This is a genomic window from Hyunsoonleella jejuensis (genome assembly GCF_900111025.1).
Classification (GTDB): Bacteria; Bacteroidota; Bacteroidia; order Flavobacteriales; family Flavobacteriaceae; genus Jejuia; species Jejuia jejuensis.
On the sequence record NZ_FOFN01000003.1, the window covers coordinates 115,343 to 230,685 of the forward strand.

Genomic DNA, 115,343 nt, shown 5'->3' on the forward strand with positions numbered 1-115,343 from the left:
ATTATTGTGGACCTCTGCATTTCTAGCACCTTTATCAATCAATTCTGCGACAATCCTGTGGGTAGTGCTAGTGGTTGACGGGAATCGAAACGACCCCGTATCGGTCATTATACCTAAATATAAACACGTTGCAATACTTACATCAATGTTATCGGCATCATCCAGCATGTCTATAAAATGATATACCATTTCACAGGTAGAACTCATAGACACGTCACTGTAAGTGTAAGCAGCATAGTCATCGGGTTCTTGATGGTGATCGATTAAAATTTTTATGGCTTTTGAAGCTTCTAAGGCAGGTTGCATTTGTCCTGTTCTGTGAAAAGCATTAAAGTCTAAGGTGAAAATTATATCGGCATCTTTAATAGTCTTGTTGCTCACTTCTGTTTGACTATCATATTTCAAAATAGTGTCCTCACCAGGTACCCATTTTAAAAATCCAGGATAGTCATTTGGAGTTATTACTTGAGCGTTGTGATTGTGTTTTTTAAGATAATGATATAAGCCTAATGTAGAACCAATAGCATCGCCGTCAGGGTTTTTGTGGCATACAATTACTATGTTTTTTGGTGTGCTTAATAACGCTTTAATAGCGGAAATGTCGTTTCTATTCATAGGAAACGAAGATACAATTTTTTAGACTTGCTTTTTATTGAAAATACCTTACTTTTGCGCCAAATAAAAAATGAAATGGCAACAAATAGAACATTTACAATGCTTAAACCAGATGCAGTTGAAAAAGGGCATATTGGTGCAATATTAGAAAAAATTACAGCTTCAGGGTTTAGAATTGTAGCAATGAAGTTAACGCAGATGACTAAGGCAGACGCCGAAACATTTTATGCGATACATAACGAGCGTCCGTTTTTCCCAGAATTGGTGGGTTATATGACGCGTGGTCCAATAGTAGCGGCAATATTGGAGAAAGATAATGCCGTGGAGGATTTTAGAACCTTAATAGGTGCAACAAACCCTGCTGATGCTGCCGAGGGTACCATTAGAAAGATGTACGCAGATTCGATTAGCGAAAATGCAGTACACGGAAGTGATAGCGATGAGAATGCAGCCATTGAAGGTGCATTTCATTTCTCTGGAAGAGAGCAGTTTTAATTTAAACTTGAAGCATAAAAAACAAAAGCCCGAGACTAAGTCTCGGGCTTTTCTGTTTAAAAAAGTATAATAATATGTCTTAAACTACTTTTACGTTTACTGCATTTAAACCTTTTCTGCCTTCTTGAAGATCGAATTCAACGCTATCGCCTTCGCGAACTTCGTCAATTAATCCAGAAATGTGAACAAAATGTTCTTTTTCTGATCCTTCTTCTGTTATGAATCCGAATCCTTTAGAATCGTTGAAAAATTTTACTGTACCTGTACTCATTGTATTTGTATTAAATTAATATATGTTAGTGTTTGCAAAGTTCGTACCACAAAAAAAGTCTATCAAGAAACTGATAGACTCTTAGTTGTAAGTGTTAAAGTATAATATATATATTAGATTACTTTTACGTTTACTGCGTTTAAACCTTTTCTACCTTCCTGAAGATCAAATTCAACGTTATCGCCTTCGCGAACTTCGTCAATTAATCCAGAAATGTGAACAAAATGTTCTTTGTTTGAACCTTCTTCGATAATAAATCCAAATCCTTTTGAATCGTTGAAGAATTTTACTGTTCCTGTACTCATGTTAAAAAAATTAAATTATTAAAGCCACAAAGGTACTGTGTAAAAACTTTAAAAATCAATTAATTACATTTTTTTTTGGATAATTTTCAGGAAAATCTCTAAAAGGCTTGCTAACAGTAGTGTTAGCATAAAAGCTATTTAATGAATAGGAACTTGTTGTTAACGTAAAATAAGCTTTTTTATAAGATTTTGTCCTAATTCTTCGTTAAGCATGTCAATAATTTTTTGCTTGCCGTAGCTTAATTCTTCCCTAAGCACGCTGGAACTGAGTTGTATATATAGCGTTTCGCGTTCTAGTTTTACCGAAGTGGTATAATTATTTACACCATTGCCCATTAATTTTGCCCAAGCTTCGGCAGCATTCACTTTATTAAGTCCTTTTTCTAGTTTGTTAGTTTCTAAAAACTCTTTCAATGCGTCTTTAATACTGATATGGTCGTTGTGGCGTTTGGGCATGGTTAAAGTTTAAATATTTCATAAGATTGATGCACCTGCTTTACAGCATATTCAGTTCTATCGGCATGAGTATCGCTAATAAATAACTGCCCGAAATTCTCGTCGTCTACTAATTTAATAATTTGAGAGACACGTTGTTCGTCAAGCTTATCAAAAATATCATCCAGTAATAGAATAGGGTTTACACCGCTTTGTGCTTTTATAAAATCAAACTGTGCCAATTTCAATGCAATTAAAAACGATTTTTGTTGTCCTTGGCTTCCAAACTTTTTTACTGGATGCCCTTCAATATTAAACACCAAATCATCTTTATGAACGCCTACACTGGTGTATTGTAGCGCCTTGTCTTTATTAATATGTTTTACTAATAATGCGTTCAAGTTGTCTTCAGATAAATGGCTTTCATACACTAAATCTACCGACTCATTACCATTACTAATTGCCTCGTAACGAGACTTAAAAATGGGAATAAATTCTTTTAAAAATGCATTTCGTTTTTCAAAGATTACCGTCCCGTATTCGGTTAGTTGGGCGTTATAAACGTCCAAAGTATCTGCATTAAAGGTGTGGTTCAATGCAAAATATTTTAATAGGGCATTACGTTGTGCCAGGACTTTATTATAGTTTATTAAATGCGATAAATAGCTTTTGTCACTTTGTGAGATCACACTGTCTATAAACTTACGTCGTGTGCTGCTGCCTTCAATAATTAAATCCCTATCCGCAGGCGAAATAATAACTAACGGTAAAAACCCAATGTGCTCACTAAACTTTTCGTAGGCTTTACCATTGCGCTTTATTACTTTTTTTTGTCCACGTTTTAGGCTAATGACTATTTTTTCGGATTTATCATCTTTTTCATAATCTCCGTTTATTACAAAAAAATCTTCATCATGCTTAATATTTTGAAGCGCTACAGGGTTGAAATAACTTTTTCCGAAGGAGAGGTGATAAATAGCATCTAAAATATTGGTTTTACCAACACCATTATTTCCAACGAAACAATTAATCTTTTCATTGAAATTAAAAGACTGACTTTCAAAATTTTTATAGTTGACTAACGAAAGTGATTTTAAAATCATTAAATAGCGTAACTTAAAGCGTGGTTAATTCAAAAATATAGCAAAAAGAAGTGCAAATTATTGAAAAATAACAAATAAATAGCCTTTTAAATCACAAGAAAAATTATATTTTTGCGCGATATTAATTTTGAATATATGGCAACTTATAATAAAAGAGGATACAAACCTAAAACCAAAGCGGAGAAGGAGCAAAATATAGAAGAGGGATCAACTACTGCGGAAGTTTTTAATACCTTGGATGAAACAGCATCGAAGACCGAGGCGTTTGTAGCAAAAAATCAAAAATACATTTTCATTATTGTTGGTTTAGTTGCAGTTGTGGTTCTGGGATCTTTAGCATACAAAGAATATGTTGCTAAGCCTAAGCAGCTAAATGCAATGAACGATATGTTTCAAGCTCAGAAATATTTTAATGAAGCGGTAAATGGTGTTGCGAAAGATTCTTTATTTAATTTAGCATTAAACGGCGGTGAAGGTAAATTTGGAATGCTGGATATTATTGAGGAATACAGTGGTACACCTGCCGCAAATTTAGCCAACTACTATGCAGGAACTGCATATTTAAGATTGAAGGATTACAAAAATGCTATTGCATATTTAAGTGAGTTTGATAGTGATGATGAAGTACTTGCACCTTTGGCTAAAGGAAATATTGGAGATGCGTTTGTACAGTTAGAACAAAAAGAAGATGCTTTAAGTTACTACGAAAAAGCTATTGCCTTACGTGACAATGGGTATACTACACCAATGTATCTATATAAGGCTGGTGCTTTAGCTTTAGAGTTAGGGCAGGCAGATAAAGCTCTAGGGTATTTTAAAAGAATAAAGAACGATTACCCAGATTCTAGTGAGGCGGCTACAGTTGATGTATTTATAGGAAAAGCACAGGTTTTGGCAAGCAAGTAATATGGCAACCGCAAATAAAAACTTATCACATTACGATAAAAACACAATCCCAGACGCGAGTAAATTTCGGTTTGGGATTGTTGTTTCAGAGTGGAATGCGAATATTACCGAAGGTCTGTATAAAGGTGCCTACGATGCGCTTATTGAAAATGGTGTGCAACCTGCCAATATTGTTCGTTGGAATGTCCCTGGAAGTTTTGAGTTAGTTTACGGTTGCAAAAAAATGCAAGAGCAAATGGTAAATGCCGTAATTGCAATTGGAAGTGTAATTCAAGGTGAAACAAAGCATTTTGATTTTGTTTGCGAAGGTGTTGCTCAGGGTATAAAGGACCTTAATGTTATGCGCGAAACACCGGTTATTTTTTGTGTACTTACCGATAATACAATGCAACAAGCTATTGAGCGCTCTGGAGGCAAACACGGAAATAAAGGTACTGAGGCCGCTATTGCAGCTATTAAAATGGCCGAACTTCGAAAGAATAGTTAACTCTAAAAATGCCAAAAATATAAATTACAAATTCCAATGGATTGAGATTTTGCTTAGCACAAATTTTGGGTTTTAGTATTTTGAAATTTGGTATTTGCAACGCTTTTTGTTAACAATTTTTAGCACTTCGCTCCAGTAATTCTGGGCTTTTTTAAGTATTTTTGAGAGATAAGCGTAACAAACGTGTTTAAGCAGCGAAAACATAAAACCTTTAATTATAAACCTCGGTTTTCCAAAGAAGATAAAGCCTTTGATGCCAATGAAGAAGAACGAGAGTATTTATCAAAATGGCGCAGGGAAAGCGGTAAAAAGGTTAGAGGTGGTATATCGATGCGTTTTTTAATATTGGCTTTGGTATTATTATTGATTTGCATGTACTTATTAGAAAAAAAGTATATGTAAGGTAAAAGCTAAGACTCATGGGAATATTAAAAGTTAGAAAAAATAAGAAATTTAGTTATACGCCTCGTTATTATAAGGGTGAAGGTAACCCTTATGAAATTAAGCATAAATTTGATGAGCACAGAACTACGGTAGGAAACAATAACGGACTAAAGTCTAAGTTTGTTAACGCTATAAACGATTATAAAACCAATGAAAATAAGGAAGCCAATAGGCGTGTGCTAATTATTGTAGCAGTTTTAGTATTGGTGTTTTTATTCATTATAGGTTTCGATTTATCTATTTTCTTTTCATAACTCTTTATGGCAGACATCATACAACTTTTACCAGACCACGTAGCAAATCAAATAGCCGCTGGAGAAGTTGTACAACGTCCTGCATCGGTTGTTAAAGAATTACTTGAAAATGCTATTGACGCAGGTGCCGACGTTATAAAACTTATTGTTAAAGACGCGGGTAAAACGCTTATTCAAGTGATTGATAACGGTAAGGGTATGAGCGTTACAGACGCACGCTTAAGTTTTGAGCGTCATGCTACTTCAAAAATTAGAAATGCTGATGATTTATTTCAATTAAATACCAAAGGGTTTCGAGGTGAGGCCCTGGCTAGTATTGCCGCTATTGCGCATGTAGATTTAAAAACTAAACAAGAAGGGGATGATGTTGGTACTGCAATACTTATTGAAGGAAGTAAAGTGACGTCGCAAGATGTAATAGTTACGCCTAAGGGCACCTCTATTGCAGTTAAAAATCTGTTTTTTAATATACCTGCTCGACGTAATTTTTTAAAGTCGAATACCGTAGAATTACGCCATATTATTGATGAGTTTCATCGCGTAGCTTTAGCACATCCCAATATAAGTTTTTCACTTTTTAACAATGGTAGTGAAACCTTTAATCTTCCAGTAAGCAATTACAGGCAACGTATTGTAAATATTTTTGGAAATAAGACTAACGAGAAGCTCGTGCCTGTTGAAGAGGATACTGAGGTTTTAAAAATTTCTGGCTTTGTATGTAAACCAGAATTTGCAAAAAAAACAAGAGGTGAACAATATTTTTTTGTGAATGATCGCTTTATTAAAAGCGCCTATCTTAATCATGCTATTTTATCGGCGTTTGAAGGTTTATTAAAACCAGGTACGCACCCTAGTTATTTTTTAAACCTACGAGTAAATCCACAAACTATTGATATTAATATTCATCCTACAAAAACCGAGATAAAGTTTGATGATGAACACACGTTGTATGCTATTTTACGATCGGCTGTAAAACATAGTTTGGGTCAGTTTAATATAGCACCAGTTTTAGATTTTGAACGCGACGCCACACTTGATACACCATATGGTCATAAGGAATCTAATACAAAAGCTCCAAGAATTGAAGTGGATAGCAATTTTAATCCGTTTCAGGATGCTAAGCCAAAAGGAGTAGGTAGGCAAACCACATCATTTAAGCCCACCCCTAATAATTGGGATAGTTTGTATGTGGGATTAGAGTCTAAAAGCAATGGGTCTACTGATTTTCGTGAAGTCACTTTTGAGAGTGATGATACGGTAAGTTCACTTTTCGAAGAAAAAGAGTCTAGTGAGAAGGCCAACGCCACATATCAATTTCATAATAAGTACATAATAAGTGCTATAAAATCTGGTTTATTGGTAATAGACCAAAGTAGAGCCCATCAACGTATTTTATATGAGGAGTTTTTAAAGGATATTACTGTTAAGGAAGGTGTAAGCCAACAATTATTATTTCCTTTAGAATTGCATTTTTCTTCTCAAGAACTTGACATCGTAAAACAGTTAAAAGAAGATTTAGAACACACAGGTTTTGTGTTTTCTAATGTTACTGAAGAATCCATAGAAATAAAAGGTGTTCCAGTTATGGTGCCAGAAAGTGAAATTTCTATCATCCTCGAACAATTGATAAGCGATGTGCAAAACGAAGTGCCCGATGCTAATTTTAGTGCTACCGATTTATTGGCAAAATCTATGGCGAAGAGTTTGGCAATAAAAACAGGGCAAACGTTAAAAAAAGATGAACAAGAACATATTGTAAACAAATTATTTGCCTGTAAGGAGCCTAATGTATCACCCACTAATCGCGTGACTTTTATCACCATTGGTGTTGATGAATTGGATAAAAAATTTATATAAATTATGATGAGGATTTCAGATACTGTAAAACACTTAATTATCATTAATGTGATAATGTTTGTAGGTACTGTAGCAATTGGCGAAGGGCTATTTGCTAATTGGTTTGCAATGCATTTTCCTAAAAATGAAGCGTTCCAGCCATGGCAAATAGTAACGCACATGTTTATGCATGGGGGGCTAATGCATTTAGCGCTTAATATGTTCGCACTTTGGATGTTTGGTACACCAGTTGAACAAGCATTGGGCTCCAAACGCTTTTTATTTATATATTTTTCTGCGGGATTAGGTGCGCTAGCCTTACAATTGGGAGAGTATTATTTTAAGTTTATACCAGCTTTTAATGAACTAATTGCAGCAGGTTTTTCTGAGACCGAAATATTAAATATGTTTGCTAATGGCAGAGGGGTAAGGGGCATGAGTGCAATTCAAGTAAATGCGCTGCAAGAAGCATTTAATTTTTATACGGCCACCATGGTAGGCGCCTCAGGTTGTATTATGGGTATTTTAGCTGCTTTTGGAATGATGAACCCAAATGCAGAATTAATGCTTATTTTTCTGCCTATACCTGTAAAGGCAAAGTATTTTATTCCTGCAATTCTGGCTTTAGAAACTATTTTAGGATTTTCAGGGCAGTCAATTTTTGGAGGTGCAAACATTGCGCACTTTGCGCACGTTGGTGGTGCTATAACAGGCGCTATCATTATGTGGTACTGGAAAAAGACACAGTTTAATAGAAATCGTTGGTATTAAATGACGTCACTTAATCAAGATATAAAGGAAAAATTGGTACGACTCAATGTTCTTGAAAAAATCATTGTAATTAACGTACTTGTTTTTGTTGTAGGAGTAATTTTTAAACCATTTTTGGCGTGGTTGGAGTTGCCTAGTGAGTTTAGCGGTTTTGTCTTCAAGCCATGGACGATTATTACGTATTCATTTGTACACTATGGTTTTTTACATATGGCATTAAACATGCTATGGTTGTATTTTTTAGCACGTATGTTTCTTAATCTATTTTCGTCAAAAATGGCGCTGAACATTTATTTTTTGGGCGCTATTTTTGGAGGGATTCTTTATTTATTATTTTATGAATTTCTACCTAAAAGTCAAATCAATGTGCCTTTGGTTGGGGCATCTGCCTCAGTTAGGGCTCTGTTGATTTTTCTTTGTGCATACATGCCCAATAAAGAAGTTAGGGTAATAACTTTCAATATTAAACTATGGTACATTGGTGTTGCAATTCTAGCAATAGATGTATTAGGGCTTTTAGGAGGTAACGGCGGAGGTTCATTAGCACATTTAGGTGGTGTTTTCTTAGGGTATTTTTACGCAAAACAACTAACCAAAGGTAACGATATTGGTAAAGGCTTTGAGAAATTCATGGACAGTATCGTCAATTTTTTTAAGTTTAAAAAGAAAAGTCCTCTCAAAACCGTTCATAAGAATAAAAGCAAGGTTGGTGGTTATACTAAAGCCGATTTTAATGAGTTTAACAATCAGAAAAAGATTGATGTTATTCTAGATAAGATAAGTAAAAGCGGTTACGACAGTTTAACAGCCGAAGAAAAAGATTTCCTTTTTAGAGCAGGGAAGTAAAACGTATGAAAAAAGCAAGTTTTATTGATAAGGTGTTGTGGTTCATCAATAGACTAATAGCTGCTATTTTATTGCTCTCTTATGTGCTTCCTTTTTTACCTCCCAAAACATTTTCGGTACTTTCTGTTTTAAGTTTAGGAGTTGCATTGTTAATCCTTATCAACGTTTTGTTTTTTTTATATTGGTTAATAAAGCTTAAAAGGCAATTTTTATTGTCTTTTGTTGTTTTGGCTATTGGATACTTTTCATTCGGGTCGCTCTACAAGTTTTCGTCTTCAAAGAGTATTGATGCGCCAAATAATTTTAAAGTAATGAACTACAATGTGCGGTTGTTCAATTTGTATAAATGGATTCCAGAGGATCGTATTGAAACTAAAATTGTAGACTTAATTAAAACAGAAGCTCCGGATATTTTAAGTTTACAAGAGTACCATCCACATAAGAATGTTGATTTATCTTTTTTCAAGTATAAATATGAAAAGCTATCCGGAAAAAAAACAAAATACGGACAAGCGATATTCTCGAATTTTCCAATAGTGAATTCCGGTTCGGTAGAGTTTCCTCAAACATCAAATAATGCCATTTACGCAGATGTGATTATTAAAGCTGACACTGTAAGGGTTTACAATATTCATTTGGAGTCAATGCGCATTGATACAAAAGCAGAGAATTTAAAAAAGGAAAACTCTGAACGTTTGTTTAAACGTGTTGGTAATGCGTTTAAAATGCAGCAATTTCAATCTGAACTTTTTTTAATTCATAAACAACAATGCAAGTATAAAATGATTATTAGTGGAGACTTTAACAATACGGCATTCTCTTATGTTTACAGAGCCATTAAAGGCGATTTAAATGATACGTTTAAAGAAGCGGGCAATGGTTTTGGGAGAACTTACGACTTCAAGTTTTTTCCAGTTCGAATTGATTTTATTTTTTCAGATGATACGTTTGAAGTGAATCGTTTTAAGGCGTACAACGAACATTATTCTGACCATTATCCGATTATGACAACACTTAATATTAAGGAGTAGGGTACTCTTTTACATTAAAGCACAATCTACCGAGTCAGAGATAATGTGTATAACCAATCCTAGGCCTACAAGTCTGGATTTCTTCGGAAAACATAAAAAAATATAAAACAAAATAGGAAACGAGGAATGCAACGGATGAAATCCAATGCTGCATCTGTTCGGATCAAAAACAGGTGTTGCTAATACATGATCAATATCTATTAATAAACCTGCTAGCATTATAAAATAAGCTACTTTCCAATTTGATTTAAAAAACAGAAGTGCTACTGCCAAAGGCAAAAGAAAGTGAGAGCCATAATGAGCTAGTGATTGTATCATTAAGCTAGAATTATGGATTGAGATTCTAAATAATTTAAGGTGTTGGATCCCTCATTAAATAGCAAGTCCAAAATACTTAAATTAGGAATAAATCCATGTTTGTTTGCAAACACTTGGGTGTAGGCATCAAAGTTTTGAGACGTTTCTTTTTTAGCGTTTACAAGATGTCTTAAATCTAATGTATCGTTTATTTCTTTTTCGAATGATGATGTTTTAGAAACAGATACACCTAATTGCAAACAATCACAAACAATCTCAAAGCATTTTAAATTAAAATCCATAAGATACTCTGTTTCTTCAAAAAATAAAGGCTTTAAGTCGTCTTCATAATATTCAAAAAAGGGTGAGGTATGGTAAGCAGACAGCAATGATTTCCAATGATGTAACTGCCACTTTTCTTCATTAAAAATTTTAACGTCTTTATATTTTTGTCTGTTTTTTTGGGAATAAATAACGGGGATATTCAAAAGCATTTTTCCATTCGCGCCATAAATATAAGTGCGATTGCGATACGTCTGTTTTACAAAATTGTCTTCCATTTCCCAAACGAGATGACTCGCTTGAGCTATGGCTGCAAAATTTGCAATATTTGGGAAGTATGTGGGGTGAAGCACAATATTTTCCATGGTGATTCTTTTATTCCTTCGAAAGTTGGTACTTCAAAAAATAGAAGCTTTTAGATGTTAGTACTTAAACTTAAAAAAAAAGCCTTAGGCTTTTGCCTTCTTGCGTTTACGCCACTGGCTGTAACCTATCCATCCAATCAAAAGCACTAAAAACGGAACAAAGTATGATGTTGCTTTGCCTTTACCGTGCACAGTAGTAAAAAAGCGTTCCCATCTTGGGTTTTTTATGCCATCCCAACTCATCCAAATAAACACAGCTTTACCAAACACATGGTTATAAGGCACAAAGCCCCATCGTCTTGCATCTACTGAGTTGTGGCGGTTATCACCCATCATCCAATAGTAATCTTGTTTAAAAGTATAGGTATTTGCAACCTCTCCATTAATTAAAATTTGATTGCCTTGTACTTTTAATGTATTGCCTTCGTATTCTGTAATTACACGTTTATATAGAGGTAAAACCTCCAAATTAATATCAACTGTGGCGTCTTTTTTTGGAATGAGTAATGGGCCGAAAAAGTCTATATTCCAATGATAATTAGGATGATGTGGAAAGATATCAGGGTCTCTAACACCTTTTTCTTGCTTGTTTACGGTGATATCAACAACATTAGGATGATTTTTAAATTTTTCTAAAGCCTCATCCGATACTGCCGGAAAATAATAGTTAGAAAACTGTCTATTTGTTGGGTAAGCACCATCTGTTATATCATATCTTTCCGCTAACCAATTTGGATTAAATTGATGTGTTTTTGGTGTTACATTATAGCTAAATTGAAGTTTAGCCCTATCTGGTAATTCGTTTTGTTTGCCATTAATAAATACATAGCCATTGCGCACTTCTAAAGAATCTCCAGGCAAGCCAACACAACGCTTTACTAAATTGGTTTTTTTATCAATGGGTTTGTAGTAGTTTCTATCTGGTTTAAAGATATTCATATCTCGTAATGTATCCGCAGGTTGATTAAACACCACGATATCGTTACGTTTTATCTTTTGAAACCCAGGAAGGCGCATATAAGGTAATTGCAACTTATTGATCCAAGATGTTTTGCGTTTTTCAAAATTGTCGTTAAACGCATACGATTTTACATCTAATAAAGGGATAGTATCGTGCACCATTGGTGCAGCTACTGTAGTCATGGGTACGCGCGCTCCGTAATGAAATTTACTTACAAATAAGAAATCACCAACCAATAACGATTTTTCTAATGATGAGGAAGGAATAGTAAAGGGTTGCATAAAATAAGTATGCACTATAGTTGCTGCAACGATGGCAAATAAAATAGAGCTCGTCCATTCCCCTGAGCCAGATTTTGGCATTAAATTTCTATCCTCAACATAGGTAACATCGGCTACATAGTTCAAGTAATAATTATAAAATCCCAAACTTACAACGGCTAAAAACGTATCTAAGTAGGTGTTTTTCCCAAAACTTCTAGCGGTTTCTACCCAAACAACCATAAGCATTATAAGGTTCACTATTGGTAGAAACAATAAAATAATCCACCACCAAGGACGATTGATGATTTTCATTAAAACTACACCGTTATACACAGGTACGAAGGCTTCCCAAGCCTGTCTACCTGCTTTTTGGTATAATTTCCATGTACCTAATCCATGTATAATCTGAATAATCAGCAAAAAAATGAGCCACTGCGTATTAGTCATTGTTCGTATTTTATTTTAAAGCCAGTTAGAACCTAAAGCTTCAGTTTTGTTACATTTTTATGTAGGTATTAACCAATATTTAACACATCATTCATCGAGAAAACACCTGTTCTGCCAACAAGCCATTCTGCTGCTACAACAGCACCTAATGCAAATCCTTGTCGGTTGTGGGCAATATGTTCTATACTAATACTATCCACTTCGCTTTCATATGTCACGGTATGTGTTCCAGGCACATCTTCAATACGTTTTGCTACAATTGGTATCGTTTTATCTTCATCGCTACCAAGCTTCCAGTCATCATAATTCACATTGTTTTCGATAACACCTTCCGCCAGTGTAATAGCCGTACCACTAGGGGCGTCTAATTTTTTGGTATGGTGGATTTCCTCCATGGTAACATTATATTGCCCCAAATTACTCATCATTTTAGCCAAGGTTTTATTCAATTCAAAAAAGATATTAACGCCTAGGCTAAAATTTGAAGCATAGATAAATGCACCATTTTTTTCTTTACAAAGTGAAAGGGCTTTATCGTAATCTTCTAGCCAACCTGTTGTACCAGAAACCACAGGCACATTGTTGTTTAAGCAGTTTGATATATTGCCAAATGCCACAGAAGGAATACTGAAATCTATGGCCACATCTGCTTTGGTAATATCGTAATCTTTATCATCTTTATCTACTTTAAGAACGATATTGTGACCACGTTTTATGGCTATTTTTTCAATGGTTTGGCCCATTCTACCATATCCAAGTAAAGCTATATTCATATACTATTGTTTTGCCTAATGCCCAATATGGGCTAAAATTTCCAATTTAAACTTAAACCAACGGTACTACTTCTGTCTATATCGTTAAGCTCATAATGCGGCGCTAAGGTAAGATTTTCATCAACATTATACTGCAACAAATGGGCATCAACATTTGCATCAATAATATTTAGTGCATATAAACCAATGGTTACTAAAAGCGAAATCTCTTTATTCCGCCTAAATAAACGTTGAGCACGTCTTAAACCATCTTCGGTAACCCGCTCAGATATAACATTTCCGTTTTCATCTAAATTTAAAAATTCATCATCCTGGAATCCTGCTAATCGTCTTCTGTAGGCGTCTCTGTAACGGCGATATTGCTCATCGTTTGTTAGATAAAAATACATGCCGGTTCCTAAAGCACCATAAACAATCGGGATTTTCCAATATTTTTTGTTGTAAGCTTGTCCTAACCCAGGTAAAACTGCCGACAAAAACGCTGCTTTTGCAGGTCGAAGCGGGTCAATAGTTTTAGATTTAATAATTGTATCAGCAACTATTATAGGTGCAGGGATGCTATCTTGGGATGTTTTATCATTTTCTTGTGAAAAGGACAAAAAACAACCAACTATAGCAAAAACAAGTGCTATTAAAAGTTTATTCGGCACGTTGCACTAATTTTTTAATTCGGTTAAAATCTTCTTCAGAATGAAATGGAATAATGATTTTTCCTTTTCCGTTTTTAGAGACTTTAACGTCAATTTTATGTCCAAAGTATTCTGAAAAATCTTTTATGCCTTTTTTAACATGCTTTGGGATATCATCAGAACTACTTTGTTTTGAAGTGCTTGTAGAACCTTTAGTCTCAGAGTTATTATGCTGTCTTACCAATTCTTCAGTTTCCCTAACAGAAAGCTTTTTTGAAAGAATGTCTTCGTAAATATCCAATTGTTCACTTTGATCTTCAATTGCTATTAGGGCTCTACCGTGCCCCATAGAAATAAATCCATCACGCATTCCTGTTTGAATGATAGGATCGAGTTTTAAAAGACGCAAATAATTGGCAATAGTAGAACGTTTTTTACCAACACGCTCGCTCATCTGCTCTTGCGTGAGGTTTATTTCATCAATTAAACGCTGATAGGACAGCGCAATTTCAATTGGATCTAAATCTTGTCGTTGAATGTTTTCAACCAAGGCCATTTCTAGCGATTCTTGGTCGTTTGCAATCCTAATGTATGCGGGAATAGTTTCTAAGCCTACCAGTTTTGATGCGCGATATCGACGCTCTCCTGATACCAATTGGTATTTGTTAAACTCTATCTTTCTTACCGTAATGGGTTGAATGATACCAAGTTCCTTTATGGATGAAGCAAGTTCACGAAGCGATTCTTGGCTAAAACTTGTGCGAGGCTGAAACGGATTAACCTCTATAGCATCGATATCTAGCTCCACAATATTGCCGATAACTTTGTCAGCATCCTTGTCCTGAACAGATTTAATATCGTTACTTGGGTCTTTTAAAAGTGCCGATAAACCTCTGCCTAAAGCCTGTTTCTTAGTTGCCTTCGCCATAATTTAGGAGTTTTTAGTAATAATTTCTTCAGCTAAACTTAAATAATTACTGGCACCTTTACTACCTGCATCGTAATTAATTATACTTTCACCATAACTTGGAGCTTCACTTAAACGCACATTTCTTTGAATTATCGTACTAAATACCATGTCGTTAAAATGCTTTTGTACTTCCTCTACTACCTGATTGGATAACCTAAGTCGCGAATCGTACATCGTTAGCAGTAAACCTTCGTAATCCAAATTTGGGTTGTGAACTTTCTGTACGCTTTTTATAGTGTTTAATAGTTTTCCTAAGCCTTCCAAAGCAAAATATTCGCATTGAATGGGGATTAAAACCGAATCTGCAGCTGTTAAAGCATTCAATGTTAATAAACCGAGAGATGGTGCGCAATCAATTAAAATAAAATCGTAATCATCTTTAATATCTACCAATGCCTTTTTTAGCATATACTCGCGTTCATCTTTGTCTACCAATTCTATTTCAATGGCTACCAAATCTATATGTGCAGGTATAATATCTAGATTTGGGGTTTCTGTTGAGATTATAGATTCTTTAGCAGTATTGGAGTGTTCTAAAAGTTGATACGTACCAATTTCTACACTTTCAACATCAACACCTAGCCCAGAGCTAGCATTGGCCTGAGGGTCAGCATCTATTAATAGTACTTTTTTCTCTAAAACACCTAAGGAAGCCGCTAAGTTTACTGAAGTAGTAGTTTTGCCTACACCTCCTTTTTGGTTAGCAATTGCAATGATTTTGCCCATTGATCGATTTGGATTTTTAATGCGTAAAAATACAATTATTTGCGAGTAATAAAAACCTAACTTGTTAACAGAGGTTGAATAACTTTAGGTTATTACAGAAACTTACATGTATTTAAATTTTAACATTTTATTGTGAGAAATTATATCATCGAAATGGGAAATTTGATAAAATTAAAAACTAAGTCATGAAAAGCTATTATTCTTCTATTCAAACGGTGATGATTTTATTACTCGCCACAACATTATCACTTCAAATTAATGCCCAGATAAAAAAAACGGCTGAAGTTGAAGGTATTTCAGAATATGTTCTAGACAATGGCCTAAAAGTGCTATTGTTTAAAGACAATTCGGCACAAACCATAACTGTAAACATTACCTACTTAGTTGGGTCTAGACATGAAGGTTACGGTGAAAAAGGAATGGCTCACCTTTTAGAGCATATGGTGTTTAAAGGCACGCCTAATCACCCCGACATTCCTAAGGAATTAACAGAAAGGGGGGCGAGACCAAACGGCACAACCTATTTTGATAGAACAAATTATTTTGAAACATTCAACGCTACCGATGATAATCTTGAATGGGCTCTCGATTTGGAGGCAGATAGGATGTTGAATTCCTATATTGCCAATGATGATTTACAATCTGAGTTTTCTGTGGTTAGAAATGAATTTGAAAGAGGTGAAAACTCTCCAAGTAATGTTTTAAGGCTTAAAGTTATTAATACGGCTTACCTATGGCATAACTATGGAAATGCTACTATTGGAAACCGTTCTGACATTGAGCGTGTACCAATAAAGAATTTACAAGCATTTTACAAAAAGTATTATAGACCAGATAACGCCATATTAATGGTAACCGGTAAGTTTGATACTGACAAAACTCTAGAACTTATTGAGGAAAAATTTGGAGATTTAGAAAACCCCGAAACGCCATTAAACGATGTGCCAACAATAGAGCCAGCACAGGATGGTGAAAGACGTGTAACTCTAAGTAGAGTTGGAGATTTACAAATAGTATCTGCACTTTATCACATTCCGGCAGGTTCACATGAAGAATATGCTGCAATGGCAATAGCAGAGGAGATTTTAACCGATAATCCTTCAGGACGTTTGTATAAAGCCCTTGTAGATGGCCAAAAAGCAGCAAGTTTGTTTTCTTATTCGCCTTTTACAAAGGAACCGTCCTTTCTTTATATTAATGTAAATGTGCCTTCAGATAAGTCTTTAACAGAAGCAGAAAGTACGATGTTAAATCTTATTGATGGTTTGAAGGATAATCCTATTACTGAAGAAGAAGTTAATCGCGCAAAGGCGAATATTTTAAAGCAATATGACCAAATAAGTAGAAACTCTGCGTATTTAGGAACGTTTATGAGTGAATTTATTGGTGCTGGAGATTGGAGATTATCTTTTATCCAAAGAGATAGAGTTGAAGCAATGACTGCTGAAAAAGTTAATGCAGCCATCCAGCGCTATTTAATTCCTACCAACAGAACTGTAGGTAGTTTTGTGCCTGCAGACAAGCCAATTCGTGTTGAGATTGAGCATACCGAAGGATTAGAAGAGTTGGTGACAAATTATAAAGGAAAAGAGGGTCTTGGCGAAGGTGAAGCATTTGATGTGTCTTATGAAAACATTCAAAATAGGTTGAATTCCGGAGAACTTGAAAAATCACCTATTGAGTACGGATTTATTAAGAAAAACAATCGTGGTAATACAGTGAATCTGTCTTTTATTATCAGAAATGGTAGCCTTAACGATTTTATGAATAAAGGAAAGTTGGCAAGCTATACAGCACAAATGCTAAATAAAGGAACAACCAATAATTCTAGACAAGATATTGAGGATAAATTGAGTGCTTTAAAATCATCTATTCGTTTTTATGGTTCTAATGGAAGAATTTCAGCAAACATCAATACAACTGAAGAGCATTTAATGGAAACCCTAGCGCTAATGACAGATATGTTGAAGAATCCATCGTTTGACAAAGCCGAGTTAGAAAAATTAAAAACACAGGAACTTGCAAATATTGAAAGTAATAAAACAGAACCTCAGTATTTAGCAGGTAAAGAATTGGGTAGATTAAATCAACGTTATGAGAAAGGACATCCGCGTTATGCAACTTCAATTGAAGAGGATATTGAATATATTAATGCGGTGACCGTCGATGCGCTTAAAGCATATCACAAAGAATTTTACGGTATTTCAAACAGTGCATCGTTGGTTGCAATTGGGAATATAGACGAACAAGCCCTAAAAGATTATTTTAATAGTGCTTTTGCTGATTTTAGAGTAAACAAGCCATACAACCCTATTTACGATCCATTCAAGGTCAATAATGCTGTAAATGAACAAATTAAAACTCCAGATAAGAAAAACGCAATTAGTATAGGAGTTATGACTTTTGAGGGTAGTCAAGTAGATGAGGATTATGCTGCACTTCAAGTAGCTAGTTCTATTTTTGGAGGTGGCGTTTTAAGTTCTAGAATTACCACGCGATTACGCCAAAAAGATGGAGTGAGCTATGGAGCGGGAGGAAGTGTAAATGTTGATAGCGACCCAAAAGATGCTAATTCTTCAATTTTTGTGTATGCTATTTATGCTCCTGAAAACGCAGCCAAAGTTCAAAAAGGCTTTCGTGAGGAAATAGAACGCTTCATTTCCGATGGTATAACAGAAGAAGAATTAAAGGTAGCTGTAACTAGTTGGGTGCAAGGGGAAAGTGTATCTAGGGCAAAAGACGCTGAATTGTCTAATACTATAAACGACAACCTTTATTTTGACAGGGATATGATGTTTTATAAAGCTATAGAGGATAAGGTTACATCCTTAACCGTTGAAGATGTGAATAAAGTAATTAAAAAGTATTTTAAGCCTTTTGAAGAGTGGACTGTTGTAAGCGCTGGGGATTTTGAAAAACAGCCTGAGATAAAGAGTGATAAAAAAGTGGATTAAATATCTTTTTTAGAGTAATTTAAAAAGCCAAATCATGTATTTATGATTTGGCTTTTTTTTGTTCGACTTATTGATTGGTATTAATAATCAATCAAAATCTCTAAAATCTTAATAGCAGCTTCGCTAATTTTTGTACCAGGCCCGAAAACGGCAACTGCTCCGGCATCAAACAAAAATTGATAATCTTGTTTTGGTATAACGCCGCCTACAATCACCATGATATCGTCGCGCCCATAGTTTTTAAGTTCTTCAATAACTTGAGGTACCAATGTTTTGTGTCCTGCTGCCAGTGAAGATACGCCTAAAACATGCACATCATTTTCAACCGCTTGTTTAGCAGCTTCTTTAGGTGTTTGGAATAGAGGACCAATATCTACATCAAAACCAATATCGGCATAACCTGTAGCTACTACTTTCGCGCCACGGTCATGTCCATCTTGCCCCATTTTTGCAATCATAATACGAGGTCTACGTCCATCTTGATCTGCAAAAACATCGGCTAGTTCTTGAGCTTTTTTAAAAGAATCGTCGTTTTCTATTGCTTTACTGTACACCCCAGAGAATGATTTTATTTGTGCCTTATGTCGTCCATATTCAGCTTCCAGTGCGTCGCTTATTTCTCCCAAAGTGGCACGAACTCTAGCAGCTTCAACAGCTAAAGCTAATAAATTTTCTTGTCCTGTCTTGGCTGCCTTGGTTAATTTTGATAAAGCAACTGCTACTTTATTAGAATTTCTCGAAGATTTAATCTGGTGTAATCGTTCTATTTGAGCATTTCTAACAGTTTGGTTATCCACTTCTAAGGTTGAAATGGCATCTTCTCTTTCCAACTGGAATTTATTAACACCTACTATAATGTCTTGTTCAGAATCAATTCTTGCCTGTTTTTTTGCTGCAGCCTCTTCAATTCTTAGTTTTGGAATACCGGCTTCAATGGCTTTCGTCATGCCGCCTAAATCCTCAATTTCTTGAATTAGATCCCAAGCTTTTTCTGCAATATCGTGTGTTAGTTTTTCAACATAATAGCTACCGGCCCATGGGTCTACCGTTTTAGTAATTTTGGTTTCTTCTTGTAAATATATCTGCGTGTTTCTTGCTATTCTAGCAGAAAAGTCGGTTGGTAGTGCAATAGCTTCATCCAGTGCATTGGTATGCAAACTTTGTGTGCCACCAAATGCAGCCGCGGCTGCTTCTATTGTTGTTCTTGCTACGTTATTAAATGGATCTTGCTCCGTTAAACTCCAACCAGAAGTCTGGCAATGTGTTCTTAAAGCTAAGGACTTTGCGTTTTTAGGGTTGAATTGCTTAACGAGTTTGGCCCATAGCATTCTGGCAGCGCGCATTTTGGCAATTTCCATAAAATGATTCATACCAATTGCCCAAAAGAAGGACAGGCGAGGGGCAAAGGTGTCAATATCCATACCTGCCTTAATACCCGTTCTTAGATATTCTAATCCATCGGCTAAGGTGTATGCCAATTCAATATCACAGGTAGCACCAGCTTCTTGCATATGGTATCCCGAAATACTGATACTATTAAATTTAGGCATGTTCTTGCTTGTAAATTCAAAAATATCTGAAATAATTTTCATGGAAGGCGTTGGCGGATAAATATAAGTGTTACGCACCATAAACTCTTTTAAAATATCATTTTGAATGGTGCCAGAGAGCTGTTCTAGCTTTACACCTTGCTCTTCCGCTGCTACGATATAAAATGCCATAATTGGCAACACCGCACCGTTCATGGTCATGGAAACCGACATTTTATCGAGCGGAATTTGGTCAAAAAGGATTTTCATATCGGCAACAGAGTCGATGGCAACACCTGCTTTTCCAACATCACCAACCACGCGTTCATGATCAGAGTCATAGCCACGATGTGTTGCTAAATCAAAAGCTACAGATAACCCTTTTTGTCCTGCCGCTAAGTTTCTCCTGTAAAACGAGTTACTCTCTTCGGCAGTACTAAAACCAGCATATTGCCGTATGGTCCATGGACGTCTTACATACATAGTGCTGTAAGGTCCACGTAAATAAGGGGGAATCCCTGCAGCAAAGTTCAGATGCTCAAGATTTTCAATATCTGTTTTTGAATATTGAGACTTAATTTGAATGCCTTCAGCGGTATTTAGGTACTTTAATTTTGGCTTAGGTATTCCATCATTAGTTTTTAATGCAATATGTTGTATGTCCTTTCTCAAATCAATTAATGGTTATGTCCAGCATGTGGGTCATTTTGTGGTGTTGGCGGCGGTACCTTATTAAAATCTACTGGTGGTTCTGGTTTTTCAGAAACTTGTGATAAATCTACATCAAATAATTTTCCATAGTAAAACTCCAAGGCTACGTAAGCCGACAAATACTTATCTCTAATGGCTGCACCATAATTAGATTGTAATGCAGGACCATATAATTTTGGGCTCATGCTATTTGTTTCGATTAATGCATCAAATGTGGTTTTTAAACTTTTATCCAGCATATTATTTGATATACATTCAATAACAGAGCTATTATAATTTAACTTAGTACTTGGATTATCAACTGACCATAATTCTGACCTAGATTTTAATACTTCAAAAATTTGAGCCGAATGTGGAGACACAACATCAGCATATTTTACACGACCATATATTGCATTTCGTACAAATTGCGAATAGGCGCGGGTTAGGTTAGGGTTGTTTTGTCCGTAGGCTTTCAATATGTCATCTTCAAAAGAAAAAAGCGCCTCGTTAAGCAATTTTAAATCAAATTTATCGCAGTTTAAAACAATTCCTTTATCAGCATACTTATAAGTTTCTAAAGTTTTTTCTTCAGCTTGTTTTTTACAACTAAATAAAGTGATGACCACTAAAAATGTAATAAATTTAAGTTTCATAATGATTATTCGGTTTTTAATCGTTTTTGTTCTAATGTTTCTGTTACACGTTTTTCTATGATGGGTTCTATTAAAGTTTTTCTCTTTTTGGTTTTAAGGAACGGGTAAATTTCTAAGTTATCCTTCATTTTATCAGTAGTGTTTGGGTGCTTGTTGCTGCCCAAAATTACTTCACTGGCCGCATTAAACTGTTCTTGTTCTTTCGTGGCACTTTCCTTTATTTTTCTTTGAATTGTGCCGTCTTTTAGCTGTTTTAAAAAGCCACCTGTTGCTTCAATGTCCTTAAACAAAGCTAATGCTTTATCGGCCATTTGTTGCGTAAGCGCTTCTATGTAATAAGCCCCATCAGAAGGATTATCAACTGCACCAAAATAGCTTTCGTGTTTTAAAACAAGCAACTGGTTTTTTGCAATTCTTCTACCAAAATCATTTTCCTTATGGAATATGGCATCATACGGTAAATTACAAACGGTATCGGCACCTCCCAAAATGGCACTCATGCATTCTGTGGTAGTGCGCAACATGTTTGTATTGTAATCGTAAATGGCTTTGTTCCGTTTTGTTGGTATTGCAGCTATTTTACAGTTATAATTTATAGTATATTCAGTTTCAAGTGTGTTAAAGAGTAGCCTTAATGCTCTTAGCTTTGCAATTTCAAAGAAATAATTGGAGCCAACAGCCACATTAAAAATAACATCAATAGTTGGAGTTTTTTCTTTTGAAGTGTTTTCTAAGTGATTAAAATACTCATTAATATGTGCCATGGCATACGCCAATTGCTGTACTATATTAGCACCTGCGTTTTGATATAACGCAATATCTACAGTAAAAGCATTGGAATAGTTAACGCCACCTTCAAATTTTAAAAAATCTTCGCTGAAGCTTGAAAACCAATTACCACTTTTTGCAAGATTTCCAATGATGTCTGTAGTAATATAAATGTTGGATTTTGAGTTTTTTGAAATAGATTTTTTAATGGTATCTACTGATAGAAAGTGAAACTCAAAATGTACTGGAATTGCATCAAGATTTATGTTATCCAATAACACATCAAAGTCTATATCTTCTGAAGGAATAATAAATTTAAGGCTTTCTACACCATCATTAACTGCTGAAAGGGCTAATGCATTTGCCTTTTTGGCATCTGAAGCAAATATAATTTCGCCAATTTTGAAGTTGCTCGCGCTAGTCTTAGTAGTTTTAAAAGCTTCATTAAAATCATCGGTATGGTAAAATGGCTTTACTTGTATGCCTTCGTTGCTGGTCCAAATCAAAGTATCGTTATAATCTGCCCCTTTTAAATCGGCTTGTATTTTTTGTTTCCATTGTTTAGCGGAAACGGGATCAAATTCATTAAATAACGTATCACTCATTGTCCTTAGTTTTTAAGCTATCCTCATACTCAATAATAAAAATTTCTTCGTTTTCCCGTTTCATGTAGTATTCTTCGCGAGCAAATTTCTCTAAACCTTTTTGAGAGCTTAATTTTTTGAACTCTTTATCATCTTTTTCCTTATTCTTTTTATAGTATTCTTTTTCGGTTTCTAAATCTCTAATTTCAGTATTTAGTTCATTGTGTATAAAATAAGAATTACTATCGAAAAAAATCATCCAAACCACAAAAACTACCAAAATAAGAATATAGATATTCTTGAATGGTTTTAAAAAACGGTGATTTAAATTAATTTTTTTCATTTATAGTTTTTCATTAATTATGGTGCGCACAATATCTATCGCCACAGTATTGTAGTGATTATTTGGAATGATAATATCAGCATACTCTTTCATAGGCTCTATAAATTGATCGTGCATGGGTTTTAGTGTGGTTTTATAACGCGTTAACACTTCGTCTAAATCTCTGCCACGTTCTGAAATATCACGTTTTAAACGGCGTATTAAACGTTCGTCGCTATCGGCATGCACAAATATTTTAATATCAAACATCTCTCTAAGTTCAGGATTTGTAAGGATTAAAATACCCTCAACTATCATTACTTTTCTGGGATGCGTTAAAATGGTATCACCAGTTCTATTATGTTTAACGAAAGAATACACAGGTTGGTGTACGGGTTCGTTTTGTTTTAATGCTTTAAGGTGTTTCGTTAATAAATCAAAATCGATACTTCTGGGATGATCGAAATTAATTTTCACACGTTCATCATAACTCAAATGCGAAGTGTCCTTGTAATATGAATCTTGAGAAATAACCCCAACTTCTCCTTCGGGTAATTCTTTTAAAAGCTGATTTACAACTGTAGTTTTTCCGCATCCGGTACCTCCAGCAATTCCTATTACCAACATATCGTTTTTGAGATTTTTAAGGTAAAAACAAAGTTAGCAAATGTATCAGTATTAGGATGAAATTCACATCATTTTTTTATGGCCGTAACCTGTTCTTCCGTAACCATACCCTTGATGGAATTACCCCAACTATTATTAATAAAATTCATAACATCGGCAACTTCATCATCACTTAAACCCATAGGCGCCATATTACCATTATAAGTAACGCCATTTACAGTTATTTCCCCTTTTTGCCCATATTTTATACCTCTGATACTGGCTTCTTGATTGTTTTTTAGATAATCAGAATTTGCTAGTGGCGGAAACGTGTTTTCAACGCCTTCTCCATTAGCCATATGGCAGTTTATACAAAAATCTGTGTAAATCTCTTGCCCTCTAGAAATACTTTCTTGTAGTTCATCCTGCTGAGAAAAAGTTATAGCTCCAAAAGTCATTAGGCCACTTAAAACAATAAATAAAAATACTTTCATAATGTGAGTTTAAAATGAATCTGGAATAATCTTAACGATGCCAACGCCTTCAACTCCTGCATATAAATAACCATCAGGAGCTTGTTTGATATTTCTAAACCTACCTAAACCTTCAAATAGCTTTTCGCGTTTGGAGACTTTATTATCCTTAATCACTAAACGTTCTAGATATAGAAATTTTAATGAACCAACCAATACGCTGTCTTTCCAATCCGGATAATTACTTGAAGTTACAAAAGCCATTCCGCTTGGGGCAATAGAAGGTACCCAGTAAAACAAAGGTTGTTCCATGCCTTCTTTTTCGGTAATTTCGGTAAACTTAGTGCCACTATAATTTATACCATAAGAAATCACTGGCCATCCGTAGTTGTTGCCTTTTTCAACAACATTTATTTCATCCCCGCCTTTTGGTCCGTGTTCATTAACCCAAATTTTTCCAGTTTCGGGATGCATTGCCATACCTTGAGGATTGCGATGACCGAAGCTAAAAATAGCTTTTTTAGCATCAGCATTATCAACAAAAGGGTTGTCATTTGGAATAGTGCCATCTGCATGTAACCTATAAATTTTACCGCCATCTCGAGTAATATCTTGCGGGTTAACGTCGCGATTGCCTCTATCTCCAATTGAGAAATACAAATAGCCCTCTTTGTCAAATTCTATGCGAGAGCCCCAATGTTGTCCTTTTTTGGTGTTAGGCACACCTTTGTAAAGGTGTTCCACATCAGCAAGTATATTCCCGTTTAGTTTCGCACGAATAATAGCGGTATTACCACCCTCGTCCTCGCCTTCAGGAGAGCCGTATGAAAAGTATATCCAGCCATTATTTTCATAATCAGGATGTAGTTTTATATCCATTAAACCTCCTTGACCTCGTACGTAAACTTCAGGCAAGCCTTCAATAGTAGTTTTTACGCCATCTTTAAAATGTATAAGTGTTCCTGTTTTTTCGGTAATTAGGATGCTGCCGTCAGGTAAAAATTCCATACCCCATGGAATATTCAATTCAGGCACAATAACCTCAGTAACATAATTTATTTTTAGAGGTGTTTCTGCTGAAATTTCTGAAGGTTCTTGCTGTGCGCAAGAGTAGAAAGAAATTAGTAGAACTGCTAGAAGCAAAGTGAACTGTTTCATTTTCATTGATTTATTGGTATAAAGATACATTAAAAAGAATAATTTAAGGAGGCACCTGAATAATAATTTAAAGGATTGCCTGGGTAAAAATATCGTGGTGCATTACCACCAAAACTACTAGCATTTATTAAAATTTGAGAGGCATAAGCCATATTAAATATATTGTTGATACCCAAAAAGATATTGAGTCTTAATCTAGGAGTTAATGTGTTTTGATATCCAAATTTTGCATTTGAAATATTATAGTTTTCACTGTATAAGCTATTGCTGTCCGTTATTGGCATTTTACCAACATATTGAAAGTTGAGGTTACCATAAAAACCTGACTTAGAGTTGAAATCAAACCCTAAATTTAAAATATTGGATGGCACGCCAGTAACGTCATTGCCCGAGTAATCTTTATCTTCATCAACAAAATCTTTGAATTTATATAAGTTTAACGAGTAGCTCCCAAAGGTGGAAATTTGCAGTTGCTCGGAATTAAAGATTGCATACGTCCAATCCATTTCTAAACCGTCATGGTTTGTTCTTCCTGCGTTTATACCAATAAATTCATCTTCAGCTGTACGTCTAGCTACCAAAAGATTTTTTATAGCCAAACGGTAAATAGAAACATTGTATTGCAATCTGTTAGTAATGCCTGTACCTTTCACGCCAATTTCAAAATTCCAACCTGTTTCCGGGTTTAAGTTGGTGTTTATTTGGCCATCAGGCCTCAAGGTTTCTTCTAAGGATAGTGGTGAAAAGCCATGGCTAATATTTGCATAGAGATTAGAAGTACTGCTCACACGCTGCAAAATTCCAATTTTTGGAGACAATACCCCATCATATTTAAAGTTCCCAGATTCGTCAATATTTGAATTTGAAACAGGAAATCTATCCTCAAGATCATAGGATGTTCGGTTGTAATTTATACCTAAAACAATATCAGTTTTAGTAGAAATATTATATCTACTTTCAAAAAATAGATTATAATACTGTCTTTTTTCTTTGAAGTTAGTCAATGCATCACCTTGAACACTGCCATTTCCATCTGAAAAATTCTGATATAGATTTTCGAAGGTTTCATGTTTATAAGTGTCCTTAAAAACTTCTAATCCACCTATCCAATTTAATATTTTGTTGTTAATTTTAATATTGCCAACAACGCGATGCCTAAAGCCATAGCCAAATACGGATTCATCTAAAATATTAAATGGTCGTGGCTCGTATGAATTTCTGAAAGACATAAAAATACTGGTGTTTTGAGAAACATTTTCATTGAAATTGTGTTGTAGAGTAATGCCTAATACACCTCGTTTAGTATCTTCAAACCCCCGTGAAGCTTTCCACGCAAATGCAGCCGACTCTGGATTGTTTCTAAAGTCAGTTTCGTTTAAAGAACTTGGAATAAAAGCTTTTAAATCTGAAAAAACACCGAGAATAGAAAGCTCGTTTTTTGCGTCTAATTTATGATTAGAATTAAGCGTTAGTGCATCTCTTTTGTAGTTGTTATTGGCTCTAAATCCATCACTTTGTGTAGAACTGAAAACTAGTTTTAGGTTGTTTCTTGAAGTTCCGTAATTCAACTGAGACAAATTTTTGAATAACCCAAAAGAGCCTATGGTAGTTTCGTTTTGAACATTTGCATTATTGAAATTAGAAGTTTTAGGTAATAGTTGAATTACGCCTCCCAGTCCTGCTCCATAAATGCTAGATGTAGCACCTTTGGTAATTTCTATTCTAGATATCGCACCTAGTTCAAAATCTTCCAAACTTGTTTCACCACTGCCATTAGTAAGTGGAATATCTTTAAAATATGCTCTTATTTTAGAGGTCCCAAATAAATTTCTTGAGCCCACACCACGTATTGTAATACGATTAGTATTTAGCGCTCCAGTTTGCATAAACACTCCTGAAACTCTGTTCAATGCTTCGTTTATATTGATGTTATTGCCACGTTCAATAGCTTTGGTAGAGATAAGTGCAGTGCTTGAAGTAGATGCTTTTAATTGTGTTGGTAAATGGTTGGCGTTAACAATAACCTCTTTTAAAATTGAGGGCTTTTTTTGAAGTAGTTTAGTGTTTTTTTTAGAACCAATACTATCATTTATGGTATTTATTCCCTTGTTTTGAGAATAGTGCATTTGCGTATTTAGTGCTGAAAATACCAAGAAGATAAATAGTTTCTTTTTCACCCATGCAAAGTAGATGTTTTGTTAAAAACCCAAAAGTTTTGTATCCCTAAATTTTTCTTAAAAAATTATTTAAGAACTGATTAAAAGAAGTATATTTGCATCCGCTTAGATAAGCAATTCGGGGTGTAGCGTAGCCCGGTTATCGCGCCGCGTTTGGGACGCGGAGGTCGCAGGTTCGAATCCTGCCACCCCGACAAAAGACTTTTCATGAAATGAAAAGTCTTTTTTAGTTTACAATATTTTGTGGGTTACCCTCCAAAAATGCTTTCAAGTTTTCTATTGTTATATCCATCAAACGTTGACGTGCTTCCTTAGGCGCCCAAGCTATATGTGGCGTAATAATACAATTTTGAGCATTGAGTAATGGGTTGCCTTCTTTCATTGGTTCTTCAGAAATCACATCAACTGCAGCGCCAGCAAGCTTTTTATTATTTAGAGCTTCGGCTAAATCCTTTTCAACTATTAATGGCCCTCTTGATGTGTTGATTAAGAACGCACTAGTTTTCATTATATCAAGGGAGGACTTATTAATCAAACCCTCGGTTTTTGACGTTAATGGACAATGTAAACTAATAAAATCAGAATTTTTGAATACATCTTCTAGCTCTACAAACTTCAAACTGTCATTTTCAAAATCGGTATACGTAGTTCTATTATACACTAATATTTTCATTCCGAAAGCTTGTGCTAATTTCGCAGTAGCTTTACCAATTTTACCAAAGCCTATTATACCTAATTTTTTTTCAGCTAGTTCAATCAATGGATAATTCCAAAATGAAAAATCATTACTTTTTATCCAATCACCCTGCCTTACAGCTTGATGGTGAGCACCTATATGATGACATAATTCTAAAATTAATGCCATTGTAAATTGCGCCACAGATTTAGAGCTGTAATCTGGTACGTTCGTTACCGTTATACCATTATTCTTTGCAGCTTCAATATCTACAATATTGTATCCTGTAGCTAATACGCCAATATATCTTAAGGAAGGCGTGCTACTGAGAATTTCTTTATTTATAGGTGTTTTATTTGTAAAAACAACTTCCGCATCAGCAATATGCGCAATAATATCCTTGTTGTTATATGGGGTTCTATCGTAAACCGTAATATCTCCAAAATGTTGCAGCCCCTCCCAGTTCAAATCACCTGGGTTTAAGGTATGGCCATCTAAAACTACAATCTTCATATTGTTTTAATTTCAAACATAAAGATACTATTTAAGAAGCAAAAAAATGTATTCAAACCTTATTCTATTCGAACATAATTCTCAGCAAATAAAGGATGTCCTTCAGAGTCTATCATAATTTGACTGTATTTATTATCCTCTAAATCATAATGAAAAACAAATGCGGGGTTTTTAGAAATATATTTGCTCATTTCTAAAGAGCCGTATTCTAAAGTTTCAGTTAAAAGGCTATCTGTTAACGTGTAGTTGCCATAGCCAAACCATTCCGTAGAGTCGGTAGATATGTTTCTGCACCACATTACTTTTGTAGGCGTAAATATTTTAATGTGCCTATTGGTTTCGTTAGAGGCAAAACTATCCACAACTTTTCCGTTCTCATCATAATTATAAAAACTCGTGCGCTCCCATACACCAATAATTGGCGATATGTTTTCTTGTTCTTCTTCAAGGGTTACAGTGGTTGTTTTGGGATTTGACTTGTTGCATGCAGTAAAAACAATGAGCAACATTAGCGTAAAGTAAGCATTTGTATTCATAGTATTTAGTTATTTTGGTTTACAACAATTTACGAAAAAAAGGAATACGTTCATTTTAAAAAATGATGCAAACCTATTGATTTTTAAAATAATAGATATTTATAACACGCAATTAAGGCTGCTTTTTACTTAGGTATTTCCAATAACGTTTGGGTACATGTTTAATGTGTAAAGCTGTATTAACACGCTCTTCAATATTGGCACTCTTAAAGAAGGCTTTCCAAAGGGCTTCGTATTGGTGTTCTTCTGGAGTAGAGCGTTGTTTAAAGAGAAGGGGTAGATTTGGAAAATCTGAATGGTTAAAGTTATAAAAATTATAAGGAGCTTATGTTAAAATGAAACACAAAACACATTGCACATGGACGTAAAAGACATTAATGATTCCGATAAATATTCCTTAACCAGAAGATGCGTTATTATTGTATCAGGATTTTTTTTAACTTACCTATATAAAGGGTGAATTTATCCGTTTTACACCTATCCAAAATCTAAAAAGCCGTTTGCAATAGCAGGTATATATAATATTACCCATGATGGCTTTATAACTTGTAGTTTGCTCTTAACTACAATTAATGCTAAGGCTGCTAAACACCATAACATAAGTAATAAGATGCCCTTGGTTATTAGTCCTGAGAAATACAGAATTTGGTTATCTCACGACTATAAATCACTTTTAGCAACCGAATACGACGATTACCAAGACTTATATTTTTCATCTCATCCGGTTGTGAGAGAATTTTATAAAAAAGAAATACTATTTGAATCTTTTCAAGATCCAACCGATTATAAATCGCTGTCTATTCCATTTTCGATTTAGCACAATATTTTAGTACAATTATTTTATCATAGAAAATTTTAAACAAGGGACTCTTGCTTGTGCAGCGAATACTATCAACAGTTTCAGAGATAGATGTATTAGCGTTTTACTTTAAGTCTCTCAACATTGTGATTTTTTTTATAGTTTAAGTTGATGAACATATAAGAACTGTTAATAACTTCTGCGTAAGGATTTCATCAAAAACTATACTTTTGTTCTACTAAATTAATAAGATTATGGCAGAAGATATAGAAAGAGTAAAATGTTTGATTATTGGTTCTGGACCAGCGGGCTACACTGCTGCAATTTATGCGGCAAGAGCCAATATGAAGCCTATACTATACCAAGGTTCTCAACCAGGAGGGCAATTAACAACAACCAATGAAGTTGAGAATTTTCCAGGTTACCCAGATGGGGTTACAGGACCAGAAATGATGTTGCAATTACAAGCCCAAGCAGAACGTTTTGAAACAGATGTACGTAATGGTTGGATTACCAAAGTAGATTTTTCAGGCGATGTTCATAAAGTATGGGTGAATGATGAAAAAGAAATTCATGCAGATACAGTTATTATTTCAACGGGTGCATCTGCAAAATATTTAGGATTGGATTCTGAACAAAAATATTTAAAATTAGGGGGAGGTGTTTCTGCTTGTGCTGTTTGTGATGGATTCTTTTACAGAAATCAGGAAGTTGTGATAGTTGGCGCTGGAGATTCAGCTTGTGAGGAAGCACACTACTTATCTAAGCTGTGTAAAAAAGTGACGATGTTGGTGAGGCGCGATGAGTTTAGGGCTTCAAAAATTATGGAAGCTCGTGTTAGAAATACGGAGAACATTGAGATTTTATTCAATACTGAAACTGATGAGGTTTTAGGAGACGGACAAGTGGTTACAGGAGTGCGCGTGTTTAATAATAAAACAAATGAAAAACACGAGATACCAGCTACAGGATTTTTTGTAGCTATTGGCCATAAGCCAAACACCGATATTTTTAAAGACTATTTAGAGTTAGACCAAACAGGGTATATTGTAAACATTCCAGGAACATCAAAAACCAACGTAGAAGGTGTGTTTGTTTCAGGAGACGCAGCAGACCATGTGTATAGGCAAGCAGTAACTGCAGCAGGAACAGGTTGTATGGCGGCCTTAGACGCAGAACGCTATTTGGCAGCTAAAGATGCCACTTTTGAAGTGTCTACATCAACTTATAATTAGTAGTTGAATAGCATATAATACGTAAGCCAAAGTTTTATGTCTTTGGCTTTTGTATTTTATTAAAATATGTTTTCTTTGAAAACTATTTCTTAAACGGGATGTGGCGCAGTCCGGTTAGCGTACACGGCTGGGGGCCGTGTGGTCGCAGGTTCAAATCCTGTCATCCCGACAGCTAGGATGTTAAAAGAAACTTTTAATATGTAAACTGATGAAAACCAGTAAAATGTTATTTTACTGGTTTTTTTGTACTCATCAAGGAGCATATTCACTAGGAACTTCCAATATGAAATAAATTTCTAAATTAAAGAGTGCTTTTAGAAGTTAATAACGTTATCTTTAGAATATAGATATAAAGCAACCTTTTTTTCGTTACCAGTGGGGATTTGAAAAGTTCAATAGTCCTTTCTTTAAGGAATTAGAAATAGATCACATAAAAATCACTGGACATAAGTCTCAGTGATTTAAAATTAACAGTGAATATTTTTATATAATAGATTATACTGTTTAGAAGCAAAGAAACTTAATGCGAAAGGTATAGTTGTTCGAAAAAATGGAGAACAACGCATTTTTCTAGGCAAGTTTTAGATAAATAACTTTAGACGAAATACCTATTAATTTTGCGAATTACTAATTAAAATTTTAAGATACCTTCGCTTCCTATTAATTGATGTAAAGCATAGATATCATTTTACTATGAATACTTATGGCATTAATTATTAAAAACCATAATGTTTATAGTTCAGAAAGTACAGGATACACATTTCTTTATTTTTCTTTTTTTTTGAAAAAGTGGTTCAATACAGTATAGCATTAAACTATACAATTGATATTGAAGATTGTTATATTAACATTTTCTAAAAATGGTAGATGAAAGAATTATTTTGCGAGATATCGATGGTAATAACATTCCTAAATACCAAAAGATTGTAAATGCATTTAAAGAGTCAATCGAGATAAACGCATATAAATCAGGTGATAGTTTACCTTCTATAAATAACTTTAGCAAAGACTACAAAATATCTCGAGACACCGTTTTCAAGGCTTACACTTTACTCAAAAAGCAGGGATATATAAATGCTACACCCAACAAGGGCTACTATATTCGTGAGAGCAAGAAGAAAATACTATTATTAATTAGCACGTTTAAGGCGTATAAAGAGGTGTTTTATCATAGTTTTATGAGTTATATGCCAGATAATGTAATAGTAGATTTGCAGTTTCATCATTATAATATAAAGAGCTTCAAAGCGATGTTGGATAATGAAAATGGGAAGTATTACAAATATATAGTAATGGGTTTTGAGCACCCTGAGGTTAAGCGAGTTCTATCAAAAATAGACGCGGACAAATTGATGCTAATTGATTGGCAAGCGGATTTGAAGATTTCAAGAAATTTTGTTTTTCAAGATTTTGGGAAAGCCTTTTACTCTTGTCTTCAGGATGCCAAATCAGCACTTAGAAAGTATAAGAAACTTGTATTTGTATATCCTGAATTTACCTATCATCCATATGAAAGTGTAGATTATTTTAATAAGTTTTGTATAGAAAACTCCTTCAATCATGCAGTTTGTAGAAACTCTTCAAAACTAGATATTGAAAAACAAACGGCATATATAAGTGTAAATGATCGTATATTGAATACACTTCTAGAGCAATGCAATTTGAAAAACTTAGAATTAGGAAAGGACATCGGTGTGTTGTCATATAACGATACGCCTTTAAAGCGATTTACATATAAAGGCATTTCTGTTATTTCGATAGATTTCAAGGATTTTGGTGCAAAAGTAGCGCAATTCATTTCTTCGAATGAACCAATACAAATTTACTTGACTACTAGTCTAGTATTAAGAGAATCATTGTAGTTTTATTTTTAAAGATTTTGCGTATTTTAATCAGGATGGAGCAGGACAGATTCGATTGTCTTCATCACTATATTTGTTTTGTTAAAAATTTTTATCAAAAATGCTTAATTAGCTTTTCTCAATTCTTGTAGAGAAATTGTTTGTAGAAAATTGTAATTTAAATTATAGTAAATTTTCTGTTTTCAAATTTTTAATTTATCTAGCATGTAATTGAATAAAGTTTTAAACGAAATATATCGTTAATAACCAAACCAAAATTATGAGTAAAACAATTGTAGTGACTGGTGCAGGAGGCGTGCTTTGTAGCACTATAGCTGAAGCCCTAGCTAAAGAAGGAAATAAAATAGCCTTACTAGATTTAAACAAAGAGGCAGCCGCTAAGGTTGCTGAAAAAATTAATAGTTCTGGAGGTGCAGCTATAGGGGTTAAAGCCAATGTTTTAGAAAAGGAATCCTTAGTGTTAGCAAAAGAAACAGTAAATAAAGCTTTTGGGGAATGTGATATTTTAATAAATGGAGCAGGTGGTAATCACCCTTTAGGAACTACAAGTAACCCCTTTTTACAAGCAGAAGATTTGCTAAATAAAACCGAAGGGTTTAAAACATTTTTTGATTTAGACGCTAGTGGTATTCAGTTTGTATTTAACTTGAATTTTATTGGAACACTTTTGCCAACACAAATTTTTGCTCAAGATATGGTTGGTAGAGAGGGCTGCAGTATTTTAAATGTTTCCTCAATGAATGCGTTTACACCTTTAACAAAAATACCGGCCTACAGTGGCGCGAAAGCGGCAGTATCAAACTTTACGCAATGGTTAGCTGTTCATTTTTCAAAAGTTGGTATCCGAGTAAATGCATTAGCCCCAGGGTTTTTCTTAACCGAGCAAAATAGGGCATTATTAACTAATGAAGATGGAAGTTTAACGCCAAGGGGAAATCAAATTATAGAACAAACGCCAATGGGTAAATTTGGTGAGCCAGAGCATTTAGTAGGAACAACATTGTGGTTGTGTGGTGAAGGTGCTTCTTTTGTAACAGGAGTAGTTGTGCCAATAGATGGTGGATTTAGTGCTTACAGTGGCGTATAAATTATAATATAACTTTAAATGGAACAAACTTGGAGATGGTACGGACCGAACGATCCCGTATCCTTATCAGATATAAAGCAAGCAGGTGCAACAGGAATTGTATCTGCGCTACATCATATTCCCAACGGAGAAGTATGGACTATAGATGAAATTACGAAGAGGAAAGAAATTATAGAGCACGCCGGTTTAACCTGGAGTGTTGTAGAAAGTATTCCTGTTCATGAAAATATTAAAACCCGTTCAGGGAATTTTAAAACCTATATTGAACATTACAAACAAAGCATTGAAAATCTAGCAAAATGTGGAATAAATATAGTGTGTTACAATTTTATGCCAGTACTAGATTGGACGCGAACAGATTTAAATTTTGAAGTAGAGGATGGCTCCAAAGCCTTACGTTTTGATGTGGTTGCATTTGCCGCCTTTGAGCTATTCTTATTAAAGCGCCCTGGGGCGGAAGATAGTTACAGCGATACTCAAAAAGCATCGGCCAAAGTATATTTTGAAGGACTTAAAGACGCTGAAAAAACGGAACTTGTAAATAATATTATTGCAGGTTTACCTGGCGCAGAAGAAGGCTATACGCTTGAGCAGTTTCAAACCATTTTAGATACTTATGCAGGCATTGATGCCCAAACCTTAAGAGAAAATTTAGTATCGTTTTTAAAAGAAATTATACCAGTGGCTTCACAGAATGGTGTGCTTATGTGTATTCACCCTGATGATCCACCATATCCAATTTTAGGACTGCCAAGAGTAGTAAGCACAGAGGCGGATTATGCGTATTTATTTAATAATGTTCCAGATAGAGCTAACGGTATTACATTCTGTACGGGCTCTTTGGGGGTAAGGGCTGATAATGATTTGGTGAAAATATTTAAGCGTTTTTCCGATCGCGTACATTTCCTGCACCTAAGAAGCACAAAACGTGATGAGCACGGTAATTTTTATGAAGCCAATCACCTCGATGGTGATGTAGATATGTATAGCGTTGTAAAGGAAATTCTTATTGAAGAAAAGAGAAGAAAAGCAAATGGGTATACCGATTTTGCAATTCCTGTAAGACCAGATCACGGCCATCAAATGCTTGATGACTTACATAAAAAAACAAACCCTGGGTATTCTGGTATAGGAAGACTACGCGGTTTGGCAGAATTGAGAGGGTTAGAATTTGGATTAAAACAAACGATATAATAAAATTATAAAAACAATGAAAACGTATTACGAAACAAGATATGCATCAAGTCCACAAGGCGTAAAATCCTATGATACAAAGCAATTAAGAGAAGAGTTTTTAATAGATAATTTAATGCAAGAGGATAAAATTGTTTTAGTATACTCTCATTATGACAGATTTATCTCCGGTAGTGCAGTTCCAACAAAAACTGCATTGAAATTGGAAGTTATAGATCCTTTAAAAGCCGACTATTTTTTGGAAAGAAGAGAACTAGGTATTATTAATATAGGAGCTGCTGGAACTGTTAATGTTGATGGTGTAGAATATGTTTTAGAACATAGAGAGGCATTATATGTAGGTCAAGGAAATAGAGATTTAACTTTTGCCAGTAAATCAGCCACTGATCCTGCCTTGTTTTATATTAATTCAACACCTGCTAATAAAGCATACCCTAATAAGAAAATTGGAATTAATGATGTTGAAGTTATAGAGCTAGGTGCTCCTGAAACTGCAAATGCACGTACTTTAAGAAAGTATATTGTAAACAGTGTTGTTGATGTTTGCCAATTGCAAATGGGAATGACCACTTTAAAATCAGGTAGTTCGTGGAATACCATGCCTGCCCATGTACACGACAGACGAATGGAAGTTTATTTTTATTTTGAAATTCCAGAAGGCCAAGCAGTATGTCATTTTATGGGGCAGCCCCAAGAAACACGACATATTTGGATGGGAAATAACCAAGCAGTAATTTCACCACCATGGTCAATTCACTCTGGTTCAGGAACAAGTAGCTATTCTTTTATATGGGGAATGGCAGGTGAAAATTTAGATTATGGCGATATGGATGTTGCTAAAATAAATGAATTAAGATAAGTTATGAGTCTATCATTGTTTGATGTTAAAGGGAAAAATGCCTTAGTAACAGGAAGTACACATGGTTTAGGTATGGCCATGGCCAGAGGTTTGGGTTTAGCAGGTGCTACAATTATTGTAAATGGTAATTCATCTCAAGATAAAATCGATAAGGCGGTTGCCCAATATAAGAGTGAAGGTATTAATGCTGTGGGCTACAAGTTTAATGTCGCCAATGAAGATGAGGTTGTTGCTGCCATTTCAAAAATTCAGGAAGAGGTCGGACAAATAGATATTTTAATAAATAATGCCGGTATTATTAAGCGTACACCACTTATTGAAATGGAGGTTGAAGACTTCAAGCAAGTTATTGATATCGATTTGGTAAGTCCGTTTATAGTATCAAAACACGTGGTGCCGGGTATGATTAAGCGTAAGTCGGGTAAAGTAATTAATATTTGCTCTATGATGAGTGAGTTGGGTCGAAATAGTGTTGGCGCTTATGCCGCGGCTAAAGGTGGATTAAAAATGTTGACTCAAAATATGGCTACCGAATGGGCAAAACATAATATTCAAGTAAATGGTATTGGTCCGGGATACTTTGCAACTTCACAAACAGCTCCAATTCGTGTGGATGGCCATCCATTTAACGATTTTATTATAAACAGAACACCCGCTGCCAAATGGGGAGATCCAGACGATTTAGCCGGTGCAGCAATATTTTTATCATCAAAAGCTAGTGACTTTGTAAATGGTCAAGTAGTTTATGTTGATGGTGGTATTTTGGCAACTATTGGAAAACCTTCAAACGAAGATTAATTATGAAAAAAGTAACTCTGTTTTCAGCCCTGAGCGTACTACTGTGTTTTTTTGGATGCGGTCAAGCAAAGGAGCATGTAATAACTATTGAGAATTCTTTAGATATAGCGCGTTCTTTTGAAACAATAGAAATCAACGCTTCTGATTTAACATTAACTGGAGGTGAAGCTTTTGAAAACTTGTCGGTAAAAGATTTAAAGACCAATACTATTGTAGTGTCTCAATTTGTAGATACCGATGAAGATGGAAAGGTAGATATGTTATTGTTTCAACCAGAAATTGAAGCCAATAGCTCGAAGCAATATGAGCTTCTCGTTGTTGATGAATCGCAAAAACCAGAAACGGTAGACTATTGTTACTCAAGATTTGTTCCGGAAAGAACCGATGATTATGCTTGGGAAAACAATAAAGTTGGATTCAGAACTTTCGGGCCAACAGCCCAAAAAATGGTAGAAGATTCAATTAAAGGTGGAACGCTTTCTAGTGGCATTGATGCTTGGTTAAAGCGTGTTGAATATCCAATAATTAATAAATGGTATGCCGAAGATCAAAAAGAAAAGGGCGCATATCATAAAGATAAAGGAGAGGGTTTAGATAATTTTCATGTTGGTGTATCTCGTGGTGTTGGAGGTATAGCTATAAAGTCAGATTCAGTCTATCATTTTTCAAAAAATTTCACAACTTGGAAAACCATTACAACAGGGCCTATTCGAACTAGTTTTGTTTTAGAATATGCCAATTGGGATGCTAATGGCAAGACGATTTCAGAAACCAAACATATATCTTTAGATTATGGTAATAACTTGTCAAAGTTTGAAGTAGCACTTTCTGGAAGTGAAAGCGTTCATGTGGGTTTAACACTTCACGAAAAAGATGGAGTAGATACGCAAAATCAAGACTCGGGTTGGGTGTCGTATTGGCAACCACATGAAGATTCTCAATTGGGTACAGCCATTGTAGTTCCAAAGGGAAGCTTCATATCTGCAACTTTATATGATACCCCTTTAAAAGACCGAAGTAACCTTTTTGCTGAAGTAAAAGTTAATAATGGCATAGCAACTTATTATGCTGGATTTGGTTGGGAAAAAGCAGGAGAGTTCACCTCAAAAAAGTCATGGAATACTTATTTAGAAAGTTTTTCAAAAAAATTAAATAACCCTTTAATAGTAGTCTATAATTAGATTAATAAATGAAATCAACCAATTTTATTACTGATAATTTTGTTTTGCAGTCTGATGTGGCTGAAACCTTATATCATAAATATGCTAAAGATTTGCCTATTATAGATTATCATAATCATTTATCACCACAATTAATAGCCGAAGATCAACCTTTAAAAAATATTACAGAAGCATGGCTTAATGGCGATCATTACAAATGGCGCGCTATGCGAGCAAACGGAATTGACGAAATATTTATAACAGGTTCGGCCACTTCTCATAAAGAGAAATTCTTAAAATGGGCCGAAACCGTGCCGAAGACTATTAGAAATCCATTATTCCACTGGACTCATTTAGAGCTGAAACGCTATTTTGATATTGATAATTTGCTGCATCCAGATACGGCAGAGGAGATTTATGAGAAGGCCAATGCTATTTTAGAAAATAAAACACCTGCACAACTTTTAGAAGATTTAAAAGTAGAGGTAGTTTGTACTACTGATGATCCTATAGATGATTTAAAATACCATCAAGAAATCGCCGAAAAAGGTTTTTTTACAAAAGTGTTTCCAACATTTAGGCCAGATAGCATGCTTCAGATGTTAAATGGAAACTCTTTAGTTTATATTGAAAAATTAATTGGTTGTGTTGGTTTCAAAATCAATGATTTTGAATCGTTTTTGAAGGCAATTGATAAAAGGATCGACTTTTTTCATGATAATGGTTGCAGATTATCAGATTATGGAATAAGTGGTGCCTTTACGTTTGCAGAACATACTGAAGATGAGGTTAATTCAATTTTCAACAAGTTTTTAAATGGGGAGCATTTAAATAACGTAGAAGTTGAAAAATATAAAACATATCTTTCATTATACTTAGGAAGAAAATATCATGAAAAAGGATGGGTACAGCAGTATCATTTAGGTGTAATTCGAAATAATAACACGAGATTGCAAAATATAGTTGGCTTAGATGCGGGGTGCGATTCTATTGGAGATTTTCCAATTATTGAAGGGCTTTCTAAGTTTTTAAACACGCTAAATGAATCTAATCAATTAGCAAAAACCATAACGTATAATTTAAATCCTGCTCAAAATGAAACCTTTGCGACCATGATGGGAAATTTTCAAAACGCCCAATATCCTGGTAAAATGCAATGGGGCTCAGGTTGGTGGTTCTTAGATCAAAAGGATGGCATGGAAAAGCAAATTAATTGCCTTTCTAATATGGGATTATTAAGCAGGTTTGTAGGTATGCTTACAGATAGTCGAAGCTTTTTATCGTTTCCGCGTCACGAATATTTTAGGCGCATTTTATGTAATCTTTTAGGTGAAGATGTGAAGCAAGGACTCATACCGAACGACATCGAGTTTTTAGGTAAAATGGTTCAAGATATCTGCTACTATAATGCTAAAAACTATTTTAGTTTTAAAACAAAATAATTATGAAACAATTTATTTTAGTCTGTATTATAGCTTTTGCATTTATGTCATGTGAAAAGAAATCGGATACACAAACTCTATATCTAGCACACACTTTGCCTCAAGGACACCCTGTTCATAAGGGTATTTTAGAGTTTAAGAAAGCACTAAAGGAAAAGTCTGGTGGTAAAATGAATGTTAAGATATTTCCCGATGGGCAGTTAGGTTCAGAGCGTGAAGTTCTTGAACTTCTGCAAATCGGAAGTGTAGCTATTACTAAAGTTAGTGCGGCTACGCTATCTAATTTTGTGCCTGAATATCATGTGTTGGGGATACCTTATTTGTTTAGAGATAAACAACATCAGTTTGATGTTTTAGAAGGCGAAGTGGGAAAATCTATTTTAGAAAAAGGAAGTAAATTTTGGTTAAGAGGGTTAGGGTATTATGATGCAGGGAGCAGAAGCTTTTATACATCTAACAAAGCAATAAGAACTCCAGAAGATTTAAAAGGCTTAAAGATTAGAGTAATGAATAATCAAATGGCTATTAATATGGTGAATGCTATGGGAGGATCGGCAACTCCAATGGCCTACGGAGAATTATACACCGCTATACAACAAGGCGTGGTGGATGGTGCAGAGAATAACCCGCCTTCTTTCGTGTCATCAAATCATTATGAAGTTAGTAAGTATTATACCTTGGATCAACATTCTTCCGTACCCGATGTTTTGTTAATTGGAACCAAATATTGGGATAAACTTACAGAAGAGGAGAAGCAATGGGTTCAAGAAGCTATGGACGAATCTGTGCAAGCTCAAAAAAGGTTCTGGAATGAATCTGTGGAAGAATCTATGGCAATAGCAAAAAAAGCAGGTGTAGAGATAATCATACCTGATAAATCATTATTTCAAGAACAATCAAAATCTGTTTTAGAATCCTTTATGGAAGAGCATCCAGAAATGATTGATTTGATTAATAGAATCAAAAATCAATAATTATGAAAATAGCAGATATTATTTTTAATAAAGCCTGTAGAATCATGGAGATTTTCTTGGTTTTTATTTTTGGGCTTTTGGTTATTGATGTTTTGGGGCAAGTATTTTCCAGATACATTTTAAATACTTCATTTGCGTTTACTGAAGAATTAGCGCGCTTTTCTTTAATATGGATGTCAATTTTAGGCGCAGCGTATTTAAACGCCAAACGCCTGCATTTATCAATGGATTTTTTGTATCAAAAATTCTCTCCTAAAACTAGAATAAAAGTGTTGATTTTTATTGAAATATGTGTTTTTGCGTTTGCACTAATTGTTATGGTTATAGGAGGGTTTAACCTTGTTTATACAACCTTGCATTTAGGTCAGCTATCTGGAACACTTCGTATTCCTTTAGGATATATTTATATCATTTTACCCATAAGTGGATTATTGATTATGTGGTTCTCAGTATATCACATGTTTAAAATAAAAGCTAACGAAATAACCGAATAATCATGAGTATAGAAGTAATTAGTATTATTGTATTATTTGCAAGTTTTTTCACGCTGTTAATGCTTAAAGTTCCAGTAGCGTATAGTATTGGCATATCAACAACCATAAGTTTATTGTTGAATATTGATAAAATGCCAGGATTAACTACAATAGCCCAACGAATGACAACAGGGATTGATAGTTTCGCATTGTTGGCGATACCATTTTTTGTATTGGCTGGAGAAATTATGAAACGTGGAGGTATAGCAAATCGACTCATAAATTTTGCAAAGTCTTTAGTAGCAAGTTTACCCGGAGGACTAGCGTATGTAAATGTATTAGCTTCGATGTTATTCGGAGCTATATCTGGTTCTGCAATTGCCGCAACATCTGCCATTGGGAGTATCATGACTGATAGAATGGAGGAAGAAGGCTATCCAAGAGAATTTTGTGCTTCTGTTAATATCACATCATCTACAACGGGGTTATTAATTCCACCAAGTAATATTTTAATCGTTTACGCTTTAGCAAGTGGCGGTGCTGCTTCCGTTGCGGCATTATTTATTGCGGGGTATTTACCAGGTATTTTACTAGGAATTGCTATTATGGGTTATATAGCATTTGTGGCCATAACTAGAAAATTTGCTAAAGGAAGTCGTGTGCCATTATCATTAATTTGGACATATTTTAGAAAAGCATTTTTTAGTCTCTTATTGTTAGTTATTGTAGTAGGAGGTATAGTAGCAGGTATTTTTACCGCTACTGAAGCGTCAGCTATAGCGGTCTTATATGCTGCAGTTTTAGCCTTGGTTTATGGCGATATAACTACTAAAGATTTTCCAGATATTTTATTAACAAGTGCAAAAACGACTGCTGTTGTGATGTTTTTAATATGTACATCTATGGCAATGTCTTGGTTGTTTTCTTTTGAGGGTATCCCAGAGCTAATTAGTGGGTTTTTGTTGGAGCAATTCAGTAATAAAATCGTAATATTTCTAGTGATTAATTTGGTGTTATTAATTATAGGAACCTTTATGGATATGACGCCTGCAGTATTAATATTTACACCTATTTTTTTACCGGTTGTAGTTGCTTTGGGTATGCATCCAGTACATTTTGGCATCGTTTTAGTACTAAATTTATGTATTGGTTTATGTACGCCACCAGTAGGGACGATTTTATTCGTTGGTAGTGGAATCGCCAATGTTTCAGTATCGCAAGTTGTAAAACCATTATTACCATTTTTACTAATTATGGTGCTTGTTCTATTACTTATAACCTATATTCCAGAGATTTCTATGTATTTACCAAGATTATTTGATTTGTAATCTGAAATACTTAGCCGTAGAATGCTCTTTAAGGAATCTTTGTAATTTTAAATATACCGCATTAACATGTCTAATAGATCAGAAGTTTTATTAATGATTGTATTGACAATTCTATTTTTTACCTCTTGTAATAAATTAGAAATAGATGCGGCAGAGCGTAGCAAGGAAAATATAAATAAGGGTTGGCTCTATTTAGAAAATAACACTTCGGATATTAATGAGGCTTTAAAACAAGATAATTGGCAAAGTATCAATTTGCCTCATACTTGGAACGCTTTGGATGCTACGGATATTACTCCAGGTTATAGACGAACTGGGAGTTGGTATAAAAAAGAATTAGAAATTTCAACAATTGTAGCCAATCAAATTTATCAACTGTACTTTGAAGGTGTAAATATTACAAGTGAAGTCTATGTTAACGGTTCAAAAGTTGGGGGACATATTGGAGGCTATATAGGTTTTAATGTAGATATCACCGATGCTATTTCTACTGGAACTAATGAAATATTGGTAAGGGTTGACAATAGTTACAATCCAGAAGTAATACCATCCCAAAAAAGTGATTTTTTTATTTTCGGAGGTATAACAAGGGATGTTTGGTTAGAAACATTTCCCATACGACACTTGGCTAATTTAAAAATTACCACACCTAATATTTCAAAAGAAAATGCCAATTTAAATGCTACTTTCGAAATCATCAATTCCGATGATATAGCTTCGGTGAAAGCAATTTTATTGGATTCAAATGGAACAGAAATTCAATCACAAACAAAAGAGTTCGCTAATTCTGATTTAGAATTTAGCTTCAACGAATTAAAAGATATTGAGTTATGGGATACCGAAAATCCGAATCTTTACACGTTTAAATTACAGTTATTGCAAAATGAGAAAGTACTTGACGAAATTTCAGAACAAGTAGGGTTTCGTTGGTTCGAGTTTAAGGATTATGGGGCATTTTATTTAAATGGCAAACGCTTGCTGCTAAGAGGAACGCATAGGCACGAGGAACACGCTGGTGTTGGTGCGGCTATGAGTAATGAACAGCATAGAGCAGATATGGAACTCATAAAAGAAATGGGGGCTAATTTTGTACGTTTAGCACACTATCCTCAAGATCCTGAGATTTATAAGGCTTGTGATGAACTTGGTTTATTGGTTTGGGACGAACTTCCATGGTGCCGTGGTGGTTTAGGTAATGATATTTGGAAAACTAATACCAAAACTATGCTTAAAGAAATTATTGAACAGAATTACAATCATCCCAGTATAATCTTATGGTCTCTAGGAAATGAAATTTATTGGTTGCCAGATTTTGAAGGTGGAGATAACCCTGAAAAAATTAACGCATTTTTAAAAGAGTTTCATGATTACGCACATGAATTAGACCCAACAAGGAAAACGGCCATTAGAAAGTATTATGAGGGCGCCGATATTGTGGATGTGTTTTCGCCTTCCATTTGGTCAGGATGGTATTCAGGCAGCTATAAAAGTTACCAAAAAGCTATAGATCAATATAAAAAGGAATACCCACATTTTTTACATGCAGAATATGGAGGGTCAAGCCATTTAGGAAGACATACAGAAAATCCAATAACTGGTGAGGGCAAAATTCAATCTGATGGATGGGAGGAAGCTATAGTTCAAACCGATGTGGCTAACATAGCCCAAATAGGAGATTGGAGTGAAAATTACATAGTGGATTTATTCGATTGGCATTTGCGTATCTCAGAGAGCGATTCCACATTTGTTGGTAACATACAATGGGCATTTAAAGATTTTGGCACACCATTACGTCCAGAAAATGCCATCCCATATATGAATCAGAAAGGCTTGGTAGATAGAACAGGAAAACCTAAAGATGCTTTTTATGTTTTTAAGAGTTACTGGAGTGATAAGCCATTTACTTATATTGAGTCGCATACTTGGACTGAGCGTCAAGGTCCTAAAGGTAAATCTCGAGAATTAAGCGTTTATAGTAATTGCCCTGAGGTGGAATTGTTTTTAAATGGAACAAGTTTAGGAACTAAAAAGCGAAATACTTTAAAATTTCCTGCAGCTGGTTTAAATTGGAATTTGAATTTTTATGAAGGAGAAAACACATTAAAAGCCATAGGTAAGACGAAAGAGGGTAATGAAGTTGAAGATGTACTTACTGTGAATTATAGATATGTAAAAAACGGAAAGGCAAGAGCTTTAAAACTAGAATATGAAGAGTTAGATAACGGTAATTATCTAATCACAGCTACAGCTATAGACAGCAAAGGACTTAGATGTTTAGATTATGAAAAAAGGGTCTACTTCCAATGTTTAAGTGGAGGAGAAGCAATAGTTAGTCAAGGTACACCTAGAGGTAGTGAAATTATTGAAATGGCTAATGGTCAAGCCTCAATTGAAGTAAAACGATATTCTAAATCAGAGTTGCTACAAGTTATGGTACTCAATCAAAGCTTCAAAGGGACATATTTAAATATAGATTAGCTGAATGAAATTAAAGTATATATACCATTTATGTTTTTTTTTGAGCCTCTCTTGTTCAAATCAACCATCAGATGTTGAATTTGTTCAAAATCAAGTAGAAGAAAAGGTTATAAAAGAGGCAGAATATTTTTTAAAACTAGAGCCAATTACTATCACAGCAGATGTTTCAACAAGAAGTGCTGGTACAATAAATGATTTTTATTCCGAAGGTGATTATTGGTGGCCCAACCCAAAATATCCAGATAGTGCATATATAAGAAAGGACGGGTTGTCAAACCCAGATAATTTTGTGGCACATAGAAAATCTATGATAAGGTTTAGTCAAATTTCGGGAGCCTTAGCTTCAGCCTATCTTATAAATAAAGAGAACAAGTATCTTCGCCACCTTTTTAAGCATTTAAATGCATGGTTCGTTGATGAATCTACAAAAATGAATCCACATCTTTTATATGCCCAAGCAATAAAAGGAAGGGTAACAGGGAGAGGTATCGGAATTATAGATACTATTCATTTAATAGAAGTTGCACTAGCATTTAAGGTTTTGGAAGATTCTGGGTTGTATTCTTCAAAAGAAGTAAGTGCTATAAAAGTTTGGTTTTCCCAATATTTAAAATGGCTAACGACTCATAAATATGGCATTAAGGAGAGAGACAATGGCAACAATCATAGTACATGTTGGGCATTGCAGGTAGCAGCTTTTGCTCAACTTGTTGATAACCAAGAACAGATTGATTTTTGTAAGACGTTATTTAAGGAAAAACTTTTACCAGAACAAATGGCGGTAAATGGGAGTTTTCCAAAAGAGTTAGCGCGCACCAAGCCCTATGGATATTCCATTTTTAACTTAGATGCTATGTGCAGTTTAGCTCAAATTTTATCTACAAAAAACGATAATTTATTTTTTTACGCCACTTATGATGATAAGAGTTTAAAGCGTGGATTAGAATTCTTGTACCCTTACCTTGAAGATAAAAGTAAATGGCCTTATAACAAGGATGTTATGTATTGGGAAGATTGGCCAACAAAACACCCGGCTCTCATTTTTGGTGGGTTTGCTTTAAATAACCAAGAGTATTTATTTCTTTGGCAGAAATTATCAGAAATTCCAAATAAAGCAGAAATACTTCGTAATATGCCTGTAAGATATCCGTTATTGTGGATTAAGAAATAACCGTTAAATTTAAGTATTTTAAATGTAATTAAATGTGGCGATAGTTAAGGTATAGGTGTTTATCCAAACCGGTAATATTTGGAATAAAAGAAATTATAAAATGATATTAAAACAAAGATTAATTATATGCTGTCTTTTCATGGCAACAGAATTAATTTTCTCCCAAAATTCTTCGTTACAAGGGAAATGGGAAACAATTAGTTCTTCAAATTCACCTATTTCTCGGCATGAAAACAGTTTTGTGCGTGTAAAGCATAAATTTTATTTGCTTGGTGGCCGCGGAATTAAACCAGTTTCAATTTATAATACAAAAACAAATACCTGGAGTGAAGGCGCAAAGCCTCCGATAGAAATTCATCACTTTCAAGCAGTAGCTTACAAAGGCAATATTTATGTTTTTGGAGCTATGACTGGCAAATATCCTTATGAAATTCCGTTGTCAAATGTTTTAATTTATAATCCAAAAAAAGATACTTGGGTTGAGGGCTTAGAAATCCCAAAAGAAAGACGTAGAGGTTCAGCAGGAGTAGTTATAAGTACGGATAGAGCATATATAATTAGTGGTATTGTAGATGGACATAATAGCACTCATGTTCCTTGGCTAGACGTTTACAACTTTAAATCAAAAAAATGGGAAGTTCTAAAGGACGCTCCAAGATCAAGAGATCATTTTCATGCGGTTACTAAAAATAATAAAATTTATGCCGTTGGAGGACGAAACTCTTCTTACGCAACAAAGCAAACATTTCATTTAACAATTCCTGAAGTTGATGTTTACAATATCAAATCAAATAGTTGGTCTACCTTACCTGAGACAAGCAATGTTAAAACACCTCGAGCTGGAGCATCCTGTGCTATTCTTGGAGATGATTTGGTTTTGATTGGAGGAGAAAGTATGTTGCAAAAAGAAGCGCACAATCAGGTTGATGCCTATAATTTAGAAACCAAAACATGGAGAAAGCTTGCCAATTTAAATAAAGGCAGACATGGGTCTCAAGCCATTGTTTATAAAAATAGTATTTATATAGTAGCAGGTAGTGGTAATAGAGGAGGTAGACCAGAATTAAATTCTATGGAAAAATTTATAATAGAATAATCAATTAGAAAGCTGTGAACTAAAAATTCCCATAAGATATATCAGCATAGTACAGGATGTTATGTATTATTTAAAAACTTAACCTTGCTCATTAAAAATAATTTCATGAAGCTTAAAAAATTAATTTGTTTCGTAGTATTAATACTTTCCTTCGCAGTAGTTCATTCACAACAAAAGAATGTTAATATTTTAGTATTTTCAAAAACAGGAGCTTTTCGTCATAAATCGATACCTACAGGTATTAAATTCATGACGGAATTAGCAAGCAAAAATAACTGGAGAGTTAGTTTTTCAGAAGACTCAAACGACTTTACCAATACCAATCTAGATCAATTTAACGTACTGGTTTTTTTAAATACCTCAGGAGATATTTTTAACGAAAATCAAAAACAAGCATTGCAACATTACATGGCAAATGGTAATGGATTTGTTGGAATTCACGCAGCTTCAGATACTGAAAAGGAATGGCCTTGGTTTACTAAAATGATTGGAGCGACTTTTAAGAACCATCCTAAAGTCCAGAATGCAACACTAAATATTGAAAAATCAAGTGGTCATCCTGCTATTAATCATTTAAAGGAGACCGAAGTATTTAAGGATGAATGGTATAATTTTTTAAAGCCAGTTGATAAACATGTAAACGTTTTAGCTTCATTGGATGAAGATTCTTATGAAGGTAAAAAAATGAACACAAAAAACCATCCAATTACGTGGTTTCATTATTATGACGGCGGAAGAGTTTTTTATACGGGGATGGGGCATGTAGATGAAGCTTACAGCGACCCAAGATTCGAAAAAATGATTCATGGTGCCATACTTTGGGCCGCTAATTTGAAAGATATAAAATCACCATCATCAAAAAAGTGGACTAATCTTTTTGAAGAAGATTTACACAAAAATTGGGACGTGTTTATTGGCGCCCCCCATGCCACGGTAAGAGATTTGGATAATGTTGATCCGAACAGCGATGGCAAAAACGCAACACCCTTAGGATTAAATAATGATCCAAAAAATGTATTCACTTATAAAGAAGAAAATGGAGAAAATTTACTTCATATTTCAGGGGAAATTTATGGCGCCCTAACCTCAAAGCAAGCCTATGAAAATTACCATTTAAAATTGCAGTTTAAATGGGGAGAAAAGGTTTGGGAACCAAGATTATTAAGAAAACGGGATAGTGGTATTTTATACCATTGCCATGGCTCACAAACGGCTTTTTGGAACGTATGGATGGCTTCACAGGAGTTTCAGGTTCAAGAAACTGATATTGGGGATTATTATGGACTGGTAGATGTTTTAATAGATATCCCTTCGGAAAAAAAAGAAGGAGAAAAAGAATTTAATTATTTGAAAAAGGGTACTTTAAATCCATTTTCTGCTGTACAGAGGTTTCCTCCAAATCATTGCAACAAAGACTCAGATAATGAAAACCCACATGGCGAATGGAATACACTTGAATTAATTTGCTTTGAAGGTACCAGTTTACACATTGTAAATGGAAAAGTGGTTATGGCATTATATAACTCCAAATACCAAAACCCAGATAAAGAAATTGTTCCCCTTACCAAAGGACGCATTCAAATACAATCAGAAGCAGCGGAGGTTTATTATAAAAATGTGCAAATTAAATCTATAAACAAGATTCCTAATAAGTTTATCAAACAAACAAAATAAATTAGGCATACACAAACACTTTCTTAGTGTAAATAGGGTGTAATAAAAAGAATATTTTAAAAATAGATAGTTTGGATAACTATAAATATCTATATTTGCAAACCAGAACAGAACAGAATGGTTTTATGAGCATAAATTTTAGCATTAATATTGATAGTGAAGTGCCAAAGTATCAGCAATTGGTGAACGCTATAAACAATGAGCTTGCTAATAATAAACTCACAAGTGGTGATGCATTACCTTCTGTGAATTATATGTGCACTACATATCAGCTATCTAGAGATACTGTTTTTAAATCTTATTCTATCCTTAAGGAGCAAGGTGTAGTTCAATCAGTTCCCAATAAGGGTTATTATATTGCAAATAATACCAGAAAAGTACTTTTAGTTTTAGATACATTTAAAGCTTATAAAGAGGTTGTCTATCATTCTTTTGTAGGTAATTTGCCTGATAACATTATTACCGATGTGCAATTTCATCATTATAACATTGATAATTTTAAAACGATATTAAACAATAGTAAAGGCAAGTACTATAAGTATGTGGTTATGACATTTAATCATGATGATGTTCCTTTGGTAATATCAGATATTGATGACGAAAAATTATTACTTATAGATTGGAGCATACATTCTAATTCCAGTAATAATTATGTATTTCAAGATTTTGGAAAGGCTTTTTTTGAAGCTTTGAAGCCAGCAAATAAAGTTTTTAGAAAATATAAAAAATTAGTTTTTCTATATCCCACTTTTACCTATCACCCAGAGGAAACTGTTGTATACTTTAGAAAATATTGCGGATTATTTCATTTTGATTATGAAATAATAACAAACCCCAAAGCATTTAAAGTAGAAAAAGATGTCGCATATATCTCAACTAGCGATAGAATGTTAGGTCAATTTTTAGAACAATGTAAAACAGAAAATTTAGAGCCTGGTGTCGATGTAGGGTTTCTGTCCTATAATGAAACACCAACTAAAAAATTTATATATAAAGGAATTTCGGTTATTTCAACAGATTTTGAAGCATTAGGAACTAAAGCTGCAGAATTTGTAACTCAAAATAAGCCGATGCAGTATTATGTACCTACAAAATTGATAATTAGAGACTCATTATAAATGAATTATTATTTAGGATTAGATATAGGAAGTTCATCTATTAAAGCCGCACTGGTAGAAATAGAAACAGGTAAAAGCTTAGGCGTTGTGCAAGAGCCAAAAGAAGAAATGGGAATGTACGCGGCAAAAAATGGATGGGCAGAACAAAGCCCTGAAGATTGGTGGCTACATATATGTAACGCCATAAAGGCTTTAAAAAAGAAGTTTGACGTAAGTAGAACTCAAATAAAAGGAATTGGTATTTCTTACCAAATGCATGGGTTAGTTTTGGTTGATAAAGAAGGTAAACCATTGCGCAAGAGTATCATTTGGTGCGACAGTAGAGCTGTAGAAATTGGTAATTCGGCATTTAACAACATCGGAAACGATAAATGCGCATCGCAACTTTTAAACTCTCCAGCCAACTTTACCGCTTCAAAATTAAAATGGGTAAAAGATAACGAACCAGATATTTACAAAGAGATCTATAAATTCATGTTACCTGGAGACTATGTAGCATATAAATTTTCAAATACCATAAACAGTACTATTTCTGGATTGTCAGAAGGTATATTCTGGGATTTTAAAAATGATAATGTGGCCGATTTTCTTTTGGAGCATTACGGCATAGATGAAGCTTTGGTTCCAGATATCGTAGATACATTTGGGGTACAGTCCATAGTAGATAAAAATGGAGAAGCTGAAAGCGGTATTGCGGCAGGAACGCCTATTTATTATAGGGCAGGGGATCAGCCAAACAACGCCTTATCATTAAACGTATTCAATCCAGGAGAAGTTGCAGCAACAGGAGGAACCTCAGGAGTAGTGTATGCTGTTACCGATAGTTTGTCTGCCAAAGAAAGTTCTAGGGTAAATAATTTTGCACATGTAAATTATCAAAAAGGTGCAGACCCAAGAATTGGCAAATTATTATGTGTAAATGGTGCAGGTATTCAGTACCGTTGGTTACTCAATAATTTAGCAGTAGGCTCTTATGAAGAGATGAATACGTTGGCATCAGATATTCCAGTAGGATCAGATGGTGTTTGTCTAATTCCTTTTGGGAATGGTGCAGAGCGCATGCTAAATAACAAAGAAATAGGTACACGAATAGTTAATGTGAATTTAAACAATCATCATAAAGGCCACATGTGCAGAGCGGCACTAGAAGGTATTGCGTTTTCATTCGTTTACGGTATGGAAATCATGAAATCAGATGATATTAAGCCTAGCGTAATTCGGGCTGGAAACGATAATCTATTCCGTTCAGAGATATTCGCAAATACTGTAGCTACGTTAATTGAACAAGAAATAGAAATTTATAACACAACAGGGGCCATAGGTGCGGCCCGAGCTGCAGATTTGCACAAAGGTGATTTTGAAGGTTTCGGAAAAGTTATTATGGATAACGACCACGTCATGACATTTATGCCCTTTAAAGACAAAAAACCTTATTTGGAAGCTTATAAAAACTGGAAAAAAGAATTAGAACTGATTTTAAATAAATAATATTTGGGCGTTACCACAAGGGTCGGGCTTTACATTCCAATCTTTTTGATCGTGCCTCACAAAAAGGATTTTCTCTGCAATCCCTAACGCAAAGCAGAACTAAAACAAAAAAACGCTTAAACAAATACACAAATACACATTTTATTATGGCAACTAAAGAGTACTTTAAAGGAATAGGAAAAATCAATTTTGAAGGAAAAGAATCAGATAATCCATTAGCATTTAAATATTATAATCCAGATCAAGTAGTGGCTGGAAAAACCATGAAGGAATGGTTTAAGTTCTCAATTGCATATTGGCACACGTTCTGTGGTCAAGGGAGCGATCCATTTGGACCAGGAACTCAAAACTTTGCTTGGGACCAATCTTCCGACCCTATTCAAGCGGCGAAAGATAAAGCCGATGCTGCTTTCGAATTTATAGGTAAAATGGGCTTTGATTATTTCTGTTTTCACGATTTCGATTTAATACAGGAAGGCGCAACTTTTGCAGAATCGGAAGAGCGTTTGGCAACTATTACAGACTATATCAAGGGAAAACAAGCAGAAAGCGGTGTTAAATTATTGTGGGGAACTGCTAATTGTTTTTCTAATCCACGTTATATGAATGGTGCTTCAACCAATCCAGATTTTGATGTAGTGGCTAGAGCAGGAGGACAAATTAAATTGGCGTTAGATGCTACAATCAAATTAGGTGGTGAGAACTATGTATTTTGGGGTGGTCGTGAAGGTTACATGTCCTTATTGAATACAGACATGGGACGTGAGCTAGACCATATGGGACAGTTTTTAGCAATGTGTAGAGATTATGCACGTAGCCAAGGATTTAAAGGAAATTTCTTTATTGAGCCAAAACCTATGGAACCATCAAAACACCAGTATGATTTTGATACAGCAACAGCGATAGGGTTCTTGAAAGAATACGGGTTAGATAAAGATTTCAAAATAAATATTGAGGTAAACCACGCTACGTTAGCACAACACACATTTCAACATGAAATTGAAACGGCCGCAAAAGCTGGAATGTTAGGAAGTTTAGATGCCAATAGAGGTGATTATCAAAATGGATGGGATACAGATCAGTTCCCAAATAATATTCAAGAAACAACCGAAGCCATGTTAGTGTTCTTAAAAGCTGGAGGCTTGCAAGGAGGTGGTGTTAATTTTGATGCCAAAATCAGAAGAAATTCAACCGATTTAGACGATGTATTCCACGCACACATTGGTGGTGCAGATACTTTTGCTCGTGCTTTATTAATTGCAGATAAAATCATAACTTCATCGCCTTATGAAAAATTAAGAAAAGAACGTTACAGTTCGTTCGATTCAGGAAAAGGAAAAGAATTTGAAGATGGAAAATTAACTTTAGAGGATCTGTATAAAATTGCCCAAGAAAATGGAGAACTTCAACTAAGAAGCGGTAAGCAAGAGTTGTTCGAGAATATTATCAACCAATACATATAATAACTAACTAAAATAAGAGTATTATGGGAAAATCAGCCAATTCAAAGTATTTAATAAAACTCACATTAGTGGCTACCCTCGGGGGCTTGTTGTTTGGGTACGACACGGGTGTAATTTCGGGGACCGTGGGTTCATTAGAAAGTTTTTTTGTACTACCAAAAGGTCTTTCAGAAACTGCGGCAAATGCATTTAAGGGGTTTTTAGTAGCTAGTGCTTTGATAGGTTGTATCGTTGGAGGTCTAATAGGGGGGATAGTAAGTAAAACATTAGGCAGAAAAAAAGGATTGATTCTTGCGGCTATATTATTTTTAGTCTCAGCTTTGGGTTCTGCAATGCCAGAAATGTTTATCGCACCCATAGGTGAATTAGACCATACATTTTCAACCATTTTTATTATTTATAGAATACTAGGAGGTATAGGTGTTGGTTTGGCTTCCATGTTGTCACCCCTTTACATTGCGGAAATTGCTCCTGCGGAAAGTAGGGGTAAATTGGTGTCATTCAATCAATTGGCTATTGTTGGCGGTTTTATGGTGGTGTATTTTGTAAATTATTTTATTTCGAGAAGTGGCGGTTCAGATGAGTGGTTGAATGCTGTTGGATGGAGATGGATGTTCGCTTCAGAAGTGATACCAGCAGGATTATTCTTAGCACTATTGTTTTTTGTGCCAGACACTCCTCGTTCTTTAATGCTAAGAAATAAACCGGAACAGGCTTTAGGAGTGCTGACGAAAGTTAATGGAAAAGAACGTGCGTTAGCAATACTGGATGAGATAAAAGCTTCAATGGTACAACATTCTGGAAAGCTTTTATCTTTCGGCTGGACGGTTATTATTATAGGAATTGCATTGTCTGTTTTCCAACAATTTGTAGGCATAAATGTGGTACTATATTACGCGCCTGAAATTTTTAAATCTATTGATCCAAATACTGATGGTGCGTTATTGTTGACCATTATAGTGGGGATTGTGAATTTTTTATTTACGATAATAGCTATCAAGACTGTAGATAAATTTGGTAGAAAGCCTTTGATGATTATAGGTGCCTTAGGTATGTGTGTGGCAATGCTTTCCTTAGGTTTTGTGTTCTTCTCAGGAGCAACTGGTTATTTAGCGCTAGCATGTATGATGTTGTATGTAGCAAGTTTTGCGATGAGTTGGGGGCCAGTTACTTGGGTATTGCTTTCAGAAATATTCCCAAATAAAATTCGAGGACGTGCAATGGCAATAGCTGTTGCTGCTCAATGGGTGTCCAATTACCTCGTGTCATTAACCTTTCCAATGATGGACGATAACTCCTACCTCACTGAGCAATTCAATCATGGTTTTGCTTATTGGGTTTATGGTATAATGTCGCTTATAGCTGTTTGGTTCGTATGGAGATTTGTTCCAGAAACTAAAGGGAAAACTCTGGAAGAGATGGAAGGTCTTTGGGAAAAATAAGCTATTTTTAAAGCAAATACTATGTATATCATTGAACATACTAGCTCCACCGCCAAGAATCTTAATTATATTGAAATTCAAAATAAAGAAAAAGAGTCATATGCTAAGATCTATCTAGATTTGGGTGGAAGTTTACAGGAGTTAGTTCTAAAGAATCAAACTGTTATAAAGGAGATAACTAATCTGAGTTATACCGATACATATGCTTCATCAATTTTGTTTCCATTTGCTAATAGAATAAAAGATGGTAAGTATGAGTTTAAAGGTAAAACATATCAATTTGACATCAACGAGAAAACATTAAATAATGCCATTCACGGATTGGTATATAATAAAACTTTTGAAGTTGTAGATAAAAAAACAACCGAAACCTATGCCTCTGTAAAACTAGTATATCATGAAGAAAAAATATCTAATGGCTTTCCTTATACATATGCCATTTATTTAGAATATATTTTAGGGCAAAGGACATTAGATGTAAAGATTAAAATAGAAAATACGGATTCAAAAACCTTCCCCTTCACCATAGGTTGGCATCCTTATTTTTTTAGTAAAGATTTATTTAATAGTTCAATAGTTTTTGATTCCAATTTAAAAGTCAAACTAGATAATCGCAATATAACAGATATAATTGTATCTAATAAAGAAGGAAATGGCTTTACCGTAAATAATCGTGATTTGGATGATTGTTTTGTTTTGGATTCTAACAAAGTTTTATTCACCACACCAAATTATAATTTAACATTAAAATCTTCTGAAAAAGATAATTTCCTGCAACTATATACACCACCAGTAGAAAATATTATCGCCATAGAACCAACTACAGGAGTATCAGACAGCTTTAATAATGGTTTAGGTTTGAAGGAGCTTGAGCCCAATGATATTTATAGTGTTAGTTGGAATCTTGAAATCGATGATTTTTAAATCAGAAAGATTATTATAACATTAAAAAGATAGAATTTAAAAAAGAATATAAATTTAAAGAATATGAAATTTTTTATAGATACAGCAAACCTCAATGACATTAAAGAAGCACAAGCTTTGGGAGTTTTAGACGGTGTAACCACAAACCCATCTTTGATGGCAAAAGAAGGTATTACCGGAACCGATAATATATTAGCACATTACAAAAAGATATGTGACATTGTAGATGGAGATGTAAGTGCAGAGGTAATTTCAACCGATTTTGAAGGAATGGTTAAGGAAGGTGAAGCTTTGGCAGCGTTGCATCCTCAAATTGTAGTAAAGTTACCAATGATTGCAGATGGCGTAAAAGCTTGTAAATATTTTTCTGATAAAGGTATAAAAACCAATGTTACCTTGGTGTTTTCACCTGGTCAAGCATTATTGGCAGCTAAAGCAGGAGCTACTTATATGTCGCCATTTTTAGGACGTTTGGATGATATTTCAACTGATGGCTTACAGCTTATAGCTGAAATTAGGCAGATTTATGATAACTACGGCTTTGAAACACAAATTTTATCAGCTTCCGTTAGAAATACCATGCACGTTATCAATTGCGCAAAAATTGGTTCGGACGTTATGACTGGGCCTTTGTCATCAATAATGGGCTTATTAAAGCACCCATTGACTGATATTGGTTTAGCTAAGTTTTTAGAAGATTACAAAAAAGGAAATTAGTAGTTGATAGTTATTCCTTTCAAAGTATATTTGTTGAAAAGCAGTATTTAAAATTTAATTTATTTAAATACTGCTTTCCATATTTATAGGAATGTTCATCTCAGCAGATTTATAGACAGCTTCTTGTACTTTTAATGTTTTTAAATAGTTAGGTCCATTGGTTTCAAAAGTTTCACCTGAAATAAGTTTATCTATAAAATCTCTCTGAAAAATATAGCAACAGTCGCCAGCAAAACCAATATCATTGTGGGTGTATTCATGCTGTTTTTCTAACTCTCCTAATTTCTGAACGGTAATTTGTCCATCAGAATATAGACGCAATGAGCCTTTTGAACCATCAATTAAATATTCTCCAAAGGTATATCTTGATTTTTTGAAATTGTTCTCATTAAACCTGTTGGCATCCCAAACGGCAGTTGCTTTATTTTCAAAACTTAAAATCATTAAACCTGCATCTTCGCCTTTTATAACAGGATTTAATCGTTTAAGAATGGCGTATACACTTTTAACTTCACCAGCATGATAGCGGAACGTATCGATAAAATGTACGCCGGTTTCATATATAAGTAATTTTTTATAATCCCTAAAATAAGGTTGTCTTGCCAAATAGGCATCGTCTCCCCAACCATCGCCCATTCGGGACCTGAAATTAAGTTGAAACAAATCTCCTAAATCATCATTATCGATAATCTTTTTTATCTCGCGATGCCAGGGCTGAAACCTAAAATTCTCATGCACTACAAAACGCACACCTTTAGACTTTACGTAGTCTACAATTTTTTGAGATTCTTGGATAGTAGGCGCTAATGGTTTTTGACATATAATGTGCACACCTTGGTCTGCAGCAAATTTACACATCTCAAAGTGTGTTTCAGGAGGTGTAATAATGTCCACAAAGTCAGGTTTTTCCTTTAAAATCATGTCCTTATAGTCGGTATAATGATTATCTATACCATAAGAATTCATAATACCTTTAGCCCTTGCCATATTAGAATTGCAAAGTGCTGTGATTTCCACCTCTGGAATACGAGTCCAAGCTTCATATTGAAATTTACTGAAGTATCCGGCGCCTATGGCGACTCCTTTTAATTTATTTTTCATGACGAATGGCTTTAGAAGAATCCATAAATAACCAACAAAAAATGGCAACTACGCCTAAAAAGGCGGCTACATAGAAAAATGGTTCATTCGAACCGGTCCAATCTAATAAATATGGAAACGCTAATGCCGTGGTAAAAGCCCCGATATTACCAGCCATATTCATCATTCCTGAAACTTTTCCAGAGTGTTCTTTACCAATGTCCATACAAAAGGACCAAGAAGGGCTCAACGTCATATCAGCACCAAATATGGCAACCGATAAGCATAATACAGCCCCAAGAGCTGTTTCCATAAATAAACTAGAAAGTATGCCAATAACCACAAACACAAAGCCTATGATTGCAGGTACTTGTCTGGATAATTTCCAGTTTCCTTTTTTATAAATAGCGTCTACTGTATAACCAGAAACCCAGTTTCCAAGTGCCCCTGCAAGAAGTGGTAACATGGCATAGAATCCTGTTGTTACTAAATTCAACCCATATTTAGCTTTTATATAAGGAAATAACCATGTTAACGTAAAAAAGAAAATAAAATTACTTCCAATGTATTGAATCATAGCTAATATCACGTTTTTAGATCCTAGGATACGACTTATGGGCAGGTTAGCTTTTATTTCCTCTACCTCCTGCTGACGGTTTTTTATTATAAATTGCTTTTCGGCATCGGAAATACCATTATGTTCTTCAGGTTTATTTCTAAAGAGCATATAAAATAGAATGGAACATACAATCCCAATGGCACCAAAAAAGTAAAAAATATTACGCCAGCCCCAAGCATCGATTAAATAGGCAACCAGCGGCAATGCAAAAGCAGCGCCCAATCTGGATCCTGAGAAATTAATACCTTGAAAAATACCGCGTTCCTTTAATGGTACCCATGAAAATGCCGCTCTGGAAATATTGGGGAATGCCCCAGCTTCACCAGCTCCAAAAATAAACCTAAAAAGAACCATAGATACATAATTCCACGCCAGTCCTGTAAACGCTGTAAAAATTGACCATAAAACCATAATTGAAGTCATTACTTTACGCACCCCATATCTATCTCCCAGTGCACCTCCAGGAACTTGAAATAGGGCATAACCTAATGCAAATGCGCTTAAAACCCATCCCATTTGAATATCGGTAAGATTTAAGTCCCCACTTATAGCATCTTTTGCGGATGATATACAAACACGGTCTATATATAATAGTAATGTAATAAAGAAAGAGCCTGCAAAGAACCCATATCGCCTTTTTGGAATGCTTGTATTCATAATTAGTTTAGTTTTTGTATTATTTTTAGAAGGGAATTTTCATTGCCTACATTACCAGGAAATACGATATAAAGTAAATCAGGAAACTTGGTTTCTTTGCCCATAGACCAAACAGGAATCCCAGCTTCTATCTGACCCAAGACTTTTGAACGTTTCATGCCTAAACCTTTTGTTGCTAAATCATGAGAGGTGATACCACCCTTGGCCAGAATATACTTAGGACGGACGTTAAGGGTTTTTATCAAACTCACCAGAGTATTTGATACTTTTGACGCGATGTTAATATTTGATGCTGTGTCTTTCCCAGAAATTAACGTTCTGCTTGTATAAACTATAACATCTTTTCCTTGTGTTAAATTCCCTTCTATTTTAGAAATTATGGATACAACATATTCGTTTGATTGTTTGCCTAAAATGGTCTCTACGTCTATTTCAACAATACAATCTTTTGTATAATGATTTAATGCAGCATTAAGTTGAAGGGAAGACTTTTTAACATAAGACCCTACAATCGTTAAGCCCCCGCAATGATTGCTACTATTAAGTATCTCTTTGGAGCTTAATAAGCCTTTTGGTTGTTGCCCGATGTAGGAGGGAACAAAAGAACTGGAGGTTCTAAAAAATATCATTTTTCCAGATGCTTCCGCAAGTAAAATAGCATGGGTAAATTTATCTAAATCGTTATAATTTAAAGCGTTTGCAATACAAAACTGATTAGCCTTCAATGCTATTATTTGCTTGCTTAGTGATACAACATCAAATGATCGTATAGTATTTATACTAAATGAGTAAACGTTAGAAGCTATTATTTTTCCATTTGTCTTTTCTTCTATATACGCCTTTAAATTTGCATTTGAATAGGCAAAAGTATGATCCTCTGCAAACGGTGTTTCATTTACAGGAGTAAGGAAATCACTATCAGAAATATAGTGGGTATCATTAACAGATACCCGTCCGCCTTCAAACATAACAGGAATAAAAAAAGAAATGGCTTCCTGTACTGCAATAGTTTGCTTAATGGCTTCTATTTCAGAAAAATGGCCTCGTAGTGTCGAATCACTGCGACTAATTATGGTAAATTCACGATTGGTAAGTTTTGAAGCTTCTGCGATGTTCTTAGATATTTCGGTATAAATTTCAGATGATTTCTCTTCGGATAAGCTTCTGGAATTCGTTAATATAAAAAATACGGGGGTTTCGTTTTTAAACTCATTAAGAATGGTTTCCTTATCCCAATTCGTTAATAGTGGAATATCATAGACTGTTTGATTGCCAGTTGGGTCGTCATCAATAACGATGCAAGTTCTATTTAATTGCTTAAAAAGGAGGTGGTTCATTCCTCTGTAATTAGAGGTATCTTCCAAAGGTAACTGTTGTGATATGTCTGATAAGGGTATGCGCATCAATATTTTTCTATGGCAATAACTCTTGCCGGAGCGCCGTCTCCGTTACTTATTTTTAAAGGTAGTGCAATAAGTTCTACACAGTTTGATTGTAAGGCATTAATATTTGTAAGGCCTTCAATGATTACAACACCTTTAAGTAAGATTTGGTGAATTTTAGTAACTTCTTTTAAGTTATTTACATCTGCGACAGATGGAGGCTCAACACCAATCATTTTCACCTTGTTTTCAAGACACCAAAGCGCAAGCTCTTCGCTTATTCTGGGCAATTCATCTCTATACTTTGGAGTATTCACAAATTGCGACCAATCCGTCCAAAAAATAAGACTATCTCCTTTTGAAAATTTTTCTAATACGTTTTCAGGAATATGGTTTGAATATATCAATCCTTGAGAACCAACATTACGAACATCGATAACCCAGGCTTTCCCAACAAAATCGGAAACAGGAATTTTATCTATAGTTTGTTGGCTTACATTAAAATGGATAGGGGCGTCCATATGCGTGCCACAATGCGAATAAAAGGTTAATGTACTCGCATTCCATCCATCTTTTTCAATGATTTTACTGGTTTCTTTGGAAAAACCAGTAAAATCATTTGTAAAATTTAGTGTAAGATCAACAATAGTATTCATTTGCTATTAAAGATTTCTAATAACAGCATCAGCTACATCTGAAGTACTAGCATTTCCTCCCAAATCTATGGTTAATACACCCGAAGATGTACTTTTGTCTATAGCTTCCATAATATTATTTGCAGCCTCAGTTTCTCCTAAATGTTCCAACATAATGGCAGCAGACCAAATTTGTCCGTAAGGATTAGCTATATTTTGCCCTGCAATATCTGGAGCAGATCCATGAATAGGTTCAAACATAGAAGGAAATTCCTTTTCTGGATTAATGTTTCCACTACCGCCAAGACCAAGACTTCCCATTACAGCACCACCTAAATCACTTAAAATATCACCAAAAAGATTAGTCGTTAAAACCACATCAAAAATTTCTGGTTTAAGAACAAAACTAGCTGTGGAGTTATCGATATACATTTGGTCATGAACAACATCAGGATACTGTAAAGCAACTTCTTTAATAACACGATCCCAATAGGTTAAGCTATTAATTAAGGTATTAGATTTTGTAATATGGGTTACTTTCTTTCTTCTTGTTCGAGCTAATTTAAAGGCGTAATGAGCTACACGTTCTATTCCTTTTCTAGTAAACACACTGGTATCTGTACCCATTCCGTTTGCAGAATCTGGTAGGTATTGTCCACCCATTTGCACGAACTCGCCTTCGGTATTTTCTCTAACAATTACAAAATCGATATGTTTTTCAGTTCTCAAAGGTCTTGTTACACCTGGATAGGTCCTTACAGGTCTGTAATTAACATACTGATTAAAACTTGTACGTACCTTAAATGTGTAGTCTTTGGCAGGAAGCGTATCATCGACAGCTGGTAAACCGACTGAACCGAAATACACCGCATCAAATTCTTTTAAAGTTTCTAATCCATCTTCGGGTAAGAATTTTTTGTTTTTAAGGTAATAACCTGCACCCCAATCAAAAGTCTTTGATGAAATACTAAAGTTATGTTTTTTAGCAACAGCCTCCAATACTCTATAGCCTTCTGGAACTATTTCGTTTCCTATGCCATCTCCTGGCACTACTGCAATATTATAGTTTTTCACTTTTTTGGTTTTTTATTGATTTAATAATAATTCTCGAGATTTTTTTATATGTAGTCTGGCATGTTTTTCTGCCTCATCAGCATTGCCACTGGCAATAGCATTTATAATGTTAAAATGTTCTTCTAGTGTTTCTTCTGGAGGTCTTACAAGTCCATGACCTATAACTTTATCGTGTATTTTTCCGAAGAAGTAAATTTTATCAAGAGGCGCATTCTCTGTAAGTTTAATTAATAATGAATGAAATTTTTCATCGGCTCTTGAATAGGCCTCAATATTAATTTTGTTCCCTGACTGAAAGGGCGTAAAACAATTTTCTAGTTGTGCTACTATCTTATTATCTTTTAAATATGCCAGTAAACGAGCAGCCATTCCTTCTATGGCTTCACGACATATATAGATATCTATAATCTCTTTTTTGTCAAACGCCTTAACATACATGCCTCTTCTTGGAACGCTTTCTACTAAATATTCATTTTCAAGGGTTAATAAAGCTTTCATGAGAGGTGTTCTACTTACACCTAGCGATTCCGCAATTTTTTCCTGAATTATTTTTTCGCCTTGTTTTAATTCGCCATTTAAAATCATTTCCTTTAACTTTAAATAAATTGGCTGGCTTATATTTTTATGTTCAATCATTCAAATAGTTCTAGCAAGTGCATTTTGTATACAAAATACAAAAATAGAAATATCGATTCATTTGATAATTGATTTTTTTTATTATTTTTAGATGAGCTATAGTTTCTCAATATAACTAACTGAATAGTAGTCATTAATAGGTCATTTTTGTTTGTTTGTTGATTTCGATTTTTTAAGAAAACAGAAAAATAAATGCACTAATCAGTATAGTACAGGATACTCTAGTTGCTTCTAATTTGTAAAATTGTTATCATCTTAATGGTACCATTATTTCTCAAACAATTGTACCGTTATGACCACTAAAACTAAATTATATGTTTAAACTAAAACTCAAAATGAAACACAAATTAAAGAAAAGATGTTTTGTTTCTGGATTAACCTTAATCTTAATGTTAATGTTTTCCAGTTTCACGCCAACTAGTTTATGGGCTCAAGAAAGAATTTCGGGTACTGTTACTGATGCTAGTGGCATACCGTTACCTGGCGTAAGTGTGTTGCAAAAAGGAACGCAACGCGGAGCATCTACAGATTTTGACGGTAACTATTCTCTTGAATTAACTACTGGCGAAAAAACTTTAGTATTTTCTTATCTAGGTTTTAAAACTGTAGAAATTCCAATAAATGGAAGAACTACTATTAATGTAGGTCTAGAGGAGGACGTAGCAAGTCTTGATGAAGTAGTCGTAATAGGTTATGGAACTCAGAAAAAAGAAAGTGTAGTAGGTGCAATTACTCAAATTAAAGGAGAGAGCTTACAAGAACTAAATGCTGGTATTACCAATGTAGAGGAGGCTTTACAAGGTAATTTACCAGGTGTTACTGCCATACAAGGTAGTGGTGTACCGGGTAGAAACGATATGCAAATTTTTATTCGTGGTCAATCTTCATGGAATGGAACCGGGCAACCATTAGTCCTTGTAGATGGTGTGCCAAGACCTATTGATAATATCGATTTTAATGATATTGAAAATCTTTCTGTACTTAAAGATGCCTCTGCTACTGCAGTTTTTGGTGTGCAAGGTGCAAATGGTGTAATTTTAATTACCACTAAAAGAGGGCAAAAAGGTAAGGCGCAATTGTCATTACAGGCGAATACAACGCTTAAGTTTGTTTCTAAGTTGCCTGAAAAACTAGATGCGTATGATGCAATCCTAGAAGCAAATTCCTCCATAATGAGGGAGCTTGCTCAGAATGAAGATTCTTGGAATTTTATTCGTCCAATTGAAATTGCTAATAGATTCCGTAATCCAGCGGATGAGCAGGAGAGTTTAATATATCCTAATATAAACTGGCGAGATGCGCTTTTAAAGGATATGGCGCAGGACTACCGTGTTAATTTATCTGTTCGTGGAGGAACAAATAAAGCTAAGTATTTTGGTAGTTTAGCGTACCAAAAAGTTTCTGATATTTTTGACGGAGCTAGTTATGATAATGGTAAAGGGTATGAAAGTGAGTTTAGCTACGATAGATTTAATTTCCGTAGTAATATAGATTTTGATATCACAAGTACTACAGAATTTTCTGTAAACCTTGGGGGGTTCTTAGGTATTCAACAGACGCCTGGTAACTTAAACCTGGTTACAAATGCTATTTATGAGCTTGCGCCTAATGCTTATAACCCTGTTTTTCCTGATGGTTTCTATGGTAGAGATAATAACGATGTCTTTGCAAATACAAACCCTATTGTAACCTTAACAAACACAGGTTACCAGACTACCAATACTTTTAATATAAATACTGACTTTATTTTAAAACAAAAATTAGACTTTATTACGAGCGGTTTATCATTTCAAGGGCGTTTTTCTTTAGATAATAGATCTGAAAGTGTACAAAATTTGAATGACCCAGGAGGTGATGGTCAAGAAAATGTTAGATATCGTGTGTATAACGAATTTTTCGAAGAGAGAATAGAGTCTCCAAACGGAGTTAATGATTTTGGTTTTGTGCCATTTCCATGGACACTTGATGCGGCAGAAATTCGGAATAACTCAATTCGTAATAATCTATTGTATGATTTTTCATTTAATTACAGTAATACCTTTGCTGAAAAGCATTCGGTTACAGGATTGCTATTATTTAGACGTCAAAATCGCAGTCAGCCTAATAACTTTCCTGTACTTCGTGAAGACTGGGTAGGAAGGGTTACTTACGACTATGATAAAAGATATTTCTTAGACATAAGTGGTGCTTACAACGGGTCGGAGAAATATGGTCCTGGATTCCGTTTCGATCTTTTTCCTGCTTTAGCAGCGGGTTGGACGGTGTCTAACGAGGCATTCATGAGTGAGGTTGATTGGGTAAATCTTCTTAAATTTAGAGGCTCTTATGGTTTAATTGGTGATGATAGCGGAGGAAATAGATTTGAGTATCAGGCAACTTGGAATATTGGAGGTGGTGCATTTATCAATCCCAATGCTTCTAACCAACGTGAGAATTATGTGTTTTACAGTGAGGCTAACGTAGGTAATAGTGCTTTGCAATGGGAAACAGCTGTAAAGTATAATATTGGTGCAGAAATAGGATTGTTTAACAATGCAATTACTGCAGAGTTAGACTACTTTGGAGAAGATCGTAGCAATATTCTAATACCAAGTACTCAAAGAGCGGTTCCAGATTGGTTTGGTGCTAGCCCTCCAGCCTTTAATAGAGGAGAAGTAGAGGTGCGAGGATTTGAAATCGTACTTGGTGCTAATCATACCTTCGGAAACGGATTAAATATTTTTGGTAACTTTAATTTCACCCAAGCTAAAGATTTGGTAATTGATAGAGAAGATCCAGAATTACGTCCGTTTTACCAAAAAGCAGCGGGGTATACTATTGGACAACCAAGATCTGCTATTCCAGCTAATATACTTGGGAGTATAGATGATTTGTACAGCTCAACACCAAGGGTTAACGGACAAGGGAATATACGTACTGGATATTATAATTTACTTGATTACGATGGAGATGGTGTTTATAATGGTGCTTTTGATAATGTGCCATTTGGTTTCCCAGTGCGTCCACAAAGAAACTGGGCTGCTACAGTTGGAGCTAAATACAAAGGATGGAAGTTATCTGTACAGTTCTATGGTACACAAAATGCAAATAGAGATTATACCAGTAGAACCTTTAATAATCAAATAGATACGTTTTTTACACACGAGTTAGGATATTGGACAAAAGATAACCCAACAGGTGTAAGAACACAACCACTGTTTAATTTCACACAAGGTGCTAGTGATCCAAGACGTAACTTTTGGGATGGTTCGCTAACAAGATTAAGGAGTATAGCCTTAAATTATAGTGTACCGAAAAAAACATGCGAGCAATTAGGAGTTAAAGCATTGAGTATTTTTGCTAATGGTAATAATTTGTTCTTATGGACAGATTTACCAGATGATAGGGAATTTAATAGTAGTCAAACTTCCGATTCTAGTTTTAGAGGAGATTATCCTACTTTGGCAAGATTTAATTTCGGTTTTAATTTGGATTTTTAAAAAAAAGAATTATGAAAAATTTTAAAGTAAAAATAGTTTTATTTCTAGGGCTGCTGCTTGCATTTGCCTGCGAAGATTATTTAGACATTGCTCCAGAGGCTGAAATTGAAGCAGCCGATGTATTTGGAACCTTTGAAACATCACAAGGTTTTGTAGAAGAAATGTATAATTTGGTGGTTGACTACGGAACAAATGGTTGGTCTTTCCAAGATTACATTTATGGAGATGACGGTTACAATACCCAAGGTTTTAAATTTAGTACTCAACTAGATAGAGGTGAATTAAATCGTTGGATCGGTAATAGCTTAAGTTATTTACATCAAAATAATAGGTTTCAAACGGGTTCTAATAATGGAACACTAGGGAGCACCAATGAAGAACAAGGTAGAGGTAGACCAAAGGTGTGGAATGCCAGCATGCGCGGTATTCGTAAAGCTAATGTTGTGATTGCCAACGAAGATTTAATGGTTGGTTTAACTCAGGATGAAAAAGATGTTATCCTTGGTCAAGCTTACTTTTTCAGAGCATTTTTCCATAACGAAGTGATGAAGTTTTGGGGGCGTTTTCCTCATATTCAAGAAGTATTTACAGGAGTAATTGATATTCCACGCCCAGAAACGTATAAGGAGGTGGCATTGTCAATTAACGAAGACTATAAAAAAGCTATTGAATTACTACCTGTAGATTGGGACGATGAACCTTATGGGCAGAGAACTCGTGGAAACAATGCGGGTAGGTTAACAAAAGGGGCCGCTTACGGGTTTCAAGGGAAAAACTTACTTTTTGCAGCAAGTCCACTAATGTTTTTCAACAACCAGCCAGGAATTAATACGTACACTTACGATACGGAATTAGCCGCTATGGCTGTTGATGCTTTTGCCGAAGTACTTAAACTAGAACAAGCGGGTGAATATTCCTTAGCAACAAACATGGAGGATTACAAGAAAGTATTATGGGAAACACCTACTAATACTTGGCCAGGTTTAGTTCCAGAGGCTAGAGAGTTAATTTTTGCCGGTTCTGCCGGATCGCACGTTGGTTCTACGCTTAGCTTTATGGCTACGGGAATGCCAAGACCTATTGCTGCTACCGGTACACAATGTACTAGTGCCACTCATAACTACATACATCAAAATTTTGGAATGGCCAATGGATTATCTATTGAGGATGACCTAAGTGGAGTATACGGTACACCAACTTACAATCCTAATAGACCATTTGATAATCGTGATCCTCGTTTTTACGCATGGGTTTTTAAAGATCGTGACACACTTTCAACAAGAGGAGGTGTACCTGCTGTAAATAGAACGATGAAGTTGTATTCAACCGATGAAAACGGAAATTCTGGTGCACATCGCGACAGGAATAATTATTCTTGGTCTGGGTATATGTTTAAGAAATTTTATCCAGAAATCGATGGGCAATACCATTCCCAAAGAGGGAACAATATTCTTAGAAGATTTACAGGTATACGCATGCATATGAGGTTAACCGATGTGTACCTAATGTATGCAGAAGCACTTCATGTATCTAGAGGCGCAACCACAGCACCTAGTTCTTTTTCTCTTACTGCAGAACAGGCAATAAATATATTAAGAGCTAGAGCAGGAATTGCTAACGTAAATCCGGCTATTGTTGCCGACAGTAATAAATTCTTAGATGAAATAAGACGTGAAAGAGCTGTGGAATTATCTTATGAAGGGCACAGATGGGTAGATATACGCCGTTGGGGAGTTGCCCATGAAGATAAATATAGGATTAAGACAAAATTAAATTTTGATAAAGATTGGACATTCTTCGAGGAAGACGTATTGGTAGATAGAGTTTGTGAATATCCTAAACACTATTGGCTGCCATTTGAGGCGAATCAAACACAATTTTATGAAGGCTTCCCTCAAAATCCAGGATGGTAAACTTTAATAAATTTGTTTTAACTAATACTAAAATACTAAACAAAAAGAAATGAAGATAAATAAATTATATAGGTTTTACGGCCTCGTATGCTTAACCATGTTATGCTTTTGCACTATGGTGACAGCTCAATCTGCAGGAACAGAGGTGTCAGCAACCGTGGTTGATGAGCAAGGGAATCCTTTAAGTGGGGTGAATATTTACGGTCCTGAAGGTGCTCGGGCATCTACCGACTCCAATGGGATATTTAAAATTACCTTGCCTAGTAGCGAAGCTGCAGTTATAGAGAAGAAGGGTTACGAATCGCAACTTGTTAGTTTAACGACGCTTTCAGGTGATATTACACTTGTAAAGTCAGACTTTCTAGCGTCAGAAGATGACGAAATAAACATGGGAGTCGCAACTAGAGACAGACGTGAGATAGTAGGTTCTGTATCGTCAGTAAACACTAAAGATCGGTTAACGTACGATAACACACAGTTTGTAAGAGATTATATTAATGGTTTAACCGTAGGGGTAAGAGGCTCATCTAATATTAGAGGTATAGGAAATGCATTGTTTGTTATCGACGGTGTTTTTGGTCGTGACCCCAATGTTTTAAACATGGAAGAGGTCGAGCAAATTACCGTACTAAAGGATGCTAATGCAGTGGCCTTATATGGTAGCCAAGGGCAAAATGGTGTAATAATTATTAACACAAAACGTGGTAAAAGAAATAAAAAGGAGGTAAACGTGAATGTACGTTCTGGTATAAGAACACCTTTAGCATTACCTAATTACTTAGACGCTGCCACTTTTATGGAACTCCGTAATGAAGCATTTGTCAACGATGGATTGGACTTGAATATAGTTGGTTTTTCTCAAGAACAAATACAAAACACAAGAAGTGGATTAAACCCTATTGAATTTCCTGATGTTAACTTGTATGATTTTGTACAACCCTTTGTAAATACTCACAATGTAATTTCTGAGTTTTCAGGTGGTAATGATAAATCGCAATATTACGTTAATGTAGGATGGCTTTACAACGAAGATTGGGTTAATATTAACGAGGATATCAACGCAGGAACCAATCGATTTAATGTAAGAGGTAATATAGACTTTAGAGTTAACGATTGGATTACTAGTAGCATTGATGGTGTAGCAATTATTAATACCGCTAAAAGTTCTAGAGCAAACCTATTAAATGCGGCTACTACATTTATACCTTTTGATTATGCACCTTTACTTCCAGTAAGTGCTCTTGAAAATGACCCTGCATTGGAAACGTTGTTAGCAGGTGCAACTATTTTTGATGGTAATTTATTAGGTACGTCACTACAACTTGGAGGAAATACACCCGCACCTGTAGCACAAGCGATTGCTGGTGGTTATCAAAATAGAGTGTTTCGTGTAACCCAGTTTAATAACGCAATAAATTTTGATCTTTCTCGAATAACTGAAGGCTTATCGGCAAAGACGTATTTAAGTTTCGACTTTTTCGATACTTATACCACATCTATATCAAATGAGTTTAGAGCTTATACCCTTGTGGACCCAGATACAAATAATGGAATTCGTTTAAGAGATTTTGGACAAGATAGAAGAGATTTGTCTGAGAATACTGTTTCTAATGGGTTTGTATCACGAATAGGTATGTATGCATTGGTAAATTATGAAAAAGCCTTGGCTAAAAATCACTCAATAAATACAACAGTTTTAGGGTATTATAATTCCCAGAAGAGAGCTGGTGCTCTTCAAACGGATAGAGATTCTCATTTAGGATTTCAAATGACGTACGATTTCAAGAAAAAATTATTTGTTGATTTTTCTGGAGCTTACGCGCACTCACTTAAGTTACCAGAAGGTAATAGAGGTGGTTTTTCACCAACAGTTGGGTTGGGCTACATTATAAGCGAAGAGCCGTTTTTAAAAGATAACGATTTTGTAAACTATTTGAAATTAAAGGCTTCTGGTGGAATTATAAAGTCCGATAGAGGAATTGATGGCTACTATTTATATGACGAAAACTATTCAAGTGGGTCAAATTTTTCTTGGGCAGATGGCGTATTCGCTAACAGCAGACAAAACATTTCGCAAGGTGCTAATCCTGACTTAGGTTTTGAAGAGCGTATAGATTTAAATATAGGTTTTGAAAGTTATTTAATGAACTCACTTTGGTTAGAAGCTAATTACTTTAGAACAGAACTAGATAAACAATTGGTTTTCTTAGCAGATCAATATCCTTCATACTATAATGCGTTTAGACCATTAAATAATTTTAATGGCAATTTGTATACTGGTTTTGAACTAGGACTTAATTTCAACAAAACCTTTAACGACTTTTCGATTGGTATTGGTGCGAACGTATTATATAGCCAAACAGAGGCCTCAAAACGTTCAGAAACTAACGAGTTTGCATATCAAAACAGACAAGGCCTTGAATTATCATCAATATTTGGATTTGAAGATTTAGGCTTTTATTCTGAATCAGACTTTACCGTTGATACAGACGGAAACTTTATACTGAACAGTGGCTTACCACAGCCAAATCTTGGAACGAATGTAAAACCAGGAGATATTAGATATGCCGATCAAAATGGTGATAGTGTTGTAGATTTAGATGATCAAGTGGCGCTTGGGCAATCATCAAGTCCATGGACTTACGGGATTAACCTAAATTTAAATTACAAAAGATTTAATTTATTTGTATTAGGTACTGGACAAACTGGTGCTTTGGGTAATAAGTTAACTGGTTTTAGCAATTACTATAGCCCAAATGGGACGGATAAATACTCCGAAGTGGTATTGGGACGTTGGACGCCACAAACCGCTAACACGGCAACTTTTCCAAGATTAACATCAGGAGATAACCAAAATAACTTTAGAACATCGTCGTTCTGGTTGTATGATAACAGTTTCTTTGAAATTAGTCGTGCACAGTTAACTTATGAGTTTACTGATGCTTTATGTGATAAAATTGGAGTTGAAGATTTTAGTTTGAATTTTCAAGGTACCAACCTTTTAGAGGTAGCTGAAAATAAAGATATTCGTCAGTTAAGCATCGGTGGTAATCCACAATCTAGAACATATACGCTTGGTATAAGAATGTCGTTTTAATAAATTAAAAAATTAGATATATAAATGAAAAAATTAATAAAATATATAGTTATTATGTCGGTCTTTACGGGCATAATTGGCTGTGAGGCTATCTTAGACCCTATTGATGAAAACAGGTTGGACTTTGAGTTTGTTAGTAATGATCCAGCATCTGCAGAAGGTGTGTTATTAAATGGCTATTCGCGTTTGGTAAATCAGTTTTCATTTATTGAGGCTGCAACAGATGATGCTGTAAATAACCAATTAGATAACAATTTTAAGCGTATGGCTCTTGGTGAGTTAAATGCGCAGTTTAATCCTGCATCACGTTGGAATAATTTTGAAAGTGTATTATGGGTAAACAAATTTTTAGAGATCATTGACGCTGCCGAAATTGTATGGTCTCCAAATGAAGAGCTGAACGAATTGTTTTATCAACGTATGGAGGGTGAGGCATTAGCGTTGAGAGGTTTACATCATTTTTACGCTTTACAGGCACATGCAGGTGTAGGTACTTCTGGAGAATTGTTGGGAGTACCATACATAACAGAGTTTATAGAATCTAATGGTAATTTTAACACGCCTCGTTTATCATTCGAAGCTACGGTGCAAGCTATTATGGCGGATTTTGATGCGGCACTTGATTTATTGCCTATGGATTATGGATTAAGTGAAGCAGATATAGATCCAAGGTATGCTAACTTTGATTTTGATAATTACGACGTAGTTAACGGTTCTTTGTATAATTTGCGAATTTCCGGTAGAATAGTAAAAGCGTTAAAAGCACGCTTAGCACTTATGGCTGCTAGTCCATCGTTTTTAAACGACCAAGCCTATTATACAATGGCGGCTGAATTTTCAAGTGAAGTATTAAATACTATAGGAGGAGTTGCTGGTTTATCATCTAATGGTGTAGATTATTATACTACTTACGACGTGAGTACTTCTGATGAAATGATCTGGAGAGGTTCTATACCAAATGGTACAAGTTCTGGTATTGAGAGACGTATGTTTCCACCCTCTGTAAATGGTAATGGGGAAATCAATCCTACACAAAATTTCGTAGATGTATTTCCTATGGAAAACGGATTTCCTGCAACAGCAGCCAATGGTTACGACCCACAAAATCCTTATGCGAATAGAGATCCTAGATTAGAGAAGTTTGTAGTACTTAATGGAAGCTCTTTTGGAGGAGGTAGTATTAATACTGGTGTCGGTGGAGGCATTGATAGATTAGATTCTATTCCTGAATTTTCCACAAAAACAGGATATTATCTTAAAAAATTATTACACCCGGGCGTACGATTAAATGATGATGGATCTGCAGTTGGTCAGAGAACGTATAGTGTTTATTTTAGATATACAGAATTGTTTCTAATATTTGCAGAAGCTGCTAATGAAATTGGTGGCCCAGATCAACAAATTAATGGTTTGACACCTCGTCAGGTTATTGGAGCTATTAGAGAAAGAGCGGGGCTTACTCAGCCAGATAATTACCTAGCGTCAATTACATCAATGGAGGCTATGCGCGATCTTATTAGAAACGAACGTCGTATAGAATTGAGTTTTGAAGGACATCGTTTTTGGGATTTAAGAAGATGGGGACTATCCTTAAATGAAACAGCTGAGGGCGCTTTCTTTGATGGAACCGATTATACACTGGGTATACCCGTTGAAACAAGGAATTATCCAACATTTGCTACGTATATGCCAATTCCAAATGCAGAAACTTTAAGATTTACTGCACTTGAACAGAATATGGGCTGGTAAGTAATTACATACTTTAAAAGAACTAAAAATATTAAATATGAAAATTAAATTAGTAATAATATTCGCTATAGCCTTCGGTTTAATGGCTTGCGAAAATCAAGAATTCGTAGCGGAAGATTTTGGCACAACCACAGTCTATTTCCCTTATCAGTCACCCGCTAGAACCTTAGTGTTAGGTGAGTACGATTTGGGTTTTAATGATAACGACAATAATGGTAGATTTGAAATAGGTGTTGTGATGTCCGGAGTTGTTGAAAATACGATAGATCGCAGGGTGTTTTTTGAATTGGCTCCAGAATTAATAGATGCCAATGCATTAGGGGTAGATTCTGTAAATGTCCAAATTTTACCATCCTCTTATTATACTATAGAACAGCAAAGCCCGGTTACAATTCCTGCGGGTTCTATAAATGGGCGTATTCCTGTTCAACTGGAAGACGCATTTTTTGATGACCCATTGTCTTTTGCCGGGGTAAACGAAACACATTATGTGATTCCTTTGCGAATTACAGATTATGAGGAATTAGATTCTTTATTAACAGGTGTGCCTATTGTAGACAACCCCATTAAGATATTGCCAGCGGATTGGAACCCTGCACCCAAAGATTATACACTTTTTGGTATAAAGTTTATGAATGAATATCAAGGTATATATCTACGTCGTGGAGCAGATGTTATGACGAATGGTGCAGGTGAGGTAACTACTTCTGAGTATAGAGCGGAATTTGTTGAACGTGATGAGTTGGCTACATTAACCACAACCGGAAAATCAAATGTAAGCTATGTTAATCGTGTAAGAAGAGGGGAGCTTTCGAGCCCAGGAGATCTAAATATTGAGTTGGCATTTAATAACGACGATACATGTACGGTAAGTAGTTTTGGAGACGACCCATATAATGTTTCTGGTTCAGGAAGGTTTGTACAAGATGGTGATGAATGGGGAGGAGAAAAACGTAATGTTATTTATTTAGATTACACATATACAGATGCAGTTAATAGTGAAACTCATGCTGTAAAAGATACATTAGTAATCAGAAACAGAAATGTTGTATTTGAGGAATTCACAGTTGAATTAACAACACCGTAGTTTTTTACATAAAAAATGAAATGATAAAAAAATAGCGAGGATTTAATCCTCGCTATTTTTTTTTATTTTTAATTCACACAAAAATGATTGTATTTTAAGTCCTGCAATCCTAGAATTATCAAATAACCAGATTTAATATAAAAAATATTGATTTCAGGATAGAACAGGATGGCTTCTATTTTTAAATTCTGTAACTATGTTGCAGTATTCAAAATAAAATTTAGTAATTGTTTGAGTTAGTCAATACTCTTCATCATAGGTGTTAATTATTTTATGGTGGAGAGTTTTTTTATAATTTTAAAAAAATAATTAAAATGAAAGTATTTAAATCAAGCTCATTATTTTTAGTAGCCCTCCTAATAATGGGTAATATGTATTCTTGTAAAGAAGAAAAGCAAGAAATACCGTGGGTTAATTTAATACAAAACGAATCCCTTGAAGGTTGGAATATTAAAGGGGGAAATGCTACTTATGAGGTAGAAGAAGGAGTAATTACTGGAACAACAGCTGCTAATACACCAAACACCTTTTTAACTACAAATAAAATGTATGGTGATTTTATTTTTGAAATTGATTTTAAAGTAGACTCAACAATGAACTCTGGTATACAAATACGAAGTAACAGTTTGCCATATTATCAGAATGGAAGAGTACATGGATATCAAGTAGAGATCGATCCTTCAAAGCGTGCTTGGAGTGGCGGCATCTATGATGAGGGAAGACGTAAATGGTTAAATACATTGGAAAATAATTCAGAAGCGCAAAAAGCATTTAAACAAAATGAATGGAATCATTATCGCGTTGAAGCTATTGCAGATACTATAAAAACATGGATAAATGGTGTGCCAGCTTCTTATTTAATTGACGATAAAACAGCCAGCGGATTTATTGGTTTACAAGTGCACTCAATAGGCAAAAACAAGGAGAAATTAGGCAAGCAGGTAATGTGGAAAAATGCTAAAATTCTAACGGAAAACCTAGAAAAATACACTACAAAATCACCTTTAGAACCTGTAATAACAAAAAACAACCTTACAGTTAACGAGAAAAAATCTGGTTGGAAAATGCTGTGGGATGGAAAATCAACTAACGGATGGCGTGGTGCAAAATTAGATAGATTTCCAGAATCTGGTTGGGTAATTGAAAACGGAGAGCTAATAGTTTTAGCTTCAGGAGGTGCAGAATCTGCCGCTGGAGGTGATATAGTAACAACTGACGATTACAGTAATTTTGAATTACAAGTGGATTTTAAACTAACGCCAGGTGCAAATAGTGGTATTAAATATTATGTAGATACTGAAATTAACAAAGGTCCAGGGTCATCAATTGGTTTAGAATATCAAATTTTAGATGATGCGTTACATCCTGATGCAAAACTTGGCAGTCATGAAGGTAGTAGAACTGTTTGCTCCTTATATGATTTAATTCAAGCAGATCCTAATAAACCTATTAATGCTATTGGGGAATGGAATACCGCACATATCGTTTCAATAGATAATCATGTGGAGCATTGGATTAATGGGGTAAAAGTATTAGAATATGAAAGAGGTAGCGACGATTTTAATAAATTAGTATCAGAAAGTAAATATGATAAATGGCCTAATTTTGGACTACTCGAAAAAGGTCAAATTTTATTACAGGACCACGGTGATAAGGTGTCATTCAGAAATATTAAAATTCGAGTTCCAAAGAAAAATAACAAATAATAATGGATAGCAAAAGAAGAGATTTTTTAAAAAAAACTACGCTGGCAGCGGCAGGTATAAGCTTAACAAGTAGTATCAATGCAATATCAGCTAAAAGCTACAATAATATTATTGGGGCAAACGATCGTTTAAATGTTGCTATTGCAGGTTTAGGTCGAAGACTTGGAGCTTTTAAACAACCAATAGCTTTAAAACAAAGCAATGTAAAGTTAGTATATCTTTGCGATGTTATGGAAAGTCAACGTTTAAAGGGTTTAAAAGCTTTTAGAGAACACATTGACTACAATCCTGCATTGGAAAATGATATTAGAAAAGTGTTAGATGATAAAAATGTTGATGTCTTGATTAATGCCACACCAGATCATTGGCATACACCAGGTTCAATCATGGCCATGAAAGCAGGAAAGCATGTGTATGTTGAGAAACCATGTAGCCATAACATGTATGAAAATGAGCAACTGGTAAAAGCATCAAAACATTATAATAAAATTGTTCAAATGGGTAACCAGCAACGTTCGTCTGGTCATACCATCGAAATAATTACAGAAATTCATAATGGAATAATAGGTAAACCGTATAAAGCAGTTGCATTTTATAATAATGGGAGAGGCGAGGTGCCTTTGCAAAAAAAAGCGGCTATACCAGAAGGTTTAGATTGGGATTTATGGCAAGGACCGGCTCCAAGACGTGATTATACATCTGAAACATGGAATTACAATTGGCATTGGTATGGTTGGGATTATGGTACTGCCGAAGCAGGAAATAATGGTACACATGAATTAGACGTAGCGCGTTGGGCGTTACAAGTAGATTTTCCTCAACATGTTTACGTTGAAGCAGAAAAACGTCATTTTTTAGACGATGGCTGGGAAATGTATGATGACATGGAAGCTACCTTTAAATTTGCTGATAATAAAGTTATTAAGTGGGATGGGAAATCTAGAAATAGTTATAGCACTTATGGTGGTGGTCGTGGTACCGTAATTTATGGAACAGAAGGAACTGTATTTGTAGATAGAGGTAAATATGTATTATACAATCGTAAAGGAAAAGTAGTTAAAGAATATGATTCTCAGTCAAACGAAGCAGGAACGGCTTTAGGTGGTGGAGGTGATACATCAACAAAACATGTTCAAAATCTTTTTGATACTATAAGAGGTAAAACTAAATTAACAGCACCTATTGACGATGCTAGCATAAGCATGGCTTTGGTACATTATGCGAATATTGCATATAGAATTAATGATGCTTTTGATGTTAACGATAAAACTGGTATGATGTATAACCGAGATGCTATGAAATTATGGTCAAGAACTTATGAACCAGGTTGGGACCCTAAAATATAAAGTTTGAAAAGACGCTCATTTATTAAAAAAACAGGAATTGCAACTGTAGGTATTGCAGGTACAGGTTATCTATACGGTGGTGTTTTGTCTAATATAAACGCTAATAGCACTATAAATATTGGTGTTATTGGCACAGGAGATCGTGGTGGTGGATTGATGTCAATTATCAATTCAATAAAAGGTGTTAATGTTATTGCGGTCTGTGATGTTTTACCGTTTAGATTAAATAAAGGTTTGTCAAAAGCTAATTCAAATCCTATTGGCTATTTAGATTATCGAAAACTTTTGGATAATAGAGATGTTGATGCTGTTATTGTAGCAACACCATTTAATACACATTCTAAAATAGCAATAGATGCACTAGATGCTGGTAAACATGTGTATTGCGAAAAAACCTTGGCTAAAGGTTATGATCGCATAGAAGCGCTAGTAAATAAAGCAAATCAATCTAAACAGATATTTCAAACGGGGCATCAGTACCATAGTTCGAGGTTATATACACATGTGGTGGATTTAATTCAACAAGGGAAAGTCGGTAATATTACTGCATTCGAATGTCAATGGAATAGACATGGAAATTGGAGAAGACTAGTTCCAGAACCAAAGTACGAAAAAGCAATAAATTGGAGAATGTATAGAGAATTCTCAGGTGGACTTACTGCTGAGTTGTGCTCTCATCAAATAGATTTTGTTAATTGGGTACTTAATGAAACTCCTAATCAAGTTATGGGCGTTGGTGGAGTTGATTATTGGAAAGACGGTAGAGAAACCTATGACAATGTACATTTAATGTATAGCTACCCAAAAGGAATAAAAGCAAAATTTACATGCCTTACCAGTAATGCTAAAGATGGCTATCAAATAAAAGTAATTGGAGACAAGGGAACCATTATTATTGATACTAAAAATGCATGGTTTTATCCAGAAGGTATAAAGAAGAATAAAGTGGTCACGGATGTCGATGGTGTTAGTGGAGCTACAGCACATTGGGATAAGGAAAAAGGTTCTAAAATAAATCTAGAGCATTTAGATCCAAGTAAACAAGCATTACTTGATTTTAAAACTGCAATAAAAGATAATACAAAACCCATATCAGATCTAACTACTGGAGCAAAAGCTGCTATTTGCGTTCAAATGGGGCTTGATGCTATGTACAATAATAAGATCGTTAAATGGAATAAAGATATATTTCCAAAGCTACAACAGACGAGAATAATAGAAAGGTAATTCTATATAGAGACAAGGTTAAAAACTCAATTACTGTTAGGTATGGTTATGAAGATTGTTTTGAAAGCAATTTAAAAACTAAATCAGGGTTGCCTATTTCTGTTTTTCAAACCAATACTCTGTATATTTTTGAATAATTAAATAAACGTGTCAGGACACAACAGGACAGAATTTATCCTTCGAAATTATAATTTTAACTGCTTTGATTTTAAAGCAGAATAATCGTAAATACAACAACTTGATTTTAAGAAAAATTCCTATGCGAAAAAATAGTTTTTTAATCCTAATTTTAAGCATTTTATATGCTGTAAGTCCATTGAGTGCTCAACATAAAAATGGCAACGAAAAGCCTAATATCATTTTTATCCTTACTGATGACCAGCGATTTGACGCTATTGGTTACGCTGGGAATAAGTATGTTGAAACACCACAAATGGATGATTTGGCAAACTCAGGAACTTATTTTCATACAGCCATAGTTACAACTCCAATTTGTGCTGCAAGTAGAGCTAGTATTTTTACTGGCCTTCATGAAAGGGCGCACAACTTTAATTTTCAAACAGGAAATATTAGAAGCGAATACATGGCGAATTCATATCCAACCCTATTGAAAAATAATGGCTACTACACAGGGTTTTTTGGTAAATATGGTGTGCGCTATAATGATTTAGATAAGCAATTTGACGAGTATGAAGATTACGATAGGAATAACCGCTATAAGGACAGAAGAGGGTACTATTATAAAACTATAGATAACGATACGGTACATTTAACACGGTATACAGGACAGCAAGCGCTTAATTTTATAGACAAAAACGCTTCAAATAAAAAACCATTTTGTTTATCATTAAGCTTTAGTGCGCCACATGCGCATGATGGTGCACCAGAACAATATTTTTGGCAGAATACTACAGATAATTTATTGTCTGATACCACAATACCTGGACCAGAACTAGGAGATGATAAATATTTTGAAGCGCAACCTGAAATAGTAAGGAAAGGATTTAATTGGTTACGTTGGACATGGCGTTACGATACTCCAGAAAAATACCAACACAGTCTAAAAGGGTATTACAGGATGATTTCTGGAATTGATTTAGAAATCGCTAAAATTCGAGAAAAATTAAAAGAAAAAGGACTTGATAAGAATACAGTTATTATCGTCATGGGTGATAATGGCTATTTTTTAGGCGAGCGTAAATTAGCAGGAAAATGGCTAATGTACGATAACTCCATTCGTGTGCCTCTAATTGTTTTTGATCCAAGAGAAAATACCCATCAAGATATCAATGATATGGTATTAAATATTGATGTACCTCAAACCATAGCTGATTTGGCAGGTGTTAAAGCACCCGATACATGGCAAGGTAAAAGTTTATTGCCTATAGTAAAGCAAGAAACTAATACTATTGCTCGAGACACCATTTTAATTGAGCATTTATGGGATTTTGAAAACATTCCACCAAGTGAAGGTGTGCGAACCAAAAAATGGAAATACTTTAGATATGTAAACGATAAAACCATAGAAGAACTTTACGATTTAGAAAAAGATCCAAAAGAGATTAAAAACTTAATAGGGAAGAAAAAGTATACGGAGGTAGCTAATAAACTAAGAGCAAAACTTGATGAGTTAATTAAAAAAAACAGTAACGAATATAGGGCAGCACCAACTGATTTAACTGTTGAATTAATAAGAGAACCTGCTACGGATGTTGAAATTTTCGATTTAAAACCAGAATTTGGATGGACGGTACCTTTAGGTGCTAAATTTCAAGGTGCATATCAAATTTTAGTAGCATCAAACCAAGAAAGTATTAATGCTAATAATGGTAACGTTTGGGATAGTGGTAGAGTAGCATCACTAAAATCTACAAATGTGGAGTATAACGGTAAGCCTTTAGAAATTGGAAAATCATATTATTGGAAAGTTAGAATCTGGGATGAAGAAAACAGATTGGTAGATTATTCCGAACCTCAAAAATTTACAACTGGTAAGAGCGATAGTTACATCATTTCAACAGAAAATAAATATAATATTGAAAAGATTAAACCAGTCAAGTTTGAGAAACGAGGAGATGTCTATTTTATAGATTTTGGCAAGGCGGCTTTTGCGACCATCGATTTCAACTACACAGCTAAAGAACCACACACTTTAACTGTTAGAATTGGTGAAATGCTAGATGATAAAGGTAATGTAAACAGAACGCCTCCGGCAAAAAGTAACATTCGTTATCAAGAAATTAAGGTTGATGTAACTCCGGGAAAAACAAAATACCAAATAGAAATTAACCCAGTTCCAGACAAACGTATGACGGGACCTAGTAAGGCAATTCCATTACCAGAAGATTGGCCTGTTTTACAGCCGTTTAGATATGCAGAAGTTGAAGGAGCCAAAACTGCTTTAAAAGCAGAAGATTTCGAACAATTACGATACACAAGCTATTGGGATGATAATGCAAGTAGCTTTAAAAGTAATGACGATATTCTAAACCAAGTTTGGGATTTCTGTAAATACTCTATTAAAGCCACTACTTTTGCGGGCCTTTATGTAGATGGTGACAGAGAGCGTATTCCTTACGAGGCAGATGCGTACCTAAATCAGTTAAGCCATTATACAACCGATAGAGAATATGCTATCGCAAGGCGTACTATTGAGTATTTCATGAAAAATCCAACATGGCCGACAGAATGGCAACAACATGTGGCGCTATTAATTTATGCAGATTACATGTACACCGGAAATACGGAATTAATAGAGCGTTATTACGAGCCATTAAAGCATAAAACGCTTTATGAGCTTTCCAATGAAGATGGGTTAATAACATCTACAAAAGTTACAGAAGAGTTTATGTATAAGCTAGGATTCGAAAAAGGTTATAAAAAACCATTGACGGATATTGTAGATTGGCCTTCAAAGAATTTTGCAGGAAGTAAAACAAAAGGAGAACGTGATGGTTTTGTGTTTAAGCCTTACAGTACAGTTATTAATGCGTTCTTTTATGAGAATATGAAAATCATGGCTGAGTTTGCTACTTTATTAGGAAAAACACAAGAAGCCTTAGATTTTGAATATAGAGCGGCAAAAGCTAAAAAAGCAGTAAATGAACAAATGTTTGATAAAGAACGAGGTATTTATGTGGATGGCATTGGTACCGATCATGCCTCATTACACGCTAATATGATGCCGCTAGCTTTTGGGTTAGTACCAGAAGAACATTTTAGTTCTGTTGTAGATTATGTAAAATCTCGTGGCATGGCTTGTAGTGTTTACGGTGCGCAATTTTTAATGGATGGTTTATACAATGCGGGTGAAGCAGATTACGCCTTAGAGCTATTAGCCAGTGAGGCAAAAAGAAGTTGGTACAATATGATTCGTATAGGCTCAACAATTAGTTTGGAGGCCTGGGATTATGAGTATAAAGTTAACTTAGATTGGAATCATGCATGGGGCGCAGCACCAGCTAATGTGATACCAAGAGGGTTGTGGGGTATAAAACCAAAAACGGCTGGTTTTGGTATAGCGACTATCAAACCACAAATGAGTAAATTGAAATCTAGTGAGATTACTGTACCAACGGTAAGAGGGGCAATAAAAGCTAGTTACAAGTACAACAATCCACGATTGCAAACCTATGAAATTGAAATTCCAGGAAATATGGTCGCTGAATTTTCGCTGAACAATTTAGATGGTAAAGATTTCATTCATAACGGTGAAAAAGTACCATCAGCTTTTGATTATATTAGGTTGTCACCAGGTAAGCATACCATTCAACTAAAAATAAATTCGTTTTAATTAAGTAATGGCAAAACGTTTTTTCATAATTGTATGTGCTGTTTTAGTCTTATTTTCTTGTGAAAATTATAAAGAAGTAAACATTGATGGGGAATTAAAAAAATGGCATAGAGTTACCTTAAACTTTGAAGGTCCTCAAACTAGTGAGATGGATGAGAACAATCCATTCTTAAACTACCGGTTAGATGTTACTTTCAACAATGGTGAAGAAACTTTTGTTATTCCTGGATTTTTTGCTGCCGATGGTAATGCAGCTGATACCAGTAGCGATACTGGTAATATCTGGCAAGTTAGATTTACACCAAATATTACAGGAGAATGGACGTATGCAGTTTCTTTCAAAGAAGGCGAAAATGTTGCCATAACTGAAGATATTACTAATGCCTCCAGCGCTGGTTTCATGGATGGGCAAACAGGAAGTTTTGTGATTGCAGAATCTGATAAAACAGGAATAGATAATCGTGCTAAAGGAAGACTTGAATACGTTGGTGAATCTTATTTAAAGTTTGCCGAAAGTCAAAAATACTTCATAAAATTAGGTGTTGATGCTCCTGAGAATTTATTGGCATATACAGATTTTGATGTTTCAACAAACGCATTAGGTTTTCAAAAAGCATGGGAACCACATGCAAAAGATTTTGATGAAAGCGCCACACCATATTTATGGCAAGACTCTAAAGGAAAAAACCTTTTAGGTGCTATTAATTATTTAGCGAGCGAAGCGCTTAATGTGTTTTCATTTTTAACCTTTAATGTAGATGGAGATGATAGGAATATATTCCCTCATTTACTAAAAGTGCCTATTGAAGACTACGAAAGCTATGCCAGTGTAAAGAAAAATAAGGAAGCTTGGGAAACCATGTTTCATAAAACAAGATTTGATGTTTCAAAACTAGACCAATGGGAACGAATTTTCGAATATGCCGAAACAAAGGGCATGTTTCTTCATTTTAAAACCCACGAAACTGAGACAGACCATTTAATGGATAAAGGTGTTTTTGGAACGGAAGGTAAATTGTACTACAGAGAATTAATTGCAAGGTTTGGCCATCACTTATCCATGAATTGGAATTTAGGAGAAGAAAACAATCAGCCAATTGAAGAGGTTATTAAAGCAGCCAATTATGTTTCAAAGTTAGATGCTTATAACAGTCATTTAGTTATTCATACATTTCCCAATAAAGATGATAGGTATGAAGAATTAATAGGAAATCAATCGCCATTAACAGGGGCGTCATTACAATTAAGTCATCCAGAATTTATTGATGTTCATCCAAGAGTTTTAAAATGGCGAAATAAATCAAACTCCACAGGGAGAAAATGGGCGTTAGCAGTTGATGAACCAGGGAAAGCTAATATTGCATTGTTGCCAGACGATGAAGACCCAGAGCATAATTATGCCAGAGGTAGAGCTATGTACGGTACACTCATGGCGGGTGGATACGGGGTTGAGTGGTATTTTGGCTATGCAAGTCCAAATTCTGATTTAACGTGTCAAGATTTTAGAAGCCGTGATTTATTTTGGGATCAAAATAGATATGCATTGCACTTTTTCAATACCTATATTCCATTTTGGGAAATGGAACCTCATGACGCATTAATTTCGAGTAATGGAATTGCTTACTGTTTTGCAAAAGTAGATGAAGTTTATGCAATTTATGTTGAAGCTAATGCAGATAAATTAACTTTAGATTTGGGGAATTCAGGAAAAACGTTCAGTATAAAATGGTTTGATCCTAGAAATGGAGGCTCGCTTCAAGAAGGTTCGAATACTTCAGTAATTGCAACGGGTAATGCAGAATTAGGAGCTCCGCCATCTTCACCCGAAAAGGATTGGATTATTCTGATTCAAAAGACTTAGATAAGAAGTGTTTACTTCATTCGAAATGAACCAATATTGATGAATGAAGCTTAAAAAAGAAAACGCTTTATAGGTATGGCTTTATTTAGTCAGTTTTCTTTGGTATTAACATAACAGTACAGGACGGGTTTTGGTGTGCCCTAAATTATCTTTAGCTTTTAAATTTCATCTAGATAAAATACATGAATTCGAGCATTATCAATTGGGGAATTATTGGTTGTGGCGATGTTACTGAAGTTAAAAGTGGTCCTGCTTTTCAGAAGCTAAAAGGTTCTTCCTTAGTCGCCGTTATGAGAAGGAATGAAGAAAAGGTAAAAGACTTTGCGAAAAGACATCAGGTGCCAAATTATACAACCAGTGCTTTAGAATTAATCAATGATGAAAATGTGAATGCCATTTATATTGCAACACCGCCTTCTTCTCATTTAGATTATACATTACAAGCCATTCAAGCAAATAAAAATGTGTATTTAGAAAAACCAATGGTATTGAATAGTAATGAAGCTAAAGTACTTTTAAATGCATTGAATAAAAGTGATACAAAAGTTACAGTAGCCCACTATCGCAGAAATTTACCTTTATTTATCAAGGTGAAGGAATTATTAGATGCCAAAAAAATTGGCAAAGTAGTTTCGGCAGAAATTGATATTGCACAATCTAAAAATGCAAATTTAATAGCCAAAACTGATAAAAACTGGCGTTTAAATCCAGAAATTTCGGGTGGTGGATATTTTCATGATATTGCTCCTCATCAAATAGATTTAATGTATTATTATTTTGGAGACATAGACATGGTGAAAAAAGTAGCTGTTCCAGAAAATTCTTCTCCAAATGATGTTGTAAAAGGGGAGATTGACTTTAAAAATGGTGTTCAATTTAAAGGAAGTTGGAATTTTGTAGCTTCTGAAGATAGTGATAGATGCGCTATTATTGGAGAAAAGGGTGCCATAACATTTTCTTTTTATAGCGATGAAATAAGAGTTGAAACCAATAATAAAACGGAAACTTTCAATTTTGAAAATCCAAAACATGTTCAGCAACCTATGATAGAACAAGTGGTTGGTTATTTTTTAGGACAAAATGAAAATCCGTGTTCGGTTGAAGAAGCGGCAGTAGTGACTAAAATTATGGATACCTTTTGCGGAATTGAATAAGTAATGAAAAGAGTTTTTAAAATAACAAATGGAATTGTAGGTACAATGTTATTGGTTATAACATCTGTATACTCGCAAAATCCAATAGTCCCAAATGTCGGGTTAAACGATCCGCATATTCATATTTTCAATGATACCGCTTACGTGTATGCTTCACATGATAAATCCATTAAAAACGATAAGTTTATCATGGAAGATTGGTGGGTGTGGTCTTCGACCGATTTGGTGAATTGGACCAAACGCAGTGTTTTAAGTCCTAAAGACACCTATATTGGAAAAGAATTTTCAAGATGTTGGGCTACCGATGCGGCCTATAGAAATGGGAACTATTATTTTTATTTTTCCGAAGGGAACGAACAAACGGGTGTAGTGGTTGGAGAAACACCAGTAGGTCCTTGGAAGGATGTATTAGGCAAACCTCTATTATCCTCAGATTTAACACCTACGCATGAATACGATATGGCCATTTTTGAAGACAATGGTGAACATTATATCATTTTTGGTGTATGGGATTATTACATAGCTAAGCTCAACGAAGACATGATAAGCTTAGCAGAATCGCCAAAGAAAATAATTATTAATAATCCGAGAGGACCTTACAATCCTGATGGTAGCAATACAAAAATGCCAACAGACGATAAGCCTTTTGTGCATAAGTATAACGGAAAGTATTACTTGTCTTGGGGTTGTTTCTATGCCATGGCAGATAATGTATACGGGCCTTATGATTACAAAGATACAGTTATAAAAGAGGAGAGTTTTGCCGAAGGCTTTGATGCTCCAACATGGCCAAATGGGTTTTTACAAGGGCGTCACGGGTCCTTCTTTGAGTGGCACAACCAATGGTATTATATTTATTGTGATATAAGTCAAACAGGAAATCGTTATTTTAGAGATAGCTTTATAAGCTATTTACATTATAAAGACAATGGCGAAATGGCAACCATAAGAGTAGATGGCATTGGCGTTGGAAATTATAACGCTAATAATAGTATTGAAGCTGAAGACTATTTTAAATCCGAAGGCATTATTAAAATTGAAAATACCATTGGAGGTTTTTCGATACAACCTCAATACGATAACAGTTATACCATATACTCAAATGTAAAAGGGTTGAATGATAAAAATAGTTTAGAGCTACAAGTGATAGCTCGTGAAGCTGCCCAAGTTGATGTTAGAGCAGATAGCACCAACGGTAAATTATTATTTACTTGTAATGTGCCTAAAAATGATATGTATACGCTTCAAAATAGAAGGTTTGACATTGAAAATATAGAAAATACACAATCCATTTGTTTTGTGTATAAAGGAATAAAAGATAAATCGTTTATACTAAATAGATTTCAATTTAAAAATTAAACAACTACTAAAAACTATAAAATGAAGAAATTATTTTCGTTATGCTTATTAATCAGTATTGCTGTTACGTCTTGTGGGGAGACTGTTTCAAAAGATTATAAAGACGCTTCTTTATCCATTGATGAGCGCGTAGAAGCATTATTGCCAAAATTATCCCTTGAAGAAAAAGTAGCACAAATGCGCATTTTTCATGCCAACATCGGTACCAAACCTGATGAAAATGGTAACTTAAAATTATCAGACAGAGTTATAAAAAAACTAAAGCTTGGTATTGCAGGTATTAAAAACCCAGGAGAACATATTGATGCCGTAGCCGCGGCTAAAATGAATAATGAACTTCAAAAGTATATTATCGAAAATAACCGTTGGGGTATTCCAGCGCTATTCGTAACAGAATCATACAACGGTGTAGATGCAGAGGGTTGTACGCGATTCGGTCGCCCAATGACATCGGCAGCATCGTTTAACCCAGAATTGGTACAACGCCAATGGGATGTTGTAGGTAGAGAAGCCCGATTGCGAGGGATGCACATGTGTCATTCACCAGAAGCTGATGTGGTGCGCGACCCGCGTTTCGGACGTATGAGTGAGGCCTTTGGAGAGGATACGTATTTAACAACGCAGATGGTAATCAGTGCCGTTAAGGGTGTACAAGGAAATTATGAAGGTTTAGGAAATGGAACTCATATTGGTGCTGTAGCAAAACACTTTGCAGGATACGGACAAGTATTAGGGGGTTCTAACTTTGCGGCTATCGAAATTTCTGAACGCACATTAATAGACGAAATTTACCCACCGTTTGAAGCTGCTGTAAAAGAAGCAAAAACTTTAGGAATTATGGCGTCGCATGGCGATTTAAACGGTGTGGCGAGTCATGGAAATCCAGAATTGTTAACAGGAGTACTTCGCGATCAATGGGGGTTTGAAGGGTATGTGGTTTCAGATTCTAATGATATTGCACGTTTGTTTTATTTCATGAATGTTGCCGAAACTCCAGAAGATGCAGCACAAATGGGCTTAGAAGCAGGAATTGATATCGATTTATATGCTGAGGATTCTTATGCGTACTTACCAGAAATGGTAAAGAAAAACCCAGAACTTGAAAAACTAATTGACAGATCTGTACGTCGTGTATTAAGAACAAAATTCATTTTAGGACTTTTTGATAATCCTTACATCAATATTGAAGATGTTGAGAAAGGTAACAGAGCAGCGTCTTCTTTAGCATTAGCAAAAGAATCAGATTTAGAATCTATCATTCTATTAAAAAATGAAGATAAAGCGTTGCCTCTTTCAAAAGACAAATCTTTAAAAGTAGCTTTATTAGGGCCTCTATTAAAAGAAAACACAAAAGAAATGTTTGAATCTGTTGCGGGTTCAAATGTAAAATTCATTGCAGAAAAAGGATTCAATTTAACGAATCAAAAGGGTGGCGCTCCAGAACTTTTAGAAAGAGACCCAAAAGCCATAGCAAATTTGGTAAATAAAGCAAGGTCTGCAGATGTTTCAATACTATTTTTGGGAGGTGATGAGTACACTGCAAAAGAAGCTTATTTTAGTAATAGTACATTAGGCGATCGTGCTACTATAGACCCTGTTGGCCCTCAAGATGAGCTCGTAGAAAGAATCAAGGCTTTAGGTAAACCAGTGATTGTGGTGTTAAAGCACAGAAGGACCTTATCGATTAATGTAATAGCAGAACAAGCCGATGCTATTTTAGATACTTGGGATTTAAGTGAATTTGGGGACGAGTCTACAGCTAGAATTATTTTTGGAGAAGTTTCTCCTTCTGGAAAGTCGCCTGTAACCGTTCCAAGATCTATAGGGCAATTACCTTTTCATTATAGTATGAAGGAAATCAATTATAAAAAAGAATATTTGTTCCTTGGTAAAGGGCCATTATACCCGTTTGGTCATGGTTTAAGTTATGCTAATTTTGAATATTCTGATATTAAAATTTCAAACCCTGAAATTACTCCAGATACTGAATTGGAAGTAAGCGTAACTGTAACTAACAATAGTGGTGTAAAAGCCAAAGAAGTAGTTCAAATGTATATTAAAGATGAGATAGGTTCGGTTACTCGTCCAGATAAAGAGTTAAAAGGCTTTGAGAAAATAGAACTCGACGCAGGAGAAAGTAAAACCGTTTCATTCACGATAACACCAAAAATGTTAGAATTTACGGGGATTTCAATGGAAAAAGTTTTAGAAGCAGGCGATTATACCGTGATGCTAGGAACCTCTTCGAAAGATTATTTAGAAACTACATTTAAACTTAAAAAATAGACATCATGAATAGAACCATTTTAACACTGTTAGCAGTTGTATTGTTATTTAATTGTTCAACAGCTCAAAAAGTAGCGGATACTCAAACTGTTGATAAGGTTAGTGTAAAAGCATCTATGATAAAAGCGCTAGAATGGCAAGAAGCGCACCCTATTTTTGCAATAGCTCCTACAGATTGGACCGCAGGAGCCTATTATACAGGTGTTGCTAGAGCACATAAAGCTACGCGAGATATGATGTATATGGCAGCTTTAAAAAACCAAGGTTATTGGAATAATTGGGAAACTTATAAGCGTTTACATCATGCTGATGATGTAGCTATCTCATACAGTTACCTGTATATTGATGCGAATGGGGGGCGTAAGAATTTTGTGGATTTAGAACCTACAAAAAAGTTCCTTGACGCACATTTATTTGAAGATGATAATTGGAAAGCAGGAACTGATAAAAGTAAAGAAGGTAAAACTATTTTATGGTGGTGGTGTGATGCGTTGTTTATGGCACCTCCTGTGTTAAATTTATATGCTAAACATACAAATCAACCTAAGTATTTAGACGATATGCATAAATTTTATATGGAAACATATAATCAGCTTTATGATAAAGAAGAACGTTTATTCGCAAGAGATATGCGCTTTGTTTGGCAGGGAAATGCTGACGATACAAAAGAGCCCAATGGGAAAAAAGTATTTTGGTCTAGAGGGAATGGTTGGGTAATAGCTGGTCTGGCTTTAATTTTGGATGATATGCCAAAGGATTATGAGCACCGACCGTTTTATGAAAAACTATATAAAGAAATGGCTACTAAAATGTTAGCCATTCAACCAGAAGATGGATTGTGGAGAACTAGTTTACTTTGTCCAGAAACATACGACCATGGCGAAGTGAGTGGTAGTGGGTTCCATACATTTGCATTGGCATGGGGTATTAATAACGGTTTAGTAGATAAAAAGCATACGCCGGCAGTAAAAAAAGCATGGAACGCACTTAAGGCTTGCCAACACGAAGATGGTCGCGTAGGCTGGGTACAGAATATTGGAGCTTTCCCAGAGCCAGCATCCGCCGATTCTTGGCAAAATTTTGGAACAGGCGCCTTTTTAATGGCAGGTAGTGAGATTTTGAAGCTAGAATAAAACTACAAAATTAGGATTGAATATTGCCTCCTCGCTATAAAATGGCGAGGAGTTTTTTTAATTAATCTGATTTTCAGAATAGTACAGGATACTTTGTTAATGTTTAATCTATATATTACATAAATATTTGATAATAGGATAAATAGTGCTTGGTTTTAAATTAAAACTAGGATTTAATTTAGCTAATAAATATGAAAAAGACTACTTTATTCAAAAAGCCATCCTTTATTTTTTTATTATTATTAGGATGCATAATATTCTTCCATTTAAAAATAGAGGCAACGGAGAATTCGTTGATTTATCAAGATTTTCCAAAGGAATATATTTTTTAAAGACAGAAGATGGGGTTACCAAACGCCTTCTATATAGATAATTCGGTGAGGCAAGTTCAATTATAAACTATAACAATGAAATTTCTCAAAATTTGCACATTATTGAGTCTTTTTTTTGTTTAAAACAGTGTAAGTTTATATTACTAAGAATCAAAGTTTAAGATTAAATTCATTAACACAAATAACATGACAAAGGAGCTCAAAGCTTTTTATTATTTACTGAGTCTTCATTTTTTTGCAATTCCTTTTGTTTATGGTCAAACATTAAGTCATGAGCAGCTTATTACAAATAATGAAATAATAATTGTTGACAGAACAGGTGTTTCAAATGATACAGAGACCCCGGTTACTTTTGGTAAGCTTGAATTTTTAAATGCACTTAAGGCAACAGCAGTAAATATTTCGAAAACCGAAGAATGGTCTGGATTAAATAACAAAGTGTTTTTGGTTTTAGGGTCTTCACAAGATAGTCTAGTAAAGAGTTTATTGGCTGATAAGTTAAATAGTTTAAAGAATAAACCCGAAAGTGTATTTTATCAATGGGTTGATGTAGATGCCGGTAAGGCTCTAGTAATAGGAGGTACAGATTTTAAGGGAACAATGTATGCCTTTAATGAAATATCTGAACAGATAAAAGACAAAGGATTATCTGCTTTGATTAATTTAGAAAACACTTTGGAATTTCCAGATAATAAAGTGCGAGGTTTAGATCGTTTTATTAAAGATGAAAACGATGACGAATGGTTCTTTTCTGAAGAATTTTGGCAGTATTATGTCCAACAGCTAGCAAAAAACCGTTTTAACAGGTTAACACTTATTACAGGTTATAATGATGGAAAAAAAGAAGACTTCATGATACCTGTTTATCCTTATTTTTTTCAAGTTCCAGGTTTTGAAAACATAGTGCTCAAAAAGAATTTAACAAAAACACCTGAGGCATATACGAATCAATTAAGAAGGATAGGAAAGATAAGTCATAATTATGGGCTTGAGTTTGTATTCGGAATTTGGGGCCATGGTAGAAGTGAAAGTCTTATCGACGGGTTACCAGAAAACGCAAATCAGTATACTGAATATTGTTCTAAAGGCATGCGAGAATTATTAAAAAGAGTGCCTGAAATTGATGGTATTCAACTTCGTGTAAATTATGAGTCAGGTGTTGGCGGGTTTGGAAATACCGCAGATGAATTTTGGAAGGAGATAATTTATGCCATAGGAAAAGCTAATAGCAATAGAAATGGTAATCTGTTTTTAGATATTAGAGCAAAAGGGTTAACTAATAATATACGTAAATGGGCTACTGAAACTAAGATTGATTTTACTGTGACAAGTAAATATACATGGGAAGGTGTAGGGCTCCCTTACCATCCATTGCAAATGCGAAAAGCGGAATTAGACTTAATCAATAATTTTGATAAACGACAACGTTATGGGTATGCCGATTTTTTAAACGAATCGCGCAATTTTGATTTTATTTATCGTTTATGGGGCATTGGTACCACAAGAATGTTCACTTGGGCAGATCCTGATTATGTAAAACGATTTTCGCATTCTACGAGTTTTGGTGATAGTAAAGGATTTCAAGTTACACCGCCCATGGCTAGAAAAGATAATACGTGGCCTCTGTTTTCAGATAAATCAATGGTTTATTATCAATGGGAAGACCAACGCTACTGGGCTTGGTATCGATTATTTGGAAGGTTGGGCTATTCCACTAAAACCAATCCTGAAGTGTGGCAAAGAACGTTTAAAGAACATTACGGTAAAGCGCACCAAAAAATGTCAGACGCATATGCAGCAGCAGGCAAAGTATTGCCACTAATTACATCATCTCATCTTACGAATCATCCAGCCAACTATAATTGGGCTGAAATGGATAGTGGTGGCGCTCTTTTTAATGCTCATAATACAAACCCGCTTCATAAATCAAAAAATAGAACATATCAATCTGCAGAGCCAGGAGACCCTGGAATGTTTTATATAATTAGTGATTATGTGCAGGATGTGCTTAGTAATACCATACAGCCTAAGATAACGCCAATTCAATTAGCAGATTACTATAAAAAAATAGCTGATGATATATCAGAAAATATACTATCTATAAAAGAGGAAGATATTCCAAATCAATTTCAAAAGGAATACAAAACCAATGTTTTAGATTTAACAATAACATCAGCACTTTCAATGTATCATGCAGAAAAAATTATGGCATCTCTAAATTATGTGTTTTTTGAAGAAACAAAAAACAAGGAATATTTACATTTAAGTATTCTGCATTTAGAGAAGGCAAAGTTAAGTTGGGGCGCTATTGTAAATGCCACAAACAAAATTTACCATTCATCTCCACGTTTCTTGCATGACAATGGTACTTGGAAAGATAGGCTAATAGAACTGGAAAAAGACTTAGATAGCCTTATTGAAATAAATGGAAATTCTAAACAAATTACATTACAAAATAAAACTCGCGCATTTGGAAAAACCAGTATAACATTTAGTAATGGTTTTGATGCTGTGGTTCCAAGTGCAATTACGTTAAAAGATTCTTTACAAGTAATTTTTAAAAGTAATAAGTTCGTTAAAGAATCTCAAATCCCTAGAGTACATTATAGAATGGCTGATATGACTTTGGGAGTATTTAATAAGCAAAAGATGATTTGGAACGGGAGTAATTATATTGCTCAAATCCCTCTAGAAAATCTTAATCCAGATTATGATTTACTTGTTTATTTCACGTGTATTACAACTAACGAAGAGGTTGTTGTATATCCTGGGATATTTAATAAAAAACAGAATGAACCATACTATACTATTGAAATTGAAGAATAAGTTTATAAAATAGTGTTCATAAATAGAATAATGCTTCAATTGAATACATAAGAATATGAGAATTTTAAAAATTGCGTTGTTACTGAGTTTGTTGGTAACAAGCTGCCAAACGAAAAATAAAGAGACGCAAAAAGACGTAGAAACCGTTTTAGAATTACCCGAACGTCCAAATATTTTATGGTTAGTAACAGAAGATATGGGCGCTTACATTCCGCCGTTTGGAGACTCAACCGTAGTAACGCCAAACTTAAGTAAGTTAGCAAGTGAAGGTGTTGTCTATCCAAACTTATATTCTACCTCCGGTGTTTGTGCACCAAGCAGAGCGGCAATAGCTACAGGAATGTACCCATCGAGCATTGGAGCAAATCATATGCGGGTTAATTCGTACACAAAAGAAAGAGGGCTGCCTGCTTATGAAGCTGTTCCGCCTTCAGAAGTTAAAATGATAAGTGAGTGGATGCGTATGCAAGGTTATTATTGTACCAATAACTATAAAACCGATTACCAGTTTAAAGAACCTGTTACCGCTTGGGATGAGAGTAGTCCTTATGCGCACTGGCGCAACAGAAAAGATAATCAGCCGTTCTTTTCGGTATTTAATTTCACAGAAACGCACGAATCAGGCTTGTTTGAGCCTTATGGCTTTAGAGAAATTGAAACCCGTCATTACTACGCTGGAGATGAAGACTACAAATGGAAAAACTTTGGTAAATCCCATGCCAATAATAGAATGAACGAAGAAGACACGCCAAAACATCTTCCGAAGGATACTAAATTTGATATTCCTCCCTACTTACCCGATACGGAAAAAACACGTCGCGATATGTGGAAACTCTATAACAATATTGCTGAAATGGATAAGCAAGTAGGCGCTGTGTTAAAGCAGTTAGAAGATGATGGGTTGCTTGAAAACACCATTATTTTTTTCTATGGAGACCATGGCGGTCCACTACCAAGAGAAAAACGATTGATTTACGATTCTGGGTTAAATACACCCATGATTATTCGTTTTCCGAAAAAACTCCAAGCAGGAACAAAAGATGATCAATTAATAAGTTTTGTCGATTTTGCACCAACCTTATTGTCCTTAATCGGTGAAGCGCCAAAACCATACATGCAGGGGCAAGCATTTTTAGGTAAGTATAAAACAAAAGCCCGCGATTATATTCATGCAGCGGCAGACCGTTTTGATGCAGAAACCGATGTGATTAGAGCTGTACGAGACAAGCAATTTAAATACATTAGAAATTACCGTCCAGAGCAAGGATATTATCTACCTATTGAGTATAGAGAACGTATTCCGACAATGCAAGAATTGTTGCGATTGCGTGAAGAAGGTAAATTAAATGAAATTCAAAGCCAATGGTTTAGGGGAAGCAAGCCTCAAGAAGAATTATTCGACTGTTCGGTGGACCCATACGAATTGAATAATATTGCAAATAACCCTGCATATCAGGACAAAATTAATGAGTTAAGAACTGAAATGGATAAATGGCTCAAAGTTATTGGAGATAATCCTAATTTACCTGAAAGGGAATTGATTAAGAAACTCTGGAATGGTAAAACTACACAACCAATAACATCTGCACCTGTGATTAATAACGATAATGAAAAAATTTCAATAACCTGCGAAACAGAAGGTGCTTCCATTGGGTATAAAATTGTGAAATCTGGAGAAAAAGTACCGCCATCTTGGGAGGTGTATCAAAAACCATTAGTATTACCCGAAGGCACAAGATTACAGGTGAAATCGCATCGTATTGGGTTTAAAGCTAGTGCTATAGTTACTTATCCCATTATGGCATCTAATTAGGATATTCTTGACTTTTACATGATGCAACAGGATACTTTATTTTAATAATATGACTTATTTCCAAGACATAATAATTGTTCGTTAATATGAAGTATGTTTTTTCCCTGTTTTTAGTATTGTTTTTAGTTTTTGGTTGTAAAACAGAAAATAATGAGGTAACCAATGCTATTGGAAATTTAACATTGCAAGAACTAAAGAATGAGTTTAATAACCCATCTAAAAAATACTATCCAGAAACCTGGTTTCATCTAAACGGAAATAATATAAGTAAAGAAGGCCTAACCTTAGATTTAGAAGCTATAAAAGAAGCTGGTCTTCAAGGAATTCATCTATTTAATAAAGCAGGACGACTATATCCTAATGTAGAACCCATTAAAATTTTATCACCCGAATGGGAGGATATGATTCGTCATACGGCTGACGAATGTAAGCGCTTAGGGTTAAAATTCACCATGCAAAATTGTCCAGGTTGGTCTATGACGGGCGGCCCATGGGTGCCTGTTGAAGAAGCACAACGTGAAGTTGTAGAAACTGTTTATCATATTTCGGGAAACAAAACATTTGATGAAGTTTTAAAAATAGATTCCCTATATAAAACGCCAGATTATGATTATAAAGATATTCAAGTATTGGCATTTCCAACAGTTGAAGGTGACGATTCAGAACCATTTAATCCTTCAAAAATTGAAACAAATAATACAGTGGTACCTTGGGAAGATATTTTTAACCCTAATTCAAAAATTAATGTAACAAGAACTACAACGCGACTAGATAAACCTTTAGAAGCGTATAGAGCCAATGGTATTTCAAAAATAAACAATCAAGACGCTTGGGTAAAGGCTACTTTTAATGAAGCAATTACATTACGAACAATCACTTTACCGCAATCGCGTCATATTATTATGGGCACAGAATACCCTAAACTAGATGTGGCTATTAAGGTTGAAGCATTGATTGGTAATAGATTAACAGCAATTACTACTATAAATTTACCAGACGCTAATTGGAATGATAGGAGAAAACATTTAACGCTAGCCATTCCTGAAACTACTTCAAATACATTTGTATTTACATTTGGGGGTAAACATACAATAGCTCCAGAATTTATCCGACTGAGTTCAAAACCGAAATTTCATAATCATGAAGCAAGAGCAGCAAAAGTATTAAGACGCCTTGAAAAAAATGTGCAATATGATTATGCTGAAAACACCATAATTTCATCTGAAAATATTATTAATCTTACAGATAAAATGACTTCTGAAGGAAATTTAACTTGGGAAGTTCCTAATGGAAATTGGACCATCGTGCGTTTTGGGCATATTAATATGCGCTTAACCAATAAACCTGCAGTTCCAGAAGCTACAGGTTGGGAATCCAGCAAGCTTGATAAAATTGCCATTGAGAATCATTTACGAAACGGGATGATTGGTAATTTAATAAAAGATGGCGGTCCAATTGGTAATGGTAAATTACATGGATTACTTATTGATAGTTGGGAAAGTCATGTACCTACTTGGACTATCAATTCTGAGGACATGTTTTTTGAATTTGAAACCCGAAGAGGCTATAGTATGAAAACATACTTGCCTACAACTATGGGATATATTGTGGATAGCCCTGAGATAACCACTAAGTTTTTAAGAGACTTAAGACACACCATGGATGAAGTGTTTATTGATAATTTCTTTAAACATTTTGCAACAGTAGCGCATGATATGGGGGCTGAAGTATATACCGAAGGTGCAGGAGGCGAAGTGCTGCCCATAGACCCTATGCGTTATTATGGCGTTAGTGATATACCTATGACAGAGTTTTGGTATCCTAAAGCACCATCTGCTCAAAACGAATATGCTAAACCAATTTACAACGCAGCATCTGCAACTCACCTTTATAACAAGCCAATGCTTGCTGCAGAAGCTTGTACACAACTTGGTGTAAAATGGAACGAACATCCGTTTTCTGTAAAATATTTAATAGACTATAATTTTGCAAAAGGGGTTAATCATTTAGTATTTCATACGTTTTCTCATACACCGCAAACCAATGTTTATCCGGGGTCAAGTTTTGGTGGACATATTGGGTTTCCATTAGTAAGGCAACAAACTTGGTGGGCTTATATGAACGATTGGACAGAATACTTAAGTAGAAACCAATTTGTATTACAACAAGGTGAATACGCGGCTGATGTACTTAGGTATTACGGTGATCACTATGAACGCCCACCATTCGATTTAGATTATTTCCCCAAAGGCTATAGGTTTGATTATTTAAATGCTGAAGTCCTTCAGGAAAAACTAAGTATTAAAAATGGTAAAATTCATGTAAAAGATGGAGGGGACTATCGCGTGATCACATTAAGAGATTCTAAACAAATGTTGCTGTCTACCGCAAAAAAATTGAAAGATTTAGTGGAAGGTGGTGCTGTAATACTTGGTGACAAACCTTTAGATTCACCAAGTTTAATGGATGATGAAAATGATTTAAAAAGTCTTCGTACTATTGCAGATGAACTTTGGGGAGATTCTGAAAGTGGTGTAAAACAAATAGGTAAAGGAAAAGTATATTGGGGGAAAACATTAGATGAGGTGCTTGAGGCAGAACGTATTGCTCCAGATGTAATTGTACCTGAAGGTTTAGAGATTAATTGGATTCACCGAAAAACTAATGATGCCGATATTTATTTTGTTGCTTCCAAAATGGATAAACCAGTTGATGTGTCTCTTAGTTTTAATGCAAAAGGCAGTCCTCAAATATGGGATGCTTTTACAGGAATTCAAGAAGATGCTAAGGTTTGGAAGGCTTTAAGCGATAGAACAAATGTGGCCTTATCATTACCATCAAGCGGATCTGCAATAATTGTTTTTACTAAAGCTGATAAAACACCATTGGCTTCAAAAGTTGTTTTAGAAGATGAGGTTATTTTAAACGCTGAAATGGGATGGTTTAGAATACTTGATACTGAAAATTTACCAGAAATAGCATTTAAAGGTGATGAACTTATTACTACGCATTCGGGCGAATACAAGTTTTATCAAGGTAAAGAGGTTATTTCAAAAACTATGGAAGTTCATAAAAGAAATCTTCAGTTAGATTGGACTTTAAGTTTTGAAAAAGGTTGGGAAACTCCTGAAACTTTCGAAATAACAGAATTAAAGTCATTAACTGAATTATCCAATGAAGCCATAAAGCATTATTCTGGTACAACTACCTACTCAAAATCCATACAAGTAGAAACGGAAGGCAAACCTGTATTTTTAGATTTAGGTAAAGTTGCTAATATTGCAGAGGTATTTTGCAATGGTAAAAAAGTAGGTGTAAAATGGGCGCCGCCATTTGTTTTTGATATTTCCAATGTGATTCAAAAAGGAGTAAATAAACTCGAAATTAAAGTGACAAATACTTGGAGAAATCAGCTCATTTTTGATAATTCTCGACCAAAGGATAAAAAGAAAACATGGACTACCAACCCACCTAAGAAAAATGAAATCGAGTTAGAATCTTCTGGTTTAATTGGACCTGTTGTTTTAAAGCTGATTAATTAATAGTCCTGAAATTATGAGAAAAATTCATTAGGTTTTTATGCTTTTTTTTTTTAAATAGGGCTGGCTTGACTTGAGGTCAGCATAGTTCAGGATAGCAATGTTTAGTTTATTAATTAATTTCGAATTCTATAAAATTGTCTAGGTAATACAACTAATGATGGCTATGAAAAAAAATACTCTCAAATCTTTTATATTTTTCGGTTTTACCCTTTTCTCACTTTTTTTAAAAGCGCAAACAGCTCCTGATGAAGATACAAGTACAGATTTAACTTGTCCAGCTTCAGGGGAATTCGAAAACAATAATACTAGAAATGTAGATGTGTCAAACCCTGATAATGTTGGGACTGTTGACGATAGAAGTTGCTACTCCGATTACTCAGAAAGTAATGTTTATGGAAAAACTTGGGGCGTTTATAATATTACTGTTGGCTCTAACCACTGGGATGCTCCAAACACCTTACAACCCAGAATAGAGCGCTCCTTACCTAGATCTGGTGAAACAGGTGTAGGGAGTTATGCCAGATTTACTGGAACGTTTAGGATTTTAGAGGTAGGTGATGCTGGCAGTTTTAGTCAAGATGGAACTTATATAGCTCAAGCCAAAGGAAAGCATACAGGTGGAGGTGGTCCGCCAGACCCGGCAATTTGTTTGTATTTAGCTAAACCCGTTTATGGCACCGGTATAGATGCAGATAAGCAAGTTGCATTCGATATTTATGCGGAACGTATCTTAGAGAGGGGCGGATCAGGTAGTGGAAGGGAAGTGGTTTTTTTAAAGCGAGTAAATAAGGATGAGGAAATCGATTTTGAATTAGAGGTAGGTTTTAGAGTAGATCCAAACGATGCTACAAAAAAAATTCATTATTGTGATGCAGTAATTGGAGGTGACCCTTTTAATTATGAAATTCCTGATCCAGAAAGAGGATTAGAATCTGGTATTAGGTATGGTGTATATCGCGTTAAAGGAGGTAGGGCACAAATTAGGTGGGCAAATACAACATATCAAAGAGAGGAAGTTGTAGATAATTCTGGTACACCGCCTTCTGATAATATTTTTAGGTTAAGAAACCTGGCCACAGGGCAATTTCTAACGGCTGTAGGATCAAGTGCTGAACCAGTTGTAATGACAGACTCAGGTGAAGCTCAAAACACACATTGGACCTTCGTAGTAAGTGGAGCATATTTTAATATCGATAGTGAAACTGTTGGTATTTTGCGTGCACCAGGTGCTAATTTTTCTGGAGGTGCATATCGTGTCGTTAGCACTGGAGCAGCAGCTCCATCAAGTGATACAGATAAAACATGGACTATAGAATATAACGACACCGAAGACACTTATAGATTTGAATCTAGAACTAATGGTAGATATTTGTATCAAGAAGTAGATGGAACCGTAACACATAGTATCGTTCCAGAATCAGATACCAGAAGCGTATGGGAAGCTATTCCAACAAGTGTAGCGCTAAGTGTTGATGATAATGAATTTTTGTCATCAACAATAAAAGTTTATCCTAATCCTTCAGCGGATAGATTTACCATAGCTTTTAAAAATATGAATGGAGTAAAAGTTAGTATTTATGATATTTTAGGAAAGGTTGTTTATCAAAACTCTACCAGTAATAATAAACTTGAAGTTGATAATCATTTTGAATCTGGAGTTTATCTTGTTAAGGTTGTTGATGATACCAATAAAGTGTACCACACCAAACTCATAAAGAGATAATATACTTTCTACAATTTATATTAAAAAAGCCAGAAAACGATTTTCTGGCTTTTTTTAATGGAATAATACAGGACAAAACAGGACAGATAAATACCTAATTTTAAATACTTTTCAAAAGGTAATAAATTATGTGATTTATTAAATATGAAATAAGCCATATCAAGAAGTTGATACCAACCAAAATAATTATTGGCAAATTATATCTGACCAATAAAAAACAGTAAAATTTAACAGATGAAAAGACGTAACTTTATACAACTATCAACACTGGCAGGAGTAGGGATTTCTCTTCCGATAGCTGGAATTTTAAATGCATGTGAAAATCATCCTGAACACTCTCTAGAATTCAAAAATCTAATTTCAGGTCTTTTGAAAGACTGGTGTGATGGGATGATAAAAGTACAAATTAATAACCCTTCTAATTTGGAAGAACATGGCGCTTTAGGTTGCCCGTCGTGTTCACATATACATGGTCGATGTATGGATGCGGTGTATCCATTTTTATATATGGCTGATATATCAGGAGATGTAAAATATACTGAAGCTGCCAAATTAGTTATGACTTGGGCAGAAAATAATGTTTCTCAAGATGATGGGGCTTGGACCGTAATTAAAAATCCGAAATCTTGGAAAGGAATTACCGTTTTTGGAGCAATAGCTTTAGCAGAAGCATTGCATTATCATGGTCATGTTTTAGACGAGGCAACGCAAAAAGAATGGACAGCACGTTTAGAAAAAGCAGGACAATTTGTATATGATACATTTACTATAGACTTTACTAATATTAATTATCCAGGAACAGCCGTCTATGGTTTAAATTTAATGGGTAATATTTTAAACAGAGACGATTTTAAAGCCAAGAGTAAAAAATTAGCTTCTGAGGTAAAAGCATATTTTACTGCAAATGAAGGCTTATTGTTTGGAGAATGTAAAAAGAGTTCTAGTAAACTAAGCGAAAAAGGATTACATGGTGTTGATTTAGGATATAATGTAGAAGAAACCTTAAACAGTTTAGTAATGTACGCGCTAAAAGAAAAAGATGAAGAGCTACTACAAATATTAACAAAATCGTTGAACAGTCATCTAGAATTCATGTTACCAGATGGAGCTTGGGATAACAGTTGGGGTAACAGAATGTATAAGTGGAGCTATTGGGGAAGCCGCACCTGTGACGGAAGTCAACCAGCCTTTGGGATGATGGCGCACATAAATCCTGCTTTTGGAACAGCTGCTGTAAAAAACACGGAACTGTTGCAACGCTGTACAGCAGATGGACTTATTCATGGAGGGCCTGGTTTTGTGGAAGCTGGTATTCCTCCTTGTGTACACCACACGTTTACGCATGCGAAACCTTTAGCAGCATTGTTAGACCACTGGGGTCATTTACCAAAAATTAATTCAAACGCTAGTTTACCAAGAGCTACCGCAGATGGTGTAAAGCACTTTAAAGATTTAGATGTATACCTTTTTGCAAGAGGGGATTGGAGAGGAACTGTAAGTGCTTACGATGCAGAGTACCATTACAAAGAAGATTTTCGTCAAGCTTCTGGTGGTGCATTAGGTCTATTATATCACAATAAAGTGGGTTTGCTATGTGCTGCTAGTATGGCAAAGTATCAAATGGTTGAGAAAAATAATCAACAAGCACAACCAGGAAAAGATATTTGTTTAACACCTCGGGTTGAAACATTTATAGATGGAGTTTGGTACACAAATTTATACGATTTACCAGCTACAGTTACTTCTAAAGATGAAAATGACACTATTGAATTGGTTGCAGATGTAAAATTGAAAAATGTAGCTAGAGAAGAAGTAAAAGAAACAGCTTCTAAATTCGATATTAGATATAAGTGTGATGTAAATCAAACGGTAATTTCAGTAAAAACAGACCAGAATATTACTTCGCCAACTGCTTTTGTATTACCTATTGTTTCGCCAAACAATGAGGTTGTTTCTAGTGTAAGCGATACGGAAGTTACCATTCAAAAACCTGAAGGATTAGTTACTATTAAAGCCAATGCTCCAATTAAATTGAAGACGCTACAAAGTAAAAGAACCTTTAATATGGTGCCTGGTGTAGAAGCTCTACCTTTCGAAATCTTTTTTGATGAAAAGAAGGTGTTAGAAATAACAATTACAATAAGCTAATTAATTTGATGAATTTCTAAATTTTCCTGGAGCTAAACCAGTTTTATTTTTAAATAAGCGATTAAAATAAACGTCCGATTCAAAACCGAGTTCAAAAGCAATTTCTTTTTGGCTTTTTGAGGTATTTAAAAGTAATTCTTTTGATTTTTCTATTTTAAGAAGCAAATGGTACTGTAATGGCGAAATACCTGTTTGCTTTTTAAAATCAATCCTAAATTTGGAATAACTTACACCTAATTCTTGTGCTACTTTTTTCAAATTTAAAGTTGAATAAATATTTTTGTACATGATGCTTTTGGCTTTTGCTACTAGCGAGTTTAAACTTTCAATATTACTGCCACCACTTTTAATATTATATAAATCAGCCATAAGCTGCAGGCAAATGCCCGATGCTGTGCGCTGAAAACCATAAGGTTCTTCATCAAATAATTTAAAGAGCGAATTAAAATGTTGTAATATAGAAGGTTTGTTACACTTTGATATTACAGGTTCATTTGTACTGAAAAACCCATTTGATAGGAATTGAGAAGCAATCTTACCTGAAAATCCTACCCATCGTTCAGTCCAACCTGTACTTTTTTTTGGTTTATAACGGTGCCAGATACCAGGAAATAATAAAAAAGCATCACCATCGGATACGTTTATTTTTCCCGTAGCCTTACTTTCAAAAATACCTTCGCCCTTAGTGATTAGAACTATATGAAATTCGTTTAATATACGCCCTTTATCCCATGTAAATATATATTGGTCTGGGTGATCTTTAGAAGGATATTCTGTGTTTTTTTCAATAACATTTCGTCCTAAATTATTAATATAAAAGCCCCATAAAGTTTCTATATTACTGGTTATTAAGTATTTTCTGTATTTATTTATCATATCATTTTGTGCAACTAATATATCAATTTGTTAATTGTGAATTTGGATAAATCAAAAGAAATTTACAAACAAGTTATAAATGAAGTGGATTGAAATCTTGCGGGAGGGGACAGGATAGTAATCTATGTGTTTTTAGTTTTATTTATTACTTTCAAACTAAACCAAATAATATATCGCATGAAACTAAAGAACGCTGGCAGCATTTTTCCAAGTTCTATATTATTGTTAATAATTATAAGTGGACTAATATGTGTCTCTTGTGGGCAATCGCTTTTAAGAGTTAAAGATTTAAAATGTGAGTACCGTACAAATCCTCTCGGTATCGATAATACAATGCCAAGATTTGGTTGGAAATTAATTGATGAAAACAACCAGAGAGGACAAAAACAAACCGCTTATCAAATATTAGTGTCTAGTAATATTGAAGGATTAAAAAATGATAAAGGTGATGTTTGGGACTCAGGTAAATTTAAAGCGGATAAATCGGTCAACATTGAGTTTTCAGGAAAACCTTTAGAATCTGGAAAACAGTATTTCTGGAAAGTGAAAATTTGGGATGCTAATAATTTAGAATCCAATTGGAGTGAAGTCGCCAAGTTTTCAATGGGCTTATTGAACCCAGAAGATTGGAAAGCCGAATGGATTTACAAAAAAGACCAAAACAAAAAAGACCATAATTGGTATAGAAAAAAATTCACTTTAGAAAGAACGCCTCAATCCGCATTCATTCATGTGGCCTCTTTTGGCTATCATGAATTATATGTAAATGGCAAAAAAGTTGGAGATGAAGTTATGAATCCTGTAAATTCCTTTATGAAAAAACGCCTGCCTTATCTTACTTACAATATAAAAGATTATTTGGTAGAAGGTGATAATGTCATTGGTATTTGGCATGCCGCAGGTTGGGCAAGATGGGGTCGCATAAAAGCATATTTCGACCCGCCTTTTGTTTTCAAAGCTCAGGCCAATATTAATATGGGGTACGACAACATCACCTTAGTTTCAGATGGGGCGTGGAAATGTAAAAAAAGCTATAGTGCTTACCATAGCTCTTGGGATATTTTGGATTTTGGTGGCGAAATTATTGACGAACGTTTACGAGAAGAAGATTGGAATACTGCAGAATATAATGACAGTGCTTGGGCAAATGCTGTTGTTTTTGATGAAACAGATATGCAAGATGTTGAAGTAACCAATATCAATTTGGGACCTAAAGGGGCTATACGAGCACCAAGTACAGATGCTAACCCACCAATAAGTAAAATTACCGCAACTCTAAGTGCACAAATGGTGGAACCACAAGTAAAATTTAAGGAGGTTAAACCTGTTGGTGTTGAAAAGAATAAAGAAGGTAATTATGTGATTGATATGGGCGAAAATTATACAGGTTATTTTGAAATGAACCTGCACAATGGTAAAGAAGGTGATACGGTTACTTTTGAAATAGCCGACCATAAAGAGGTGTCCACTTCTTGGGAACAGCGTAGTAAATATATTTATGATGAAACCGGAGAAGGACATTTTACTAACCGATTTAATTTGGCTGGAGGTCGCTTTGTAACGGTTTATGGGATTAATTATAAACCTGAATTAAAAGACATAAAAGGTTACGTTATTACCAACAACCGAAAACAAATTAGTAAATATAAAAGCTCAAGTGAGCTTTTGAACAAGATTTACCAAGTGAATTTGAATACCTACATCGCCAATACAATAGATGGTATTTTGGTAGATTGCCCACATCGAGAACGCCGTGGTTGGGGAGAGGTTACTGTAGCCGCTATGTACGGTGATGCATTGCCAAATTTTGAAAGTGGGGCCTATATGATGCAATACGCACAGTTTATGCAAGACGCACAGGCCGATGATGGTAAAATGCGAGCGGTAATAAATGGCGACGATTTTGAGTTTTTAATGTGGATGGCCAACAGCCCTATTACTATTTGGGAAACCTACCGTATGTTGGGAGACAAACAATTATTAGAAAATCATTACCCTACACTTAAAAAATGGATGCATTGGCTTTATGAACATTCAGATTATGATACTGGTGGTGCACTTAAAATTGGTGCACAAGGCACTTTAGAATTTCCGGGTTTAGGTGATTGGTGTACACCTAGAGGCAATTTTTGGACATCGAGTAATTCTCCTGAGTCTGAACATTTCAATAATTGCGTGTATGCCTATATGCTCGAATCGGCTTTAGAAATAGCAAAAACGCTGAATAAGAAAGAAGATGTAAAATTATTTGCAGACCGTTTAACGGTGCAACGAAAAGCAACGCACCAAGAAATATATAACGAAAAAACTGGAAAGTACGGCGAAGGTCATCAGGTAAATCAAGCCTTTGCTTTGTTATCCGGAGTTACACCACAAGCAGAAAAGCAAAAGGTTTACAATAATTTAGTAGACCAAATACTTTATAAATTTCCATACTATGATACTGGTAGTTCTGGGCAAGCCCTTTACACCCGCTATTTTATAGAACATGGAGAGCGTATGGATTTAATTTATGAATTACTGAAAGATAAACACCACCCGAGCTATGGCTACTTTTTAGAGCAAGGTAAAACGGTATGGCCTGAGCGGTGGTCGGCAATTGGGAATAGTCAAATTCATACGTGTTACACGGGTATTGGAGGTTATTTTATAAAAGGTTTTGCGGGTATTCGTCCAGACCCTGAACAACCAGGGATGCAACAGTTTATAGTAAAACCCACCCCTGTAGGTGATTTAACTTTCACCAATACAAGCTTTCAATCTACATATGGCAAAATAGTATCGAATTGGAAAATAAATGATGAAGCAGCCGCTTTTCATATTGAAATTCCTGTAAATACATCTGCTAAAGTTTATATTCCAGCAAACCGAATTGAATCTGTTTTTGAGGGTTGTATTAGTGCAGAAAAATCAGAAGGTATTAAATATATAGGCTCAGAAAAAAGTGATGCCGTTGGAAATTATATCATTTTTGAAGTTGCTTCTGGTATTTATGATTTTGAAGTTTCAGAATTACCCACAGTAAGTTACCCAGACCCAATAAATAAACCTGATAACTTGGCATTAATAGGGCGTATAAACGCTTCTACAATGACCATTGATTCTGAAAAACTACCACTTTTTGAAGCCTTTCGAGCAAATGATGAAAACGAAAAAACGTTCTGGAAAGCCAGTTCAAACACAAACGAATGGTTAGAGGTAGAATGGTTTAAACCACAAACGTTTAATAAAATTATCATAAACGAAAAGCGCAATCATATTTCAAACTATAAAATTCAGTACTTTAAAAATGGAGAATGGATTGATTTGGCAGAAGACACATCTTGCGGTACATACAAGACTCACAAATTTCAAGAAGTAACCACGTCAAAATGTAGAATTCTAATAATTGCTTCAAATGATATTCCTGAAATTTCAGAAATTGAAATTTATAATTCAAATGAACATTAAATTAATGAAATTGACAACTTTAAAGAAAAATACAATTTTAGTAATACGTTTTGTAGCAATATGCTTTCTATTAAATAGCTATTTGCAATCAAATGTATTAAGTGCTCAGGTTGATTCAATCACTTCAATAAAGTGGAATGATGCAAAATGGATTGGCTACACCAAAGACCATCGCCCTGAAGAATGGGCTGCGAGAGATTTGGTGCGCAACCAACCCCCCATGGATATTAATACTTGGGTCCCTAAAGAGGAAGACTTAAAAGTAACTCGACGCAAAACCCATCCTTCTGTGCTTTTAAGAAAATCATTTTCAATAACTAAAGAAGTGTCATATGCAGAAGTAGCCGTTTGTGGATTAGGGCTTTATGAGCTGTATTTAAATGGTGAAAAAGTAGGGGACCGTGTACTCGACCCTGCACAAACCTCATACAACAAGCGGGCTTTTTATGTACGTCATAATGTAACCGAAGCGCTTCGTAAAAACAACAGTTTGGGAGTAATGTTAGGTAATGGGTTTTATGGGCAAAATATGGCATTTTCACCTGGACTTTCATACGGCAAACCTCGAGCAATATTAATATTAAACATAGTTTATAAAGACGGAACAAAGGAGCAGATTGTAACCGATGAAAGCTGGAAAGTTCATAGCAGTCCTATTCTTTTTGATAATATTTACCATGGAGAAACTTATGATGCCAGAGAGGAAATTAAAGATTGGTGCAGTTTTAATTATGATGATACATCATGGGATACTGCAGAATTAATGGAAGTACCTAAAAATACTTTGATTAAGCAGGAATTAGAACCCATGCGAAAGATCAGACCAATTAAACCTATTTCTATTTGGAAAGCGGAAAAGGGTTGGATATTGGATATGGGGCAAAACATGACGGGTTGGTTAGCCATTTCCGTAAAAGAAAAGGAAGGTACTGTTGTAAAAATGCGTTTTGCCGAACATCTCATGCCCAATAAACAAAACATAGACCCTGCATCTACTGGTATTCACGTTACTGGAAATACCCAAACCGATATATATATCTGTAAGGGTGATGGAACTGAAACTTGGGAACCCCGTTTTACCTATCATGCCTTTCGCTATGTTCAAATTGAAGGACTCAGTGAAAAGCCAGATTTAAGTCAATTTACGGGTTGGCTAGTACGCACCGATGCAGAACGTATAGGGACGTTTAAATGTTCTGATATGCTTATCAATAAATTTTATGAGGTGTCCATGTGGACCATTGAAGATAATATTCAAGGGTTGTTAAGTGATTGTCCACATCGCGAGCGCTGTGCTTGGATGGGTGATGCCTACGTGGTTGCCGAAGCAGCTAGTTTTAACTTCGATTTGAAGTGTTTGTGGCAAAAAACATCGTCTGATATGGAAACGGTTTTAGGGGTATCGCAGGCACATTTTAAAGACCCTTTTCCTTATGATGCGCGCACACCTGCAAATATTTCCGTTGGAAAGCGTCTCTGTTTACAAGCACGACCAGACTGGGGGGCTGCCACCATTATGGTACCATGGTTTTCGTATGTGTATTATGGCGATAAGTCAATTATTCAAGGCGCTTGGGAGATGATGGAAGGTTGGATGGCCTATTTAGATGAAAAAGTACAAGAAGATGGTATTATAAACGGCGGATTTGGAGATTGGTGTCCTCCTGGAGGTAATCCAGAAATGGATACAGCACCAGCTTTGACGTCTACCGCGTTGTATTATCAGTCTTTAGTATCAATGGAAAAAATGGCAATGGTTTTAGAAAAAAGAGAAGCCGCTAATAATTATGCTGAAAAAGCCAAAATGGTAAAGACCGCTTTTAATCAAACTTTTTTTAATGCAGAAACGAAATCATATGGTTCTCAAACGGGTAATGCTTTTGCAATATATTCTGGTTTAGTTCCTGAAGGCTTGGAGCAGTTGGTCGCTGATAATTTGGCTACCATTATAATGAGAGATAAAAAGGGGCATTACAGCACGGGTATATTTGGACATCGTCCACTTTACACTGTACTGAATGATTATGGACATGATGCCATAACCAAGCACTTATGGAGTATTACTGATTATCCAAGTTTAGGATTTATGACCGAGGAGCACGATTTAACTGTATGGCCGGAGGGTGTTAATAATTGGGATAAAACTAAACGGTATTATCGACACTCATTTAACCATCCCATGCAAAGTGGATTTGCTGCTTCGTTTCATGAAAGTTTAGGAGGCATCAGACCTAATGCAGAATACCCTGGATTTAAAAAGTTCTATTTAAAACCAACGTTTCTTGAAGGGGTAGATTGGGTTGAGGTAACGCACAAATCGCCGCAAGGCACCATAGAAAGTTATTGGAAAAAAGAAGATTCAAAAGTTGTTTGGACTATTTCGGTGCCAGAACAATCAGAAGCTATTGTGCAGTTACCTTACTATAAAAAAGAACAAATCAAATTAAATAATACATCAGTTAGTGCTAATGTATTTAATGTATCATCGGGTAAACACATCATACGTATATCAGATTCAAAATAAAAAATCAAAGTGTTAAAATGAAGTATCTAAGGAATTTTGGAACCTATCTAATCATTGTATTGGTTCTTAATCTGTTTGGCAGTTGTAATACGAAACCTTCCCAAGTAAAGGTTACGGACCTTAAATGTGAATATAAATCAAACCCTTTGGGTATTGATAACACGGCGCCAAGGTTAAGTTGGAAACTTTTAGAAGATGTGCAAACAAGGGGTCAGAAACAATCGGCGTATCAAATTTTAGTGTCTAGTACTTTAGAAAATTTGGAAAGCAATAATGGTGATGTTTGGGATTCAGGTAAAACTGAAACCAACCAATCGGTAAATATCAATTATCAAGGAAAAGCTCTAGAATCAGCGAAACAGTACTTCTGGAAAGTAAAAATTTGGGATAGAGATAAAATCGCTTCAAATTGGAGTGAACCCGCTACATTTTCTATGGGCTTATTAAACCAATCTGACTGGAAAGGGGATTGGATTATGAAACCAGACCAAGAAAAGACAGACCATAATTGGTATAGAAAGAATTTTGAATTAAAAGAAAATCCATCTTCGGCATTTGTGTTTGTGGGTTCTTTCGGTTATCATGAATTATATGTAAATGGTGAAAAAATTACGGATAATGTGTTGAATCCAGTATCATCATACATGAAAAAAAGGATTCCTTATTTAACTTATGACATTTCGGATAAACTGAAGAAAGGCGATAATGTGATTGCTGTTTGGCATGCTGCAGGTTGGTCTAGATGGCGACGAATTAGAGAATACAGAAATATCCCTTTTGTGTTTAAAGCGCAAGCCGAAATTCAAACAGAGAATGAGGAGATAACGCTAAGTACAGACGAAACTTGGATAACTAAAAAGAGCCATAGCGAGTATTTTGGTGATTGGGATGTTTTGCGTTTTGGCGGTGAAACTATTGACGATAGAAAACGTGAGGACAATTGGAATACATCAGACTATGATGATACGAATTGGGAGCATGCAGTTGTTTATAAGCATGAAGCATTAAATGCAAAAATAGCTAAAGGAAACAACATTAATTTTGCTATAAATAGTAAAAAAGATAGAAAAGTTCGCGCCTTATACAGTCCTATTAAAACTACTCTAAGTGCGCAAATAGTAGAGCCACAAGTTAAATTTAAAGAGATAAAAGCTATTGCTATTGATAAAAATGAAGACGGTACCTATCGTGTAGATATGGGAGAAAACTACACCGGTTTCTTTGAAATGGATTTGTATAATGGTGTAGAAGGCGATTCTATTACGTTTAAAATTAGTGATCAAACGGAAGTGGTCATGAACTGGAACCAAAAGAGTAAATATATCTATGGTAAATCAGGACAAGGAAAATTCCAAAACCGATTTAATGTGGCTGGAGGACGATGGATTACCGCTTATGGTTTGAACTATGAGCCTAAATTAGAAGATATTAAGGGTTATGTTATTACTAATAATCGTAAGCGAATTAGCAAATTTACATCCTCAAATGAGCAACTCAATAAAATTTATCAAATCAATTTAAATACGTATTTGGCTAATACTATGGATGGTATTTTAGTTGACTGCCCACACAGAGAACGTCGAGGTTGGGGAGAAGTTACAGTAGCCGCCATGTACGGCGATGCTTTACCCAATTTTGAAAGTGGTGCTTATATGGATCAGTATTTACAATATACCCGAGATGCTCAGTTGTATGATGGTCAAATCAGGGGTGTTATAAATGAAGAAGATCGTCCGTTTTTAATGTGGAAAGCCAATAGCCCATTAACTGTATGGGAAACCTATAGAATGTTGGGAGATAAAAAGGTATTAGAAGATAATTACGAGTCTATGCAAAAATGGATGCAATGGCTCTATGATAATTCAAAGTACAAAACAGGAGGCGCTTTAAAAGCAGGAAAACAAGGTGCAAGAGAATTCCCTGGTTTAGGTGATTGGTGTACACCAAGAGGTAATTTTTGGACAAGCAGTAATTCCCCTGAAGCCGTTCATTTTAATAATTGTTTGTATGCTTTTATGTTAGATAATGCGATGCATATAGCAGAAGCTTTAGGTAAAAAAGAAGATGCAAATACCTATAAAAATAGGCTAAAAGTACAAAGAGAAGCTACTCATAAATTGTCTTATCATCCAGAAACAGGTAAATATGTAAAGGGGTATCAAGTAGATCAAGCATTTGCATTATTGGCAGGGGTAACACCAGCATCAGAAAGAGAAAAAGTAGAAGCTGTTTTGGAAGATAATGTACTCTATAAATTTCCTTATTACGATACAGGAAGTTCAGGGCAAGCCCTTTATACTCGATATTTTACAGAATCTGGAGAGCGTATGGATTTGATTTATGAGCTACTACAAGACAAGCATCACCCTAGTTATGGTTACTTTTTAGAACAAGGTAAAACCGTTTGGCCAGAACGATGGTCTGCCATTGGTAATAGTCAAATACATACCTGTTATACAGGTATTGGAGGCTATTTTATAAAAGGATTTGGTGGTATTCGTCCCAATCCAGAACAACCAGGTATGCAGCACATGCTTATTAAACCTGCTGTAGTTGGCGACTTAACTTTTGCAAATACCGAGTATCAATCTATGTATGGAAAGGTAGTTGTGAATTGGAAAAAAGAAGATAATGGTGCTTCGTTTCATATTGAAATTCCAGCAAACACTTCGGCTAAGGTGTATTTGCCTTCAAATGATAAACATGATATTTATGAAGGTGAACAATTAGCTGAGAAATCTGAAGGTGTTGAATATGTCGGTTCAGAAAAAAATGAAGCGGTTGGTAATTACATCATATACAATGTAGCGTCAGGTGTTTATGATTTTAAAGTGAATGCATTACCAAAAACAGAATTTCCAGACCCAATAGATTCACCAAGCAATTTAGCATCTATTGGTAGGATGAATGCCTCATCTATGTTTATTGAAACAGAAAAACTACCCGGATTTGAAGCCTTCAAAGCTAATGATAACAACGAAGAAACCCGATGGCTTGCCAATGGTACAACAAATCAATATTTAGAGGTGGAATGGGTGAAGCCACAAGCCTTTAACAAAGTGGTTGTTGATGAAAACGGAGACCATATTTCAAAGTATACCATTGAATATTTTGATAATAATGAATGGGTTATATTGGTAAACGGCACTAAATGTGGTAAAAATAAAGAACACAATTTTGAGAAGGTAACTTCTAATAAGTGTAGAATATTTATTGAAGAAGCAGATAAAGCACCCTCAATAAAAGAAATAAAAATTTATAACAAAAATTAATACATGAAAGTAGGATTATTTGGTATCGGGTTAGATACCTATTGGCCTCAGTTTGAAGGTTTATTAGAACGTTTAGAAGGTTATCAACAGCAAATTGCTAATAAGATGGAAGGCTTTGGGGCCGAAGTGATAAATGTTGGTTTGGTAGATTCTCCTGAGGTAGCAAGAGAGAAAGCACAGATATTAAAAACAGAAGATGTAGATATCTTATTTTTATATGTATCTACTTATGCTTTGTCATCTACAATATTACCTGTGGTACAAAAAGTGAAATGCCCTGTAATAATTTTAAATATTCAACCCGTAGCAGCCATTGATTACGAGAACTTCAATAAACTAGGTGATAGAGGTAAAATGACAGGTGAATGGTTGGCACATTGTCAAGCATGCTCTGTACCTGAATTTGCTAATGTACTCAATCGTTCAGGAATTGATTATGAATTTGTTACTGGTTATTTGGATGAACAATCGGTTTGGGATGATATCCAAGACTGGATAGATGCAGCTAAGGTGGCGGCTATAATGCGAAATAACAGACTCGGCGTTTTAGGACATTATTACTGTGGCATGCTTGATGTGTATTCAGACTTAACCAAGCAATCTTCAGCTTTTGGGACACATATAGAAATTGTTGAAATGTGTGAAGTTAAAAAATATCGAGATGCTGTAACCGCGGAAGAGATAGAGACAAAAATAGCTGAATTTCGAAGTATTTTTGAAGTTATTGATGCCTGTGAACAATCAGAATTAGAGCGCGCTGCTAAAACTTCTATAGCATTAGATAAGTTGGTTGAAAATCATAATTTGGGGTCTATGGCTTATTATTATGAAGGGGAAACGGCTAACGAATATGAAAATATAGTAACATCTGTCATCGCAGGAAATACGCTACTAACAGGTAAAAATGTTCCAGTTGCAGGAGAGTACGAAGTGAAAAATGCCCAAGCCATGAAAATCATGGATGCCTTTGGTGTTGGTGGTTCGTTTTCTGAGTTTTATGCCATGGATTTTAATGATGATATCGTTATGTTAGGTCATGATGGTCCAGCGCATTTTGCAATTGCAGAAGGGAAAGTGCAATTGGTACCGTTACCAGTATATCATGGCAAACCAGGAAAAGGCTTATCTATTCAAATGACAGTGCAACATGGTCCCGTGACGTTGCTTTCAGTAGTAGAAGGTAAAGATGATGTGTTTTTATTAGTCGCAGAAGGCGAATCTGTAGAAGGTCCAGTGCTTCATATAGGAAATACCAATAGCCGTTACCGTTTTTCAATAGGAGCCAGAGCATTTATGAACCAATGGTCTAAACAAGGGCCTTCACATCATTGCGCTATTGGTGTTGGGCATATAGCTAGTAAAATTGAGAAATTGGGAAGTTTACTGAACCTAAGAGTAGTTAGAATTTGTTAAAATTTCATTTTAGTCCATGACATTACAGGATAACTATTATGTAAACTTTGGTTAGTTTTCGGTTTCAAACCAAATAAAGCACTTAATACAAGTAATCAGTAATGGCAACAAAACCCAAAACAGTTCAATTTATTCAGTATATAACTGTACTTCTTTTTTTAACATTAAGTGTAACAGCTTTTGGCGGCAACCCAAATTGGCAAAATGCCCAATGGATTTGGCAAGAAGAAGACGGACCATCCAATACTTGGATGAGTTTTAGTAAAACAGTCACAATCGATGAAGTTCCAGAGGTTGTTGAAGCTTATATTTCAGTAGATAGCAAATTCTGGCTATGGATAAATGGAGAAATGGTTTTATTTGAAGGCGGTTTATCAAGAGGACCAAGTCAATCAGGAGCATGGAATCGTAAAGAAAACATAACACCTGCAAACTCTTGGTACGAAACCGTAAATATTCAGCCCTATTTAAAAAAGGGAAAAAATACCATCGCCATTTTAGTATGGTATTGGGGACGTGAAACACACAAAGGAACGCACATAGATAGTGGGAAAGGTGGTTTGTTGTTTTCATCAGAGATAGGTAAGCAAAATGTAGTTTCAGATAGTTCTTGGAAAGTCTTACAACACCCAGGCTATGATAATACAATTGAACCAGCTAGTAAATCTTTGGTGCAGTATTCTGTAAAATTTAATGCTTCTAAAGCTTTAAACGATTGGTCAGATAAAGCTTGGTATTCAGAAAGTTTTAATGATAGTAACTGGAATTTCGCAGTTGAAAAAGGAAAATTGGGTGTTGCACCTTGGTACAATGTAGAACCAAATATAGTTCCGCACTTAATTAATCATGGATTACAAAATTATAAAAATTACGACGATTCAAAATTCCCATTTGTGAGCGATGGAACGACCATAAAAGCCATATTGCCTTTCAATAAACAAATAACGCCTTATTTAGAAATAGACGCTAAAGCGGGAGATACTATTTTTATTACAACAGACAACAGATTGAATAGAATTACTGCAACGTACATTGCTAAAGACGGTAAACAGTCTTTCGAGAGTTTTTCTTGGATGAACGGTCATGAAATATTATATACCATTCCAAAAGGAGTAAAAGTAAACGAGTTAAAATACCGATGGATGAGTGTTGGTGAAATGGTTGGTAAATTTGAAGTTGATGACCCTTTTTACCAGCGTTTGTGGTGGATGGGAAACAACACCTTGTTTGTCTGCGCACGAGATAATTTTATGGATTGCCCAGACCGAGAACGGGCTTTATGGATTGGTGACGTAGCAGATCAAGTAGGTTATTTATTTTATACTATGGATAATGCTGGACGTCAATTATTAAAAAAAGCCATTTTACAAACCACTGCATTTAGTGAGAACGGAGTAATGGGAGCTTTAGGGCCTCTAAGAGTTCGTGAGTTGGTTGCACAAACTTTGCAATTTATAGCGCAAGGTATTTGGCCTTATTATTTAAATACAGGAGATAAAGAAACTTTAGAAAAAGCCTATCCTTATGTGTACGACTATTTGGCCTTATTTCCAATGCAAGAAAATGGATTGCCAGAATATCGAAAAGGTAAAAGTCCAGATTCTTGGGATTGGGTAGATTGGGGTGTTAAAAATACCGCTGATAAGCAGCCCATTCAAATGGCATTTTACTATTTCGCTCTAAAAGAAGCTAAAAAAATGGCAGAAGTTTTAGGTAAACCTGAGCATATAAAATGGTATTCAAACAGAATGAAAACAATGAAACCTGCGTTTGATAAAGCGTTTTGGAAGAATGGATATTACAGTACGAATTCAGAAAAATTGAAAGATGATAGAGCAAATGCTATAGCTATTGTTTCTGGAATTGCAAATCCAGCATATTATAACCAAATTGTTGATAACGTACTGATTCCAAATCGTTTTTCGAGCCCCCATTTTGAGTGGCTTGCAGAAGAAGCCATGTGTATTGCTGGTAGATATAAAGCATCTCTAGAAAGAATGAAGGTACAATATCAAAGTCAAGTAGACAAAAAGGAGATGACTACATTGTATGAAATGTTTCCAAAAGGAGGTAGTTACAATCATGCGTGGAATGGTTCAAATACCATATTTTCAAAATATGTGGCAGGCGTAAAACCTACTAAAGTCGGGTGGAGCGAGTTTACTGTTATGCCCGAGTTGGTGCACTTTAAATCGATACAAAAATCGATTCCAAC

The 115,343-nt window shown here is 35.0% G+C and carries 85 protein-coding genes, 2 tRNA genes and 1 pseudogene (2 of these 88 running past the window's edge); 58 read left to right on the forward strand and 30 right to left on the reverse strand.

All coding sequences use genetic code 11. The features are described from left to right. Positions 1 to 615: the 5' portion of a DHH family phosphoesterase gene (locus tag BMY39_RS10595; RefSeq protein ID WP_092579437.1), read on the reverse strand. 405 nt of this gene lie to the left of the window's left edge; only the first 615 of its 1,020 coding nucleotides appear in the window; its start codon is at positions 613 to 615; its stop codon lies off the left edge, out of view. Positions 616 to 690: 75 nt separating this feature from the next. Here BMY39_RS10595 and BMY39_RS10600 point away from each other — a divergent pair, with 75 nt between their 5' ends. Beyond that, positions 691 to 1,110, forward strand: coding sequence for a nucleoside-diphosphate kinase (locus BMY39_RS10600; protein ID WP_092579439.1), 420 nt, complete (start codon positions 691 to 693; stop codon positions 1,108 to 1,110). A gap of 79 nt (positions 1,111 to 1,189) precedes the next feature. On the opposite strand, the gene BMY39_RS10605 is transcribed toward BMY39_RS10600, so the two are convergent. The 4 genes from BMY39_RS10605 to recF all read right to left on the reverse strand — a co-directional run bounded on the left by BMY39_RS10605 (position 1,190) and on the right by recF (position 3,224). Then, complete coding sequence (locus BMY39_RS10605; protein WP_092579441.1) at positions 1,190 to 1,381, reverse strand: cold-shock protein; 192 nt, start codon at positions 1,379 to 1,381, stop codon at positions 1,190 to 1,192. Between the two features lie 113 nt (positions 1,382 to 1,494). Next, on the reverse strand, positions 1,495 to 1,686 hold the full coding sequence (locus tag BMY39_RS10610) for a cold-shock protein (protein WP_092579443.1): 192 nt from the start codon (positions 1,684 to 1,686) through the stop codon (positions 1,495 to 1,497). Between the two features lie 159 nt (positions 1,687 to 1,845). Beyond that, positions 1,846 to 2,142, reverse strand: a complete 297-nt coding sequence (locus tag BMY39_RS10615) for a DciA family protein (RefSeq protein WP_092579445.1) — start codon at positions 2,140 to 2,142, stop codon at positions 1,846 to 1,848. Between the two features lie 2 nt (positions 2,143 to 2,144). Next, a complete protein-coding gene (gene recF / locus BMY39_RS10620) occupies positions 2,145 to 3,224 on the reverse strand; it encodes a DNA replication/repair protein RecF (protein ID WP_092579447.1) in 1,080 nt (359 codons plus the stop codon). 135 nt (positions 3,225 to 3,359) lie between these two features. Between recF and BMY39_RS10625 the strand changes: the two genes are divergently transcribed. The 8 genes from BMY39_RS10625 (at position 3,360) to BMY39_RS10660 (ending at position 9,799) form a co-directional block, all read left to right on the forward strand. After that, complete coding sequence (locus BMY39_RS10625; protein WP_092579449.1) at positions 3,360 to 4,130, forward strand: tetratricopeptide repeat protein; 771 nt, start codon at positions 3,360 to 3,362, stop codon at positions 4,128 to 4,130. A 1-nt stretch (position 4,131) separates the two neighbouring features. Next, positions 4,132 to 4,617, forward strand: coding sequence for a 6,7-dimethyl-8-ribityllumazine synthase (gene ribH / locus BMY39_RS10630; RefSeq protein ID WP_092579451.1), 486 nt, complete (start codon positions 4,132 to 4,134; stop codon positions 4,615 to 4,617). A 183-nt stretch (positions 4,618 to 4,800) separates the two neighbouring features. After that, positions 4,801 to 5,019 carry a hypothetical protein gene (locus BMY39_RS10635; RefSeq protein ID WP_092579453.1) on the forward strand — a complete coding sequence of 73 codons (219 nt, stop codon included), beginning with the start codon at positions 4,801 to 4,803 and terminating at the stop codon, positions 5,017 to 5,019. Positions 5,020 to 5,036: 17 nt separating this feature from the next. Continuing rightward, entirely contained in the window at positions 5,037 to 5,315 is a 279-nt protein-coding gene (locus BMY39_RS10640) for a riboflavin synthase subunit beta (RefSeq protein ID WP_092579455.1), read from the forward strand. Between the two features lie 6 nt (positions 5,316 to 5,321). Then, the gene (mutL, locus tag BMY39_RS10645) at positions 5,322 to 7,172 is read left to right on the forward strand and encodes a DNA mismatch repair endonuclease MutL (RefSeq protein WP_092579457.1); all 1,851 of its coding nucleotides are present in this window, start codon (positions 5,322 to 5,324) and stop codon (positions 7,170 to 7,172) included. Between the two features lie 3 nt (positions 7,173 to 7,175). Continuing rightward, positions 7,176 to 7,922 carry a rhomboid family intramembrane serine protease gene (locus BMY39_RS10650; protein WP_092579459.1) on the forward strand — a complete coding sequence of 249 codons (747 nt, stop codon included), beginning with the start codon at positions 7,176 to 7,178 and terminating at the stop codon, positions 7,920 to 7,922. After that, positions 7,923 to 8,768: a rhomboid family intramembrane serine protease gene (locus BMY39_RS10655; protein WP_092579461.1), complete on the forward strand. Its 846-nt coding sequence runs from the start codon at positions 7,923 to 7,925 to the stop codon at positions 8,766 to 8,768. A gap of 5 nt (positions 8,769 to 8,773) precedes the next feature. Further along, positions 8,774 to 9,799, forward strand: coding sequence for an endonuclease/exonuclease/phosphatase family protein (locus BMY39_RS10660; RefSeq protein ID WP_092579463.1), 1,026 nt, complete (start codon positions 8,774 to 8,776; stop codon positions 9,797 to 9,799). A 9-nt stretch (positions 9,800 to 9,808) separates the two neighbouring features. Here BMY39_RS10660 and BMY39_RS10665 read toward each other — a convergent pair whose 3' ends face one another. The 7 genes from BMY39_RS10665 to BMY39_RS10695 all read right to left on the reverse strand — a co-directional run bounded on the left by BMY39_RS10665 (position 9,809) and on the right by BMY39_RS10695 (position 15,512). Next, positions 9,809 to 10,117 carry a DUF6122 family protein gene (locus BMY39_RS10665; RefSeq protein ID WP_092579465.1) on the reverse strand — a complete coding sequence of 103 codons (309 nt, stop codon included), beginning with the start codon at positions 10,115 to 10,117 and terminating at the stop codon, positions 9,809 to 9,811. Further along, positions 10,117 to 10,743, reverse strand: coding sequence for a WbqC family protein (locus tag BMY39_RS10670; protein WP_092579467.1), 627 nt, complete (start codon positions 10,741 to 10,743; stop codon positions 10,117 to 10,119). Before BMY39_RS10670 ends, BMY39_RS10665 begins: the two co-directional genes overlap by 1 nt. Positions 10,744 to 10,827: 84 nt before the next feature. Continuing rightward, a complete protein-coding gene (gene lepB, locus BMY39_RS10675; RefSeq protein WP_092579469.1) occupies positions 10,828 to 12,414 on the reverse strand; it encodes a signal peptidase I in 1,587 nt (528 codons plus the stop codon). A 68-nt stretch (positions 12,415 to 12,482) separates the two neighbouring features. Continuing rightward, a complete protein-coding gene (dapB, locus tag BMY39_RS10680; RefSeq protein ID WP_092579471.1) occupies positions 12,483 to 13,187 on the reverse strand; it encodes a 4-hydroxy-tetrahydrodipicolinate reductase in 705 nt (234 codons plus the stop codon). Between the two features lie 32 nt (positions 13,188 to 13,219). Beyond that, the gene (locus BMY39_RS10685; protein WP_092579473.1) at positions 13,220 to 13,837 is read right to left on the reverse strand and encodes a DUF5683 domain-containing protein; all 618 of its coding nucleotides are present in this window, start codon (positions 13,835 to 13,837) and stop codon (positions 13,220 to 13,222) included. Further along, the gene (locus BMY39_RS10690) at positions 13,827 to 14,744 is read right to left on the reverse strand and encodes a ParB/RepB/Spo0J family partition protein (protein ID WP_092579475.1); all 918 of its coding nucleotides are present in this window, start codon (positions 14,742 to 14,744) and stop codon (positions 13,827 to 13,829) included. Before BMY39_RS10690 ends, BMY39_RS10685 begins: the two co-directional genes overlap by 11 nt. Before the next feature lie 3 nt (positions 14,745 to 14,747). After that, the gene (locus tag BMY39_RS10695; RefSeq protein ID WP_092579477.1) at positions 14,748 to 15,512 is read right to left on the reverse strand and encodes a ParA family protein; all 765 of its coding nucleotides are present in this window, start codon (positions 15,510 to 15,512) and stop codon (positions 14,748 to 14,750) included. 185 nt (positions 15,513 to 15,697) lie between these two features. On the opposite strand from BMY39_RS10695, the gene BMY39_RS10700 reads away from it, so the two are divergent. Next, complete coding sequence (locus tag BMY39_RS10700; RefSeq protein ID WP_092579479.1) at positions 15,698 to 18,466, forward strand: M16 family metallopeptidase; 2,769 nt, start codon at positions 15,698 to 15,700, stop codon at positions 18,464 to 18,466. Positions 18,467 to 18,546: 80 nt separating this feature from the next. Here BMY39_RS10700 and scpA read toward each other — a convergent pair whose 3' ends face one another. The 8 genes from scpA to BMY39_RS10740 all read right to left on the reverse strand — a co-directional run bounded on the left by scpA (position 18,547) and on the right by BMY39_RS10740 (position 27,429). Then, the gene (gene scpA, locus BMY39_RS10705) at positions 18,547 to 20,667 is read right to left on the reverse strand and encodes a methylmalonyl-CoA mutase (protein ID WP_177176586.1); all 2,121 of its coding nucleotides are present in this window, start codon (positions 20,665 to 20,667) and stop codon (positions 18,547 to 18,549) included. 5 nt (positions 20,668 to 20,672) lie between these two features. Next, positions 20,673 to 21,341 (reverse strand): hypothetical protein, encoded by a 669-nt coding sequence (locus BMY39_RS10710; protein ID WP_092579483.1) that lies wholly within the window; start codon positions 21,339 to 21,341, stop codon positions 20,673 to 20,675. Positions 21,342 to 21,346: 5 nt separating this feature from the next. Then, a complete protein-coding gene (locus BMY39_RS10715; protein WP_092579485.1) occupies positions 21,347 to 22,714 on the reverse strand; it encodes a methylmalonyl-CoA mutase subunit beta in 1,368 nt (455 codons plus the stop codon). After that, a complete protein-coding gene (locus BMY39_RS10720) occupies positions 22,707 to 23,036 on the reverse strand; it encodes an FtsB family cell division protein (RefSeq protein ID WP_092579487.1) in 330 nt (109 codons plus the stop codon). Before BMY39_RS10720 ends, BMY39_RS10715 begins: the two co-directional genes overlap by 8 nt. Then, complete coding sequence (gene udk, locus BMY39_RS10725) at positions 23,037 to 23,642, reverse strand: uridine kinase (RefSeq protein WP_092579489.1); 606 nt, start codon at positions 23,640 to 23,642, stop codon at positions 23,037 to 23,039. It abuts the gene before it with no gap. A gap of 68 nt (positions 23,643 to 23,710) precedes the next feature. Beyond that, positions 23,711 to 24,115: a c-type cytochrome gene (locus BMY39_RS10730; protein ID WP_092579491.1), complete on the reverse strand. Its 405-nt coding sequence runs from the start codon at positions 24,113 to 24,115 to the stop codon at positions 23,711 to 23,713. 9 nt (positions 24,116 to 24,124) lie between these two features. Then, entirely contained in the window at positions 24,125 to 25,252 is a 1,128-nt protein-coding gene (locus BMY39_RS10735) for a PQQ-dependent sugar dehydrogenase (RefSeq protein ID WP_092580249.1), read from the reverse strand. A 29-nt stretch (positions 25,253 to 25,281) separates the two neighbouring features. Continuing rightward, entirely contained in the window at positions 25,282 to 27,429 is a 2,148-nt protein-coding gene (locus BMY39_RS10740) for a TonB-dependent receptor family protein (RefSeq protein WP_143064768.1), read from the reverse strand. Positions 27,430 to 27,548: 119 nt separating this feature from the next. Here BMY39_RS10740 and BMY39_RS10745 point away from each other — a divergent pair. After that, positions 27,549 to 27,623: transfer RNA gene (locus BMY39_RS10745), tRNA-Pro, on the forward strand. Between the two features lie 32 nt (positions 27,624 to 27,655). On the opposite strand, the gene BMY39_RS10750 is transcribed toward BMY39_RS10745, so the two are convergent. The 3 genes and pseudogenes from BMY39_RS10750 to BMY39_RS10760 form a co-directional block, all read right to left on the reverse strand. Further along, entirely contained in the window at positions 27,656 to 28,618 is a 963-nt protein-coding gene (locus tag BMY39_RS10750; protein ID WP_092579495.1) for a D-2-hydroxyacid dehydrogenase, read from the reverse strand. Positions 28,619 to 28,677: 59 nt separating this feature from the next. After that, positions 28,678 to 29,154: a hypothetical protein gene (locus BMY39_RS10755; protein WP_092579497.1), complete on the reverse strand. Its 477-nt coding sequence runs from the start codon at positions 29,152 to 29,154 to the stop codon at positions 28,678 to 28,680. A 112-nt stretch (positions 29,155 to 29,266) separates the two neighbouring features. Further along, positions 29,267 to 29,401 (reverse strand): annotated as a pseudogene (locus tag BMY39_RS10760) (DUF4130 domain-containing protein); the annotation flags it as partial. 213 nt (positions 29,402 to 29,614) lie between these two features. On the opposite strand from BMY39_RS10760, the gene BMY39_RS10765 reads away from it, so the two are divergent. The 23 genes from BMY39_RS10765 to fsa all read left to right on the forward strand — a co-directional run bounded on the left by BMY39_RS10765 (position 29,615) and on the right by fsa (position 55,936). After that, positions 29,615 to 29,971 carry an SOS response-associated peptidase family protein gene (locus BMY39_RS10765; RefSeq protein WP_092579499.1) on the forward strand — a complete coding sequence of 119 codons (357 nt, stop codon included), beginning with the start codon at positions 29,615 to 29,617 and terminating at the stop codon, positions 29,969 to 29,971. Positions 29,972 to 30,207: 236 nt separating this feature from the next. Continuing rightward, positions 30,208 to 31,188, forward strand: a complete 981-nt coding sequence (trxB, locus tag BMY39_RS10770) for a thioredoxin-disulfide reductase (RefSeq protein ID WP_092579501.1) — start codon at positions 30,208 to 30,210, stop codon at positions 31,186 to 31,188. 94 nt (positions 31,189 to 31,282) lie between these two features. Next, positions 31,283 to 31,357: transfer RNA gene (locus BMY39_RS10775), tRNA-Pro, on the forward strand. 691 nt (positions 31,358 to 32,048) lie between these two features. Further along, complete coding sequence (locus BMY39_RS10780) at positions 32,049 to 33,050, forward strand: GntR family transcriptional regulator (protein WP_092579503.1); 1,002 nt, start codon at positions 32,049 to 32,051, stop codon at positions 33,048 to 33,050. Between the two features lie 235 nt (positions 33,051 to 33,285). Then, a complete protein-coding gene (locus BMY39_RS10785; RefSeq protein WP_262490334.1) occupies positions 33,286 to 34,137 on the forward strand; it encodes an SDR family oxidoreductase in 852 nt (283 codons plus the stop codon). Between the two features lie 18 nt (positions 34,138 to 34,155). Then, the gene (uxuA, locus tag BMY39_RS10790; RefSeq protein WP_092579506.1) at positions 34,156 to 35,331 is read left to right on the forward strand and encodes a mannonate dehydratase; all 1,176 of its coding nucleotides are present in this window, start codon (positions 34,156 to 34,158) and stop codon (positions 35,329 to 35,331) included. Positions 35,332 to 35,347: 16 nt separating this feature from the next. Further along, positions 35,348 to 36,190: a 5-dehydro-4-deoxy-D-glucuronate isomerase gene (kduI, locus tag BMY39_RS10795; RefSeq protein WP_092579508.1), complete on the forward strand. Its 843-nt coding sequence runs from the start codon at positions 35,348 to 35,350 to the stop codon at positions 36,188 to 36,190. A 3-nt stretch (positions 36,191 to 36,193) separates the two neighbouring features. Next, a complete protein-coding gene (locus BMY39_RS10800) occupies positions 36,194 to 36,988 on the forward strand; it encodes a gluconate 5-dehydrogenase (RefSeq protein WP_092579510.1) in 795 nt (264 codons plus the stop codon). 2 nt (positions 36,989 to 36,990) lie between these two features. Next, positions 36,991 to 38,169, forward strand: a complete 1,179-nt coding sequence (locus tag BMY39_RS10805; RefSeq protein WP_092579515.1) for a DUF4861 family protein — start codon at positions 36,991 to 36,993, stop codon at positions 38,167 to 38,169. Positions 38,170 to 38,177: 8 nt separating this feature from the next. After that, positions 38,178 to 39,590 carry a glucuronate isomerase gene (gene uxaC / locus BMY39_RS10810; protein ID WP_092579517.1) on the forward strand — a complete coding sequence of 471 codons (1,413 nt, stop codon included), beginning with the start codon at positions 38,178 to 38,180 and terminating at the stop codon, positions 39,588 to 39,590. 2 nt (positions 39,591 to 39,592) lie between these two features. Beyond that, complete coding sequence (locus BMY39_RS10815) at positions 39,593 to 40,564, forward strand: TRAP transporter substrate-binding protein (RefSeq protein WP_245738263.1); 972 nt, start codon at positions 39,593 to 39,595, stop codon at positions 40,562 to 40,564. 2 nt (positions 40,565 to 40,566) lie between these two features. Beyond that, entirely contained in the window at positions 40,567 to 41,058 is a 492-nt protein-coding gene (locus BMY39_RS10820; protein ID WP_092579519.1) for a TRAP transporter small permease, read from the forward strand. A 2-nt stretch (positions 41,059 to 41,060) separates the two neighbouring features. Beyond that, positions 41,061 to 42,365 carry a TRAP transporter large permease gene (locus BMY39_RS10825; protein WP_177176587.1) on the forward strand — a complete coding sequence of 435 codons (1,305 nt, stop codon included), beginning with the start codon at positions 41,061 to 41,063 and terminating at the stop codon, positions 42,363 to 42,365. Between the two features lie 66 nt (positions 42,366 to 42,431). Next, on the forward strand, positions 42,432 to 44,843 hold the full coding sequence (locus BMY39_RS10830; protein WP_245738265.1) for a glycoside hydrolase family 2 protein: 2,412 nt from the start codon (positions 42,432 to 42,434) through the stop codon (positions 44,841 to 44,843). Between the two features lie 4 nt (positions 44,844 to 44,847). Next, positions 44,848 to 46,014, forward strand: coding sequence for an alginate lyase family protein (locus BMY39_RS10835; RefSeq protein ID WP_092579521.1), 1,167 nt, complete (start codon positions 44,848 to 44,850; stop codon positions 46,012 to 46,014). Positions 46,015 to 46,153: 139 nt separating this feature from the next. After that, a complete protein-coding gene (locus tag BMY39_RS10840; protein ID WP_092579523.1) occupies positions 46,154 to 47,110 on the forward strand; it encodes a Kelch repeat-containing protein in 957 nt (318 codons plus the stop codon). Positions 47,111 to 47,215: 105 nt separating this feature from the next. Further along, positions 47,216 to 48,784, forward strand: a complete 1,569-nt coding sequence (locus BMY39_RS10845; protein ID WP_092579525.1) for a ThuA domain-containing protein — start codon at positions 47,216 to 47,218, stop codon at positions 48,782 to 48,784. Between the two features lie 125 nt (positions 48,785 to 48,909). Next, positions 48,910 to 49,902: a GntR family transcriptional regulator gene (locus BMY39_RS10850; protein WP_092579527.1), complete on the forward strand. Its 993-nt coding sequence runs from the start codon at positions 48,910 to 48,912 to the stop codon at positions 49,900 to 49,902. After that, the gene (locus BMY39_RS10855) at positions 49,903 to 51,390 is read left to right on the forward strand and encodes a xylulokinase (RefSeq protein ID WP_092579529.1); all 1,488 of its coding nucleotides are present in this window, start codon (positions 49,903 to 49,905) and stop codon (positions 51,388 to 51,390) included. It abuts the gene before it with no gap. Positions 51,391 to 51,536: 146 nt separating this feature from the next. Next, entirely contained in the window at positions 51,537 to 52,853 is a 1,317-nt protein-coding gene (xylA, locus tag BMY39_RS10860) for a xylose isomerase (protein ID WP_092579531.1), read from the forward strand. A 23-nt stretch (positions 52,854 to 52,876) separates the two neighbouring features. Beyond that, the gene (xylE, locus tag BMY39_RS10865; RefSeq protein WP_092579533.1) at positions 52,877 to 54,295 is read left to right on the forward strand and encodes a D-xylose transporter XylE; all 1,419 of its coding nucleotides are present in this window, start codon (positions 52,877 to 52,879) and stop codon (positions 54,293 to 54,295) included. Positions 54,296 to 54,316: 21 nt separating this feature from the next. Continuing rightward, positions 54,317 to 55,219, forward strand: a complete 903-nt coding sequence (locus BMY39_RS10870; protein WP_092579535.1) for an aldose 1-epimerase — start codon at positions 54,317 to 54,319, stop codon at positions 55,217 to 55,219. Positions 55,220 to 55,282: 63 nt separating this feature from the next. Next, on the forward strand, positions 55,283 to 55,936 hold the full coding sequence (fsa, locus tag BMY39_RS10875) for a fructose-6-phosphate aldolase (protein WP_092579537.1): 654 nt from the start codon (positions 55,283 to 55,285) through the stop codon (positions 55,934 to 55,936). Between the two features lie 63 nt (positions 55,937 to 55,999). On the opposite strand, the gene BMY39_RS10880 is transcribed toward fsa, so the two are convergent. From BMY39_RS10880 to BMY39_RS10905, 6 genes are read right to left on the reverse strand one after another with little or no spacing between them, the layout of a single operon-like run. Continuing rightward, entirely contained in the window at positions 56,000 to 57,037 is a 1,038-nt protein-coding gene (locus tag BMY39_RS10880) for a Gfo/Idh/MocA family protein (protein WP_092579539.1), read from the reverse strand. Continuing rightward, positions 57,027 to 58,292 (reverse strand): MFS transporter, encoded by a 1,266-nt coding sequence (locus tag BMY39_RS10885; protein ID WP_092579541.1) that lies wholly within the window; start codon positions 58,290 to 58,292, stop codon positions 57,027 to 57,029. Before BMY39_RS10885 ends, BMY39_RS10880 begins: the two co-directional genes overlap by 11 nt. A 2-nt stretch (positions 58,293 to 58,294) precedes the next feature. Continuing rightward, positions 58,295 to 59,695 (reverse strand): four-carbon acid sugar kinase family protein, encoded by a 1,401-nt coding sequence (locus BMY39_RS10890; RefSeq protein ID WP_092579544.1) that lies wholly within the window; start codon positions 59,693 to 59,695, stop codon positions 58,295 to 58,297. After that, the gene (locus BMY39_RS10895; protein WP_092579546.1) at positions 59,695 to 60,330 is read right to left on the reverse strand and encodes a cyclase family protein; all 636 of its coding nucleotides are present in this window, start codon (positions 60,328 to 60,330) and stop codon (positions 59,695 to 59,697) included. The genes BMY39_RS10890 and BMY39_RS10895 overlap by 1 nt, the downstream gene beginning before the upstream one ends. Before the next feature lie 6 nt (positions 60,331 to 60,336). Then, a complete protein-coding gene (locus BMY39_RS10900; protein WP_092579548.1) occupies positions 60,337 to 61,383 on the reverse strand; it encodes an isocitrate/isopropylmalate dehydrogenase family protein in 1,047 nt (348 codons plus the stop codon). Positions 61,384 to 61,395: 12 nt separating this feature from the next. Beyond that, entirely contained in the window at positions 61,396 to 62,019 is a 624-nt protein-coding gene (locus tag BMY39_RS10905) for a GntR family transcriptional regulator (protein WP_092579550.1), read from the reverse strand. 335 nt (positions 62,020 to 62,354) lie between these two features. Between BMY39_RS10905 and BMY39_RS10910 the strand changes: the two genes are divergently transcribed. The 19 genes from BMY39_RS10910 to BMY39_RS11005 all read left to right on the forward strand — a co-directional run bounded on the left by BMY39_RS10910 (position 62,355) and on the right by BMY39_RS11005 (position 101,593). Next, a complete protein-coding gene (locus tag BMY39_RS10910; RefSeq protein WP_177176588.1) occupies positions 62,355 to 65,498 on the forward strand; it encodes a SusC/RagA family TonB-linked outer membrane protein in 3,144 nt (1,047 codons plus the stop codon). 11 nt (positions 65,499 to 65,509) lie between these two features. Next, entirely contained in the window at positions 65,510 to 67,411 is a 1,902-nt protein-coding gene (locus tag BMY39_RS10915; protein WP_092579554.1) for a RagB/SusD family nutrient uptake outer membrane protein, read from the forward strand. 49 nt (positions 67,412 to 67,460) lie between these two features. Next, positions 67,461 to 70,508 (forward strand): SusC/RagA family TonB-linked outer membrane protein, encoded by a 3,048-nt coding sequence (locus tag BMY39_RS10920; protein WP_092579556.1) that lies wholly within the window; start codon positions 67,461 to 67,463, stop codon positions 70,506 to 70,508. Between the two features lie 24 nt (positions 70,509 to 70,532). Further along, a complete protein-coding gene (locus tag BMY39_RS10925) occupies positions 70,533 to 72,257 on the forward strand; it encodes a RagB/SusD family nutrient uptake outer membrane protein (RefSeq protein WP_092579558.1) in 1,725 nt (574 codons plus the stop codon). A 37-nt stretch (positions 72,258 to 72,294) separates the two neighbouring features. Further along, positions 72,295 to 73,344, forward strand: a complete 1,050-nt coding sequence (locus BMY39_RS10930; RefSeq protein ID WP_092579560.1) for a DUF5627 domain-containing protein — start codon at positions 72,295 to 72,297, stop codon at positions 73,342 to 73,344. A 314-nt stretch (positions 73,345 to 73,658) separates the two neighbouring features. Then, a complete protein-coding gene (locus BMY39_RS10935; protein WP_092579562.1) occupies positions 73,659 to 75,050 on the forward strand; it encodes a 3-keto-disaccharide hydrolase in 1,392 nt (463 codons plus the stop codon). A 2-nt stretch (positions 75,051 to 75,052) separates the two neighbouring features. Next, a complete protein-coding gene (locus tag BMY39_RS10940) occupies positions 75,053 to 76,396 on the forward strand; it encodes a Gfo/Idh/MocA family protein (RefSeq protein ID WP_092579564.1) in 1,344 nt (447 codons plus the stop codon). A gap of 3 nt (positions 76,397 to 76,399) precedes the next feature. After that, complete coding sequence (locus BMY39_RS10945; protein ID WP_092579566.1) at positions 76,400 to 77,623, forward strand: Gfo/Idh/MocA family protein; 1,224 nt, start codon at positions 76,400 to 76,402, stop codon at positions 77,621 to 77,623. Positions 77,624 to 77,882: 259 nt separating this feature from the next. After that, positions 77,883 to 81,416 (forward strand): family 78 glycoside hydrolase catalytic domain, encoded by a 3,534-nt coding sequence (locus BMY39_RS10950; RefSeq protein WP_092580257.1) that lies wholly within the window; start codon positions 77,883 to 77,885, stop codon positions 81,414 to 81,416. A 7-nt stretch (positions 81,417 to 81,423) separates the two neighbouring features. Continuing rightward, positions 81,424 to 83,277, forward strand: a complete 1,854-nt coding sequence (locus BMY39_RS10955) for a DUF5060 domain-containing protein (protein WP_092579568.1) — start codon at positions 81,424 to 81,426, stop codon at positions 83,275 to 83,277. 182 nt (positions 83,278 to 83,459) lie between these two features. Next, a complete protein-coding gene (locus BMY39_RS10960; RefSeq protein ID WP_092579570.1) occupies positions 83,460 to 84,431 on the forward strand; it encodes a Gfo/Idh/MocA family protein in 972 nt (323 codons plus the stop codon). Between the two features lie 3 nt (positions 84,432 to 84,434). After that, positions 84,435 to 85,790 carry a family 43 glycosylhydrolase gene (locus BMY39_RS10965; RefSeq protein ID WP_245738266.1) on the forward strand — a complete coding sequence of 452 codons (1,356 nt, stop codon included), beginning with the start codon at positions 84,435 to 84,437 and terminating at the stop codon, positions 85,788 to 85,790. Positions 85,791 to 85,811: 21 nt separating this feature from the next. Continuing rightward, complete coding sequence (locus BMY39_RS10970) at positions 85,812 to 88,076, forward strand: glycoside hydrolase family 3 N-terminal domain-containing protein (protein ID WP_092579572.1); 2,265 nt, start codon at positions 85,812 to 85,814, stop codon at positions 88,074 to 88,076. Positions 88,077 to 88,081: 5 nt separating this feature from the next. Continuing rightward, positions 88,082 to 89,209, forward strand: coding sequence for a glycoside hydrolase family 88/105 protein (locus BMY39_RS10975; RefSeq protein WP_092579574.1), 1,128 nt, complete (start codon positions 88,082 to 88,084; stop codon positions 89,207 to 89,209). Positions 89,210 to 89,727: 518 nt separating this feature from the next. Next, entirely contained in the window at positions 89,728 to 92,367 is a 2,640-nt protein-coding gene (locus BMY39_RS10985) for a hypothetical protein (protein WP_092579576.1), read from the forward strand. 55 nt (positions 92,368 to 92,422) lie between these two features. Continuing rightward, a complete protein-coding gene (locus BMY39_RS10990; RefSeq protein WP_092579578.1) occupies positions 92,423 to 94,180 on the forward strand; it encodes a sulfatase family protein in 1,758 nt (585 codons plus the stop codon). An 86-nt stretch (positions 94,181 to 94,266) separates the two neighbouring features. Continuing rightward, complete coding sequence (locus BMY39_RS10995; RefSeq protein WP_092579580.1) at positions 94,267 to 97,722, forward strand: glycosyl hydrolase; 3,456 nt, start codon at positions 94,267 to 94,269, stop codon at positions 97,720 to 97,722. A 163-nt stretch (positions 97,723 to 97,885) separates the two neighbouring features. After that, positions 97,886 to 99,445, forward strand: a complete 1,560-nt coding sequence (locus tag BMY39_RS11000; RefSeq protein ID WP_177176589.1) for a T9SS type A sorting domain-containing protein — start codon at positions 97,886 to 97,888, stop codon at positions 99,443 to 99,445. A gap of 234 nt (positions 99,446 to 99,679) precedes the next feature. Beyond that, positions 99,680 to 101,593: an ulvan lysase-like protein gene (locus BMY39_RS11005; RefSeq protein WP_092579584.1), complete on the forward strand. Its 1,914-nt coding sequence runs from the start codon at positions 99,680 to 99,682 to the stop codon at positions 101,591 to 101,593. Here BMY39_RS11005 and BMY39_RS11010 read toward each other — a convergent pair whose 3' ends face one another. Continuing rightward, positions 101,594 to 102,469: an AraC family transcriptional regulator gene (locus BMY39_RS11010; protein WP_092579586.1), complete on the reverse strand. Its 876-nt coding sequence runs from the start codon at positions 102,467 to 102,469 to the stop codon at positions 101,594 to 101,596. It abuts the gene before it with no gap. 177 nt (positions 102,470 to 102,646) lie between these two features. On the opposite strand from BMY39_RS11010, the gene BMY39_RS11015 reads away from it, so the two are divergent. The 5 genes from BMY39_RS11015 to BMY39_RS11035 form a co-directional block, all read left to right on the forward strand. Continuing rightward, positions 102,647 to 105,919, forward strand: coding sequence for a family 78 glycoside hydrolase catalytic domain (locus BMY39_RS11015; protein ID WP_092579588.1), 3,273 nt, complete (start codon positions 102,647 to 102,649; stop codon positions 105,917 to 105,919). Positions 105,920 to 105,923: 4 nt separating this feature from the next. Beyond that, positions 105,924 to 108,443 (forward strand): family 78 glycoside hydrolase catalytic domain, encoded by a 2,520-nt coding sequence (locus BMY39_RS11020; RefSeq protein WP_177176590.1) that lies wholly within the window; start codon positions 105,924 to 105,926, stop codon positions 108,441 to 108,443. Between the two features lie 17 nt (positions 108,444 to 108,460). Beyond that, positions 108,461 to 111,715 (forward strand): family 78 glycoside hydrolase catalytic domain, encoded by a 3,255-nt coding sequence (locus tag BMY39_RS11025; protein WP_092579592.1) that lies wholly within the window; start codon positions 108,461 to 108,463, stop codon positions 111,713 to 111,715. Between the two features lie 3 nt (positions 111,716 to 111,718). Then, complete coding sequence (locus BMY39_RS11030) at positions 111,719 to 113,128, forward strand: L-fucose/L-arabinose isomerase family protein (protein WP_092579594.1); 1,410 nt, start codon at positions 111,719 to 111,721, stop codon at positions 113,126 to 113,128. A 101-nt stretch (positions 113,129 to 113,229) separates the two neighbouring features. Then, positions 113,230 to 115,343, forward strand: partial view of an alpha-L-rhamnosidase-related protein gene (locus BMY39_RS11035; RefSeq protein ID WP_092579596.1) — the 5' portion only. Its footprint extends 268 nt past the window's final position; 2,114 of the gene's 2,382 nt are visible here — the first part of the coding sequence; it begins with the start codon at positions 113,230 to 113,232; the stop codon falls past the right edge of the window.

Excerpts from the sequence above, each read along its gene's own strand:
- BMY39_RS10910 (WP_177176588.1), top strand. The coding sequence starts at position 62,355 with ATGAAACACAAATTAAAGAAAAGATGTTTTGTTTCTGGATTAACCTTA.
- BMY39_RS10895 (WP_092579546.1), bottom strand. The coding sequence starts at position 60,330 with ATGAATACTATTGTTGATCTTACACTAAATTTTACAAATGATTTTACT.
- BMY39_RS10615 (WP_092579445.1), bottom strand. The coding sequence starts at position 2,142 with ATGCCCAAACGCCACAACGACCATATCAGTATTAAAGACGCATTGAAA.
- BMY39_RS11020 (WP_177176590.1), top strand. The coding sequence starts at position 105,924 with ATGAAATTGACAACTTTAAAGAAAAATACAATTTTAGTAATACGTTTT.
- BMY39_RS10940 (WP_092579564.1), top strand. The coding sequence starts at position 75,053 with ATGGATAGCAAAAGAAGAGATTTTTTAAAAAAAACTACGCTGGCAGCG.
- BMY39_RS11010 (WP_092579586.1), bottom strand. The coding sequence starts at position 102,469 with ATGATAAATAAATACAGAAAATACTTAATAACCAGTAATATAGAAACT.
- BMY39_RS11030 (WP_092579594.1), top strand. The coding sequence starts at position 111,719 with ATGAAAGTAGGATTATTTGGTATCGGGTTAGATACCTATTGGCCTCAG.
- BMY39_RS10870 (WP_092579535.1), top strand. The coding sequence starts at position 54,317 with ATGTATATCATTGAACATACTAGCTCCACCGCCAAGAATCTTAATTAT.
- BMY39_RS10665 (WP_092579465.1), bottom strand. The coding sequence starts at position 10,117 with ATGATACAATCACTAGCTCATTATGGCTCTCACTTTCTTTTGCCTTTG.
- BMY39_RS11000 (WP_177176589.1), top strand. The coding sequence starts at position 97,886 with ATGAAAAAAAATACTCTCAAATCTTTTATATTTTTCGGTTTTACCCTT.
- BMY39_RS10670 (WP_092579467.1), bottom strand. The coding sequence starts at position 10,743 with ATGGAAAATATTGTGCTTCACCCCACATACTTCCCAAATATTGCAAAT.
- BMY39_RS10605 (WP_092579441.1), bottom strand. The coding sequence starts at position 1,381 with ATGAGTACAGGTACAGTAAAATTTTTCAACGATTCTAAAGGATTCGGA.
- ribH (WP_092579451.1), top strand. The coding sequence starts at position 4,132 with ATGGCAACCGCAAATAAAAACTTATCACATTACGATAAAAACACAATC.
- BMY39_RS10845 (WP_092579525.1), top strand. The coding sequence starts at position 47,216 with ATGAAGCTTAAAAAATTAATTTGTTTCGTAGTATTAATACTTTCCTTC.
- BMY39_RS10970 (WP_092579572.1), top strand. The coding sequence starts at position 85,812 with ATGAAGAAATTATTTTCGTTATGCTTATTAATCAGTATTGCTGTTACG.
- trxB (WP_092579501.1), top strand. The coding sequence starts at position 30,208 with ATGGCAGAAGATATAGAAAGAGTAAAATGTTTGATTATTGGTTCTGGA.
- BMY39_RS10890 (WP_092579544.1), bottom strand. The coding sequence starts at position 59,695 with ATGCGCATACCCTTATCAGACATATCACAACAGTTACCTTTGGAAGAT.
- BMY39_RS10750 (WP_092579495.1), bottom strand. The coding sequence starts at position 28,618 with ATGAAGATTGTAGTTTTAGATGGCCATACCTTAAACCCAGGTGATTTG.
- BMY39_RS10710 (WP_092579483.1), bottom strand. The coding sequence starts at position 21,341 with ATGAAACTTAAATTTATTACATTTTTAGTGGTCATCACTTTATTTAGT.
- BMY39_RS10600 (WP_092579439.1), top strand. The coding sequence starts at position 691 with ATGGCAACAAATAGAACATTTACAATGCTTAAACCAGATGCAGTTGAA.
- BMY39_RS10625 (WP_092579449.1), top strand. The coding sequence starts at position 3,360 with ATGGCAACTTATAATAAAAGAGGATACAAACCTAAAACCAAAGCGGAG.
- BMY39_RS10915 (WP_092579554.1), top strand. The coding sequence starts at position 65,510 with ATGAAAAATTTTAAAGTAAAAATAGTTTTATTTCTAGGGCTGCTGCTT.
- recF (WP_092579447.1), bottom strand. The coding sequence starts at position 3,224 with ATGATTTTAAAATCACTTTCGTTAGTCAACTATAAAAATTTTGAAAGT.
- BMY39_RS10960 (WP_092579570.1), top strand. The coding sequence starts at position 83,460 with ATGAATTCGAGCATTATCAATTGGGGAATTATTGGTTGTGGCGATGTT.
- BMY39_RS10935 (WP_092579562.1), top strand. The coding sequence starts at position 73,659 with ATGAAAGTATTTAAATCAAGCTCATTATTTTTAGTAGCCCTCCTAATA.
- udk (WP_092579489.1), bottom strand. The coding sequence starts at position 23,642 with ATGTTGGTAATAGGAATTGCTGGAGGTACCGGATGCGGAAAAACTACA.
- BMY39_RS10840 (WP_092579523.1), top strand. The coding sequence starts at position 46,154 with ATGGCAACAGAATTAATTTTCTCCCAAAATTCTTCGTTACAAGGGAAA.
- BMY39_RS10610 (WP_092579443.1), bottom strand. The coding sequence starts at position 1,686 with ATGAGTACAGGAACAGTAAAATTCTTCAACGATTCAAAAGGATTTGGA.
- BMY39_RS10805 (WP_092579515.1), top strand. The coding sequence starts at position 36,991 with ATGAAAAAAGTAACTCTGTTTTCAGCCCTGAGCGTACTACTGTGTTTT.
- BMY39_RS10695 (WP_092579477.1), bottom strand. The coding sequence starts at position 15,512 with ATGGGCAAAATCATTGCAATTGCTAACCAAAAAGGAGGTGTAGGCAAA.
- BMY39_RS10780 (WP_092579503.1), top strand. The coding sequence starts at position 32,049 with ATGGTAGATGAAAGAATTATTTTGCGAGATATCGATGGTAATAACATT.
- BMY39_RS10715 (WP_092579485.1), bottom strand. The coding sequence starts at position 22,714 with ATGAGTGATACGTTATTTAATGAATTTGATCCCGTTTCCGCTAAACAA.
- BMY39_RS10965 (WP_245738266.1), top strand. The coding sequence starts at position 84,435 with ATGAAAAGAGTTTTTAAAATAACAAATGGAATTGTAGGTACAATGTTA.
- BMY39_RS10990 (WP_092579578.1), top strand. The coding sequence starts at position 92,423 with ATGAGAATTTTAAAAATTGCGTTGTTACTGAGTTTGTTGGTAACAAGC.
- BMY39_RS10720 (WP_092579487.1), bottom strand. The coding sequence starts at position 23,036 with ATGAAAAAAATTAATTTAAATCACCGTTTTTTAAAACCATTCAAGAAT.
- BMY39_RS10975 (WP_092579574.1), top strand. The coding sequence starts at position 88,082 with ATGAATAGAACCATTTTAACACTGTTAGCAGTTGTATTGTTATTTAAT.
- BMY39_RS10950 (WP_092580257.1), top strand. The coding sequence starts at position 77,883 with ATGCGAAAAAATAGTTTTTTAATCCTAATTTTAAGCATTTTATATGCT.
- BMY39_RS10735 (WP_092580249.1), bottom strand. The coding sequence starts at position 25,252 with ATGAAACAGTTCACTTTGCTTCTAGCAGTTCTACTAATTTCTTTCTAC.
- BMY39_RS10850 (WP_092579527.1), top strand. The coding sequence starts at position 48,910 with ATGAGCATAAATTTTAGCATTAATATTGATAGTGAAGTGCCAAAGTAT.
- BMY39_RS10880 (WP_092579539.1), bottom strand. The coding sequence starts at position 57,037 with ATGAAAAATAAATTAAAAGGAGTCGCCATAGGCGCCGGATACTTCAGT.
- BMY39_RS10730 (WP_092579491.1), bottom strand. The coding sequence starts at position 24,115 with ATGAAAGTATTTTTATTTATTGTTTTAAGTGGCCTAATGACTTTTGGA.
- kduI (WP_092579508.1), top strand. The coding sequence starts at position 35,348 with ATGAAAACGTATTACGAAACAAGATATGCATCAAGTCCACAAGGCGTA.
- BMY39_RS10825 (WP_177176587.1), top strand. The coding sequence starts at position 41,061 with ATGAGTATAGAAGTAATTAGTATTATTGTATTATTTGCAAGTTTTTTC.
- BMY39_RS11025 (WP_092579592.1), top strand. The coding sequence starts at position 108,461 with ATGAAGTATCTAAGGAATTTTGGAACCTATCTAATCATTGTATTGGTT.
- dapB (WP_092579471.1), bottom strand. The coding sequence starts at position 13,187 with ATGAATATAGCTTTACTTGGATATGGTAGAATGGGCCAAACCATTGAA.
- BMY39_RS10650 (WP_092579459.1), top strand. The coding sequence starts at position 7,176 with ATGATGAGGATTTCAGATACTGTAAAACACTTAATTATCATTAATGTG.
- BMY39_RS10815 (WP_245738263.1), top strand. The coding sequence starts at position 39,593 with ATGAAACAATTTATTTTAGTCTGTATTATAGCTTTTGCATTTATGTCA.
- BMY39_RS10930 (WP_092579560.1), top strand. The coding sequence starts at position 72,295 with ATGAAAATTAAATTAGTAATAATATTCGCTATAGCCTTCGGTTTAATG.
- uxuA (WP_092579506.1), top strand. The coding sequence starts at position 34,156 with ATGGAACAAACTTGGAGATGGTACGGACCGAACGATCCCGTATCCTTA.
- fsa (WP_092579537.1), top strand. The coding sequence starts at position 55,283 with ATGAAATTTTTTATAGATACAGCAAACCTCAATGACATTAAAGAAGCA.
- xylE (WP_092579533.1), top strand. The coding sequence starts at position 52,877 with ATGGGAAAATCAGCCAATTCAAAGTATTTAATAAAACTCACATTAGTG.
- BMY39_RS10800 (WP_092579510.1), top strand. The coding sequence starts at position 36,194 with ATGAGTCTATCATTGTTTGATGTTAAAGGGAAAAATGCCTTAGTAACA.
- BMY39_RS10995 (WP_092579580.1), top strand. The coding sequence starts at position 94,267 with ATGAAGTATGTTTTTTCCCTGTTTTTAGTATTGTTTTTAGTTTTTGGT.
- BMY39_RS10925 (WP_092579558.1), top strand. The coding sequence starts at position 70,533 with ATGAAAAAATTAATAAAATATATAGTTATTATGTCGGTCTTTACGGGC.
- xylA (WP_092579531.1), top strand. The coding sequence starts at position 51,537 with ATGGCAACTAAAGAGTACTTTAAAGGAATAGGAAAAATCAATTTTGAA.
- mutL (WP_092579457.1), top strand. The coding sequence starts at position 5,322 with ATGGCAGACATCATACAACTTTTACCAGACCACGTAGCAAATCAAATA.
- BMY39_RS10640 (WP_092579455.1), top strand. The coding sequence starts at position 5,037 with ATGGGAATATTAAAAGTTAGAAAAAATAAGAAATTTAGTTATACGCCT.
- BMY39_RS10855 (WP_092579529.1), top strand. The coding sequence starts at position 49,903 with ATGAATTATTATTTAGGATTAGATATAGGAAGTTCATCTATTAAAGCC.
- BMY39_RS10700 (WP_092579479.1), top strand. The coding sequence starts at position 15,698 with ATGAAAAGCTATTATTCTTCTATTCAAACGGTGATGATTTTATTACTC.
- BMY39_RS11015 (WP_092579588.1), top strand. The coding sequence starts at position 102,647 with ATGAAACTAAAGAACGCTGGCAGCATTTTTCCAAGTTCTATATTATTG.
- BMY39_RS10835 (WP_092579521.1), top strand. The coding sequence starts at position 44,848 with ATGAAATTAAAGTATATATACCATTTATGTTTTTTTTTGAGCCTCTCT.
- BMY39_RS10985 (WP_092579576.1), top strand. The coding sequence starts at position 89,728 with ATGACAAAGGAGCTCAAAGCTTTTTATTATTTACTGAGTCTTCATTTT.
- BMY39_RS10955 (WP_092579568.1), top strand. The coding sequence starts at position 81,424 with ATGGCAAAACGTTTTTTCATAATTGTATGTGCTGTTTTAGTCTTATTT.
- BMY39_RS10755 (WP_092579497.1), bottom strand. The coding sequence starts at position 29,154 with ATGAATACAAATGCTTACTTTACGCTAATGTTGCTCATTGTTTTTACT.
- BMY39_RS10690 (WP_092579475.1), bottom strand. The coding sequence starts at position 14,744 with ATGGCGAAGGCAACTAAGAAACAGGCTTTAGGCAGAGGTTTATCGGCA.
- BMY39_RS10820 (WP_092579519.1), top strand. The coding sequence starts at position 40,567 with ATGAAAATAGCAGATATTATTTTTAATAAAGCCTGTAGAATCATGGAG.
- BMY39_RS10885 (WP_092579541.1), bottom strand. The coding sequence starts at position 58,292 with ATGAATACAAGCATTCCAAAAAGGCGATATGGGTTCTTTGCAGGCTCT.
- BMY39_RS11005 (WP_092579584.1), top strand. The coding sequence starts at position 99,680 with ATGAAAAGACGTAACTTTATACAACTATCAACACTGGCAGGAGTAGGG.
- BMY39_RS10905 (WP_092579550.1), bottom strand. The coding sequence starts at position 62,019 with ATGATTGAACATAAAAATATAAGCCAGCCAATTTATTTAAAGTTAAAG.
- lepB (WP_092579469.1), bottom strand. The coding sequence starts at position 12,414 with ATGACTAATACGCAGTGGCTCATTTTTTTGCTGATTATTCAGATTATA.
- BMY39_RS10920 (WP_092579556.1), top strand. The coding sequence starts at position 67,461 with ATGAAGATAAATAAATTATATAGGTTTTACGGCCTCGTATGCTTAACC.
- BMY39_RS10830 (WP_245738265.1), top strand. The coding sequence starts at position 42,432 with ATGTCTAATAGATCAGAAGTTTTATTAATGATTGTATTGACAATTCTA.
- uxaC (WP_092579517.1), top strand. The coding sequence starts at position 38,178 with ATGAAATCAACCAATTTTATTACTGATAATTTTGTTTTGCAGTCTGAT.
- BMY39_RS10655 (WP_092579461.1), top strand. The coding sequence starts at position 7,923 with ATGACGTCACTTAATCAAGATATAAAGGAAAAATTGGTACGACTCAAT.
- BMY39_RS10660 (WP_092579463.1), top strand. The coding sequence starts at position 8,774 with ATGAAAAAAGCAAGTTTTATTGATAAGGTGTTGTGGTTCATCAATAGA.